The organism is Emticicia aquatilis (assembly GCF_014644295.1).
Lineage (GTDB): Bacteria > Bacteroidota > Bacteroidia > Cytophagales > Spirosomataceae > Emticicia > Emticicia aquatilis.
Genome location: NZ_BMKK01000001.1, coordinates 692,059 through 805,599, shown reverse-complemented (window position 1 = coordinate 805,599; position 113,541 = coordinate 692,059). Strand labels below are relative to the sequence as shown.

The following is a 113,541-nucleotide window of genomic DNA, read 5'->3' as shown; positions in this document are numbered from 1 at the left end:
ATGAAGTATTGGTGATTTTTATCATTAAAATTGCCCACCGCAAAGAAGTTTATGAATAACAAAAAAATCCAGCGAACATCACTGGATTTTTTTGTTGAAATATCTTATAAAAACCTTGCTTTCAATTCGGGTGTCGGAATACGGCAAGCATCGGTTCGACCAAAAATTCGATAACGATTGCGAGCTACTAAATCATAAATAGGATTTCGGAGAAAAGCTGGAATGATTTTGAAAACATAAAAAATCTTCCAAATTCCATCCATTCTACGAGCGATTTCGAGAGCTGCATCTGATTTCTGATAAACTTTATCGCCTTCAATGGCTACAATGCTATCAAAATCGCTGGTTTTTAAGCTAAATTTTTTGAGTAGTTCTTGACCAATTTCTGATTGTAAGGCTGCAAATTTGAATATGCCTTTACTATCTCTGTCAATAATGAAATTGATAGAAGCATTACAAAAGTTACAAACGCCATCGAATAGAATAGTCATTGTTAATTACTTTAGAAAAGGAAGACTTCGTTTTGAACGAAGTCTTCCTTAAATATTATTTCATCGAAACCGCCTTTGCTGGTTCTTCGGCTTTTAGCTCATTATTGTTGTATTTCGATGGGCATTTTAATAAAATTTGGTCTGCCTTGAAACACTTATTCGCTAAATCCATTTTACCAACAACTACCAATTTCTCAGATTTATCTAAATCCGTTGGTTTTGGTTGGTTATAAACCACTTTTGATTCATAGTTTAATGAGTCAACCATCACAAATTCAAAATGATTGGGGTCAACTGATGGTTCGTAAACCATTCCTGCAAAATTTCCCGAAGCATCTTTTTTCAAAGATCCAACCACGTGCATTGATTTAGTGCTACCTTCTTTGGCAACTTGCTCAGCTTCGCTGAAACCTACGTAAGTACTGGCATCACCAACAGTTGAAATGATGATTGCGATTGCCACCGCAATGATTCCGAGTGCTATGATATGTGATTTTTTCATATTATTGAGAGTCCACGGTCAACTGACCACAGACAATAGTTTTTGTTGAAAATAATGTTGCAATTTTGTCTTTACTATCGACCGTTGACTGCCGACTATAAACTTTTCTCAATCTTACTTATCTTTCTATCTAACAAAACTAAGTAAGCAATAATTCCGACAAATACGATTGCGATTACGGCAACAACTACCCAAATTTTGCCATCAGCACGCATTTGGTCGGCCATTTGTACTTCTTCTTGAGCAAACACATTGAATGAAGTAAGAAGTACTACTAAAAACGATATGAATTTTTTCATTATTGTTGAAATTTAACGGTAAAACAAAGATTTAGTTTGAACCCAATCGTTCGATAACACGTAAGCGAATGCGTAAACTCGTAATCCAAACGCCCAAGAGTGTCCAACCGATAATGGCAGGATAAAATACCATTCGCATAGAGTTGTCCATATCGTATTTACCAAAGGCTGGATTTCCGCCATTTCCTGGGTGAAGTGAGTCGGTCAGTCTTGGTAAAATCCAAACTAATGGAATGAATGTTGCGAATGCGAAAATATTGTAAATGGCTGATAATCTGGCTTTTCGTTGTTCATCTTCAAACGAGCTTCTCAGAATAAAATAAGAAGAGTATATCAGAAGTCCAACCTCAACGGCAATGATTTTTGGGTCTTTCGGAAGCCAATCTCCCCAAGTATATTGTCCCCAAAGCGAGCCAGTCATAAAGCCCAAAATACCAAAAAAGATAGCAACATTGGCAAATTCAACTGAATATTCATCGTCTTGGATATTTCCGTTACGTAAATATTTAATGGCAAACCACACAGAAGCAGTCATTAATGTCATCATTCCGAACCACAATGGCACATGGAAATAAACATTACGAATAGTTTCATTTAATATCGGTTGACGTGGCACAATTCCACCAAGCCCTTGAATAATTGTGTAGAGAAGTATGACTACACACAAAATTTTCCACCAAGTTTTTTTCATATAAACCACTGCTCCCCAATGGGGATTTTTTAAGTTAGGAATATTCAATCATTCACTAATTCATTCATTCTCTAATTATTTTTAACTCCTCCACAAAAAAGGAAAGAGTAAATAACTAATTGCTATCACAATGGCATCAATTGCCAATAAAATCAAAATTTCGTCATAACTGGTGTTCCATTCTAAGCCGTCCATTGCATTTTTCGATAGTCTGATAAGCATTGAAAGCATCGGTAGAATGATTGGGAAACTCAAAACAGCCATCAAAGTAGAAGTATTTTCTGCTTTTGAGGCAATGCCAGCTACCATCGTTAATGTTGAAGAAAAACCAATTGCTCCGAGTACGATGGCCGTCAGATACATCACCAAATTCTGCACGGGATTTCCCAAAAAAACAATATAAATAAACAAGCCTATCAACGACAATGTTAGAAGTAATACAATATTATAAATGATTTTCGAGAGAATAATTCCTTGCGGACTCGCCAGCGTATAATAATAGAGTTGTCGGCCTGCTCGCTCTTGTGTAAAACTTTTTGTGATTGAATTGACGGCCGTAAAAAGTAAAATTATCCAGAGAAGTGTGTTCCAAGTAATGGGTTCAATGCCTTTAATTTTCAGAGCAAAACTAATGTAGCAGACAAAAACTGTGCTTACGATATAGAGAATCATACCGTTGAGGGCATAGCGTTGTCGCCATTCGAGTCTGATTTCTTTTTCGATAAGTGCTTTGAGTTCTTGCATTTTTAATGTGGAGCGATTCTCCAGAATCGTTCAGATGCACAAAGATACTACTCAAACAAATAGCTTTTTTATGATTTTTATTCTTTTTCTATAATTTTTCTGTTTTTGGATTGATACAACAACTGACGAAAATCATTTTTATTTTAGAACCAAAAAAAGTAATTTTACGTTTATTTGAAATCAGTCTAAATAAAATATAAAGCATAGTGCAAGCCGAAAAAACTGTTGCCGATTTAAAAGTAGGGGAGAAGGGAATCATTAATCACTTCAAAGATGATGCGATGTCGTTGAAGTTGCTCGAAATGGGCTGCCTACCAGATACCGAGATTAGTCTCGATTTTATTGCTCCGTTGGGCTGTCCTGTCGGTATTACGGTGGCGGGTTATCATCTTTCGCTTCGTAAGAGAGAGGCCGCAACAATCGTAATAAAATAAGTGTTTATCAGACTGATAGAATTGAGTTGTAGATAGTTGAAGAGAAACAGTCGTCCGTTTTATATCGGTTATCGGCTATTTAATCGTTGAAAATTTTGTGAAAAATAAACAAGTAGTTGCACTTCTTGGTAATCCAAACTCAGGGAAATCCTCACTTTTTAATCAACTCACTGGGTTGCGTCAAAAAATCGGAAATTTCCCAGGAGTAACGGTAGATAAAAAAGTAGGATTTTGCCGTTTGAGCGGAAGCATGGACGTTGAGATTCTTGACCTTCCTGGCACGTATAGCATTTACCCAAACTCACTCGATGAGCAAGTAGTGCTTGAAGTATTGGCCAATCCGAAAAACCCTGATTATCCTGATTTAGCTGTTGTAGTGGCCGATGCCTCAAATTTGAAGCGAAATATGCTACTTTTTGAGCAAATCAGCGATTTGGGTGTACCTGCAATTTTAGCATTGAATATGCTCGATGTGGCCGAAGAATCGGGGATTTCTATCAATTCAGGTAAACTTTCAAAGATTTTGGGTATTCCAGTTGTCGAACTCAATGCTCGTGAAGGTATCGGAATTGAGGGTTTGAAACACACCATTTTCAATCAGCTTCAACACAAAAAAACGCACATCAATCCGCCAAGTTTTGATAAAAAAACTGAAACAGTTTTTGAAGAAGTAAAATCAAAATTTGGTGTTGAGAATAAATATTTAGCTCTTCAGTACGCTGCACAAGCTCAAAAATTAATGTTTTTGGGCGAAAATCAACAAAAGGATTTAGAAGAAATTGTGAAGAAACACAATTTCAATGCCGATAAATTTCAATCAAGCGAGACGATTGAACGCTACCGTGATATTAGCGGTACATTGGAAGAAGTGGTTATTGAGGAAGGCGTAAAAAAAGAAACGATTACTGAGAAAATCGACCATATTTTGCTCCATAAAATTTGGGGTTATGTGATTTTCTTGGGTATTTTATTCTTGATTTTTCAATCAGTTTTTACAATTGCCGAAGCTCCAATGGACTTGATTGACCAAGGAGTAGCAATGGTAAACGATTTTCTGAAATCAAATTTACCTGATAACCAATTGGTTAGCTTACTGACTGATGGTTTGGTTGCGGGTATTGGTGGTGTACTGATTTTTATTCCACAGATTGCGTTTTTGTTTGCCTTCATTTCTATTCTTGAAGAATCGGGCTACATGGCTCGTGTGGTAGTTTTGATGGACAAACTTATTCGTCGATTTGGTATGAGTGGAAAATCGGTCGTGCCGCTTATTTCGAGTATGGCTTGTGCGGTGCCAGCCATTATGTCGGCTCGTACGATTGGCTCATGGAAAGACCGTTTGATTACAATAATGGTTACGCCATTGATGAGTTGCTCGGCACGTTTGCCAATTTACACGATTCTGATTGCCCTCGTTGTGCCAAATACCAAAGCATTGGGCTTTTTCAATATGCAAGGTGTGGCCTTAATGGGTCTTTATTTGTTGGGGTTTTTCTCGGCACTTTTGGCTGGTTGGTTGATGAAGTTCATGCTAAAATCGAACGAAAGAAGTTACTTTATCATGGAACTTCCGACCTACAAAAAACCACGCTGGAAACAAGTAGGTTTTACGATTTTGGAAAAAGTAAAGACCTTTGTTTTTGAAGCAGGAAAAGTAATTGTGGCCATTTCGATAGTTTTGTGGGTATTGGCATCTTACGGGCCAAGTGATAAAATCGAACAAGCAGAAAAGGCTGTAATTGCACAAAATCCAACGCTCGAACAAAGTCAACTTGATTCAAAAATTGCCTCAGTTCGTCTTGAAAATTCGTACGCAGGTCATTTTGGGAAATTCATTGAGCCAGCCATCAGACCATTAGGTTATGATTGGAAAATAGGCATTGCACTCATCACTTCGTTTGCGGCACGTGAGGTTTTTGTTGGAACTGTCTCAACGATTTATAGTATCGGAGCCGATGCCGAAAACGAGACAACCATCAAAGAACGCCTCAGAAATGAAGTAAATGCAGAAACTGGACAACCAACTTTTTCGGTAGCAACCTCGTTTTCGTTATTGATATTCTATGTTTTTGCCATGATGTGCATGAGTACACTGGCGGTTGTTTACAGGGAAACCAAAGGTTGGAAATGGCCAATTATCCAGTTGGTTTATATGTCGGTTTTGGCGTATGTATCGGCATTTGCCATTTATCAGTTTTTGAGTTGAATTAAATTTTAGACAAGAGATTTTAGACAAAAGACAAGAGAATTGAAAATATTGAGAACTGTTAATATATAATTTTCTGTTTAGGTTCGTGTAGAGTTTATTTATTCAACATTCAATAGCCATTGCGGCCCTCATTCTATCATTCAAAATTGAATTTATGCTTGGCGTAACATCAGATAACAAATTGAAAAGATTAATTGTAGTAGGCGATAAGATTTTGGTGAAGCCTAAAAATCCATCAGACAAAACAAATTCGGGACTATATTTGCCACCAACCGTTACCGAAAAAGAAGAAATTCAAAGCGGATACATTATTAAAGTTGGGCCAGGTTATCCTTTACCAACCCAAACAGAAGATGAGCCGTGGAAAGAAACGGAAGAAAAAGTAAAATATATGCCACTCCAAGCCCAAGAAGGCGATTTGGCAATTTATCTCCAACGCCATGCCATAGAAGTGCAATATGAGGGTGAAAAATATGTGATTCTCCCACAAGCAGCCATTCTGATGTTGGAGCGATTTGAAGATTTATAACACAAAAGAGCGATGATTTTCATCGCTCTTTTGTGTTTACTATGCTTTTAGAAGTTTTACTCCTCCAAGAAATCTAAATCTTTACCATGCGTTTCAGAAATGGTAAGTACAGAATAAAATCCAATGGCAAAGCAAATGAAACCAACGATTGCTCCTGCCATAATTATACCCTGCGTCGGCTTTAAAAATTTGTATGAGATAGTCATCAAAACCACCGAGCCTCTAACCATATTCGGAATAGTAGTGGCGGCCGTTGCTCGTAAATTGGTGCCAAATTGCTCGGCAGCAACGGTTACAAACATTGCCCAAAATCCATTTCCAAAACCTAATAGACAGCACAAGGCATAAAATAAAGAAGCACTTTTTATTAAGCCTGAAAACAATAAAATAATCATACATATCAAAGCAAATGTCATCATAAAGCCAATGGCTTTTTTACGAGAATGCAGGGCATGACTGAAAAAACCACTCAGAAAATCGCCAACTGAAATGCCGACATAAGCCCACATGATTGATAAACCTGGGTCGATTTTTTCGGTGATTCCTAAGGCTTCGCCAAATTCATTGCTCAGATAAACCAAAATTCCGATACAAAACCAAAGTGGGATTCCGATTCCGATACATTTCATGTACGTTAAAAAACGCTCCCAATTGGTAAAAAATGCAAAGAAATTTCCTCTTTCAACATGTTTTTTGCCAACTACATCTTTAAAAATACCCGACTCGATTACTCCAACCCGAAGCAGCAATAATGCAATGCCCAAGCCTCCACCTATGAAATAAGCAATTGTCCAATCGCCTGAGAGTTTTACGGTGAAAGTAGCAACCACCGCACCCAGTAGCCCAATTCCCGCCACCAAAGATGTGCCAATGGCTCGAAGTTGCTTGGGAAGCACCTCCGAAACGAGTGTGATTCCAGCTCCCAATTCTCCAGCAAGGCCTATTCCAGCAATAAAACGTAGCCATTTGTAAGCTTCTATTTTATCCATAAATTCAATGTGCGGAATCATTCCACAGCAAAGATTGGCCAATGAATAAGTAATAATAGACCCAAAAAGCACCGAAAGACGGCCTTTTTTATCTCCTAAAACTCCCCAGAAAATTCCACCGAGGAGCAAACCAATCATCTGAAAATTAATGATGGTCGTACCGATTGACGAAACTTCTTCTTTGGTCGTGAGCCCAAGACTTTCAAGACTCTGAACCCGCACGATTCCGAAGAGCTGAAGGTCATAAATATCAACAAAATAGCCCAATGCTGCCACAACTACAGGCAAGCTAAAAAGATGCTGAAAAGTAGTTTTTTCTTGATTCATAAATAGGTTTAGGTTTTTATTTAGTCCACGGTCTATGGTCAACAGTCCACAGTTTTTATGATGCGGAATGCTGATAGACCGTGGACTTAAATAATTATAATTGTTTTATTTTAATTTTACGCCATTTTACTTTAATTCCGCCTCCGCTATGGATTTGCAGAGCGATACAGCCATCTTTTCCACCGATTTTTGCATCATCGAGTGTAATCATTTGTGTGCCATTCAAGAATGTCGTCACAACATTTCCCACAACTTTCACGGTCATTTTGTTCCATTCGCCCATTTTCAAGGCTTTATCTTTTTCTGGTTCAGGTTTTATCAACCAACCACGTCCGTAAGACTCATAAATTCCACCCGTTGAACTCCCTGGAGGGGCAACCTCGGCTTGCCAGCCCGATATTTTTGTGCCTTCGATTGATGAATGAAAAAAGACGCCACTATTACCGTTGGCTTCTTGCTTAAATTCGAGTGTAAGTTCAAAGTCTTTAAATTTTTGTTCTGTTCCTAAGTAGCCGTATTCTTTGTCGGGGCCGCTTTCGCAAACCAAGAGACCGTCTTCTACGTACCATTTTTCGGTGCCGTATATTTTCCAACCTGTTAGGTCTTTACCGTTAAATAGGGTTTGTTTTTTCTGAGCGAAGGTCGCTACTGAGAGCGATAGTAAAATGAATAACGAGAGACTTAATTTAAGTTTCATGTCGTGTTAGTGTTGATAGTTTGGTTATGGAAGAATATTTTTTCTACAAAGAAAAGCGAAAATCTTTATCTTTGGCTATGATTTAACCGAATATTGTTGTTTACTCAATTTACCGAATGAATAGACGTTATATTCAATAAAAATTTTACCCAAATTTATAAGAAATAGCATGAAGAGAATCTTTTTATTGGTCGTTTTTTTATTGATAGAGGGTTTTGGTTTCGCCCAAACAAAGCTATCTCAACAGACCTACGAAGGCGTAATTAACAAATTTCCAATTAGCCTTTCTTTGACATTCGATGCCAATTTAGTTTATGGAACATTGATGTATAAGCGAGTAGGACAGCCGATAAGAGTTATTGGCTCGTTGGAAGGGGATGAGTTTTCGTTGCATGAATTTGGTGAGAAAACCGAAATTACAGGCTTATACTACGGAACAAAAAAAGGAGATGAAATAAGCGGTACTTGGTCGAGCCCGAGCGGGAAAGAGATGAAATTTAGCATCAAAAAAACAGCTTTAACCGAAATTGATAAACCAGAACTAAAATCGGCTACTGGCTCGTATGCTTACAGTTTCGGTAAAGACGGCGGTACTGGAAATATGTATGTGCAGCAAGTAGCGAAAGATAAAATTATCTTGGAAATTCAAGCCGTGAAAGGACCACCGAGTTATAATCAGGCAATTATCGAAAAAACTTCATTGAAATTAGTAAGAAACGAAGCCATTTACGAAAACAACGAATTTGGTAAATGTTTACTAAAAATATCTTTCTTTGAGGGCGGGGCAAACATCATTTATTTAAACGAGGCTTATGATTGTGGTTTTGGAAATGCCGCATCGGTAGTTGGAAATTACTTCAAATTTGACAGCAAAGCACCAAAGTTTGAGAAGACCAATTAGTGGAATCTTTAACGAACAAAAAAAGTCCTGTCTTCATCGAAAACAGGACTTTTTTGTTAGAGAGAAAACTATCGTAAATCGACAACTTCTACGCCTGGATATTTCTTTTTATCGAATGTGAAGATTTTATCGTCAGCAGGAGCATTGGCCATAAATTTATCAACACGGAAAACCGTACGTTTGCCATTTTTGTCCCATACTTTCCAAGATTTTACCGACTTATCTTTTTTATCAACTTTGATTTGTACTTTCGCTACCTTACTTCCTTTATCTTCTGGTGAAAGCTCAATTACTTCATACAGTTGGCTACCTTCTTTAACCTCTTCTACAAATACATATTTATAACCTTTTTTGTAGATGCTATAAATTTTTGTCGGCGAAAGTGCATCCATTTCGGCAGGATTAAAGTCGGAAACTTGGCACTCGTTGGTTTCCTTAGTGTAGCTGTAAAGCTCTTTACCGTTGGTGAAAACTTCTTGTCCTAACATTTTCAAGCGGAATTTTGCACCTTTTACAGTTACATCTCCTTTGTAAGATTCGGTCAATTTGGCGTTTGTTCCTTCTACTCCGTAAGTGAATGAAGCACTAAAAGACTTCATTGTTTGGTATTTTTTGCTCATTTCATCCAAAATCGCAGTCGCTTTTTTGTCTTTCTGAGCCATCACCAAACTACTAACAATCAATAAACTCGCAGTTAAAACAAGTATTTTTTTCATCTTTATAATGGTTAATTTTCTTCCAATAATGGTTTAGATGTATTTTTCAGGAAATGGATTAAAGAATTATGTCTCTACAAAACAATTTAGACGCAAAATTAATTCAATTGGTTGTTTTTAACGCAATTTTCTTAAAATTTCCTCTAAATGCTCCATGTCTTTTACCAGGACCTCACGAGCCTTACTACCTTCAAATGGTCCAACAATGCCTGCACCTTCGAGTTGGTCAATGATACGCCCCGCACGATTATAACCCAATTTCATTTTGCGTTGAATGAGCGATGTACTTCCTTGTTGGTGCGAAACCATCAAACGGGCGGCATCGTCAAACATTGGGTCAAGTTCGGAGGCATCAAATTCGGCAGTTTCTCCTTCTTCGTCACCGTAGAATTCTGGCAATAAATAAGCAGAATCATAGGCTCTTTGCGAACCGATAAATTCACAAATATCTTCGACTTCGGGCGTATCAACGAACGGACATTGTAAACGTACCATATCAGACCCCATCGAAAGCAACATATCTCCGTTTCCGACTAATTGCTCAGAGCCACCTGTGTCTAAAATCGTACGAGAGTCAATTTTTGAGGTAACTTTAAACGATAATCGAGCTGGGAAGTTGGCTTTGATTAGACCCGTAATTACGTTGACCGATGGGCGTTGCGTAGCCACAATCAAGTGAATACCGATGGCACGAGCTAACTGTGCCAAACGAGCAATTGGCTGTTCCACTTCTTTGCCTGCGGTCATCATCAAATCGGCCAACTCATCGATTACCAATACGATGTATGGTAAATAACGGTGTCCTTTTTCAGGATTTAATCTTCGCTGAATAAACTTGGCGTTGTATTCTTTCAAGTTTCTTACGCCTGCATCTTTCAGCAAATTATAGCGGTTGTCCATCTCGATACAAAGCGAGTTGAGTGTGTAAACAACCTTTTTTGTATCGGTAATGATTGCTTCTTCGGCATTTGGAAGCATCGCCAAGAAGTGTCGCTCGATTTTATTATAAAGCGTAAGCTCCACTTTTTTAGGGTCAACCAACACAAATTTGATTTGAGCAGGGTGTTTTTTGTAAAGTAACGAAGCCAAAATAACATTCAGACCAACCGACTTACCCTGACCCGTCGCCCCCGCCATGAGCAAGTGAGGCATTTTGGCTAAGTCGGTCACGAATATTTCGTTTGAAATCGTCTTTCCGAGAATAATCGGCAAATCGAAGTTCGATTTTTGGAATTTATCACTCGCAATTACCGATTTCATTGTCACCATTTCACGGTTTTTGTTTGGTACTTCAATACCAATCGTGCCTTTTCCTGGCATTGGAGCAATGATACGAATACCCAACGCCGCCAAATTTAAGGCAATATCATCTTCCAAATTCTTAATTTTCGAGATACGAATACCTGCTTCGGGTACGATTTCGTAGAGCGTAACGGTTGGCCCAATCGTAGCCTTGATGCTTGCAATTCCAATTTGGAAGTTTCGCATCGTTTCTACGATATTGTTTTTGTTAGCTTCAAGTTCTTCTTCGGTTACTTTCGTGCCAGTGTTGCCGTATTCGCTCAAAAGCGTGATTGGTGGATACTGATAATTGCCCAAATCGAGTGTTGGGTCGAATAACCCGAAGTCTTTTAAAACTTTTTCGTTTACATCATCCGTGTCTAAATCATCTTCAAAAATGTCCTCTTCTTGATTTGTTTCAATGATAAGCGTCGGACTGCCTTTGAATGGCTCATTTGGCAATGAATTCTTTGGTTTTTCTTCAACCTCCAACGAAAGGGTTTTTTCTTCAAAAGGTTTGGGAACTTCGATATCTTCTTTACTGATTTTCAAGAAATCAATTTTGGCTTCTTCTTTCGGTACAACTGGTGGTGGCGTTGGTGTATGTCTGAAAGAATTATCTTTGGTATTTTCTTCTTCTTCAAAAATCTCATCTTCATCGGTTTCTACCTGTACGGCCTTGCGGATGCGTTCGGTGGCTACATCTTCACGAGGGTCACGTTTGAAATATTTAGCAAAAAACCAGTCGTCGATTTCGGTATAACCATGAAAGAAAATCAACCAACCTGCCACAATCAATAGTATAACTAAAATTCCGCCCCAACCAATGGCTTGTTGGAAGAACTGATTGACAGCGTAGCCAAGGCCACCGCAGATGGTTCCGCCCGATAAATCAAAAACTGATACAAAATAGCCTAAGAAAATACTTGTCCAGATGATATAAAAAATGCTCGAAATCGTGAAACGATTAAAACTATAAGGCAATAAATCTTTTTTGAGTACCAACCGATAACCTGCCCAAACCACCACAGGAACCCAGCCAAAGGCTGCTAAACCAAACCATTGAAAAATAAAGAAATGCGAAAGATACGCACCCATTAAGCCCATGATATTGCTTGCTTTTCGGTCAGTTTGAGCCAATGAATTCTTGAAAGTTTTCTGAACAATATCTTGGTCGGCGTCGCCAGTAAAAAGATAAGAAACAAATGAAAGCAGTAAAATAACCGATAAAATCAGTAAAAAAATGCCGAAAGCGAGCTTGTAGCTCTCTTTGCTGACATTAAACTCAAGCGGAATCTGAGAACCACCACTTTTGCCACTCGAAGACCCTCGAGTAGGGTTAGTATTCTTGGGTGGTTGTTTTTTGCGAAAAGTATTATTATTATCGGGCATCGTTATGAGGTAGGAAAGCAATGTATTTTAGAGACAAATATAGTGAATTTGCATAAAATATAGTTAGAAAATGAAGAAGTTTGTGCGTTTTGATGATAAAAGAATGATGAATATGGGAGTTACTAAAGAAATGTTCAACTAAAAAGTTCTTAAATATAAAAGTAATAAAGTGGCCACAATAGACTCAAACAACAGTTTTCTGGCATATTGAATCAAACAATTTGACATTTATCAAATACTTATCTCAAGAAAATAGTGCTATTTTGAAACTCAAAACTCTTTAACAATATGAAAAAAACGCTTTCACTTTTTGGTTTTATCTTAGTTTCTACGGCAGTTTTTGCCCAAAAAGATATTCAGAAAAAGATACAAACGCAGTTCATCATGGCCGAAAATGGCTCTACTATTGTGCTTGATGAAGGCTCATTTACGTTTACGGCAAGCCTTTCGCTCGAAGGTAAAAAGAATATTACCATTAAAGGAAAAGGCAAAGACAAAACGATTTTGTCTTTCAAAGGACAAACCGATGGTGCAGAAGGAATCAGAGTTTCAAATGCTGAAAATATTACGATTGAAGACCTAACGGTGCAAGATAGCAAAGGCGATGCTGTGAAAACGATGAACGTAACGGGCATCACTTTCCGTAATGTAAAAACTGAATGGCTCGGCGAACCAAAAGCCACTAACGGTGCGTATGGGCTTTACCCAGTTCAGTGCGAAAAGGTACTCATTGAAGGTTGCGAAGCCATCGGGGCGTCGGATGCGGGTATTTATGTGGGGCAATCGAAAGATATAATCGTCAGAAAATCAAGGGCTTATCATAATGTGGCGGGAATTGAAATTGAAAACTCGCTGAATGCCGAAGTCTATGAAAACGAAGCTACCGAAAACACTGGCGGAATTTTAGTGTTTGATTTGCCCGATTTGATTCTGAAAAAAGGTGGTAATACGAGGGTTTATAAAAACAATGTACATCGCAATAATTTCCCAAATTTTGCCCCAAAAGGTAATATTGTTGCGAAAGTTCCCGACGGAACAGGCATGCTGATTTTGGCAGCAAACCATGTGGAAATATTTGATAATCAGATAATTAATAACAAATCGATGGGTGTGGGAGTGATAAGTTATTTCACTACCGAAAACCCAATCAAAGACAAAGAATATTACCCGTATTCGGAGGCGATTACGATTCGTGACAATAATTTTGAGCGTGAAAAAGTAAAAGCAACGCACAAGGGCAGATTCGGACAAATTTATCAATTCAAGTTGCGTTTTGGGAAAAATGTACCACATATTCTGTGGGATGGAATCGTAGATGATAAAAATCCAAACCCTGTGATTTGTATCAAAAACAACAAAAACGAATCGTTTGCCAACATGGATGTTGAGCATAATTTCAAGAATATTTCACGTGATACGAGTAAAGTTATTTGTAAGTAGATGAAAAAAGTATTTTTATTATTTATTTCCATAAGCATTTTTGCACTATCAGCTTTTTATCAAAAGTCTGATAGTGAGGCGAGTATGCCCAAAGAAAAACTATCTGATTATCAGTTTTTTGAGGGTAATGGTTCGGAACAAAAACCTGCAAAGGGCATATTGCCTTATTCCTTAAATACGCCTTTGTTTACTGATTATGCCGAAAAGCTACGTTTTGTAAAACTACCTGAAAATCAGACAGTTGCCTATAATGCTACCGAAGTGTTGGATTTTCCAGTTGGTACGACCATCATCAAAACCTTTTATTATCCGAATGATTTTCGCAAACCCGAACTGGGTAGAAAACTCATCGAAACCCGTTTGCTGATTCATGAAGCAGATGGCTGGAAAGCTTTGGATTATGTGTGGAATGACGAACAAACCGAAGCATTTTTGGAAGTGGCGGGCGATACAAAAGAGGTAAGCTATATTGATGCCAACGGCAAAAAGAAAAAGCATGAATACGGCATACCGAACATTAATCAATGTAAGGGGTGTCATAATCGGAACGAAAAAATGTCGCCAATTGGACCTTCTGCTCGACAATTAAATGGCGTTTTTCAGTCTTCATTGGGCGGTGAGCAGTCTTCAATAAAAAGTACAGATAATCAATTAGTTGCTTGGCAAAAAATGGGCGTTTTGACAAATCTGCCAGCCATCGAAACTGTACCGAAAGCTGCAATTTGGAACAAACCAGAAACTGGAAGCCTTGATGAGCGAGCCAGAATTTGGCTCGATATTAATTGTGCTCATTGCCACCGAAAAGGAGGCCCAGCCCAAACTTCGGGTTTGAATTTGAGTATCCACGAAACCGAACCTATTGCTTACGGAATCTTGAAAACTCCCGTAGCGGCGGGGCGTGGCTCGGGCAATAAAAAATATGATATTGTGCCAGGAAAACCTGACGAATCAATCATTGTTTACCGCATGGAATCGACCGACCCAGGAATCATGATGCCCGAAGTGGGTCGAAAAACTACTCATAAAGAAGGTGTAGAACTCATCAAAGAATGGATTAAGGCCATGAAGTAGGCTTGTTTAAAAATAGTCTTTTCATCGTTTCGACTCACTTTTTTCGCTTCTTGTCAAAATCAACTATTGTAGCTTTTTCATAATTATTAGGTTTGTACATCAAATTTAATTTTTATGAAAAAGCTATTTATTTTATTGACTATCAATTTATTACTGAATTTTCATTCCATTGCTCATCCTGGGACGGGCATCGTGAAAAACTCAAAAGGAGAAATATTTTACTCTGATTTAGCACGAGTGTGGAAGGTCTCACCCGATGGAAAAACCAAAACCATTGTTGTGCCAAATGTGCATACGCACGAGTTACACATAGATAAGTATGATAATCTTTATGGCGAACATTTATGGTACGAAGGCGAAGCAAGCGATAAATGGAAGCATTTTGTGTGGAAATATGATTCCAAAAGTAAGTTTACGAAAGAAATTCCTGACGCTGACGGTTTCTTGAGTAATTACAGTTTCAACCGAGATTCGGCTGGGAATATGTATTGGATAGAACGAGGGAAAACAGAAAGTCTATTCATGAAAAAAGCTAAAAATGGGGTAGTTGAGGTTGTGCAAACAATCAAAACTACTGATGTTCGATGGCAATTTTGCCGAAAAGATGGCACATTTTACTACATTGATGCCAATGATTTGTATCAGATAAAAGACAAAAAAGTAAGGCTTGTAGCTCAAAATTTAGATGACGTAGAAGGCAGCAGCCAATTACAGAAACCCAATCATAGTATTTTTGGTATTTGGGCTGATGATGCAGGTAATGTTTATGCTACAATTTATGAAAAACGAGAGGTTCGCAAGGTTTCGGCAGATGGAAAAGTAAGCATTATCTATAAAAGTTCGCCTCTGTGGCACCCAACTGGTGGGCTTTTTGATGAGAAAGGCAACCTTTGGGTATTAGAAAATAATGCTACTAACCAAGTACGAGTAAGTAGGATAGAAAAACAAGTTTTAGCAAAAAATACTTCTTCTGCATCTTACGGTAATCAAATGATTATCAATGTTTTACTGAGTATTATTATGGTAAGTTTAGTTACTGTTTTAATAAAGCTAATCAGTCTTCAACAAAGCTTAAAATCCATAGTTTTATCTTCACTTTTTATTATTGGTTTGTCTTTTTCATCGGTAGCTCAGCAGTCGGGTATCGCAGTGGGAACTGATGCCCCTGCTTTCGACCCGATTCATGTTTCGGGTGCGGATAAAAACACTAAAACTTGCCCTATGTGCAAATATGGTGCAAAAACCGAAGGCTTGATGATTTGGCTAAATGATGATTTAAACAATTACGAAAACCTGCTGACTTATCTCGAAGCCCAGTATCTGACAAAAGACGCCAAAAAATGGAAAATTTTTGTGATGTACATGAACCCCAAAAAGGAGAATATTGAGTCGTTAAAAGCAAAACTGACTGCTTTTTCTGATAAATTAAGGTTGAAAAATGTGGCTTTTACATTCATTTCATCGCCAACTGATGAAGAAACAGCGGGTGTTTATGCCATCAATCCTAAAGTGAGCAATACTATTTTTGCTTACAAAAAACGAGTAATTGTAAAGAAATTTATCAATTTCGACCCCAAAAAAGAGAATTATAGTAGCTTACTCAATTTTTAATCTACTTCCTAATCTCTATTTTTACATATAATTGACGCTTTTTTATTCCTAAATGAAACTCGATAAACTAAAATATTGGCTGATTCCAGCTTTTTGGATAGTCGTTACATGCTTAATGATTGGACAAGATTTGCTGGTTTACAGCTTAGATGAAAAACCCGTCAGTTGGCCTCATATTTTGATAATGAAAACCAAGTGGCTTCTGTATATTCCTATTAGTTTTATGGTGTTTTGGTTGGCAAAAAAGATACCTTTAGTGCAACCGAAATTATTCAGAAAACTGGTTCTACATTTTTGTATCTCGCTGGTAGTAAGTTCGATAGCTGTTTTTTTTAACTCTTTGATTGTTGCTCTGCTCGCAAAATATTTTCTCAATCAAAATATAGGAGCATTGTTTTTCTTGAAGAGGGTATTTTCTTTTTCTTTTTTTAATGAATTTATCAATTATTGGCTGTTGTTGGCGGTTTATAAAGGCATTAATTTTTATCAAGATTATCAACTATCTCAAACCGAAAAAGCAAGACTCGAAAAACAACTTTCGGATACTAAATTGAGTGCTTTGAAGATTCAGTTACAGCCACATTTTTTGTTTAATACGCACCATAATATCATTGGTTTGATGCAAAAAGGCGATACTGAAAAGGCCACAAAAATGCTCATCAAGCTAAGCGATTTACTTCGATTAAGTCTAAAAGAAAACAACGAAGATTTGGTAAAACTAAAAAATGAAATTCATCTTTTAGAGCTTTATTTAGATATTTTGAAAATACGTTTTGAAGATAGATTAGCTTGTAAAATATTGATAGACAATAGCTTACAAGAAGCATTTGTGCCACCAATGCTTTTGCAACCAATCGTAGAAAACGCCATCAAATACGGCGTAGAGCCATTTTCCAAACAAGGAGAAATTGAGATTTCTGCAAAAAATACCGAAACCCAACTCATGCTTTCGGTGAAAGATAACGGCATCGAAACTTTCTCAGATTTTAAGTTTGGAATTGGGTTAATGAATACCCAAGAACGTTTGAAAAATCTTTTTGGAGAAGAAACAAGTATCAATATTTTGAGCAACGCCCCCGAGAGAGGTGTGTGCGTAACGATAACCTTACCGCTACTGAAATGACCTATAAAGTTTTGATAGCCGACGATGAATTGATTGCGAGAGAAATCTTGCAAAACCAACTTAAACGCTACCCAGAAATTGAGTTGGTGGAAACTTGTAATGATGGAAAAACAGCCTTGAAAGCCATCGAAAAACACGAGCCAGACGTAGTTTTTTTGGATATTCAGATGCCCGAAATGAATGGTATTGATTTAGCTAAATCGTTGAATGTGAACAAGTTACCGTTGATTGTGTTCGTAACGGCATTTGATAATTATGCGATTCAGGCATTCGAGACAAACGCCATTGATTATCTGCTAAAACCCTTCGATGATGAGCGTTTCGACCGAATGTTTCAGAAAGTGCTGAAGCAATTAGAATTGACCAATAAACAAGAGTTTTCGGCGGTTTTTGAAAAATACGGACAGTTTTTTCAACAAATCGCACAGCCAACTTATGCCGAAATCGTGACCGTAAAAGATGGCGGTCGAATCCAATTAATAAAAATTACCGACTTGATTTATGTAGAAGCCGAAGGGAATTATATTTCTCTTCATACCGAAAAAACAAAGCATTTACTCTACGAAACGCTCACGCATTTTGAGACAAAACTAAACCCCAAAAACTTTGTCAGAATTCACCGTTCGACCATCGTAAACTTGCACTTTATTAAAGAAATTCAGTCGCATTTCAATGGTGATTATTCGGTGATTCTGAAAAATGAAAAAGTGCTTCGGATGAGCCGCAACTATAAAGAAAACCTAATAAGTTAATTATCAGACGATTATGAAAAAGCTGTTTTTAATTCTTTTTATTCCAGTTTATGTTTTTTCTCAAAAGAATGTAGGTGATGCTTGCGAAGACTGTGAACTAATTTATGCAGGAATGCCTAAAAAACTATCGTGGCAGGCTTCGATTTGCAGTGAAAATGAAGCGGGCGAAAAACTCGAAATAAGTGGCACGATTTACAAAAAAGATGGCAAAACACCAGCTTCTGGCGTGATTTTATACGTCTATCATACAGATGTCAAGGGGTATTATTCTCCTGCTCCTAATCAGAAATTAGCACGTAAGCACGGACATCTTCGTGCTTGGATAAAAACAGATGTCAATGGGCAATATAAATTCTATACGATTCGTCCAGCAGCTTATCCAAATCAAAAATTTCCAGCTCATATTCACCCCATTATCAAAGAACCCAATAAAAATGAATATTGGATTGATGATTTTCATTTTGAAGGAGACCTACTACTGACTGCCAGTGAAAAAGCTAATTTTCAAAATCGTGGAGGGTCTGGAATTATAAAAATCAGCAAAAACGAAAAAGGTATTTGGGTGGGTAAAAGAGATATAATCTTAGGAAAAAACATCCCAAAATATGATTAAAACCTCATTTCCTATCGCTATGCCCCAGTGATTTCTCAGGAGCAATCAAATCTCTCACCAGTTGTTTTAACTCTTTTATTTCGGGAAAATGTCCTTCACGCTTGCGGTCGAAAATTACTTCTTCGTTGAGCAAAACTTTGAAACTTCCCGCAATTTCGCTTGGGCGGAGGCCAACTTCGCCCAATTCGGCTTCAAAGGTTGTCAATAATTCTTGTGCCAACCATGCCGAGCGTAATAGCCAATGGCATTTCGGGCAGTATTCGAGCGTAATTTTTGGTTTCATATTCAATTTGATTTTGTAACCACGGAGGCACGGATTTCACGGAGAGTCACGGAAATTTTTCTCTGTGTAAATCTATGTAATCTGTGCCTCCGTGGTTAATCTAAATTATACTTTAGACAAAATAAGAAAAAATATTTCTTATTTTTAGCAAAAAAATCAACCCTATCAATATGAAACGTTTTCTCTCTCTTGTCTTTTGTCTCATATCTCTTGTCTCATTTTCACAAGTTCAAAAAGACTATCCTTATCGTGGAGTGCCGTTTACGCAGGTAAAATTGAGCGATAATTTTTGGTTGCCAAAACTCGAAATCAACCGAACCGTCACGATTCCGTGGTCATTTCAGAAATCTAAAGAAACGGGACGTATCAAAAACTTCGAGCAGGCGGTTGCTCACACAGGTAAACTTTGCACGACTTATCCTTTTGATGATTCGGATATTTACAAAATCATCGAAGGTGCAGCCTACTCGCTTCATGTAAAATATGACGCTAAACTTGATACTTACATTGACTCGCTCATCACGCTTATCGGCAAAGCCCAAGAACCTGATGGCTATCTTTATACAACTCGTACAATGGGCGACACAACTCATCCGTGGATTGGAAAAGTTCGCTACGAAAAAGAACATGAATTGAGCCACGAACTCTATAATATGGGGCATTTCTACGAAGCAGCAACTGCACACTATTTGGCTACTAAAAAACGAAATATGTTGGATATTGCCATCAAAAATGCTGACCATCTTCTAACAGTTTTTGGTCCAGGTAAAAAAGCTGTTGCTCCTGGGCATCAAGTAATTGAGATTGGTTTGGGAAAACTTTACCGAGTGACAGGTAATCAGAAATACCTTGATTTATCGAAGTTTTTTATTGATTGTCGAGGCCAGCGAAAGTACGAAAAGAAAACGGGTGATAAAGATGCAACTGTCTGGCAGACAGGAGCTTACTGGCAAGATAATATTCCTGTAACGCAGCAAACTGAGGCACTCGGACACTCGGTGCGTGCTGGCTATTTGTACGCAGGAATGGCCGATGTGGCTTCAATGACCAATAATTTGGAATATCTGACGGCTCTCAATAAAATTTGGGATAATGCTTTCTCGAAAAAAACTTATATCACAGGTGGACTCGGACAAGCAGGAAATTGGGAAGGTTTCGGCCCTGATTATGAACTATCGAATCATTCGGCATATTGCGAAACCTGTGCGGCAATTTCGAGCGTTTACTGGAATCACCGAATGTTTATGATGTACGGCGACTCGAAATATATTGACATCTTAGAGCGAACACTTTATAATGGACTCATCAGCGGTATCGGACTTGATGGAAAAACCTTTAATTATGAAAATCCGATGGAATATAATATGCAAAAAGGCAAATTGAGTGGCGAAAACAAACGTTCTCCGTGGTTTGGGTGTTCGTGTTGCCCGACTAATATTTGTCGTTTTATGCCTTCTATTCCAAGCTATGTATATGCTCAAAAAGATAATCAGGTATATGTAAATTTATTCATGTCGAACACAACTACATTAGAGGTTTTACCAAAAGAAAGCGTAACGATTTCGCAAAATACGGAATATCCGTGGCATGGTATGGTTGTTATTTCGGTTGACCCTGCTAATAAGAATGGCTTGAAGTTTCCGCTTCATGTTAGAATTCCAGGGTGGGCAAGAGATGAAGCTTTTCCAACTGATTTATATAGTTATAAGAATAAATCATCAGACAAACCTTCAATCAACGTAAATGGTCAGATTTTAGAATATTCTATCGAAAATGGCTACGCAATTATTGACAGAGCTTGGAAAAAAGGTGATAAAGTAATGATGAATTTGCCGATGAAAGTGAAGCAAGTGGTGGCCAATGAAAAAGTAAAAGATAATATTGGTAAAATTGCGATAGAGCGAGGCCCGATTGTTTATTGTGCCGAATTTGTCGATAATAATGGTTTAACCTCTAACTTGGTAGTGCCTGAAAATCAGAACTTTGCAACAGAATTTCAGTCAAATTTATTGAATGGTGTAATGACTCTCAGAGGTACAGCAAATGCCTTGAGTATCGAAAATAATGCATCGGTTTCGACCAAAACTCAACTTTTAGTTTTGATTCCGTATTACGCTCGCTCGAATCGTGGGCAGGGTGAAATGAGAATTTGGTTTCCGACCCGAATCAAGAATTTGGAGATTATGACTGAGTAAAACGAACTAAAAAACAAATGGCTGCCAAGAGAACAGCCATTGTTTTTTATAAAGAAAGTAGTAATTAATTTTATTTTTTACTCACAACCTTACTCTTCACGCCAACGCCTAATTCAATATCTTTCTTGGCTTTTTTCGTATCGGTGTTTAGCAATTTAACGCCATCAGATTTATCGCCCATTACCTTCAACAACACATCTTTATCAGCACCGTATTGGATGTTATTCAACACAACGTTTTTGCTGTTTTGCACTTGCATTACTGTTTTATCGTTGGTCAAAAGCGTAACGTTTTTCAAAGAAACATTCTCTGCTTCTACGCAAACCAAGCCTTTGTTCGACTCAATCATGGCGTTTTCGAGGTTGATGTTTTTGATAGACATTTCGGGTAAACCTCTTATCAAAATCGCTGTTTCTGCCCCTTTACACACAATGTTTTTGATATAAAAATCCTTGAATTGTGGAGTGCCTTCGTTCAATGGCTCGGCTTTGATGGTTGGTAATTCGTTTTCTTTACCATCGGCACGCACGGGGTCTTTGGCGGCATAATACATATCAAAAAGAATGGCTTCACCCGGTATTTCAGTCATGTTGATATTATTTACGTAAATATTATCAACAACCCCGCCACGACCACGAGCAGTTTTGAAGCGTAAACCTACATCCGAACCCATGAATGTACAATCTGAAATAAACATGTTTCGCACCCCGCCCGACATCTCTGAACCAATCACAAAACCACCGTGTGCATGATAAACGATGCAATCTTTGATAATAAAGTTTTCGGTTGGCACGCCACGTTTACGTCCTTGTTCGTCACGACCCGATTTTATCGTAATTCCATCATCGCCTGTATCGAAAGTACAGCCTTCGAGAATACCATTTCTGCACGATTCTAAATCAATAGCATCGCTGTTTTGAGCATACCAGTAATTTTTTACTGTTACGTTTTTTACCGAAATGTGTTCGCAGAGTAGGGGGTGCATAGTCCAAGCAGGTGAGTTTTGGAAAGTTATACCCTCAACAATGATATTTTTACAGTGTGTCAGACTCAACATATTCGGACGAAGGAAATCTTTGTACGAAGCCAATTCTTCGGGCGTTGGTTTTACACCGTTCAAAATTCTACCTGCATTCAGAATCATGTTTCCTTTCAATGATTTTTCTGATGGATACCAGTTATTTTGCTTTTCATCTGTCACACCACCTGATTTTAGCAAATTTGCCCATTGCCCAGCCGTTTGTTTTTCTCGTTTGATGGCACGCCATACATCGCCACCGCCATCAAGTACGCCTTCGCCCGTAATAGCAATATTCTCTAAATCAACGCCCCAAATAGGTGCTTGACAACGGTAAGAATCTTGCCCTTCCCAAGTAGTCAGCACGATTGGGTAATCATCATAATTTTTACTGAATTGAAGCAACGCTCCTTTTTCGAGGTGAAGATTTATATTGCTTTTCAACACAATCGGGCCCGTTACCCAAAGTCCTTTTGGTACGAAAACCGTTCCGCCACCTGCGGCATTACAAAGCTCAATGGCTTGATTGATAGCTTTGGTATTTACTGTCAAGCCATCGGCCTTTGCTCCGTAACGTGCAATATTGAATGTATCTTTTCTGAAAACTGGTCGATAAGTTATCGGTAATTCGTAGGCGTATTTATCATTAAATTCGGTCTTTTTCAAGAAACTCCTTAATGGGTTTCCCGTACTTACGAGGCCATCGGCTACCAAATTTGCCATTAATCTTGCTCCGTAGGCTGTAAAATGCGTATTATCTTCGATTCCTTTCGGGAATTTTGGATAAATGCCAGCCGCAACATTCATGAAAATCTTTTTCGAGCCTTCAACACCATGTTGCACAATCACTTTTTGGCTCGAAGCGTGCATATCAATCAACGCAATATTGTATTGTTTGGCAACTTCACGAACAACCACAGGATATTCGCCGTGCTGGTCAACAAATTTTCCTGACTCATCAAATTTTCTACGCATCACAGGCGTAAGAATCACAGGCGTAGCTCCTTTGGCTTGCGTTTCTTCGATGTAGCGAATCAGGTTTTTTCGGTAATCGGTCTGTGCCGCTGCGTAGCGAGTAGTGTCCGATTCTTTTTGGTCGTTATGACCGAATTGAATGAAAACGTAGTCGCCCTTATGCAGTTGGTCATGTACTTTTTTCCAAAGACCTTGATTTCTAAAACTCTTTGTGCTACGACCATTGACAGCATGGTTTTGAATCTCCACTGCATTCGTAAATAACTCCTGCAATACTTGTCCCCAGCCAGTTTCAGGTGCGTCATAAGGATTTTTATTGGCACAAGTTGAGTCACCAATTAAGAAAATACGAGGCTTTTCTTCGGTCGGACTAAAAGCCGAATTTGCCCAAAATGAGGCAATAAATAGCAATAAACGGTATAGGGTTTTATTTTTCATGCGAAAAAATCAGATATATTATTTATTTACAGGATTCCATTTTCCATCAAAAGTCCAATCAACTGTAATCGTTTTTGGTTCGATTTTGAGATTATTAGCATACCACGCAAAATCGTTTCCTTTGCGGTGGCAGTTGTAATAATAGACACGTTTTCCCCACTTGAGTTGGGTAGTTGATGATTGATAAATTTCGGCATCAGCCATGTTTTCGTCAAACTTGCAATCAATCAAATAAAATTGTGCTTCACGGTGAAAACGCCCCAGTTTATAGCCTTTATCGCCTTCAAAAGTGCAATTTTTTAGCACCGTTTTCGATGATTCGTAGTTAGAACCATCGTGCCAAATGGCAGCGTTCATGTTGTGGCAAACAAACTTACAGTTTTCGGCATACGCCCAACCTCTTGGACAGTAGAGGTCAACGTGGCCTTCCATCGTGCAATTCTTGAAATAATACAAGCCACCTTCAACATCCCATGGACTAACTGTATCGCCACCGCCTGCTCTAAATGTACAGTTGATAAAACTCAAGCAAGTTGCCCCGGGAAACGAACGAAAAGCAAACTGATGCCCATCTTTTCTGACGATTTTTTTGCCAGTTTTTTCACCTTCTTCTCTCGGTAAGGTGCTTTGACTATTGCCAGCTTCGTTAGTGCAAACGATGGTGGTATCTTTCTTAGCATTGAAACCGTAATCGTTGATTACTGAAAGCTTCTCGAAAGTCAAATCATGACCTTTTACGTTGATAGTTGCTGCACCGAAATCGTCTTTGTTTTCACAACGCCAAACATCACGTGGGAGCGTAGCGAGAATAATTACCCCATCTTCCGACTCACCTTGTAGCTTCAAAAATGACTTCGTAATCAACAATTTTTCACGATAAACGCCATTTTTTATGAAAATAATCCTTTGTTTAGTTGAATTTGTATCTAAACTATTGATAGCTTCTTGAATGGTTTTGTATTTCCCAGAACCATCGTGTGCGACTGTTATTTTTTGTGCGAAAAGAGTTTTACTCATCAATAAAATGACAAAAAATAGGCTTTTTTTGTAGCACAAGTTTCTAACTTGTGTCGAGATACTATATGTCATAAATTTTCTTTGTAAAAATATATCCTGTTATGCACAAGTCAGAAACTTGTGTTACTTTCCCCATTTTGCTACCCAGGCAGGATAGTCAGTCGAAAGGAATTTGGCTGGCCAAGTACCATAATAGGCATAACCAATGCGACGCTCGTTTTCGATTTCAGCTAAAGTTGGCTTGGCGATACTATCTCTACCCGTAAAGAAAGGTTTGTTGGTTTCGAGGTCGTAGAACCTCGCCCAGAGCGTAGAATTAGGGTCAGCCACAACAACTCTATCTTTGCCCGATGGCTGATTCGGGTCGGCAATGTCTTGTACTTTTATCCCCACAATTTTTACTGATTCCATCCAAGCAGCGGCGGCGTTTACAGCTTTCTTAATTTCGGCCGATGGATTATTGATACTCATTAGAAAATTGCATATTCCTACGCTTTCATTACCACTGATTGAGGGCAGCTCAAACGCACGAGCCTTGGCGGGTTTGAGCGTTACACGGTCGTGTTGGGCACACCATGCGGTGAGTTTGCCATTCTGAACGAACTGTGTTTTTAGAATACAGGTAATACCCTTTTCAACCGCCAGTTTGGCTTGTGGAATGAGCGTTTTATCAATCGTTTCAAAATCATTTGTGCCTTCCGAAGCGTATTTCATTACCCACATGACATCAATCATGGCGTTGTCGTTGTAAGTAATGTGTTTACGGTAACTGCTTGTGTCAGGGAAAAATTGTCCCCAGCCTCCAGCAGGATTTTGTGCCGTAAGCAAATACTTTACGCCATTTTCGGCTGCTTTTAAGTATTCGGGGTTGTTAGTTTTCTTATAAGTTGAAAACAGTGTTTTAATTTCGTTAGTAGTAGCTTTATCATCGATGCAGGCATCGAGTTTGTTTTTTTCTGATTTTAGTGTGGCTTTGAGTGTTTCAGATAATGTTTTTGAATAATCAATGGCATTGCCACCTGGTTGAGGCCAGCCACCGTTGCTGCGTTGGTAAAGCAGCATGCGTTCGGCTACCGAATCTTTAGTAATTACTACGGCAGGTGTATTTGTTGGCGTAGCGGTTGGAAGTACTTTTTTTGCTTGACAACCAAATGCCAAACTTGCCAAAAATGAGGTTAGAATGAAGAGTTTTAAAGGCATTGGAGTTCGTTTTAGTATTTTCAGATTAACCCGAATGAATTAGGTGTTCCTCCTGAGGGTGATTGTGTAAAAAAGAATGTAGAATAAGTTTTTAATCCTAATTCTACATTCTTAATTCTACATTAAAATCAATACCCCGGATTTTGCTTCAATTTTCCTTGATAAGCATCAACTGTTGCTTGGTCGTAAGGGAAAAGCTCACTCTTACCTGTGGTGAAGAAACGAGCAATAGCTTGGTCAAGTGGCAGGGCATCAATTAAGTTTCCTGTTAGGTGTTGAGCCCAATCGAGTCTTGTCCAGCCAGTTGGAGCAGTGGTTGTTGTATTTGCTTTATAGAATGAATTCAAGAATTGAAGTTCTTCTCCATTGTTTCTCCAGAAAAGATACTGCGGTACGTTGGCATAAGCTCCTCTTCTTGCTTTCATATCAGCAATTTTAGTACGAGTTTCGGCAATTTTCGTAGCTAATAGGTTCCAACGAATCAAGTCAAACTTACGGATACCCTCGCCACCAAATTCTAAATAACGCTCATCAACGATTGCATTAAAGAAAGCATCTTTGGTAGTTGGTGTTTTACCGATAGCAGGGCTGTTTTTATTGGTAAATGCTCTTTTACGAACCTCCTCAAAAGCCGCAATAGCAGCCGCTGTTGGGTTTCCATTGATTTCATTTTCTGCCTCGGCAAACATCAGTAATACATCAGAGAAACGAATCATTGGCCAGTTATAACCTACGTTTAGAGCAGTTCCTGGCAACAAAGGCACACGCCAGTCTTTTCTGAATTTACCATCGGTCAATTCGCCCAATCTTCTTGGCGATTTTATATTGGTAGCAGCAATGGCATAAAAAGTGGTTGACACGTCACGACGGGTATCGGTTGAATCGAAAGCGTAGAAATAGTTTGGTAGCACTAATAAACCACCACCACCAGTTCCGAAACGAGAAGCGGCATTTACCGATGGGCCATTGTAGTTACCCATACGGCTATCAGAGTTTGAGTTTGAGCCACCTGCACCAACTTCAAAGATAATCTCTCCTTGTGGGTCATAAACAAACGAAGTGAGTTTTCTCCAAATATCTTCATAACTTGGGTTGAGTGTGTGTTCGCCTCTTTTAGCCATCAAATCGGCACATTCGTCACGAGCAATTTTGTAGTAGTTCAAATAATCGGCGTTACGCTCCATTTTGCCATTACTTCTGAGTGAATATCCACCTCTGAACATCGCCAATTTTGCACGCAAAGCTTTCGCTGCTCCCTTAGTGATACGCTCGTTTCTTACGCCTGCTTCAGTTCTCCACGGCACGAGGTCGGTAGCTGTTTTAAGGTCTTCAATAAGTTTTGCATAAGTTTCGTCACGGTTGGCTTGTGGTAGAAACAAATCAGTTTGTTTATAGGCTGGCGTAAACGGAGCTGGTACATCACCCCAGTTTCTTATTAACTCGAACAAAAATTGAGCTCTAAGCGTCAAGGCTTCACCATGCAAGCGACGAAGTTCTTTTTTCTCTGCATCAGTTCCGTTATTATAAAGTGCCATTTGCGGAATTTGCTCGATACAAAGATTAGCTTTTTCGACACCTCGATAAAGCTGTAAGAATGGATTACGGATTTCGGTATTTGTCAAAAGTAATTGATAACGACCTATTCCACGACGACCGTTGTCGATGTTTCCCGAAACAATCATTTCGTCAGAATCGTACGGGTAATACATATTGATACGGATTCCGTAGCCGTTGTCGCCCATGAGTTCATCATAGACACCAATAACTGAGTTTGTAGCATTGGCTACATTCGAGAACGCATCAGAAATACTCACCTGAGATTTTGGTTGTACCTCTAAAAAATCCTTACAACCGCTGATTACCACGCCCGTCAGCGACAGTGATAAACCAAGAATTGTTATTTTTTTGAATATATTTTTCATTGTAAATGAGTTTAATAGTTATTATTTGACCCCTCCCTAACCCTCCCCGATGGAGAAGGAATAACAAAAGTTTTACTTTTCTCCCTCCCCATCGGGGAGGGGTGGGGTTAGATTAGAACGTTAGATTGATACCTGCTACCCAAGTTTTTGCACGAGGATAACCCGCAAAATCAACACCTTGTGTGAGTGGGTCAGAGCGACGAGTATTTACCTCTGGGTCATAGCCAGAATACTTCGTAAATGTCGCCAAGTTATTGACCGTACCATAGATTCTAAATCTTGACAGGCTCAATTTTTTGAGAACGTTTTTAGGTAATGAATAACCTAATGTAATGTTATTGAGACGTAAGAACGAGCCATCTTCAACTGCCCACGAGTGTAACCAGTAACGTTGTACACGCACAGGTGTCCAGATATTAGCGTTAGCATTAATTGCTGCTAATTCGGTTGGGTCAGTTACAACTACACCTTTATCATTAATGTTTGTCCAACGGTTTTCCATAAATTTAAGCATATTCAAACTTGGGAAAGCACCGTCAGTCATTTCGATTTTATTAGCATTATAAATGTCGTTACCAACAACCCAGTTTACAAAAACACTCAAATCGAAGTCTTTATAAGCAACTTGGTTGTTCAAACCACCCATAAATTTCGGATTTGCATTACCGATTACTGTGCGGTCTTTATCGGCCGTTACGAGACCATCGCCATCTAAATCTTTCCATTTTAACATACCTGGTTGTGGTGTTCCGTAAACAGAGTTAACTGCAATCCCTGGTTTCAAAGTGTAGAATCCAGTCGGTGTAGTAGAGTTTGGATTATAAGTAAAGTCTTCGATTTTATAATAACCATCAGTTACGAAACCGTACATCAAACCTACTGGCTGACCAACTTTCACTAAGTAGTCGTCAGTACCATCAGAGCCTTGCCAGCCTGAGTTACGAGTTAGTTGGTCAACAGTTCCGAGACTGGTTACAGTATTTTTATTATTCGAGATATTGAAGTTAGCATTCCAAGTCAAGTCTTTTTTCTTGATGATATAAGCATTCAATTGCAATTCTACCCCTTTGTTGGTAGTTGAACCCAAATTACGGATTTGAGAAGAATATCCCGAAGTAGGAGGGATAGCCACCGCCAAAAGTAAGTCTTGGCCTTTGTTTTTATAAGCGTCGAGTGTTAATTGGAAGCGATTATTCAAGAAAGATAAATCTAAACCAATGTTTTGTGAAATATTCGACTCCCATTTCAAATCAGGATTAGCCAATGCCACTGGAGCATAACCTGGCAATACGTTGTGGTTGAGGGCATATTCACCCGTTACACCGTAGAGTTGTTGGTAAAGCAAATCGCCGATACGGTTATTTCCCGCCACACCATAACCTACTCTCAACTTACCATCAGTAATAAATTTATTTCCTTTCAAGAAGTTTTCTTCAGAGAAACGCCAAGCCAAAGTTCCAGAAGGGAAAACCAACGCACCATTTTGATAATTGAATTTTGACGAACGGTCAGAACGTAACGAAACCGTAGCCAGATATTTATCATCATACCCATAAGTCACACGACCAAACAATGAGAGCAAACGGTTTGGTGGAGTCTCGTTGGATGCTGGGCGAGCTTGTGTAGCACCTGATGGCGGTGAACCAAGACCCATGTTTGCCAATGCTTGGTCTGCCGAAATATCAGCAGGGAAATAACGAGTTTCGATGGTAGTACTTTTAGAAACGTATTGGTAAACTTCTTGGCCTACTAATGCACTAAAATCATGTACTTTATTGAATTTCTTCGTGAATTGAAGCGTATTTGAGTTATTGATGGTTACGGCATTTTGTTGGAAAATCGAAGCTACTGGAAGCGAAGCAAAGTTGCGGGCGGTTCCTGTAATTTTACTGAAAAACTGATTCGTTTTTGAATCATTGTTGTCTATACCAACTGTCGATTTGAATACTAAGTTTTTCAAAATATTATAGCTAAAATATCCACTCAAGTTGATAGCCTTTGTGTATGCCTTGCGGTATTCGGCTTGGGTCATTAAGATTGGATTCACTAAGTTACCTGACGAAATATAAAGGTTCTCGTCGAAATCATCTACTTCTGGATTTACTCCAATCAACAACGGACGATACTGCACTGAGTGACGTAAACGGTTGGTTGATTTTGTTCCGCTGCCCGAAGTTCCAGCACCGCTAATCACTTGGTCAGTGTAGCGAACGTTAAATCCAACTTTGAGTTTGTCAGTTGCTTTATGGTCCATTTTGAAAGTCGCCAAATAACGATCGAAACCCGATTCAAGCAATACCCCTTGCTCTTTGTTAGCAGTCAAACTCAAGTTATAGCTTGTGTTGGCATTTCCTCCGTTTACAATCAAATTGTGGTTTTGATATTTAGCTTGGCGACCAAAAACTTCTTCTTGCCAGTCGATTGGTGTTACGGTTTTGTATTGATTGATGTTTTCCCAAGCACCGTACTGATTTGCAAAACTCGTTTCGGCAGCAGCATCGCCACGGCTTCTTTCGTATTGCCAACGTACGAAGTCATAAGGACTCATTACATCTAATTTTTTGAAAATTTCACGCACACCCGCCGAGCCATTGTAGCTTACGGTAGTTTTGCCACCTTTACCAGATTTTGTTGTGATAATAACCACACCATTTGCACCTCTTGCACCGTAAATGGCTGTTGAAGAAGCATCTTTGAGTACGTCGATTGTTTCAATATCTTGCGGAGAAATAAACGAAAGAGCATTTTCTACCTGAATACCATCAACTACATAAATCGGAGAGTTGTCTTGTGTAATTGAGCCACCACCACGCACACGAATCTGAATATCAGCCCCTGGGGCACCTTCTGAAGTAGTTACACGCACACCCGCCAAGCGGCCAGTGAGTGCCTCGGCTGCATTGGTAATCGGAATATCTTTGAGTTGTTTTGAACCAACCGAAGATACCGAACTTGTGAGGTCACGACGGCTAACACCATCACCGTAGCCAATAGCTACAACCTCTACTTCGTTAAGGGTTTGCGTATCTTCATCTAATTGGATTTCGAGGTTGGTTTGGTTACCAATCGAAACTTCTTTGATTGTGTAACCTATCAAACTAACAATCAAAGTTCCATTCTTTTTGTCGGCAGACAACGAGAATTCTCCCTTTGCATTCGTAGTAGTACCTGTTTTAGTACCTTTGAGCATAACTGATACACTCGGCAAACCTTCACCCGTTTTGGAGTCTGTCACCTTACCCGAAATCTTTTGGGCTTGTGCCATCACTACCTGTACGGTCGTCAAGAGCAGTAGAATAAATAATTTTTTCATTGTAAAGTTAACAAAAGGTTTTTTAGGTGATTTTTAAAAAATAGAGAAACAGAAAGCTAAACTATTGGTTTTTTGACAGGTTTTGGTTGAATTTTAGGGCCAAAACCTGCCAAAATCAATAGCAAGTTAAATTGTATAGTAAATAAATAATAGGTTATCTTAGCTCATTAATGGCCACAAAATCCATATCCGCAAAAGATTGGTTTTCGCCTGCCATTCCCCAAATAAACGAATAGTTGGTAGTGCCGCATCCTGAGTGAATCGACCACGGAGGAGAAATAATAGCTTGATGATTGCTCACCCACAGATGACGAGTTTCTTGTGGTTGGCCCATCAGATGTAGCACGCCTTGACCTTCTTGTACATCAAAATAACAGTAAACTTCCATACGGCGGTCGTGCGTGTGCGATGGCATCGTATTCCAAACACTTCCGTTTTGCAAAACAGTAAGGCCCATCACCAATTGGCAGCTTCTGATGCCGTCAAGGTGAATATATTTATAAATTGTACGCTGATTGGCCGTTTCTACCGTACCCATGTGGGCAGGTGAAGCAGCTTCTTTCGTCATTAATTGAGTTGGATATTCTTTGTGTGCTGGGCAAGAAAGAACAAAGAATTTAGCCGAGTTTTCGGCACTAATACTGCTAAAAGTAATGTCTTTTGCTCCTCGTCCTACGTATAAACAATCTAATTTGTTTACAAGATATTCTTGCCCATCAACTGTTATTTTTCCATCGCCTGCTACATTGATAATGCCCAACTCTCTTCTTTCAAGAAAATATTCCGACTTTAAATCTTCGTAAGTACCCAGCGTTAAAGTTTCGGTTGTTGGCATTACTCCGCCCAAAATCATGCGGTCGTAGTGCGAATAAGTCAAATGGATTTGGTTGGCAGTAAATAATGTTTCTACCAAAAAATTATTACGTAATTCGGCGGTGTTCATTCCCGCTGTTTCTTTTGGACTACTTTCGTATCTTGTTTGCATACCCCCATCCCCTAAAGGGGAGTTTTTTTTATTGTTAATTATATAATTCGTTCGTTTTGGTGTAATTTAAGCTCCCCTTTAGGGGCGGGGGGGTTACCTCCCCATCCATCCGCCATCAACGGTTAGGATTGTTCCGTGTACGTAATCTGATGCTGATGATGCCAAAAATACGGCTGGACCTTTGAAATCTTGCGGCTCTCCCCAACGACCTGCCGGAATTCTTGCCAAAATTGAAGTGCTGCGTTCGGGGTCGTTTCTGAGTGCTTCGGTGTTATCAGTAGCAATATACCCAGGAGCAATGGCATTCACGTTTACGCCTTTACCTGCCCACTCGTTGGCGAGTGCTTTTACTAAGCTACCGATTGCACCTTTACTGGCAGCGTAACCTGGTACGTTGATGCCTCCTTGAAATGTCAGCAAAGAAGCTGTAAAGATGATTTTCCCTGAGCCACGAGCAATCATATCTCGCCCGATTTCACGTGCCAAAATAAACTGTGAATCAAGGTTGATAGTCATTACCCTATCCCAATATTCGTCCGAATGTTCGGCTGCAGGGGCTCTCATGATTGTGCCAGCGTTGTTAATCAGAATGTCAATTATAGGAAAATCGTTTTTCACTTTTCCAATAAATGCCTTGAGGCTGTCTCGGTCGCTGAAATCAGCTTGATAAGCTTTGAAGTTACGGCCGAGGGCAGTTACTTCTTGCTCGATTTGACTACCATTTAATTCGATACTTGCCGAAACCCCAATGATGTCGGCACCTGCTTCTGCTAAACCAATAGCTATACCTTTTCCGATGCCTTTATTGCACCCCGTTACGAGTGCGATTTTCCCTTCTAAGCTAAACATGTATCGTTTTTATTTTTTCTTGTATAATAATGACCAAAATATGTAAAATTCCTTGAAAAGTCTTTTATAGTATTTAATGTTGTTTATATTTGACTTTTCTAAGATGCAACAAGAATATTTTATGAGCAAGTATTTCACCGACAATCTTTATGCAATCGTTATCGGGAACGTTGCCAAAAATAGGTTTTGAATTATTCTGAATCAAATAAACTTTGATAATTGCATTATTTGCCCTATTTTTATGTGCATCTTGTGTAGGAAGAGGACGAGATAAAATTGTACTTTAATAAGATTTGAAGATTGGAAACCGTTACGATAAAAGATATTGCAAAGGCCCTAAATCTCTCTACTTCAACGGTATCGAGGGCCTTGCGTGGGAGTTATGAAATCAACGCCGAAACGAAGCGGTTGGTGATGGAGTATGCCGAAAAAGTCAATTATTCACCTAATCCGATTGCCCTTAGTTTGAAAGAAAACAAGAGCAGAGCTATTGGCGTAATTGTACCCGAAATTGCCAATCATTTTTTCTCGCAGGCCATCAACGGCATTGAAGATATTGCCAATAAACGAGGCTACCACGTAGTGATTTTTCAAAGCCACGAGTCTTATCAACGAGAAGTAACCAATATTCAGCACATCATCGCTCGGAAAGTTGATGGCTTGCTGATTTCGCTTTCTGGTCAGACAAACGATGTGTCGCATCTGCAAGAAATTCAACAAAAAAAGCTGCCTTTAGTGTTATTTGATAGAGTTTCTGACAAAATAGAAGCCCATAAAGTAGTTGCCGATAACTTTGATGGAGCATTTAAAGCAACCGAGCATTTGATTTTATCGGGTCGCCGTCGGATTGCTCATATTACGAGTCCGTCGTTGTTATCAATCACCAAAGAGCGTTTGATGGGCTACCAAGTGGCACTCGAAAAACACCAAATTCCGTATGATGAATCATTGGTAAAATATTGTGGATTTGAACCCGAAGAAGCAAAAAAGTTAATCTTTAATTTGATTAATGAGCAGAAACCCGATGCTATCTTTACTACGAGCGACAGGCTGGCTTTAGATTGTTTTTCGGCCGTAAAAGAGCAAGGGATTCTGATTCCAGAAGAACTCTCTTTCATAGGCTTTACAAACTTGAAAGTTGCTCATTTATTAGCACCTTCGTTAAGTACGATTGTGCAACCTGCCTTTGAAATTGGCCAAACTGCTGCAGAATTACTGCTGGATTCGATAGAAAGGAAACAGCACCACGTCGAAGAGTTTCGGACGATTAAGATTCCAACCGAAATGGTGGTGCGGAATTCGTCTCAAATTTTGCTTCAAAATTCATAAATGAAGATTTCAAGCCATGTGTTGTCTAATGATTAAGTGTTGATTATGAAGGAAATAGCCCAAATAGGTTTGTTGATTATTCTATCAGCAACGATTATATTTCATGTGTTGGTTTTAGTGAAAATCATCCCTTACAAAATTGTATGGGGAGGTCGATTAAAGACCGATGCTGATATGTATAAATTTGAACTCGTTTCGTTGGTTTTAAATCTATTTTTCTTGTGCGTTATTGCTATCAAAGCAGGTATATTTAAAGTTGATTTTCCCGCAAATATCTTGAATTATATCATTTGGGGAATGGCCGCATTATTTCTCTTGAATACCATCGGAAACTTACTTTCTAAAAGTAGTTTAGAGAAAAAGATATTTACTCCAATTACTATTCTGTTGACAATATTTTTAGTCATATTGTTGTTGGCTAAATAGTGATTTTACATTTTTCCCTCAATACCCATACCACTCCGCCCACCAAGTTTGCAGTTGTCGTCTGATTTCGTTTTCACGGGCATTATTGCTTGGGTCGTAGAGTTTTGTGCCTTTTAGTTCATCGGGCAAAAAGTTCTGTTTCGCAAAATTCCCTTCATAATTGTGTGAATATTGATAGTTTTTACCGTAGCCAATTTGTTTCATGAGTTTGGTTGGTGCATTTCTAAGTGCCAACGGAACTGATAAATGAGAAGTTTTTTCGGCCAAAGCAATGGCTGCATCAATGGCAACATACGAAGCATTCGATTTGGGAGAAGTAGCCAAATAAATGGCCGTTTGCGAAAGAATAATTCGGCATTCTGGATAACCAATTACCTTTACGGCTTGCATACAATTATTGGCCATAATTACGGCCGTCGGGTTGGCATTTCCAATATCTTCCGATGCTAAAATTAACATTCTTCGGGCGATAAATTCGGGGTCTTCTCCCGCAACTATCATGCGAGCCATCCAATAAAGTGCGGCGTTGGGGTCAGAGCCACGCAGAGATTTGATGAATGCCGAAATAATATCATAATGTTGTTCGCCCGATTTATCGTAGCGAGCAATATTTCGTTGGGCAACCTCTTCAACCAAATCATCGTTAATGATAATCTCGGCATCGGGTGGATATGAAAAAGTTATCAATTCCAGCAGATTCAAGAGCTTTCGTCCATCACCACCCGAAACTCGCATGAGTGCATCATACGACTCTACTTTGATGTTTTTTTCTTTCAAAATCACATCTTCACGCAAAGCCCTGTCGGTCAGTTCTTTCAATTCTTTTTCGCCAAAAGCCTCTAAAATATAGACCTGACACCGAGAAAGTACCGCACTGTTGAGTTCAAAAGATGGGTTTTCGGTCGTTGCTCCGATGAGTGTGATTTGTCCTTTTTCGACGGCTGCCAACAATGAATCTTGCTGAGATTTATTGTAACGATGTATCTCGTCGATAAACACAATAGGAGGGAAGAGTCCCGAAGCCTTGCTGATGACTTCACGTAATTCTTTCACGCCCGAACTCACGGCATTGAGTTGATGAAACTGGCGTTTGGTAGCTTCGGCAATGAGCAAAGCAAGCGTAGTTTTGCCAGTACCAGGAGGTCCCCACAAAATCATCGACGGCACAAGATTGGCCTCAATGGCAGTGCGAAGAGGTTTGTTTTTACCTAAAATATGTTCTTGCCCGATGTATTCATCTAATTTCTTGGGGCGTAATCTTTCGGCGAGTGGAGCTGACATGGTAGATTTTGAATTAAAACGGAAACCTTACTTTGAGAAAAAAACTATTCACAAAGTAAGGTTTTAAAGCAATTGTTAGAGTATATGAAATCTACTTTTTAGGTCTCAAAACTCTTATTGGGTCGGCAGGTTGAGGTAGTAGTTTTGTGCTTTGGGTTTTTAGTAACTCAAGAGCAACTTCTACTGCTTTTTCGAGCTGTGGGTCGTGGCCTTCGTTGACTAATTTTGGTTCTTGTTCAACAGTAATATCGGGCGAAATACCAATATTTTCTACGTCCCATTGACCATTTACGTTATAAAACCCACCTCTTGGAGCTGTAATAGTTCCGCCATCAATGAGTGCAGGTACATCCCAAATTCCAACTAAACCTCCCCACGTTTTTGTGCCAACCAGTGGCCCAATTTTTCTTTTTTGAAACATATAAGGCAACATATCGCCACCCGAGCCTGCCATTTCGTTGATTAACATTACTTTTGGCCCAAATATTCCAGCGTTAGGGGCCGTAAATGCTTGCTTATCACCAATCGGATTATTGAAATATCCCATCAAATCTCGGGCTAATAAATCTACGATATAATCAGCAATTGAGCCTCCACTATTAAATCTTTCGTCAATGATTGCTCCTTTTTTATTTTTTTGAGCAAAGTAGTAACGATTGAAATTATTATATCCACCTTGTCCTGTATTTGGCAACCAAACATACGCCAGTTGACCATTTGAGAGTTTATCGACTTTCCTTCGATTGCCCTCTACCCAATCATACTGACGAAGTAAACCTTCATTTCTTACAGGCACAACAACAACCTCTTTTGCTCCATCAAAACTCGGAGTACTATTGACCGTTATCGTCGTTTGTTTGTCTGCCATTTGGTCAAAATATGAGTATAGGTTTTTAGAAGCATCCAACGGAACACCATTGACTGCCAATAAATAATCGTCAGTTTTTACATTGATTCCTGGGCCACTCAATGGTGCTTTTAGGGTTGGATTCCAACTTTCGCCAGTATAAATTTTCTTGATTCTGAAACGATTGTTTTCTACGGCAAAATCTGCCCCTAACATTCCGACAGGCACTTGTTTTACTTCTGGAAAATCGCCACCACGCACAAATGAGTGACCGATTGAGGTTTCGCCACTGAAAATATCCAAAACATAAGTCAAATCTGAGCGATGTTTTACATCATCTATCCAAGTAGAGTAAGTTTTATATGCCCAGTCCATGTCGAGTCCGTGAACGTTTTTTACATAAAAATAATCTCTTTGATAACGCCACGCCTCTCTGAAAATCTGTTTTGCTTCGGCAATTGGGTCAATCAAAATCTGGACATCGCTGAGCTTTACAGCATCTTCGGCGAGATTCGGCTTTCCTGCGGCATCTGAAATAACAATCTGACCTCCAGAAGTTGCGTAAACCAACTTGCCCTTGTCTGCCGAAACATCAAAATATGAAGCATCTTCGGTTATAACTTCTGCTTTTTTTTTGTCCAAAGAATACCGGCTCACTACCATCGAATTGCCATTGTCTTTTTCTTCTCCAAAAAATATCACACCCTCTTTACCTGTTTCGATTGAGACATAATTTTTTTCTGGAATTGCCAAGGCAATAATTCGATTTTGTAAACCTTCAAAATCTATTTTTACCTCCTTTACTTTAGCTTTTGGTGCTTCATCTTTCTTAGGGTCAAGTTTTGTAGTGGCTAAATCTTTTTTTGTAGAATCAGCTTTTATTACTTCGTCATCGCTTTCGGGGGCAAGGGGCGAAGGGGTTTCTTTTGAAAGTACTGCTGCATAAATTGCCCGACTAATGTTATGGTCATACGAAGACATATCGAGCCAGCCGACATTCATTCCATAATTGGTGCTACCCGAAAAATAAATGTATTTTCCGCTGGCATCCCAAGCTGGGTTGTTGCAATCTGACATGCCATCGGTGATTTGAAAAGCCTTGTTTTGGTCGATTGAATAAACAAAAATTGCAGCATATTCATTAGTCAATCGTTTGGTGTAAGCAATCCATTTTGAGTCAGAAGCCCATTCGGGATATATCAAACGCTGAGGGTTAGCAAAGCCTTCGTTGTCTATTTTGGCAGTTTTTCCTGAATTTACTTCCACCATCCACAAGGTGCGGTCGGCATCGGCAAAGCTCAAATACTTAGAGTCGGGCGACCAGCGTGGCGTATAATAAAAACTTGGATTGTTGAGTTTGATTTTCTTTTTTTCCTTGCCAAATTGGTCGGAAAGTACCAATTGATATTCACCACCTTCATCCGAAAACCACGAGATATATTTTCCATCAGGCGACCACGAAGGCTCTCGGTCGGCAGCACCCGTACTATTTGAAATATTTCGGACATCACCTTTTTTTGCAGGAATCGTCATCACTTCGCCTCTTGCCGAAACAGCCACTCTTTTGCCAGTCGGCGAAATGGCAATCGAACCAATATTTTTATCAACTTTCATCCAATGAGGTCTTTCCCACGGAAATTCAGCATTGATTGTGATAGACAATTTTTCGGGTTTATCGCTTCCTACTTTGAGTTTATGCAGATAACCCCCGTTTTCAAAAATCAATGTTTCATTATTTCCTTCGAGATTTTTACAATCAAATTCTTTGAAAAAAGTAATTTGTTTCACAGTCTTGTTTTGAGTATCGTATGACCAAATATTCATTGCCAAATCTCGGTCTGAGAGAAAATAAATTTGATTACCAATCCAGACTGGACATATATCACGGCTGTTTTGCCAAGGCATTTTTTCGACAGCAAAACTTTTTAAGTCAATGATTCGCAATGGTGTATTTTGTCCGCCACGATAGTTCCTAAATTCGTCTTCCCATGGAGCGATTTCTTCGTACACAAATCTCTTATTATCAGGTGAGTATTTGCCATCAACTGCTCTGGGAACAGCAAATTGTGTAGGCATTCCACCTTTTATCGAAACAGTCCAAAGTTGGTCAAGTCTTGAGCTTGGTACTTGGATTCTGCCCGATGCAAATATAACGTTTGCTCCGTCGGGAGTCCAACCTTTTACCAAATCCACACCTGGATGCCAAGTCAATCTTTGGGGTTCGCCGCCTTCAGTTGGCACAATAAAAACATCGGTATTACCATCATATTGGCCAGTGAAAGCAAGAGTTTTTCCATCTGGCGAAAAATGAGGATTTGACTCCACACCTTGATACGTTGTGAGACGTTTTACATTGCTACCATCTTGATTTGCCAACCAAATATCACCGCCATACACAAATGCAATATTTGATGAACTGATAGCAGCATTTCTAAGCAAGCGAGTGCCTTGTGCAATGGAGTTTTGTCTGAAAAACAAAAAAAAGCAAGTAAAAAATGCAAATTTGAAGATTGAAGTGTATTTCATTAGGCTGGAATTTTAGGGTAAATATATTTTTCAAAATTAAGATAAAAATATTACTTCTTAGAGACAGTTTTAGACAAATATAAACCATTTTTTGCTTTTCAATTTTTAAAAACTATTTTTACAAACAAATACTTAACCTTGTTTTAATATTCAACCTTATGGCAAAGAAAGCAGTTTCTACAAAAAAAGAAAAAACAACGAGTACAGAACAAGAAATACCTAAAAATGAATCACAAGAAGTAGCAGTTACTCCAACTTTCAACAAGGTCGAGGCTTTTAGTTTGCTTACAGATTTTGATGTTGCTCTCTTTCGTTCGGGAAAACACTATCGTCTTTACGAAAAACTTGGCTCGCACGTAGTTCAAAATCAGGGAGTTACAGGAACTTTGTTTGCCGTTTGGGCACCTAATGCTAAATACGTTTCGGTGATTGGTACTTTCAATGGCTGGAATCGTGGCGAGCATCCGCTCAATCCTCGTTGGGACGGCTCAGGTATCTGGGAAGGTTGGATTCCGAACATCGGAAATGGCGAAGTTTATAAATATTTTATTGCATCAAATACAGGTGCAGATATAGAAAAAGGCGACCCATACGCATTACGTTGGGAGCACCCGCCAAAAACGGCTTCAATTGTTTGGGACACTTGGTATGAGTGGAAAGACCAAGATTGGATGAAAACTCGGCGAGCTAAAAATGCTTTGAATGCTCCACAGTCGGTTTATGAACTGCACTTTGGCTCATGGAAACGTGACCCATCGAACCCCGAAAGATGCCTCAGCTACGGCGAAGTAGCAGATACGCTTGTGCCTTACGTGAAAGAAATGGGCTTTACGCACGTAGAGTTTATGCCAATCATGGAGCATCCGTACGAGCCATCGTGGGGTTACCAGATTACAGGATATTTTGCAGCGAGTAGCCGCTTCGGTACGCCACAAGAATTTATGTACTTGATTGAGCAGCTACACATCAATGGCATCGGTGTGATACTCGACTGGGTGCCATCGCACTATCCAGGCGATGCTCACGGCTTGCATCGTTTTGATGGAACTGCTCTCTACGAACACGAAGACCCTCGTGAAGGATACCATCCAGATTGGAAAAGTTATATTTTCAACTACGGACGCTACGAAGTACGCTCGTTTTTGATTAGTAATGCTATATTTTGGCTCGACCGCTTCCATGCCGATGGTTTGCGTGTAGATGCAGTTGCTTCGATGCTCTACCGTGATTATTCTCGTAATGCGGGCGAGTGGGTGCCAAATATTTTTGGTGGTCGTGAAAACCTCGAAGTGATTTCATTATTTAAAGAATTGAACGAAGAAATCTATCGCTCATTCCCAGATACTCAGACGATTGCCGAAGAGTCAACGGCATTCCCAGGGGTTTCTCGACCAGTTTATACGGGTGGACTTGGCTTTGGCATGAAGTGGATGATGGGTTGGATGAACGATACGCTCCGTTATTTTGCCAAAGACCCGATGTATCGTAAATGGCATCAAAATGATATTACTTTCAGCTTGGTCTATGCTTTCTCCGAAAACTTCATGTTACCATTTTCGCACGATGAGGTTGTTTACGGAAAAGGCTCTTTAATCGAGAAGATGCCAGGTGATGAATGGCGTAAATTTGCTAATTTGCGTTTGATGTTTACGTATATGTTTACGCACCCAGGTACAAAATTGTTATTTATGGGTGGCGAATTTGCCCAGTTTGCCGAGTGGAATTTCGAGAAAAGCCTTGATTGGCATTTACTCGGAAACCAACCGAACAAAGGTGTAAATGAGTTGATGAAAGACCTCAATCGACTTTACCGCTCAGAAGGGGCATTGTTCGATAAACAATTTAGCCCTGATGGTTTTGAGTGGATTGATACCAGCGACCGTGAAAATGCCGTGATTGTGTATGCACGTAAAGGTTTCAACGAAAAAGAAAACTTGCTTGTAGTGCTAAACTTTACGCCTGTTCCTCGCTCAAACTACCGAATCGGAATACCAGCCGCAGGAACTTATGTAGAGGTTTTCAATAGCGATAAACAAGAATATTGGGGCAGCGGAGCATTGAATGGCGAGGTACATACCCAAGCGATTCCTTCACACGGAAAAGAAAACTCTATCGAATTAACGCTTCCACCATTGGGTGCGATTGTGTTGAAATTGAAATAAGTATTTATCTCAAAAAAATAAACGTGCCACATCTACTTATTGTTGATAAGCAGGTGTGGCACGAATGTTTTTAGTTTAAAGAAGATTTCTGCGGAATTTTGGCTAAAGTTGATTTTGAAGTAAAAATCAAGCCTAAAATAATAAGCCCCAGAACGATTAAAAGCGTAAGTTCAAACTGATTTTGAGACTCCGACCCCAGCACAATTTTTTGTGAAGTTTTATTCAGCCTTTCTCCTTCATTTATCTGAATATGTGATAAGTGATTCAAATTTGTCAGAATCGCATAAAACGATGCATCTAATGCGTGTTTGCTATGGTCTTTTTGGGTATTTAATGCCCCTAAATATTGTTTTTCTAACGCAATGTTTTGATTAATTTTCTTCTTTAACTCTCGAAATAGTACTTCTTCGGTAGGCGTTAATTTGGTTTTTTCATAAGCAGCAACTAATTGCCTAATAGCGTTATTGTGAGAAGCTATTTCGGCCCGATGTTGTTTCAAATCTTGGTTATCCTTACTGTCATCAATCAAAAGTTTTTTGCGGGAAAGGTGGTCTGAAAACTCATAAATATAACTTTCGGCCAAAAGTCGGTCTTCGTAAACCACCGAGAATGTTTGACCAAGTTCGGTAAAACTATTTTGGTCAGATACATTTTTGATGAACAAAAATACAAACAGAACAGTCAGAGCCAACGCCGCTTTTAGTTTTTGTTCTATACTATATGCCCATTTCATAGCTAAATTTTTATCTATATTGATGAAGGAAATTCCTAAACAAATATAAATATTAAGTATAACTACTCATAGATTTATTTGTATTATTCGTTGTAGAACAAAAAGCCACTTGCATTAAAAACAAGTGGCTTTTTCTAAATCTCTATTTCTCAATATCGAATTGCCCAGTATGGGTTGCGTTGCATTTTAATGCTATCGTTGATGTATTTTGAAATCAAAGCATTGAAATCTTTGTCATTGATTTTCTTACCTTTCATTTTTGGTAAAACCAGTTCTTTCTCCAGTTTCTTGAACTCTACATTTGTTGCTTCAATCATTAGCGTTCCATCGTCAATATCGAGTTCGAGAATCATTCCTGGTAAGCCATGAAATTGTTCAGGACCACTCGCCACTGGAATATCACCCGTAAACCAAGCGGTTATTTTTTGCCCTTTTACTTTATCTTCTGTTACGGCTTTCATACAAATATATCCAGCCACTTCTTTGATTTGATTCATCACTTTCCATTCTATTTTCTGTAAAGAATCTTGTAATAAGTAAGTTTTACCCGACATCTCAATCATGTCGTTATGCTTTTCTAACTCAAAGTTTTTGTGCATCAGCAACTCTTCATTTCTGCCTTTATATTCCGTTCCTTCATACTCTTGTTGGTCTTGCCCCCAAGTATAAATGCTCTCTTTTTCATTGAAATAAAGATTAAGCTTTTGCTTGGTATTTTCTTCGTTTTTAAAAGAATTTTCCATTCTATCCTTTTCTTCTTGCGTCAGATATGGAAGTTTCTTTATCATTTTTATCCAGTTGAGCTGATACTCATAATGTACAATTCCTTCGGTTTTTTGGGCAGAAACTACTCCCCAAATGGGGAATAGTAGAATATATAAAAAGATTTTTTTCATTGTTGTAAGTGTTTTATAATGAGTTGCTTATGAATAATTTAGAGTCTTCATTTGTAATTCGTAAATCTTAATTCAAAATCACCAACCTCCACCGCTTCTACGCATTTGGTTTTTCACCCCACGCATATTATACGTGAAACTTAGCATGAAATAACGAGCCAATGTTTCGGTTCTTGATTCAGAGTAATAATTCTGATTAGCAAACTGACTGATGTTGAGGTTACGATTCAAAATATCATACGCAGTTAAACGAATCTCTGCTTTTTTCGATTTTCCGAGTTGTTTATAAACTGCTGCATTCCAAATCGGTTGACGTTGGTTAAACCCAAAACGCTCGTTAATGAAAACATTATAGTTCAGACGGCTATTGAAATAAAAATCTTTCGGGAATTTGACATTCATTTCTGCTCCAAATCTATGGTTATAAATTGTCTGATTTTGAGCGGTGTTAATAGAATACTTCGTATTTGTAATACCAAAGTTAGCATTACCGTAGAACGTAAACTTATCTGATGGCGTAAGGTCTAATCGTAAGCCTGCATAATAACTCAGGTTATTCGTATTATTCAAAATGTCATTAATATAAGTTAGGTTTTTGCTGGCATTGACATTTCCGTTTAGATTCAGCGTTGCTTTTGTTTTTTTCAACGGGAAGCCCAACCCAAAATACGTTCCTACATTGTCTCCACCTGTAATATTCATAGGCTTGGTAGTTGTTTTAAATGTCTTGCTATCAATATTTTGGTTATAAATTATCTGATTTACATGATAATTATAGTTCATTCCAAAATAGATGCTCATAAAACTACCAGGGTTATAATAGTTACCACCAACGTTAAAGTTGTGGTCAACTTGTGGCAAAAGGTCAGGGTTTCCCTCTCTGATATACAACGGATTACTATTATCAACTACTGGTTGTAGGTCTTTGATAGAAGGTTCCGAAACATTAGGCTCATAGCCAAACCACATATAGCGATTGTTTTTTAGGTCGAGACTTCCTTGTACGTTGCCAAGCCATATAAAATACTTCTGGTCAACAATCGTTTCTGGTTTTTTAGGCTGTGTGAAGTTCCCTCTGAGCGAAAACTGTTGCCCAGCCACGCCTGCTGAAATATTGATGCCTTTGTAGTTATATCTTAGGCTTGTACCTACCCTGTTATACGAAATCGTATTTTCGAAGTAGCGTGTGAGTGAGTCAATCTGCAAATTCGATTCATTGTTCTTTACATTTCTATCCACAATGCTATTGCGAGTACTGAAATTATAGAAAGTTTCTGATGAGAATTTCTTGCCAAATGGCTCGACATAGAGCAAACTGGCTTTCCATTGATTTCGGTCGCTGAGGGTTGAGTTAAACTGATTGATATTTCTTAGTAAATCGTTTGTACTCGTAATTTTATAAAACTCATTTAACGAAATCTGTGTAGCATCGCCATCTGAATTAGTAAAGTTATACCCACCACTTGCAGCAAAGATTCTGCCTTTTTTCTTGAATTTATGGCGATAAATACCCGTAAGTGCCGCAGCCGATGAGCTAAAACCTGTTCGGTTATTGATTGTCGTTTGGTTTGATAATTCGTTATTACCTGTAAAAAACTGTTGAAGGCCATCATAACGAGTATTACCTTTCGATAACTTACCGTTACCAACAAACGTAAACGTGTTGAGCGAGTCAACCATTTTCTCTAAACGGAACGATACTCGGTGATTGTAACTCTGATTGCGAGTATAATCATTGTTGGTAGTATTAAATGAAGCGTTATTATTCAAGAAGTTTTGGCGACTCGAAAGAGCATCTAAAATCTGATTTTTACCATTGAAATAATAACTCGAACTCAACTTGTTCTTCTTCGTATCATAGTTATAATTCAAACCTGCGGCATAAGAATCAGTAAGACCTTGGCCACGACCACCACCTACCGGAATTGATAAATCTTCATCGCCTTCATCACCACCGAAATAATAATATCGGCCACCGCCACCAAATCCAAAGTCGGCGTTATCGTTCCAGTTGAACGATTGGCTACCTCTAAAATCCTGAAAATCATCAAAACCCATTCCTACTTGGTTGGTATTATTACCCAATCCAATCAACGAAAACTGGTTCTTTTGGTCGAATTTATTATAATTTCCTTTTACTTCCATTCTTTCTTTGTCGCCAATTCCAGCCGTAACTTTTCCAAAACCACCCTTTTTAAATTCATCTTTTAGCTCTAAATTCATGGTTTTTTCTTTTTTACCATCGTCAATACCCGTGGCTTTTGCTTGCTCGGTTTTATCATTAAACACCTGTACTTTCTTGATAGCTTCTGCCGATAAGTTTTTGGTTGCCATTTTAGTATCTCCCCCAAAAAACTGCTTACCATCAACCGTTACTCGCTTCACATCTTGTCCCTGGGCCTTGATATTTCCATCTTGGTCAACCGACATACCAGGTAGTTTTCGTAATAAATCTTCAACTGTTGAGCCAGGTGGCACTTTAAATGATGCAGCATTATACTCTACCGTATCGCCTTTAATACTCAGCGGAGCTTTAGCTGTTCGTACAACAACTTCATAAAGTTCTTTCATGATTGGTTTTAGCTGGATTTTACCCAAATCTGTTACCCCACCTTCGGCAGGTGTAAACTCTTGCTGATAAGGTAAGTAGCCCATGTACGAAATCTTCAATAGATAAGTGCCACGTTTTACGCCTTTGATTTCAAATTGGCCATCGTTTTCGGTACGACCGTAGCTTACCAAAGCAGAGTCTTTGGGTGTAAGCAACATAATAGTAGCCGATGGGAGAGTTGTGCTTGAAGAGTCAATAACAATACCTTTGACCGAAATTCGGGCAGGATTTTGAGCAAATGCAGCTCCGCACGTAAGCAGAAATAGGCATAGCATTGCCCGGGTGATAGTAATAGCTTTTTTCATAAAAAGTGTTTTAAATAATTTGGGTGGTGGAACCTGTTTTTAATAAGTCGTAATTTTTCCTAAAGTGTTGCACCATTTTGTCAATAGTACATTTTTTCTATTATGCTAACTTACTTGGTTGGCTAAGAAAAGTTACAACCGACTACGTAAATTTTTCGTAAAACTATTGTAAATGCCAACTAAGAAAATAAAAGTGTGCTGAAACGATGAGAATTTGTGATAAAACGCAAGATTTTCTTAAAAATCAATAAGGTGTGGCGATATAAATGAATGAAAGAAAAATAAACGAAAACGGAGATTGAAAGAAAGTAGTGGCTTTTTCATAAAAGTGTTTGACGGTTATTGTGTATTGGAAAAGTAACTAAGTATTTAGTTGATAACGAGACGAAAGTACCAATATTTTATATACAGAAGAAATTTTTAAGAAAATTTAAGAAAATTGAGTGAGTGGTAAAAAACGTAGATATTAATCAGAAAGGAATGCAGGAAGGTCAATAGCGGTGGGATAAACCCACCGTTTCGGAAATCTTTTTGAAAATTAAGTTTACATCGAGAACATAAAAATGATGAGTAATATGAGATTGACCAGAGGAATGATACTCACTCTGAAAGCAAAATCATACTTTTGACGAAAATAAGCTATCCAAGAAATTATTTGGCAAATAATGATGACCACTGGCAAGGCCAGCATTGTAATAAAGACTCGCCAAAGGTTGGGATTTTGGCCCGAATCAAAAATCATAGGAGAAGTCATGGCTCCCATAATGGCAGGAACAAGACCCAACAATAATAGGACATTTAAGATAATAGTGGCTATTTTCATGTTTTATAGGGTTAGGTAAAGTCAAATTTACTCATTTATCACATTCAAACCTACATCTATAAAGGGTTTTATTAAATCTTGGGGTGCATCTGTAACCAAATATTGGATGATATTTATCGGGGCAAACTTCAAATACTTATCTTTTCCAAGTTTACTCGAATCACAAAGCAGATACGTCTGCCGAGCGTTAGCTGCCATTGCAGTTGTTATTTCAGCCTCTTTTTCACTGGCAGCACTCAAACCATTTTCTACCGAAATTCCATCCACTCCTACAAAGGCTTTATCGGCTTGGTAGCGTTTAATATGTTCCACGGCAATTTGGCCATGAATCGCTTGACGTTTAGAATCAAGTTCTCCACCAATCAAATTTATCGAAACTTCTGTGTTTGATAACTCATAAACAACTGGCAAAGAATTAGTTATGACTTTTATTCGTTTGTTTTTGATGAATTGGCATAGCCTAAAAACTGTACTTCCACAATCCATAAAGATTATATCTCCGTCTCGAATTTTTTGTGCAGCCAGTCGGGCAATATAGTCTTTCTGCTCGATGTTAGCGGCAATTTTTTGCTCAAAACTTGCTGGAATATTCGCTAAGCTAAGCTTCATAGCACCACCATGTGTGCGAAAAATCAATCCATCACCGGCCATTTGTGCCAAATCTCTACGAATCGTGATTTCCGAGGTTTCTACTTTTAAAGCCAATTCTTTCACATCAGCCTCGCCTTGTTCTTCTACGATTTTTAATATTTTCTGCTTCCTGCTTTGATAACTCATTTCTTTTTATGAATATTTGTTCAAATATAATCAAAATCAATCATGAATAATCATTATGAATCCGAATGTTAAAATTATAGAAGAAAAAGTGCTTTCCAATAATTGGTATGTCTTGAAGAAAATAATATTTGATTACCGCAATCATAAAGGCGAATGGCAAACCCAAGCCCGTGAGGCATACGACCGAGGAAACGGAGCGACGATTTTATTATATAATAAAGAAAGTAAAACGGTGGTACTGACCGAACAATTCAGAATGCCAACTTACATAAACGGGAATGAGTCGGGAATGTTGATTGAAGCCTGTGCGGGTTTGTTGGATAAAGATAATCCCGAAGATTGTATCAGACGAGAAACCGAAGAAGAAACGGGCTATAGAATCGGCGAAGTAAAAAAAGTTTTTGAAGCCTATATGTCGCCAGGCTCGGTTACTGAAATACTTTATTTTTTTATTGCAGCATATACCAAAGAAATGAAAGTTAACGAAGGTGGTGGGGCAGAAGACGAACAAGAAAACATTGATGTATTAGAAATAGCGTATGATAAGGCACTCGAAATGATAAATACGGGCGAAATAAAAGATGGAAAAACAATAATGTTGCTTCAACATTTAAGGCTCAATAACATATTATGATAGAAACCACAAAACCTCTGATGATTCTGGTTGCTGGGCCGTATCGCTCAGGTACAAACGATGACCCCAATCTTATAGCTTTAAACGTAAAAGCGATGACTGAAGCTGCCTTACAAATCTACGAAATGGGACACTTGCCAGTTTTGGGAGAATGGTTTGCTTTGCCATTGATAGAAGCAAAAGGCTCTAAATATATTGGTGACGAAATTTTTAATGCATTATTTCATCCAGTGGCTATCAAACTTATTGACCATTGTGATGCGATTCTGAGAATTGGAGGCGAATCAAGCGGAGCTGATGAAATGATAAATGAAGGCAAGAAGAAAGGAAAATTAATTTTTTACGATAAAAATGAAATCAAGCCGACAGATTAAACGTATAAACATAAAATTTTTATTGACTTAAAATTTGTGTGGCCGTGTTTCGGATAAAATATAAATGCCTGAATTACAGATAATTAGTGATGCGAGATAAAAAAGTTTAATTTTTTTTCAGAAAATTTGGCATCAGATTTGTAAAAAATTAAAAACAGTGTCTTATATTTGCACTCCGAAACTCAAACAGGGGTTCGTGAAGGAGAGGTGCCTGAGTGGCCGAAAGGAGCAGTTTGCTAAACTGTCGTACGTCTAAAGCGTACCGCGGGTTCGAATCCCGCCCTCTCCGCAAAAAACTTTAAAAAGTTTTTGTGTAAAAGTTTGAAATACAAAAATTAATTTCTACTTTTGCACTCCCAAACGGAAATAACCTTGCAAAAGATTTCCACTTCGGGGTGTAGCGTAGCCCGGTATCGCGTCTGCTTTGGGAGCAGAAGGTCGTCAGTTCGAATCTGGCCACCCCGACCACTAAAAACCGTCTTAGAAGCAATTCTGAGACGGTTTTTAGCATTTCAGACGATGCTAATTTGAAAAATGGCAGTAAAATGGCAGTAAAAACTGCTAAGTTTTTTGATAAAAGTATAAAGATGGCCGACAATCCAAAGAGCATTCCTATACATCCTTCTGAACCAAGATTTGTGGATTCTACAACACAACCACTTATCATATACTATATATGGAACATTGACAAACAAGATTTTGTCAGAAAAAGAAAATTAATACCCGTTGATATTTCAGCTTCACAAAAAGACAAAATAGTAAAAAGCACAATAGCTGATATTAAAGCAGATATTAAGGCTGGCTATGTAGCTTACAATAAAAAAAGTTCAGCCGAAAAATATAAAAAGGATGTTCAAGAAGAGAGAAGACTAAGCAAAAAAGACTTCACTATCAAAGAAGCATTTGATAATTATATTGCTGTAAAAGAAGTATCGCTGAGTGAAAGTTCGATAAAGGCTTACAAAGGGTATAAAAATTGGTTTATCAAGTTTTGCGATAAAAATGAGTATTCCAATTTGCCATTAAAAGAGTTTTCTTTTGAGCAAGCAACTAAATTCTTTGATGAAATCTATCTTGAAAAAAGTATAGCTGCAAAAACACACAATGAAATAGCATCGTTTGTAACTACTGTTTTCTCTTATTATAAAAAACGTAAGGTGATTAGTGAGAATCCTTGTGTGCATGAACTCAAAGTTGTAGAATCTGAGGAATCGCACCATCCGCTAACCCTTGAGCAAATTGCCAAATTAAAAGAATTCATATTGGAGAAAAAGGGCGATGAGCAAACGTGGCTATTTCTAAACTTTTGCTATTATACCTGTGCAAGACCAAGAGTAGAATTGAGACTTTTGAAAGTTAAGAACATCTTAGAAGACACAATTTTAATTACGGCTTCGACGGCAAAAAAGAATAATAACCGTCATTCAATTATTCTTGAAGCTCTGGAATATTTGATACAAAAACATAATCTGAGAACATACCCAAAAGATTATTATGTTTTTTCAGCAGACGGCACACCAGGAGAAACCCCAACAGGCAAGAACTATTTTTATAAAAGAAATAAAGAAGCATTAGAAGCCTGTGGATTTACTGACAAAGAGTACGATTTATACTCATGGAAGCACACAGCCAACGTTCAAGCTGTAATTGCTGGTACGAGTGTGTATGATTTAAAAGTGCAGAATGGACACAAATCAATACAACAAACTGAGCAATATTTGCGAAAAATTGGTGCAATAAGCCAACAGGAGAAAGCGAATCTTAAATATCCGACAATATAATGTTGGCTTATTACTTAATCTAAACCAAATCTTTTACGACCCAACAATCCCACATATAGTTTTTGTTGTCAGCAAAGGCAAAAGGTAGCCAAAAATGACCTTTATCGCCCCAAGTTGGACCGTAAGAATTACGAATTTTGAATGCTTTGCGTTTGGTGTCGTAGCCAACGCAAATTACTGCGTGGCCGCCAATATTTTCGTCTTTTTTGGTTGGCATTGGCATTGTTCCAGTTGTATTAGCTATATCAAATGGTCGGTTAAAAACGACCATTCCGAAAATGAATGGAAATCCTTCTGCCAAACAAGCCATCATTTTAGCTACATTTCCATCTTCGATACGCTCATAACGGTCTATTTTCCTTTTAGCAGCTTCCTGATATAGCTCTTCAGATGGACGAGTAAAAAGGTTCTTACGAGTATATTGCCAGTCTTTTTCAAAGACGAAACCTTGTTTATTCGTCACCTTCACTACATCACGGATGTAAGCTCCAGCATCTTCGTTGGCCGTACCTTCAAGCTCTCTCGATATAAAGTAAGTGAACAATCTTGAAGGCATAATCTTTGGTTGCTTCTCCAGCTTTTGTAAAAACTGAATGGCCGCTGCCATTGCATTGGCAGTGCAGCTCCCCATATCGTACTGATTGTATGGTCTAACCCCAAGTTTGGTGGTTAAATCAACTGCATCAGGAAGAACCAAAACAGCCTTAGACTTTGGTTCAAAAACATAATCACGCTCATCGGCTGGCGATGGCTTCAAGTTAAAAATTGGTTTTACATTCGCCATAACTCTAAAATTGGGGTTTGATATATTGGTAATAAAATTTTTTGTTCGCCTATTAAATAGTTATTGCCTTGAATATGCACTGCCACCGTTTCGCCTGCTCGTTGGTGCATATCTATTTCGCTCAGGTCATTGGCCGTAAGGTTAGCTGGTGAAGTCATGCTATGTGTTTTTCTACGAAATTTTTCATATTCCGAATAAAACCTTACTTGATTACCATTCGCTCCTTGCCAACCAAGTGTAATATCCTGATAACTACTTGAGGCAGTTGGTACGCCACCAATAAGCCCATGCCAAAACAGAAGCCTTGCTGTAAACTTATTTGATTTTTGATTGAATTGCTCGGATATTCCTACCTGTTCAGCTCGTGGAATTGTACCATTCATTTGGAGGGTAGAAAACCTTGTTTTAATAGGAAAAAGAAGTTCACTCGCTGTGATGGCGGGCGTAGTGTACTTGTCAAAAGCAGAAATAGGGTCTTTCATTAGGTCGTCGGAAGTGTCAAGTTCCCAATCGAGTTCGAGTCTATTTTGCAATTCAGGATTTTTTGATTGAAGAAACGGGAATTTCTTAGACCAGTTTTTAACCACTGGCTTTTTAATCAAATCGTCCACGAAACTGATAGTACATTCCCGCTTCCAAACATCAAAAAAAAGAGAAAGATTAAAGAGTCGCCTAAGTTCCTTGAGTAAATCTGGAATAGTCATTTCGGGCAAATGGTTTGCATACTCAATGATGGTTGCATTATCCAGCGAAAACGTATTATAAAAGATAAGGCGTTTCATTCGGGCATCATCCATGAATGCTCCCTTAAATTTAAAGTTGCATATCTCACCAATGCGTTTCAAAACCCAATGTAACGACAACATTGGTACTTTCGGGCCAGCAGAGTAGGCAGAGCTTGAGTAATTATTTACAAATCCACTATATCCAATACTACCACCATTGGTGCCATAAAAAGCAGCATTCTGAACCTTAGGTAAGCAATATTTGGTGGTTGTTATATCAGTATTACCAATAAAGCTCACAGGTATTGCCTCACTTCCAAGTGGCAATTTATTGAGCATTACCTTTTGATAGTCGCCGAATATTTCGCCTAAGTTTTGCGTAAAAAATACAATAAGTCCAGCAGGTGAAACACTCTTGAGCTGAATGTAACCACGCTCAACAATTCGTCCAGCGACACGCTTTTCACACAAATATTCTCGAAAGCTATACGGTACCTGAGGATGTCCGAAGTTTTGAAAAATGGCATTATTGCGATTAGTGAACGGCAAAGTAAAATCTAAAACCTTTGCCCCTCTGATAGTATCGAAATCGAGCATAGGATTATACCTCTCAAGCAAGATGCTCATGCCTGCATCGAGGTCGGCTTGCTGTCCTTCTATAATAATTTGAAAATCCATGAGAAATATTAAAGGTTTGAACGACTACTTACACTTGCATTGCTTGCCAAGGCACTATTTAGGTCATGAAGGCTAATTCCTGAAGGCTTATCTTTTATTGCAACCAATAAACCATTAGCCTCAGACTGCATACCTAACATTTGTTCCAGTTGCTCAGTAGCTTTTAGTGTATTATCTGCAATTTCCTGTTGTACTTTTTGACTGGCCTCAATAGCTGCTTGACTTGTGGCCGTAGTGGCCGCACTATCGCTGTCCATTCCTTCAGTATCTCCAACCATATCTGAAGCATTCGCTTCGGCTTCGGCCGCTGCGGCTGCTGCTTTCCTTTTCTTACTTCCGAAAAGGTACATTTGCCCATATTGTAAGGGTTCTAAGTAGTTGATATATGAGCCACCTTCGCCATGAATACCGCCTTTTTGGAATATTCTTGCACCATTTCGATGTAATGAACTATTCAGGAGTTTATCAATTACGTCGCCGTTGTTTTCATACGTACTTCTTGAAAGTATCATAATTGGCTCACCACCCTCCATTTCGCCTATCTCTTGCCCTGTTTTTCTGTCCCAAAGTGCAATGCCGCTTTGCCCATATTGTGAGCCATGACGACTACCTTGTGGAACACCAGCATTACGAACATAACCACCACTTTTAAAGCTCGGAGCTTCGGGCGGTTTTTGGTTTTTGATAATTCCAATTTGAATACCAGTCATAACAGCAGAAGCCGCTACACCTATCAAACCAAGCGGAAAACCCATCGTTGCAAGCGACTTGAGAGCTGCCATTGCACCATTGATAATAGCCATTGCAATTTGCATGGTTTGGTCTCGTTTCCATGCTTTGGTTTTGGCTTCATGTTCTTTCTGTGCGGCTTCCTTATTTATTTTAGATACTCCAGCTTCATACTGCTCCTTACTTAACTTTCCAGATTTATACTGAGCTTCCCACGATTTAAGCTGAGTATCTTTCTCTTTTTCAATCTGAGCAAGTTTCTTTTTAGTAAAGGTTTCATTGAGCGTTTGCATTACACTCACTACCTGAGCAGCAACAGCAAGGGTTTCAGTTCCTTTGTTTGCAAAGTCTTTCAATCGCTGTTGGTTGGCTGTTGCTTCATTCTTTACCTTATTATTTAGGAAAGTCATAAATGAAGTAAAATCGCCTTTTGCCATTCCTTCTAAAGCATCAAAAAACTGTTTGGTGTTATCCTGCCTTTGCTTGTGAGCATCAGCAAGCTGTTTGCTCTTATCGGCTTGTAGTTTAGCATCACTGGCTTTAAGGTCAGCCGCTAATTTTTCATCAATACTCTTGAATCGTGCCGCTCGGTCTGTTTCATCAGCTATTTCGGTAGCTATTTTTGTTTTTTGGTGAGCTGCTTCCATTTCAAGTTTATCCCTGTGAAATTGGGCTTCTTGACGTAGCAATTCGATTTTTTGAGCTGTGGTAGTTTTGGCTAAGTTAAATTCGAGATTTTTAGACGCTGTAAATGCTTGAAACTGAGCATCAAACAATGCTTTTTCACCTTTCAAGGCTTCGTCATTGGCTTTTTTCTGGGCAGTTTCTTTATCTTTACGTGCCTTTTCTTCGGTGGCTGCCTTCTTATCTTCTTCTGCCTTGAGTTTGGCTTTGTGGTCTTTATCAATTTTTTCAAGTGCGGCCGTATGCAATTGAAAAGCCTGCACTCGTTGTTTTTCTTTTAGTGCTTCGTCTGCTTTGGAATCATTTATACGCTTTAATTCTCGGGCATAAATCAACTCTTGATTTTTAATGGAGCGGTCAAGTATATCTTTGTTGAGTAAAATCTGATTATCTTGAATCTTCTTATTAGCATCAACATTAGCCTTAGCTTTATCATCAGCTTCCTTTTTATCTGCTTTGGCTCGTTTATCACTTTCAGCCTTAGAAACTTTCGTATGATTTTCTTCGGCTGTTTTGGTTAGTTTGCTATATATATCAACTCTTTTTCCTGTGTACTCATTCTGGAACTCTGTTAGCAATTTTTGTTTCTTTTCTTCTCTTTCTTCTTCTGTTTTTGCGGTTTTATTTATTTCGTTCAATCGCTCAACAGTCTGCTTTTTAAGGCTTTCTTTCTTTAAATCGCTTACCTTTTTATCATGGTCTGTATTTAATTGCTGAATTTGTGCTAATTTTTGCTTTTCATCCAACTTTTCGGATTCTATTCTTTTTTTAGCTTCTTTTAGCTTATTATCTTCTGTTTTGATTGAAGCATCAAGAGCATCTTTTAAATTATTGACATGAACATCGGTCATTGTTTTACTCCAACTGTTCTTGATAGATGCCATGTTTGACTCAAAATTATCCGTCATTTTGTCAAACGTTGCACTTGTATCTATCTTGAAGTCAGCACCGAAGAAATTAGCTACCTCTTTTCCTTTATTTATCAGTGCATTCATGCCATCATAAAAGCCCTGTAATACTGCAATACCAACACGAAGCATCGTAAAAGCACCTTGTAAAGCAATAGAAAAATCATTAATAACATCTCTTAGCGTAACACTGACTTCTATTCCACCAGTCATACTTGACCAAACACTTTTATAGCTATCCCAAAGATTACCAAGTAGCTCCCAAATGTTTTTAAAAACTTCCACCAAAGGGTCACTTTCTTGAATCAAACGTGAGGTAACATCAAGAACCCAATCCATAACATCAATGATGGCAAGAAAAGCAGGCTTGAGTTTTTCGCCAAGAGCCACCATGATAAAGTCGAATTTATCTCCAAGGTTAGAAGTTCGACCTTCAAGAGTGGCCGACATTTCAGAGGTCATTCCAGCCACACCTTGATAATCACCCATAGCAACGATAGCTTTGTAAATAGCTTCTTCGTTCTTTTCAACCGATACAGTTTGTCCTTTGAAACTTAGTTCAACATCATCGCCGACGGTTTTAGCCTTAATACCAAATTCTTTCAAGCGTTCAAACTCGCCTGTCTGAGCATCTAAGACAGCTTCGGTGAGTTGGTCGAAACTTTTGCCTTGTGAAGCTGCTAAATCTGCAAAGTTTTTGATTTCGTCTTTTGTCGGCTGTACCCCTCGGTTTACGAACTTAATAAATGAATCGGTCATTTCGTCCACGCTCACAGGAGTAGTGGCCGCAATGTCCTTAATCATTTCCATCGCCGCAATAGCTTCTTGCTGACCACCCAACGATGTTTTCAGTACCGTTTCGTACTTTTCAAACTTGGAAGTCATATTGAAGACCTCCATACCAAAATCAAAAACAGCCGAAGCAGCTTCTTTCACCATATCCCAAGCAAAAGCGGCTGTAAAGTTTGCTTTGAAACTGGTCCAAAAACCTTCCTGCGATTCGCCTTCACCTTTAAGGCGTTTCATTTCTTCTCTGGTATCACCTATTTTTTCATCGACTTCCGAAATCTGCTTGAGTTTGGCAATCCATTCTTCCGAACCAATGGTTAGGTTATTCAACTCACCCCTGAGCTGTCTTGCTCGGTTGTTGAGTTGATTCCAGTTCATTTCATTCAAATCAAGATTTTGGTTCAAATCTTTCAATTCGTCCTTAATCTCTCTTTGAACATTTTTTAGCTCACGCCATGCCTCTGAGCCTTTTTCTCCGTTCAGCTCCATGAGCTTTATTTCGGAGTTTACATCTTTCAAACCACTATTAAGCGATTCAACCGTTTTTTCGGCTTCATCACCTAAAATCTCAAGCCTCAGACGGGCTATATCTTCCATTGTTGCCATCTCTAAACACAAAAAGGTACGATGCTAATTTGCATCGTACCTTTCAAGTGGCACAGGATAAAAGTTTTTAGAGAATGTTACGTCGGAATCTCTGAAATAAATACCATTGGTTTATAGCCTTTCCAAACATCATTTTGAAAAGTAGTCCAGAATTTAAATGAAGTTTCAATATTCATTACTGATGGAGTCTGCATCTGGAGCGGATGGTTTGACTCTAAGCCCACCATCCCACCTGGGCTTGACATAAAAAGTAAATTCCTCCAATCAGGTACTTTATATTCTTGTGGGTCTGAAACATTCAAAATTCCACCTTGGGCAAAAGCAGGTTTATTATAGTGGGTTCTGAGAGCTTCAAAAATTCGCTTACTAACATAAAACTTGTTTCCAATTCTAAGTGGTCTATCAACTTTTAGATATTGAAAATTAGATGCGTTCTTTGCCCATTTCTTTCTGATTCTACGCTTTTTTGACTTCGGGAACTTCACTTGTACCCTTTCTGTAAAAATAGTAACAGAATCATTCGGTATAAATTCAAAATTAGCACCACTTCCGTAGAGTGGTATTTTGCTGGCAAATTCACGTAAATGATTGATATCCATAAGTATTTAGTTTAACGAGGTAAAATTCATCTTATAGGCAAATGCCCTATACTCAATCCAATAATTTTCAAACTTGAAAAACCCTTTGACAATGCAATGATGATTTAGAAATTCATTTTCTGTAATGATTATCTTTTTCATATTTTAAGCAAATGCTGGGTCTGGTGTAAAAACTGTATCATGAGTATAAGAAAGAGGATTTGGCTCTTTAGCTATTATTCCAAGTCTAACCCCATCATAGAAAAATATAGATTCATTGGTACTGATGGTCACAAAATCACAGAGTAAAACGTCATTATGGTTTGGCTCTCTTTTGAGTAACTGTTTCAAAACCTGTATTACAACTTTTGAAGCAGCACTCCTGGCATCTCTTACTATTCGAGTTAAGGCATCATCAAAAACACCGAATTGCTCACGCATATTAGCTGAATCAGGTATTTGGATTATTAAGCCATTCGTGAATTTTATTTCTTCCATGATTTTAATTAGTTGAAATTGAATACTAAGTGTTGGAGCATTATCTAAAAAATATATCTTTCCAAGTATCAATACTCTCGTTTTCTCTTAATTCCCTGCCAAGTTTTTCTTCTATAACTGCCTTGTAGTATGAGTTTCTTTGTTGTCTCTCAATCTCCAATTCTTTTAAATGTATTTCGTGGTCTGAAATCATTTCATGTCCACAAAGTTCACAATTTTGTTTTTTTGATGACATCCACCCATCAAATCCACTATTTGAACAATTAAAGTTTTTGCAACTATACATAATCTCAAAATTTTATGACATTCAGCCAACAAAGTTATAATTATTTCTTTATCCAATAATTATAAATCCCCATACTCCAAGAATAGGTATAAAAAAATGTCATAGCTAAAATACCCCATTGTTCGTTGTTTATTGCTGTGTAAATCCAAAATGGCTGTCCTAATATTCCGAAAATATACCCCCAACGTTTCCAATGTTCCTTTCTACCCACAAACCAAATTGCGAGCGAACCAAAAATCATTATTAAAATTTGTGAAATCATATCTACAATTAATTTTCAATACCTTTCTTCAAATACTGAGGTAATATTTCTGCAAGTCGAAGACTCAAGCGTCTGCTCATTACATTTATATAAGCCATCTTTACTTTATTATACCACTGCTGTTTGCTATTCTGCACAACAACCGGCACTTTCTTTCGATACATCAGATAGCTCCATGCCAAACGGTTTTTTGCATTTTTAACAGTTGGTATTTGCTTCCCTTCGTAGCCATTTACCCACGCAAATTTTTCAATTCCTACTTTCTCAATAAAAGCTTCGATGGCATCAATATTCGGAAGCCAAGAATAACGAAGCGTTTTCATATCTTTGAATCGCCCATATTCTTTAAAAAATATCTCAGCAGTCAAACTCAAACTTCCAATTTCTTCGTGAATTACAAAATCTACGGAATTTCTCAGCTCTCCAGTAAGGTTTAGACCAGCCCTTTCAATACTTTTTTCAAAGAATGAAGTTCCTTGTTTTGTCAGCTCAGTAACTAAGTCAATTACTGTGGCTTTGATTTCAGCATCTTCCATTATTCGATTGAAAAATAAACCCTATCGCCTGACTGAGGCATTACAACTAAATCAATCCAATTATTGCTACTGTTATTAACGATAACAGTTTGTTTCAGCACACCATTAAGGTAGTATTTCCAAACCCTTTGAATATCAGTATATACATAAAAATTCCAGCTCGTGCGAACAGGATAATGAACATCCCATGTATTAATCGGATAGACATCGGTTTGGTCAGCTTGAATGGAAGATTGACAAAACCACATATTACCAGGTCTATAACCTTGGCCACTACTACCACTCCACATACCACTATTATTGGTAGCATTCTTATTTGAAGTGCTAAACCTTACCCAAAATCTGCCAACAGGAACGCCACCAGCTATTACATAGTTTTCGGGATAAGCATTACATGCTCCATATAAATCTGCGTATGCTTGTGTGTTTTTGCTTTGCCAATCGGCTTCGGCTTTTGCATTTGCATCGGCTTGATTGAGGGTACTGCCCCAAGTTCCTGCGGGAATTACAATTGTAGCATAGCCACCGATTAAACCAGGCCCACAAGTATTACGTACATAAGTACCTTCTCGGCTAATCAAAGCAGATAAAAAAGGAGTTGTAGCTGGCAAGCAACTGCCAGTATTAATCGGTGAAATGTAACCTTCTTCGCCAACAACATTTGCCTTTATTTGTCTTGGTATTACAAGGCTATTATCATCAAGGTATATTTTCTCAAGCATTGTAACTTGTAAATTCCCGTTGTATTTGCCTTTCGAATCAAGCTCGCAAACAGTTGCAAGAGCTTTCCAGCCAGTGGCTCTACTTCCAACAGGCATTGGTATAGGGAGCCTGCTGTAATTTGTTTCTTCTTTGCTATATACAAACTCCAGTTTTCTTCCAGCCCAATCTTCGGCATCAGCATAAGGAATGAAAGTATCACTTAAAGGTAATAATGATAAATGGCTACGGTCAGTTTCTAAATACACTTTTCGAGAAAAAAGCAAATCACTTAGATAATCAACCACGCTTTTTGAAGACCAATCAATAGCAATACTTAGTTTTCGCCTCGCTCTGACGTCTCGAACAACGGACTCGGAGGCTTCGGCTAAATAATCATAACCAATAAACTGTTCACCAATTTGACGGTTAAAAGTAAGGTTCTCTGCACTTTCACCAAAAAAAGTAAACGTATCAAAAACACCCAAACTGTTTTCAAATAGAATTTTTCGGCTGAATCTTCTATACCTTTGCTCAACAATATAATTTCTTACTTCAGATATACGCTCATTGTTTTGGTTCAAGAGCCAAACTGAACACGAAGCTAAATTTTCATCTTCAGTTTGAATCGGAATGGTATAAACATTCATTGGTAAAATGCCTGTCAATACTTGTGGTGTTGTTATTACTTCACTACCATCAAGCATTTTTGCAACCATCTTGAGCTTTATAGTTGTGATATTGGCATCATAGTTTGTGAGAAAAGATAGAAACTCTGTTTGCCCTGCCTGTATAACTGAGGTAATTGGTTTATAGGTCAAGAATCTACGGCTGCCACCTATATACTGAGTAAAGAAAATATCCTTATATAGTTCATAATCTCGCTCTGCAATTCCTGATTTAATGGCGTATCTACTTGTAAAAGTTTTGGCATATACTTCAACACCATTATTTTTAACCTTACCAATGCAGTAGTAGGGCGTTACCATACATGGGCAAACGCTTATACGGTCCTGAGCATATAATGGCTTTGTAGTTTCGAGCATTCCATCGAGCAGGTTACTAATCTCAAAGAAAGCCCCTGCATATGATTCGACCGTGCCGTTTATCTGCTTAGGTTCTTCTCTGGCTTCGAGTGTGCCAAGAAGTTTGTACGTACCTGAGTTGTAACTTTTTGGTACCCAAACTTCTAAAAAATACTCCAAACCTGTTCTATTAATTACGCCAACAGGGTCGTAAGCCAAGACATTGACTACAATCTTATTGCGTGTCATGTCAAGAGCAATAGCATTGCAATCAACTAAACTTTCTATTATCATAACAGTATAGTATTAGCGTTTAATTTTAAAATGATTTCAAGTCGCCAGCCTCGATGGTTGCCTGCCCAACCTCTATCGACTTCGGTTTTTCTCATGTTGGTATCAAGCTCAACAAAACCAATATCCGTCGGTCGTCGGTTTTTCTTTTTATTATCGGCAAGAAGTTTTCTTTGCAAACGATAAAGAATTCGTATCGTTTCGATGCTCCCTTGGTTCTGAGCTTCGAGGTCGCTCATGTCTGCCTTAGTAATAACCGAAACACCAAATACGTATTTTTCCATGAGCTGACCAGCTCCATTGTCTTCGGTTTCAATCTCTGGCTGTTCGAGCCAAGCAAACGGATATTCAAAATTTGAATTGCCAGTTGCGTAATCGATGCCGAGTTCAACACCCCCATACAAGAAAAACTTTATGTCGGGGTCATTTTCTGCCCACTCCTTGAAGTAGTCAATAAAACTTTCAAAATCTGCTGATAACAACATAATTAGTGAGGGTTAATCTTTCTCTGATTGTCGAACCTGTTCTAAGAACTGAATCTTTCGATGTTTCAAATACATGAATGTGGTATGAATATTTAGGTTACAGACTGCATCAAAACTTCCATGTACGCCATCCTTTGCGACGTCTTCAAGCGTTGCTATCCAGCCTTCGCCGTTGGCAAACAGTTGTTTTGTGCCTTCGTCAGCATCAAATACTTCTGAATAACTTTTCAGAAACTGTTCATTCATGCTCTCCCAATATTGTAGAATTGCAAAAGCCTCACCTATTGGTAAGGCTTTTAGATGTTTGGCCGAAAGTTCGCTTCGGATGCTATTATAAGGTACACGGTCATTGCCATCGTAGTCGGCTCGCAACTTCCGAAACAGAAAGTCCCAACGAAGTGGCCGACAGATAACAGCTAACAAATCTGATAGAGCATCGAAATTAGTGCTGCCTTTTTTGGAAAATCTAAGGTAGTAGATATTTGCCATTGCTACTTCAATACCCGAAGTATCAACGTAGTTTTCCTTGGGCAGAAAATAGAAACGCCAACCTACACGTACAAATCGAAATGGTTGGTGCTGAATCTTTGTTTTCCAGAGCCAAGATAAACTTTCAGCTTGAGCAATAGTAATTCCAAATAACTGACAAATCTTTTCTAAGCAGATTAGAGCAAAATCAGCATTGTTGCCAAGCCCTCTGAGTTGTAAAACCAAAGGCAAAACATCTTTTATTTGCTTTGAAGTCAAATCTTTATACGAAGTAGCGACCATTACTTGAGTAATATAATAGTTGTCAGAATAGCAGAAACACCGCCTAAAATCCAGTTGATAGCCTTTGACTGTTTTAATTTTGGTACAATATCGTTGTACTTTTTATTACTGACTGTCAAAAGACTATCACTATTCATTCTACCCACATTCGCCGCTACAACCTTCACTTTTAGGTCTAAGTAAAGCTCTCGGTATTCTAAGCAGTTTCTTAATTGTAGCTCCGAAATCTCTACTTTTTTTCTTTCCAACAGCTCGGGGGATTGGTTTTGACAAAATGCTATCGGCATAGACAAGCAAGCTATCATCAGGAATAGAATGAATCTTTTCATGTATTTTGTAAGAATTGCAATCGTTGAGAATGAGTTCTAAGCGAAGTTTAACATTGTTGGCCGTCAAGGTGTCCAATCGAGTTTTCATTATTCGACTACTTATTTGATGGTTAACAAGCGAATCTTGTAAACTTTCATTACTGGAGTCTAACTTTTGATTTTTATTAAATAAAAACCAAGAGGGCAATAAACATAGAATAGCAACACCTATCAGGATAATTCTATGTTTCCATTTTTCAAAAAAAAGGCGTAAAACATTCATGGCGACCGAGTTTTAAAGAGCGTTATCCTTTTTGTATTTGTCGAAGTCCACTGTCAAATTGCTAATGGCTAAAGCTCCAGCCGAAACCCACTGAGCAATGGTGGCGACCTTTACCAAGATAACAGGCACATCAATACCCAACGAGTTTAGTTGCGTATTGAAATTTGCAACCGAAAATGCAACAGCTCCAGCTAACAATGCCAGCTTTGAAATAAAGGCGAATAACTTGGGCGACGGAGCTGTCAGGCGTTGCCACAATGTAAGTTTGTTTTGAATATTCATTTAATTAAAGAGATTACATTTCTGACTTCAACTTTTAACCTATTCTTCTGCCACACACCTTGTGTGCCTTCTACTCCTTTTGGAGGTTTTGTATTACCTCCAATTGGAGTAAAGAATGGATACTTTGGATTTGGTATCCATTCTTTAATGCCTTCAATATGACTTCCCCATGTATAAGTAACTACGTCGCCGGGCTTTGCATCTAACTTGGAAATATGAAAGGCTTTCGCATTATTCCAGTTAAAAACAGCAGGAGCGAGACTATTCTTAAAAGGAAGTTTTATGCCACAAGCTAAATAACCATTTGAAACAAAGGCAGCACACCACATTTTATGTGTCCAATAATATTTGGTTGTATTGAACCCCAAATTTTTAAAGTACACATCAATTTGGGGATTGTCATTTCTGTTTGTTTTTTCTTTAACATACAATTGACTTTCCCACCAATCGACAACGCATTTTCTTGAATCTATGCCAGTATTACTTGGAATATGCTGACAAACACCCATATTGGCAATGCCAATGTAAAAAACCAACAAGCAATACGATAGAAACCTTCTTTGCTTGGATTGACAAAATCTTCTCGTAAGCATCTTTCTGTATTAAATTTTGAGTGATAATAAAAAAACTGTTGTGGGAATAAAGCCCATTGAATAGCAAAGCCAAATATTAATGAGCCAAGAGACATCCAAACGTTTGACAGAAAACGCATTCCACCACTGTTAATCATGCGAGCAGCAGAATCATTCTCATTATCAGACATACCATAAGCCCAAAACAAAAGTCCAGTAGCTAAAGCAAGGATTATTAAACCCCAAATTCCTTGAGTAGTAGAAACACCTAATGCAACGGGTTGCTCTACCGATGTTTTTGTCTGAGTGGTAGCATCTTCTGGCAATATGATTTCTGCTGCCGATTTTCGAGCATTACGAGCTTCCTGAACATAAAAGATTTTATCTTCGGTTGTAACAGCTCTTAATGAGAGTTCTTCAAATTGGCGTGCATCTTCCAACAATGCTTCTCTATTTTCTCTAAGTTGAATTATACGAGCAGCTTCCTGTTGTTTTAAAGCGTTTTCCTGTTGCTTTCTCTGTTGGTCTAAAGAAGCGAGCTGTTCTTTCAACTGCTGTTCTTTTTTCGCAAAATCATCATTGATTGTTTTTACAACTCTCATTGGAGGTGGTGGGGCAGTGGTACTGACAGTAGGTTTCATAATACAAAATATTTGTTTTCTTTAGAATTTGGTAACTTAGATGATGCTTTACGCTCCAAACGAGAGCTGTAAAGCGTTGAAGAAAAATATTCAGGAAAAACCGTAGCAGAAGCATAGGTTTGCAGATGCCGAATCAATTCATTGCGAAAGCCTTCTGCCAACTCACTTTCCTTCAAAGCAAGTTCTTCACGGCGTTCTTTGGGTAAAACGTTCTCACTTTGCATACCATCAAACTCAGCTATCAAACGCCAGTCTTCCGAAATATTCAAGTATGGAATTGCATCCGAAACAGCCTTTCTCGTAACATAACTTCTTACCATTTCAAAGGCTTCATCTTCTTCAGGACTAAAACTACTGTTGGCGTTACTGATTTTAGCAATCCAAGCCGTGAGCTGCTCACTGCCAATCACAGTTTTCAAATGCTTCTCTTGAGCTTTTTTTAGATAGTCTTTTAGCTGAAGAAACATTCGTCTGCTATGTGCAGCATGTGGGAAGAACTCGGTAAGTTCTGTGGCCGATGCAATGAATTGCTTTTGAATGATGGTATAAAACGGTGAATCTTTCCACGTTGAAAAGTCGTCTGCATTCTTTTCTAAAAATGCCAATGCCATTTCCAAAGATTTATCGCCTCGATTGAAAGCATCCTTACGCCCGCCAACTGTTGTCCACTTGCCAGGTGCTTGCATATCCTTTGGAGCGATGATAGTTTTACCGCCATCGCCAGTGCCTAAAAGGATTCTGAACCAACCACAATAATCAGCATAGGCCGCAATCGAAATTTTGAGATAGCTAACCAAACGGGCCTGTTTAGTATTTAGGTTAGGTGTTGCCGCATTTACCAATCCGTCAAGCTCTGTGTATAGCTCATCACCAATAGCAGGGATAATATAAAACTGTTCAGCTTCATTGATGAACGGTTTCCAAGTATCCCACTCCATGTTTCGTTGAACACCACCAAACACAGATTTAAAATCTTTTATGTCTTTAATGAACATGACTTATTTAGGATTAGGGTTAGAAGTATTATCCTTTGGCGTAACATCTGGAGTGTAGCTTTCCATACGCTTAATTCCTAAAACTTTAAGTGGCTCAAGCCCTTCGATTCGTTTGGCAATTTGCACAGGCTTGCAAATCATTGTACGGTCGAAATAAGTTAGGTAGTCTTGTAAATAGTCAGCTTCGGCAACAATTTCTTTGCCCGAACTGCCCATCTGACTACCGAGCTGCACCCCCGCTAACTTACCGGGCATTGCGTGCGAACTTGCCTGAACCAAGTTGGCCGCTTCAAACATTCGTATAAAGGCTTCGTCCTTTATTGGGTTTGTGATTGGAGTAACCTTAATTTCTTTCAGGATACCTTTTCCATCAGCGGAATATTTTGAGAACGTAACCAAAATTTTATTAGCATCGTCGATACCTGAGAGTACATCCGCTATTTCATTAAGCGTATCTATCTTCAATTTTTCTTTGGCTACATCATCTAAGCCCTCTTTATCGAAGTAATCATCAGGTATTGAAATATGATGCGTAACGAAGAAACCATTACGAAAAGCAGCCTTGTAGTATTTAGGCACATCATTCGTAACTTCTCCCCATTCTTTACTACCCCACCATTCAGCCATTCCGTTGAAGCGTTGCATCGGAATGCGTTTGATTTGGTGAATAATACAAACAGGGTACTTTGTTGGGTCAGAAGCGTCATAAGCTGGGAGAATCAGACAATCTTCTTTCTTTACGGTTTTCTGAAAGCCAAATTTATTACTGAGCCAAAAACGCTCAGTCTTAGTTTTGCCTTTCAATGGTTTTTCAGAACGAATGTCATTATTATCAACCACTTCAAGCGATGCAACTTTGTTTGTACTATCAAGCGTCATCTTGACATTCAATTCATTCCCAAAAGCAAGTTGGTAAGATGCCGCTTGGTGAAAATCGTCTAAGTCTAATCGGTCGTGAAACTCGTCGAAGTTTGTAGAATAGAAAGGAATGAGCTGTTCCTTCATATTATGTATTTGTCGGTCGAACAGTCGAAAACCCCAACCACCGATAAAACTTGCTTTTGTAGAGAGCAAAGCCCATTTATTGGGGCTTTCGGTTGCTAATCGGTGCATCTCTAAAAGTTTGGCATCATTCTCACCACGCTTGATATACTCACTGCTACTTACCTTCGGGTTTCCACCGCTTTCGGAATATACAGCTCCATCAATGGCTTCACTGCCATCTTTACCAAAACTCACAACTACACCAGCGGTAGGTGAATACTGATGCACAAATACATTATGACCAATTTGTTTCATTTATGAAAATCTATTTCTGTACCGTTAAAACTTACAAGCAAATCTATATACACACTAAAATCATGTTTCCCGCCAACTTCACGGAGCAGAAGCAAACCATTGCGATTCATCTTTTTGCGTTCACTCAAATCGTTGTTTGAGCCACGCACCAAAACGCATCGTTCCTTTTTTCCATAGTTGCCGTCCACCTTTCTGTATTCGATAGTAAAAACATTAGAAGGCTGGCACATTTCGGATAAAACTTCACCTATTCCAATCGTCTGTATCATGTTACAAGGTTAATTCCACTGTTTTTTTCATCACAGGACAAAACTTTTTTATATGTTTTGCAATCAAAAAAAATGTAAGCATTTAATAATTAGGCTTTTACGGTGCAAAACCGTTTTTTTTTCAACTTTCTGTCTTTTCTCCCTGCCCGCCACTATAACGGAATCGGCAGTTGCCATAGAGAAAAAATAGAATATAAAGGTATTAGCGTGATAAAGTGATGATTCCAGTACTTGACCAACCCGTGGACGGCATTACATTTTTATATTTTGCATAAAGAATATAATCAAGAGCATCGGTGCCATCAGTGGCGTACTCTCTCAGCCTTGCTTTGTCTTCGCTACTCTTATCTTTCTTAAAGCTTTTATCAGTCTTAACCATAGTGTTTTGCAGGGCTATGATTAGAGCTTTATTAGTGTTGACGTTGATGCGTATCTTAGGCGTGCGTTCTGACCGCTCTTCAAACAGTAGATTGACTAATACATATTTATCTTTGAAACCAGGGTAGGACGACAGCTCTCGTCTAAATACCTTCCAACCAGCGTTTCTAAATACCTCGCTGACTTCATCAAAAAAAGGCTTATTATTATTAGAAGTACCTGCATTAGTGCTATTTCCATTAGGGTCGCCATAAATGAAAATATCCTTTTTGGTATGTGTAGCATACTTCTCGCAGACCTTTTCAGCGAGCTGTATGTATAGTTTCTTTTCCCTGTTATCTTTGACGGCTGGTTTGGCAAATTCACTATTGATTACCCTTAACTCATTTGATGTTTCTTGGCACACCAATAACCAACATATATCACTGTTAAAATCAAAAGACACTTCTAATGGTCGGTCTATATGGTAGTCATTTGAAGTCCAAATAAGGTTCTGCTTATCATCTCTTTTATAATCATAGCTATCCTTATACCCGTGTTTAGAGCTGGTAAAAGCATGATAATAGGCGTTAGGTATTTTCAGTACCCTGTGGTTTAACACTTCGACTTCAAACTTCCATGGGTCCAGTAAATCTTGTAATCGCTCACCATAGTCATGTGGTAGATGTTCTTGATTATCGTGATATGTCGATTCAAGAAATAGGTATTTGGGTGGATTTGCCTTTAATTGTGAAGGTGTCATTTTTAACCTTTCATCAATCATCGCTTTCCATTTTTCTTCCGTGTCGTAAATCCAGTTCCCTTCTGGAGTCCAAGAGGCTGACGAAAAGTCAAAAAATCCATACCTGAGCGGATGGTCTTTGTAAGGCACTAACTTGTTTTCATTGCCACGAAATGCAGGTAATAAAACCGTTTGAATAAATTCAAAAGACATAGTGGCCGATTCATCGACTAAAAGTCCATCAATTGAAAGTCCACGATGGTATTTTTGAGTGTCTTGGGAAACGAAACGAATTGTAAAACCATTAATGAAGGTCATACAATATTGGTATGCCTTCTTTCCTGGGACCTTGTAAGGTCGAATCCAGTTTTTAGGGGGTTGCGTTCCAAGTGTGTAAACTCCATATGGACAATTTTTTGCGTCATATTCATGATAGCCCATCATTTCGAGAGAATCACGGATAGAAGGAATAACAACGGAGTCAAGTTGTACATAGGTGAGTCCAGCGACCACCCAAGTTGCCCTTGGGAAATCATTAAATAAAATTCCTACTTGAAATCCCATTGCGATTGACTTTCCAGAGCCACGACCGCCAATAAACGACTTTCGTTTTGCACGAGACCGTAAAAACTTCCATTGCTTGATATTGGGCGATACAGAAATTATTTTTTGAGCCTCATTCATCTAAATCAATCGTTTTTTCTTTTTCGTAGTTGTGGATGTCAACTTTTGTGTTGAAAATGATTTTGGTAGGTTTCAAGAAATCTTCTGGGTTCAAACCATCCATTTCTTTTTCATGGATACCTAAACAGTCATCGGCTTCTTTTCGAGCAGCAATGGCCCAATCGTATTTCTTCTCTTTTGTAGATAGTTGAGATAAAAGGTCGAAGTATTCAGCCGATGCTACTCGGCGACCATCTTTGTCGACTGGTTCTTTGCGACCGTGTAGGAAAATAGAGGCTGCCAAGTCATATTCTGCCTGACGGTCTTTGATATTGTAGTCTTTTTTGAGTGCGTCAATAATCATCTGCTTAGTTCGCCCCATGACGTACCAAGACCATGCTTTTTTGAATCGCTCAAGTTTGATTTGTTGTTCTTCTGGAAGGGCCTCAAATTCAACTTCCCCAAGATAATATTTGAAGTAAGGTTCAAGCTCTGATTCTTCTATCTTTAGGAGCCGTTTGATTACACCTGACTTATGCTTTGTGATTCTCATTCTATCAAATAAAAAAGTCCATGCTACGAATTTGTAGCACGGACTTTCGGTTTCACAGGATAGAAGTTTTAGGCTGAAAACAAGCCCATACAGTTGTCTCCTAAAGCATTTTTAGCATTTTCCATTGATTCTATTTCTCCATCAACTGGCACGTGCGGTTCAAGTTTGCACCCTTCTTCAAAAAAGTGGGCGAACCCACGCCCCAACTTTTTCCCCTTTCGGGTATGTTTATCGTAAGCGAAGTCGGGAATGGAACGGAATCTGCTTGAGTGGCAACCAAAAACATAACAGGTTTGCCAGTCAATATGTCGGCTTTTCTTTGCTCGACAAAGCATAATGACAGCATGAACAATGAACAAACGTTCTGGAAAATGCTTATCATCTTTCTTTTTGGCCTGTTCTCGATGTAGGTCATATAGTGCCATAATTTCGCTTGAGATGTGAGGCTCTGCCAAACCAACGTCTTCCGAACTAATAATTCTTAACCTTTTCCAAACGTATTCTTGATAGTTACTCAAACAAAGTTCTGCCATCCAAAATAGTGCGTCGTCTTCCATCCCCCTTCGAATACATTTTTGAAGGGCAGAGCTACATTCATAAAAATCGTAGCCATTTACTGTTTTAAGCTCTTGTGGTATCATAATGCTATTATAATTATACGTCCTTGTTCAATTTTTACACTACATTCTGTGCCGATTTTAAAGCCAGCATCCCGCAAATATTCACCTTGCATTTTAATCAATGGTACATTTTTAGCATTCCATGTGGTTCTGACGTAGCGTTTTGAGATTTTTGTTTTTCTGAAAATTTCCATACTTTTGATTGTTCTTTTGTTTTTCGTGATTGATTTACTTGAGAATATGAAAGCCCTGCGACAACAGGGCTTTCTGCATTTTAGAATAAATTTGTTTGCTGTGCATCCGATGCACTTTTAAATAATGGCAAGTCTGAAAATCCCTTGAGCAAAGACTTCTGAACTCCGAGAACCATATCTGGTCTTTCTTTTATTTGCTCGATGATTTCTTTTTGTTGCTCTGCTGGGAGCTGTTCTAATTTCTTCTTAAAATCCTTAGCTTTCACGTTGTTTAAATAGTTTAAGGTAGCATCTTCATTTTCAAATTTTACGACTTTTTCAGCGTCTTCACGCCCTTTATTATATTTATTGATGTTCTTACAGGCATCAACAAAAACACCTCCATTCTGGGCTTTTTTGCAAGCATAGTATTCTTCTGTACTTACTTTCATTACAAAAGTACCTGGTGCTAATCGCTTGATACTTTTTTCTCTCTTTGGCAAGTTTTCTTTAGTGAATTCTTTCATTTTGTTTGTTTTGTGATTGATTTGATAGTACGAATTTAGGCAAGGTTAACAAGGGGTAAAAACAGTGAATCTTTTATTTTTGCAAATAGTTTTCCACATAAATAACTGATAATTAGGGCTTTAAAAAAGTGTCAATTGAGTAATACCAGGCTTTTTTATTCCTGGCATTTTTACTTCAAATTCGGGTGGGACAACCTCAGTAATTTTTGCTTCCTTCTGAATGATTTTACTTTGAAAACATTCCTCTTGAGTAATGCTTCTAATGCTTGGCAATCCATATTTTAAGGTGTCATTGATTTGATAGCCAAAACGCCAAGTGTCGCCGTACCAAAGTGCATCAGCACAAACCACCTGCCCAACCAATCCGTGTATGCACATATTGATAGCTGTCATTTTTGTACAGATTTGGTCAATGTCAGTTGCAAAAAAATGGCTATTACGAGCGAATCTTCCTGAAGCCAAAAGCATTCTTCCTGACCCACAACACGGGTCATTTATTTTTACATTTTGGCAATTTGAAACAATTATTGCCGCCATCATTTCACAAATTGGTGCTGGAGTGAAGAACTGACCTAAACGACTTGATTTATAAGAAGAAGTAATAACTTCATAAAACTCACCGATGCCATCATACCAGTTATATTCATTATCATCGCCTTCACCGATGCCATTTCGGTAGGCTACAAACATTTCACGAACACAAATACAAAGCTGTTCGTAATCATTCTTGTACTGCTTTTTTAATTTATCACCTAATTCTTTATCACCTTCATACTTAAAGAAAGTAACCATTAGGTCAATTAAATCTGAAAAAACATCAGCAGTATCATATTTATATGATAGCTTATTGAATTCGGTATTGAAGGCCCGTAAAGGCTTTGGTACATCTACTGTCTTTGCCATAAAATAAAATCGCCCCGCTGAAAACGGGGCGTTGGGTTTAAAATGGTGCTGTCTCAAGGTTTAAGCTCATAAATTCATTGCTTCTAATTAGATGCTCTGCGTAGTAGTCCTTAATATTGAACCCTGCTACTTCTTTGAATCGCTTTTCGATGGTCTCTCTCTCAATTACTTTTGGGTTCTTGTAAGCATTTGGCTTGTACTTTTTGACAAATTCGATACAATCATCTATTGTAATTTGAATAGAGCTGCTTGCGTTGATTTCTTCGACTTTTACATCTAAATTAGTTGTCTTATCATTAAACCAAGCCTTACTTACATCTTTCAACCAGTTCTTATCTCCCCATCGCTCGAAATCGGTTTTGGGAAATGGAGGCAAACACTCATCAATGATAGATTCTTTACAAATCCAACTTTCTGCATCTGTTTTTGCTTGCTTCCAAAACTTAGCTAATTCATAAGGATTTTTACTGTTTTCTACTAAATAAGTATGGTACTCATTTTCGTCCATAAATTGCTCTGGAGCTTCTGTTTTTAAATTCCAAAGGTGAGCAACAGTATAGATGTTTAATCGTTCTGTAAGCTCACTATCCATTCTGCTGATAGCTACTTTTTGAGCTGTAAGTTTTGAAAAAGCTATATAATTAGCTTCTGTTGCTCCTTCATATTTTCCGATGTGGCGTTGGCAATTAGGCCCGATTTTAATTGTTCTGTTTGACATGATTGTGATTGATTTACTTGATATGAAAAAATTAATTAATTGCTCGCAAAACCCTTTTTATTGGCACTTTTCCAAATAGCTTAACTGACTCATAAATTTCGATTATATCTTCTTTTTTGAAGTCTGATTTTGGAATATGTAAAATGTTGTCAGCTTGACGAAAAGTTATATTTTCAGCATTTTCACGTAGAAAAGTGAATCTTCCTTCTTTATTTTTTAACTCTATTATTTGCAAAAAATATAGCATGATTTTGTGTTTTTGATGTTGAATTGATATGCGAACGTACGATGAGTTTACAAGTAGCCAAAACTGTTTTTCTTATATTTTTTAATAAAAAAAAGCCCTTAAACTGAGGGCTTTTCGAGAAACTATGGCATTAAAAAGACTTGGTAGGTTCTCTTTTCTTTGGCGATTTTCAAAGCAGTTTTCTTTGATTCGGAGTACATTCCTGGTATTGATATAAGTTCGTTTCCAATCTTGAAAAACCAGTTACCAAAACCCTTTGGACCTTTGCCCAGACTTGCTTTATAAAATGTTAATTTGACGTACTGCATAGTGTATTTGTTTATTGATTACACTGCGAACGTACGAGGAGTTTACAAGGAGAAAAAACAGTAAAACATATATTTTATCTGCTTTTTTGGCAGGCTATAAAACAAAAAATCCTGCCAATGTTGACAGGATTTTTTGCAGACTACAAGAACTTATTCTTTCGATTTTTCAATCCATTCTTTACGAATGAACGTTTCGGGTCTTGGAAACAGTATTTGCATGACGTACCGAAAATATAACCTGATAATTACTCTCGTTTTGCTCTTTTTCATCAGAATGGTACTTTGAAGTTCATTTGATACGGGTGGTTTTTTGTTCCCATCTTTCTGACGCAAATTACATCTTCTCCGAAGAATTTCTGTAATTCCTTCAAAGTTTTTTCGAGTGTTTCCAAATTTCTAAATTCTGCCAGTCCACCAGCTCCGGTCCAGGTCTCGCCAAAGTGAAAATAAAAACGATTGTCCCTCCAAATTTTTCGGTTATGATAAGCATTTAAGCCCGAAAGCCAATAGTCTTCTTGGTATCGCTGTTCAGGACGAAAGAAAAGTTTTGAGCCAACAAATAGCCCAAAAGCACAAGTGTTTATGTACCCTGATATTTGGACGGGAGCGAGCGAGCTGTATGTAAATGGTTTTCCGCTTGTATTGAACCCGAAAATATAGGCCCCACTTTGACGAGCAGCACGTGCTGTGGATTGAATGACCTCAAATATTTCATCGGGTGCCAATTTATCAGGTTCGTTAGGCTCAGTATAAATACGCTTCATAAACATCAAATCATCGTCCAAGTGAAAAGCATCGCCGAAATATTCCATCATCCACTGGCGTTTCCAACTAAGACCCACAACAGAATCAGGATGCGTAACAATTTCGTAGTTATGGCCACAATGCTCACGGTATTCACCTAATTGGCTCTCTGGAATACAAATGATACTATTCGATACTTTCTTATGAGTAGTGATTTTAGCGGCTCGTTTATGGCTTGCTATCAAGACTTTTATAGGCGTTTGTTCCATCTTTCAGTAAATTGTTTTGCATTCAGAACATAACTTTCACCAACATTCGAGGTTTTATAATCTTTCATTACCTCTAAGCCTAAAACAGACCGAACAAAATTTTCATCAATAGAATTTTCGATGACGATGATAACAGCACTATATTTCTCCGAAAACTTTGGAACAATTGGGTATTCAGGTTCTTGGGCTTCGGCAATTTCATTAGCCACTTGGTCGATGGCATCAAGATTGAAACCATAATCTGACAGGTCTAAAAAATCATCAAACTCTTTTTTTAGTATCTCCAAATCCCACTCTCCAGCATGGGTATTTTCGATAACCATTACTTCTCGTAATTCTTCATCAGTCAGCTTTCGAGTAGCTGTACGGACATCAATCATAGAATCGCCAAGGCCATATTGCACAAGCAACTCACAACGTTGTTTTCCGCCTAATAGCGTACCATCGGCATCACGAATAGGTATAGAAATCATACCATATTTCTGAATACGCTCCCAAAGTTTCTTTCGTTCTTCTTGCTTAATTTTTCGGGGATTTTTGGAGCTGGGGACAAGCTCACTAACCTTTACCTTTTCGGTAATGAAGAGTTCATTAATCATGTTTTGCAAACTTAAATTTAAAAAAATACCACATTGCAAAGCTGCAATGTGGTATTCTATATGAGTAGGGCAAAACTTATGCTCTTTTAAATATTTTTAAAAAATCTAAAGACATTGATTCAATAGTTTTTTTGCCATCAATTTCAGCATCATACTTTTTACTGTAAAGGATATCATTAATATCAAACATAGCTAATTCAACAGGTTTTCGCCAAGGGATAGGTGCTAATTCATAACCATTATCTCTTCTGTCAATAAATCTCTTTAAGCATAAATCAATAGGTGTTTTCACTATAATACGAATAACTCTACCATCAAATTCTTTTTCCAATAGTGGAACATACCTTGAAGTGCCAGAGGTTTCTAAAATAGCAAATGGACTTTTTATTAAATCTTCAACAAGTTTCCTCCAAGAATATCCCTCATAGTCTTCGACCCAACTGCCATATACTTTTCTATACTCATCAATGGAGAAAAACTGAGCATCTTGAAATTGTGGTTTTATCGTTTCAATCAACGAGCTTTTTCCAGCAGCAATATTACCAATCACATGAATTAAAGTCTTTTTCATTTCTTCTTCAAATTATCAATCTTCTTGCCATAAGCAACCAAATCTTCTTCTTTACCTGAGTTCTTACATTCGCCGTGTATATCTGTTGTCTGTACTTCGGCATATAGAGGATATAAAAACCATCCAATCTTTTTAAACCTTGCAACATACTGTTCTACATCAATGTAAAAAACACATCTTTCACGTGGTTTAATGGTATTTGTCTCAACACTTAACAGCTTCACTTTTACCCCCAAAATAGTTCTTAAATCAAGATAAAGAACACCTTCGGGTGTACGAAACTCAGTATTGTTGAATAATTCAAAAAACAAGCGTCTATGCTTTGTTTCGACCTTTTTAGTTACTAAGTGTGATAAATAAACGCCATCAGGCAACTCATTTTTTTCCTCCAAAATACTCTTTTGCATAGCCTTCTTGAATCATTAATTGATTAATATTTTTATCGTCTAAGTAAACATCTGCCAAATATCGTCCATATTTATCAGTATCTAAATCATCGTCGATAACTTTATATGAAGTCAATTTTACTGATTTCCCCTGAAGTAAATCGGTCAATCTTACTTTGGCAGCTTTTGCGGCCGTGCGAATTTCAACTTTTGTACTACTCAGCTCTGGTGTGTCAATTCCATAAAGCCGAATTTGCAAATTTTTCTGAGCAATGTCAAATAGGCAATCAACTGTTACCTCAATCGTATCGCCATCTATTACTCTCGTAACGACGGCATCAATACCTTTGTAAACTTTGTCTCCAAGTTTCATAATGATTTGAATAGTTTAAGCATGATTTCTAATTTCATTTCACCTTCACGAATTTTAACAGCATATTCCTGTTGTTTGACAAGCGTTTTATTCGCCTTCAGTTTATCAGACCACTTTTTAAGATTGATTTTCAAATTACCAATTGCTCTATCGAGTTCGTATTTGCTTTTGGGCAATTTATCTGCCCAACCATCAGGCAAATCGGCAATTTTTTCTTCAGGTAATTTACCATGCTCGATAACATACCTAATCTTATCGCCAACATTCTTCCATTGCTCACGAAGAGCTAAAATCTGCTCAACAACAGGTTTACAGTTTACATGAGTAGGGTAGTTTCTCAAGCTATTAGATAATTCACTCTTTTGGGCATCAAACTGTTGCTGTTGTGTTCGTAGCTGGTTAATAACCTGTTTTGCATTTTCATCTAATTGCAGTACATCGTTTTGACCATAAGTCTTGGTAGGTACGCTACTGGTCGGAACAGGTACAACCTGCTTTATATCAGGTTTAACGCCCTCATTGCATAGTTTTTGATATGCTTCTTTGCATAAATCAACTTCTGCTTGAGTGTATTTTTTTGTTCTCAAACCTGATTCAAGCAGTTCTAAACGTGCTTTTAGGGCTTTTCTTTCGTTCATTTTGCAAGATTTCTAAAAACGAGCTAATTACTTCGTAATAACTCATTGCTAAGATATAATCGTAAGGGTCTTCGAAGTGGTCGGGAATAGGGCAGTAAAAAAGGAAATTGAGCAAAGCAGATTCTAAAACATCAGTTTCGATGTCCTCGGACTTTAAAAATTCCGTAGCAGATGGGATTGAGTCAGGTTTGGCATACATAAAAAAAGAGCCGACAGGTCCTGCAAACTTAATTAACCATAAAGGCAACCACGTAGGGTTCTTTCAACCCCTGCCTGTCGGCAATCTCTTGCCAACACGTGGTATGCCTATAAATGGTATTTAAGTTTGCATTACAAACATACAAAAAATACCTGCTTTTGCAAACAGGTATTTTTGAGGGCATTATTTTTCTGTACGGCTTCTATAAATAGGCTCAGTATTAATCACATCTTTTTTGCCCGCTCTCTCTTGACTTTCGGCTTTCCTTCTATCAAGTTCTGCTTTTGCTTTTGCCGCAGAATTCGAGACTTGTACATCCGTTTCACCTTCACCATTAAAAATAGATTCCTTGATGTTCTTTAAGACATTCTTCAATATCTCTTTGGCTTTCTCTTTACCAATAGTTTCATCAGGTTCAGGAGCTTTCGGTTGCTCAGGCTCAGGAGCTTTCAGTTGCTCGGGTTCAGGAACTTTCGGTTGCTCAGGCTCAGGAGCTTTCAGTTGCTCGGGTTCAGGAACTTTCGGTTGCTCAGGCTCAGGAGCTTTCGGTTGCTCAGGCTCAGGAGCTTTCAGTTGCTCGGGTTCAGGAACTTTCGGTTGCTCAGGCTCAGGAGCTTTCGGTTGCTCAGGTTCAGGAGCTTTTGGTTGCTCAGGCGGTTGTGGCGTCTGCAACTTTGCTACCTGATTTTGGCTTGGTAGCTGTTCGTTTTTGTTCTTTGCCATCTGTTGGAGTTGGTTTAGAGGTTGAAGCCTTTACAGCAGGAGTTCTGACAGACTCGAAAATATTAGTTACACCAGCATCAATCAATTTCTTTGCATCGGCGTCACTAATATTTTCATCAATCCGCATTAAACCCACACCTGGCACGACCTTACTAATCGAACCGGGCTTAAAACCTTGTTTAAATTTGTAGTTTTTCATTACGGTAAATTGTTTTGAAATGAGCAAAAAGGCAATGCCTTTTAAAAAATCATAATTAAGCTGGTAAAGCTTCAAAATTTAAAGCCGCTGCTACTGTTGGGCTTAAAGGTAAAATATCCCACATAATACCATCGGCATCACCTTTCATAGTAAAGCCACGAGGGTCGCCACCTTTCTTGCCTGTTTTGAAAGACTGTTTGGCATATACTGGAGTTTTTGAAGAACCTACAACCCCAAATAAGCCATCGCCCATTTCAACAAAGAATACACCACCAGCATTCAAAAATTTACTTAATTCTGCTTGGTGTCCTTTACTGAATGATGCAAACATAAATTCGATATTATGTTTAAAACTCTGAAAGCCTGGTTCTCCTTGTTTTTCCGAAGATGCTTCAACTTTACCATCTGGAAAATCATAAACGGCAATTTTAGTAGCTACTGGTATTCGGGGAGCCACCGTAATTTCACCAGCCGTAATATCTCCTTTCACGGGCCACGGTGCCGTAAAGGATTTTGCTAAAACTACTCCAAGAGTATATACACCACCTGGGTTTCCCTCTTGGTGTGAATCAACTACTAAACTTGCAAAATTTACATTTGACATGTTTGAAAATTTGTTTGAGAAGTGAAAAAACACCTATCTATCAAATAAATGATAGATAGGCTTTCAATGGCTTATTAGTTTGAATCTCCGACCCAAATAAGCTCCGTTGCACAAATACCTACACCTGTGAAGAAGTCCATGATATAAGCAAGTGAACGGTCTCTTTTTTGGTAGTCAAAATCGACGTTGTTTTGCTTGTTTTCATCGTCATACAAGAATACAAGGTTCTCTCTTGTCGTAATGATTGGACGGTCAAAACCTGCCAAACCTTCTTCGACGATAATTTCTATGTTAGAGCCATCCAAATACTTTTTGGTGAACCCTGTATTGTATGGAAGCGTACCATGTAGAGCTTGGTAGTTTTCCTCATAGAAATCCTTCGTTTCTTCATTGAGAATCAAAACAGCATTGTTGCCATAGCGTACACCCGCAGGCAATGCTTTTTTCATCTTAGTCAACTGAGCAACTGCATTCGTGCCATTAATAGCATCAATATCAACTATATTGATAGAGCCATCATTCAACGCAATTGCATCTAAAATTTGCTTTATCCAGCCGTCGAAAAGACCCATAAACGATTTGTCAGCTTCATTGTGTTCCGCCTGCCACATCGCCAAACGCAAATATTTTTTCACTGCCTTCAAAATCTTCTTAATCACATCTTCCTCGTAAGGATATGTTTTAGGGTCGATTTTCTTGCTTTTTACACGGCCAATGTAAGTGTTATACATGGCCATAATTTTCGTGTGCTTGAACTTCAAATCGACTTTGGCAGGTTTTACAGACGCTTTACGTGTCTTATACTTTACTACCTCATTTTTAGGGTCGAATGTGTCTGTTCCCCCGGGCTGGAGTGGGTCATCTACGATTAAGTCGGTCAATACGACTTCACCGGTAGTTGGCAAAAACATTACGTAGTCATCTAATGGAACGAGTGGGCTTCCGGGAATCCCATCGAAACCAACAGATGTAACTTGCTGAATCAAATGCTCTTGGTTATCCAAGGCATAGTTCTGCAAGTCGGTCGAAATGTCTGCCACCGAGATAGAATCTGTTGCAGGTACTGGCATTTTGGTTTGGTTTTAAATTGTTGATGAAATGTAATTTGAGTGAGTTTTAAGCCAGTTTTTCGGCAATGGCGATTGCTCTCGCATTCCCTTTCGATTGGCGTTTAACACTTGGCTTATTATCAGCCGCATCGCCATCGTGTGTAACTCCAGCCGCTTTCATGTTGTCATACCAAGTATTTAGCACTTCATATCTGCCTTTTTTCTGATTCCATTCAGTGGCATCAGCTCTTAAAGCAGCTAATTCAGTAGCCGAAATACTCACCATCTGAGAGCTTGAAGCATTTGCTTGCGATTGGTTCGTTGCTCCTTGCTCTGTTGCTGTTTCGGTCGATGTTTCTTCCGTCTCGGCAGGTGTAGGAGTTTCAGGCGTTGGGTTGTCTTCAGTAGAAGTGGCTCCGTCTTCTGCTGGCTCAGGGGTTTGTCCCTGCTCTGCTTGCAAATCAGCAAGGGTTTTGCGTTTGTTATTCATATAAAAAGTTTATTTACGGGCTAATAAATCAGCTCTTCGCACGGCATCGCCAAGGAAGCCAATGCGGTCAGCCATTCCATTTGTGGTCGCAATTTTGCCATTGAACATTTTGCCTGTGAAGATGCTGTTGTCAGATTCAGGGATATTTCTACCATCGGAAACAGACTTGATAAATTGGCTACGAATGGGTTTCAGTTCTTCTCTTACAGATACTAAAAGCTCATCAGTCAAAGGCTCGACTGAGTTAAAAAGGCTTTTGTCTTCTGAGCCTTCCGAACGTATGATGGTGATTTTGTAACCCTCTTTTTCGTAGAATTGAGAGGCATCAATGTGTGTAGCAAGCACGCCAATACTGCCAACTTCGCTACTGATGGCAGCTTCCATGACAATTTCTTTACATTGGCTTGCAATCCAATAAGCAGCACTGGCAGCCATCCCAGTAATATAGGCAACAACAGGTTTTTGAGACTGTCGAACAATGGCTGCAAGTAATTCAGTACCATCTACACTGCCCCCAGGTGAATTGATTTCGAGAACAATTGCCGATACATTGTCATCGGCGTTTGCCTCTAAAATCCAAGAGCCAATGTCTTCTGTACCCCAACTACATAAGTCGCCATAACGGCTCATTACACCAATGATTGGGATAATTGCAACCAAACCACTTTTTGTAGGTACTTTGGTGATTCGGTTTTCGTAGTAATAACTGCCTGCTGAAATTCGAGCGAAGTATGGCTCTTTTCTTGCTTTAACACTCAGAGCATGGTCTAAGCGACCAGCTAACACAACCATAGCAATACGGTTGTGAAATTGGGGTTCTAATGCCCATGTACGGGTGATAAGTTCGGCAGTAAAATTCATGCTACGAACTTATCGGCTCGTGGTGGGCTTTCACAGGACAAAACTTTTAGAAACATAAAAGCCCCATAGCAGAGCTATGAGGCTTTAATTATAGGCTACAATGCACTAAAATTCGTTTTCGCCGTGAAATCGTGTATTCTGAGCCGTTTTTTAGCGTTACAGAATTATCGCTAAAGCTCACAACATGATTTTTATTTACGGCAACAGTCCGACTAATGCGAAGAAACCTATCGTCTAAATGTTCACTCAAGCCAGCGATTGAACCGCCAACAATAATTTTTTTACCTTCGAGTATAATCTGACAATAGCCCCCCGTTTGGCAACCTTGCAATACCCATATATCGTCCAGCGATGAGAGCTTTCGTATTATCCGCTTCATTTTTCTTCCATTTCAGTAAACCATATTGAACCCCAATAGTAGAATTTCGGCAATTGCTACAAATGCCAATCCGAAAGGTAATTGGCTTATCATAAGAGGCTTTATCGAAAAATAAACTTGGGTATGATATAACTCTGCCCCAATCGTCTCGAACCGAAAGGAAAACATCTGAAGTATGTGGCCGTAATACATTCAGTTCGCCATTTGCATAGTAAAAGGCATTAACATCGCCATGATTATCTATTATCAAATAATCTAAACGGTTATTGGCAATGATATTTTGTGCCGCTCTGACATCATTTACAATCATACAGGGTTCGGCGGTTGGTCGAGTCAGTATCTCCGTCTGATACTCAATGCTTTGTGCAAAGCTCAGTTGCACAAAGCATAAGAAAAATAATAACTTTCTCATTAGTCGTTATCATTTTTGTAGCGACGTACCACCGAATTATCAGGCGATACACGCTTTTTTGATTCAACATCTTCAGCTTGAGAAATGATTTTCTTTCGCATATTAATGCTTCTCATGCTTCGGTCATATTCTTCCTGAATCTGTTTTTCGTTTCTACCCATCCAATAGCCGCCGCCTGCTGATGATAGAATACAATCAAGTTTATCAGAGCTGACAGTAATACTTAGCTTTTTAGTAGAACTTTTAAAGTCTTTGTTTGCTAAAATAAAAGTTCTGGTATCATTGAACGCCTTCCAGTCGGTTAAATTGGGGTTTTCGTCATAAACAACCGAAGCCAAACAGTTTCTTACCATTCTTGCTTCTTCAAGCCCTAAATCATTCACTGGATAGGTGCTTAACTTGAGCGTATCATTATATTGCACCACTGCTTTGGGTTTCGGAGCTACTGCTTGAATACCTTTTAGTGCAACTTTGGGAGCTGTTCGGATAACTCCAGATGGCGTAAATGTTACCGAACCGCCTTCGGTAGCTGCTATGCTAACAGACTGAGCATGGAGCGTGCAAGAGCAAAACAAGAGCAAAAAGCCTAAACGTAATTGTTTCATTGGTTTTGAATTTTGTTGATTAGAAAATATAAATTGCGACAGAAGTGCCATTGAAAAAGCATCTTACCTCAAAGAAACCTTTGGGAAATGTGAACGAGGTGCCAGGTGCAGCACCTACCACGAAGTTCATATCTTCAAATGTGGTTCCTATACTTCTCGAAGATGGTTTGTAAACTGTTTGGTCCGATGATAAGTAAAGCGTTACAAGGTTTGCACCTTGAGTAATAAGTTTAAAATCAAGCCCTGAAACTTGAGTAATAGCAGGAAGAAGCATTTGATAAGAACCCGCAGTGGCTAAATAGCAGCTATGGTTTTTTACCGTAAAGTTTCCAGTAACATATACATTATCGCCAGGCTCGACAGCTCCTGAGCCACGAACATTAGTAGCAAGTGCAATATTAGTAGTATATCCGCCATTTGTTAGATATACATTAATATCAGGCTTAACACCAAAGCCACCAATCCAGTCGGTTACCTTTAATACTATTGAATTAAGGTATGCAACCGTTGATAGCACAGGCGACCAGCCTTGAAAGCCCTGAGCTCCAGCATTTCTACCAGTGCCAATTTCTATTTTACTTGTACTCATATCGTTATTTGCTTTTCGATAATAAATCTGCCTTTTAGTTGTGTTTCGATAGTGCCATCAGGGTAGGTTCGTTGTAAATCATAGTCATATTCGCCTGATGCAATTATGTCAGACTTGAACATCAATAGTTCTGTATTGTTGTTCTGTAAAACAAAACCATTACCCATCACGAAGCTCGTAATTACAGCACCTGTGAAATCACGAACTTGCATTTTGAAACTATTACCTGTCAGGTTTTCAATGTTGCTGTTTGCATCACGGAAGGTCAAAACCTCATTAATGGTATCACCTTCATAAGCATAGAAATCTCTTTCTGCATAGCGTCGAAGGTCTATTTTTAATCGGTTTGAAGTCAAATCAACAAAATTCATGGTCGTAATTATTGGGCGGTAAATCGAACTTACTTCTAAGGTTATTGTCGTAAGGTTTTTACTGGAGCTTCTTTCTCCAGTAACTTGATTGGTAGATAATCGACAGCCTGTATGTGGCTCGCCAATAATATGAGTGTAGCCGTTGAAGTCTTCGGCAAAACAAACCCAACGGCGTTCAGCATGAAGATAGAGCCATCTTTGAAGCTCTACGGTAATTTTAGCTAAGTCAAGTATGATTTGGCTTACGCATAAAATGCCATTTTCATTGAGTCGGTCTTTGATGGAAAGCGAGCAAGTGCCGTGTGCAAATAAAAATTCGCACATGACAGCTCCATCCTTAATACTTGCATCTGCCCAAACGCCTAAAAATGGCTCTGTTTCAAAGCCATCATCAGAAACAACTACAAGCCGATAGATTCCACCAGAATTGAATAGGTCATCAAGCATGCCCAAAAATAAAATATGGGCTTCTCAGATAACAGGAACGAAGATGGGAGGTGTCAAAAACAGAGGAACAAAATTCCCCGATTTAGGAACAAAATTTGTAGAAATCGGAACAAAGTTTTTGGCTTATTTTTTTACTTTCTCAAGCAAACTATCACGGTTTTTCAATGCTTCTTTATATTCTTGTTCAATAATTGGTCCGTATTTCTTATTGACAAAGCGACGATAATTGTCTTTGTCATAATCAACCTTATCTAATTCATACCTGCGAAAAAAGTCATCAATGGCAGCAGTATAATTAAGGCTGAAAGCAAATCGACCTTTACAATAATTGATTACTGCCAACTCAAAAACCGACTCCAATACGTAGCCTAATTGGCAATAATGGTGCATAGTAAGTTGATTGATTTTTAGAGGGAATGAAACAGACACACTAAGCATTGTTAGTTTTTCTAAACCTTTCTCGGTGTACTCGACTGGTAAATCTGCTTTGTCTAACGGATGATAGCTTACAACTGAACAAATGTGGCGACCGAGCCAGTGGCGTTTTTCAATCACGGCATCGGTGCCAAGATTAGATTTATGAGAAAAATAAGCCTTGACAACAGGAGGAACAGGGATTTCTAATGTTCTATTTTTCATTGCAGAGCAAGATTTAGTATATTTACAGTTCCAAAACATACCGCTCCTGATGCCAACCAATTGACCACCGTTACCAGCGGTGGTTAATTTTTATAAAAATAGCCTGTTTTTTGCACTTTTCCAACAATCATCTACATTACTTTGCTTCGATTCGACCAATCACACGGTTTTTCTTTCAACGGTCTGAGTTCTGTTTTTACTATATTTTTATATTTTTAATATTATTGATATTTTAGAATATAACTAACTGATAATTAGATGCTTATAAATCAGGTACTTTCAAATGAGTTTATATTAGAATCGGCAAAACAGCCGATTTTTTTATATTAGGAGTATTTTAGGCCATACTTAGTGAATTATCTAATATTAAACTTTTATATTATTAATATTAAAAAATACAAAACTATATAGGTTTATATTAAAATCTAACTCGTTGAATTTCAGACTATTATAACCTACAATTAAATACTAATATGAATAATATAAAAATTCGCTTGTTTGTTGTTGTTGGGTAAAAGGGAAGTGGCAAACCGTAAAAAAGTTAAATATTCGCAAATATTAGTTTGACAACTATTTTTGTATTATATATATACATAAAAACACCGCCAGCAATGCTAACGGTGTTTCTGATATTCACTAACCCTAAACAACAAATACAGCGGTGGCTGTTATGTCTTTATCCTCCAGCTCGCTTTCTTGTCACGGTGCTTCTTCCCAAGGTGAGCTTTCAAGCCCATTATATTTTTAAATTCTCGACCATCACAATAAGGACAAGAAAGTGATGCTGATTCTACGAAAAAAGTAAGCGGTTGTTTTGCATTCATGTTGATGGCTGGCAGAGCTTCATCAACTAAAAAGGTGAGCCAAGACATTTGGTGCTGATTGCACTTGATTTTAAGTGAATGTTGTATCGCATAAATATCTTCGGGCTTTCTACTTTTGAGAGCTGCCTCGATGGCCTCAATTAAAGTAGTACGTGTGTAAATTGTCATTTCAGCCATTACGCACCTCCTTTACTGGCACCACTACATAACCACGAGCAAACAAACCAGTTACGATGCCATCAGTATCATCGCTATCAGCAGGGATTCCCATTTCGCTCAATACCTCAAAAATAGAGCTTTGGATATCTATCAAATCAATGTCTTGGTAGATGGCCATAAAATCATCAAATTTACTCACTGGACACCTCCTTTTTCTTGAACTCGACGACCCAAACATAGGGGTTGTTATCCCAAGAGGAAGTGCCATTTATTGAACTCCATAGCGTTCTGAAAGAATCTCTGAATTGTCTTCCAGTATCAGCACAAAATCCGGGCTTAAAGCCTCTGATATGCTTATGCTTAGATTTGCTGTAAATTTGAGCACCTAAATAATCAATAGTACAAAAATGTGGATGGTCTCCATAAGTCTTAGTTTCAATACCTTCATTTTTCGCATCTTGTTCAGAAATATCTTGCAGTTTCTCAACTTTAATATTAGTTATCTCAAGCGTTATTCGTGAAGCTTCACGAGGCATAAAAATTGATGGTTTCCATTTTGGTTTACCAACTTCACTACACTCACATTGCTCAAATTGCTCGCAACAAGTTCCATCGGCAAGAAAGATATATTCATTTCCGTTTTTGAAAAAGGTTTCTCTAACCCACAGCTCATCACCAACTTTACCATAAGGACTTTCTAATTCTACTTCACAACCTGTTTCATGAGCAATTACAGCAATGTATTCTTCTGAAATGTTCAAATCATTAAAATCCATTGTACTCCATGAAGGTAATTTTACAACTCGTCTCGTCATTGTCTTCGTACCCCCTAAAATGGCTTTAACCATTTCGGTCTTAAATAAAATAGGGCTACTCTTCATCACCCACCTCCTTTCTTGACCCCGCAATTAAATAGAACCTAACAGTTAGAAAATCGCCGATGTAAAGCAATTCATCATCTTTTATCGACGATGACCATTTAAAGTCAACACAAGAAGGTTTGCATCTTGGGTATTTTGAAGAAATGAGGTCTATAACTTCATCAAGAGCATCTTTGAACTTATCAACCCAAGTTTGGTGAACAATCTGCCTATCATTTTCTTTAATAAACTCCAAAACGGCTTCTTCAAGCTTATTATTCGTTTTGTTCTCGTTCGTGATTTTAAAAAAATATCTATTCGCCATCGCTCACCTCCTTTTTATCAAACCATTTAATTCCTTCAATTTCAACCAATGGCTTATATAATTCTGCTCTAATTGACTTATGGTCAAGGTATAATCTTGCATCAATATCAACCCTGTATCCCATTGCCTGAGCTTTAGTCATAAACTTATCTATTGAAGCTAATAATTTATCGCACTCATTTTTCAACGCCTGGCGTGGAGTAATTAAATTTCGCTCATTTTCCATTACATTTGTATCGTTTTAAGTTAAAAATCTATTTTTAGGTTTTAGAGCAGGGCCGTAATCCCTGCTCTTTTTTACATCTACAATCGATGTTGAAGCAAGTCATAATAATGAAATGCTCCTCCATGCCACAACGGTTCGACGCTTCGAGTCACTCCTTAGTAACATCTAAATTCTTCTTGACTGTTGTTAATTCTTCTCTGCCTTCCTTACAGAGCTTTGCAATCTTAGAGAGCTGCACACGTGTTCGGCGAATGGCTGCTTTGTTGCCACCGTATGCCTCCATTTGGTCTTTGCCAAACTCAGGGCTATTTACTATATCAGAAATCTGACGGACAATAGTAGGGGATAATGTTGTCTGTAACATTTGCTTATGCGTTACGTCGCCACGTTTGTTTATGTTAAAAAATATTTACTCTCGAACTAAGGGTTCTATCTTACGAATTAGCTTGAATGAAGCTATTGCTACATCGCCGTACTTATTGACTAAGACATTCTCAATCATTTGTTGGGCTTTAGGACCATTAAAAGCAGTTGCTTTTCTTTTACCACTTCGGTCGCCCCAAGTGTATTCAAATAGGTAGGTACTGTGGTTTGGGTTCTTTTTCATCTTTATACAAGTTTTTCGCTAATTTTTAGAAGTATTACGCTATTTCTCCTTGTTTGCTCTTTGACAGCTTCAAGGTATTGAGTTTCAGTTATCACAATCATTTTTTCGTCTTTTAAAATGAGTGAGATTTCGCCTTCACGTACATCGCTCGATTGAAAGCAATATCCGTTGTTTACACGCTTTAGATTCCTGATAAAATGCCCGAACTCTGGGCTTTCTATCTTCCAGAAATCATACCCATTTGGGCTTTGAAAAAACATCGGGAATGTAGGTCTTACAGGTGGTTTCATAATGAGTCATTTTAAACTGGTATATCTGATTCATCAATTTCTTTTCCTTCAATCCATATAAATTCTTTCTGAGTATATTTCCCTTCCTGATTCGGGTTAGGAATCATTTTTTTGATGGTTCCATACTTGGCATGCTCCGACTCTTTCTTCCATCCACTTACATGCTCAGGGTTAAATTTGTACTCGTTGAACTCTGCCCAGGCTTGAATCTTTTTCCAAAACCCTTGTGGTGTAAACTGTTTGGCATTTATGGCATTTCTACAATCTTCATAAGCATCGGTTCTTCCTACTAAATCGTTAAGTTTTCCTGCAAAGTAGTTATCAGCCCATTGCCTAAAGTTTTCGCCCATCAGAGCCAAGCTATTACGTTTCTGAATGTTTGAGAAAGGAGGGTCTATCTTCACGTCGCTCTGGGCAACACTCAAATAAAATTTTAGGCACTGGGCCATGAAGTTGTAGAATAGGTTCCATTGCTCACCGTCCCAATCATCAAAGATTCTTCTCTTGAGTTCGGTTAGTGGTGTTCTCACTTCGCCATAATACTCAAGGTCTTCATGGTAATAATCTGAGAATACGCCATGCAACTTTCTACCCTTAGAGCTACCGTCCATATATCGGTCCGAGAAGTTCGTATCAATCAAAAATTTGCCATATTCTTCATACTTGTAGGTTATCATTGTTTTGCCTTTGGGGTTAGCAATCAACGAAGACGTTAAAGGACCGTAAAGGCGTGGGAATGGCTGAAACTCGCCCCAATCTTCGATATGAATAAGGTCTGTTACCCATTTTTCTATCGGCTCCCAAATATGTTCGTAGTCAAACATATCTTGTTTTCGACCATCTTTCCAGGTGTGCCATAGCATCTTGTAAAAAGCTTTTGCTAAAATACCTTTACCTGCACGACCATTCGATGCTCCTTCCTCCGAAATTCGATAATCCATCAGGAACAAAGCCCAAGGTTTTGCTAAGTCCTTATATCGATGCAGCATATAGCCTATTGAAAAAATTCGATTGATGAAAGCAAGTTTTTGTTCTTTGATTTCTTCGGCTGTAAGAAGTGAGCCATCTAATCGAAATTGGTATTGTTCGTTATACTTGTCTTGTTTTTCTTTACTCTGGAAGCTCATTAATTTCTTTACCTGCTCTTCCGAAAGGTCATGTGTAACTTTGTATTCGTTACGTTGCTTTTCGGTGAGCTGCCAAAAGTTCATGCGTTCCTCCAGTTCCGTTCTCCAATGTATTCGACAGGTATTTGTAAGAAACTTGACAAAATCGCTATTCGTCTCTTGCATTTCAATATCCCAACCTTCTTTCATATTGCCCGATATTTTGAACATATCTTCAAGAATCTTAGGCTTATGCACCACTAAGCGATTATTTTTATCAGTCGTTTCGATTTTGATAATTTTGAAATCCCAAACGTAAACATCTGGAGTCTTTACTACCTCGATGGCGTCGCCTGTAACTTTCCAAATTTTATTATCGAAAAATATATACTGAAAATCACGGCCGAAGTGCTTAAAATTCGGCTCAAAATCTTCTAAGTTTGAAAGTGAAGTTTCGGATAATTGCGGGCTTCGATACATCATATTTCTTAAATCTTCTGGCAGTTGCCTTTCTTTTAAGAAGTTGTGTATAAAATTTTTGATGATGTTTGAATCTACTTTCGTAACCTTATTACCGTCGATTTTAATGAATACATAGCCTTCTTTTGTTTTGTCGGTAGGATAGCGATAAAAGCCATTCATCTGCAAAAAGTTGTAGGTACAGACGTGATTTAGCTCGTATGTCATCTGTGGGCGACCGAACTTTATTTTTCGGTTTCCTTCTTTATCGTAGGCTGGTTGTTCGTCCCAAAATTTAAAAGGTAGGGCCGTTTCAACTAATTTTTTGAAGGCTTTTTTATCATTATTTTTAAGGAAATCTCTGACATCTTTACAGGCATTTCCTCTTATATCTGTTTGTTGTGCGAGGGTTGCAGGGAGCCAAATAGTGCGAATATCTAAGTAGCAAAATGCCAGGCTTTTTGCCGACTCTTTACCTGTCATATCGATATCAGGTAAATTATAGAAATTCGTACAAATACTATTGATAGATTTGAATTGCTCTTTATCAATTTTAGCTGTTTCGGAGTTAAGCCAAATGACTTTGTAGCCAAGAGCCGCAACATTAAGGGCGTCGGAGCCTCCTGAGCATAAGATAATTTCTCTGAATTTTTCTTCAAGTTTATCTTTTACAACCTTTTGCCCACTTTCGACAGCAGCATTATAAGCTTCTTCATTCTGCTTGACATTACCCGATATAAACTGCTTGTGTTGAGCAAGACCATGAATGAAATTTTCGGGCTTTTTACCTGCATATAAGAAGCGATACTGCTTTTCATCCTTCGGTTTATAGATTTTTTGGAAATCTCCTTCGTCAAAAGCAAAAATTGGAAATTCGGGATTTGATGAAAAGATATTTACCTTTTTTCCGTCTTCGCTCACTTGCTCATAGGTTTCTACCGACTTTATATGGTAATATTTGAACAGTTGCATGGCAAGGTCAAAACGAATCTTATCATCGTCTTTGTTATTCATTCCACCAAATTCAATACCTTCCCATGCTTTCGGAGAAAGTATAGTAAGAATCTCCGCTTTGGTAAATTCTTTATACTTGGTAATTGTAACCTGTTTCGGTTGTTCGTCAGAGCGAGCTGGACGATGGTTATAAGTGGCCGATGCCTGAGTGTATTTGATGGAAATACCATAAAACTCAGCAAGGACCTTAAAAGCAGCTCCATAACTCAAGCCATTTACATCCATACAAACTTGTAGAGCTGTTTTTGCCTTGTTATCGCCACCACCGCCAAAGTCTTTTAGCATCCACCAACCTTTTTCTTTATGCTTGAATACTCCAGCCGAAGCCGTCGAATCATCATCACGAATAGAAATTTTGTGATTTGGATTCTGAAAACATTTGTAAATGTCGGGGTAAACTGATTCTAAGTATTGCTGTCCACCATCTTGTTTTAGGATGTCATCCAGCGTTATTTCGTATTCCATTATAAACGGTTAAGGAGTTTTCTGTAAAGGGTTAATTTTTCTTGGAACTCACGGCGACTATATAGTTCGGTTTCGGGGTCTTTTACAATGTCGGCACACTCTTCAATAGCATTTTCAAGCATGTTTTTAGCTTCAGGAATTTGCTCAAGAGTAATTGTAGATTTTTGGATAGCAAGGATTACTTCGTCAAAATTCATTTGATGGATGTCATTATATTGGTAAAATCTTCATAGTTAACAGAGGCGATTAATCGGGGAAACCAAGGCATAGCTTCATAATTTTCGGCTATCCATAGGCAATAGCTATTGCAGAGTTGTTTTAAGGCTTTTTTGTCAGCTTCATAAATCAAAAATGCACATGGTTTACAGCTACATTCTGACTGTAAAGGCAACTGAGCAGTTAGCCGGTCAATGGCTCGTGCTGTCTCTGCAACTTGAGTAGCAGGAATCTCCTTATAGAAGTTTGTGAATAGAGCATGTAAACGCCTAACATGGCATTCCTTCAAAATCACTTCACTTGGTATATTCTTATCTATCCAAATCTGAATAGCGGCTATAATTCTTTTCATTGTTATACAAGTTTGCAGGTGTCATTTATATAGAATACCCAATCAGTACCTACACAATCCGTGTAGAATATGCGTTTTTCTTGCTCGTCAAGTTCTCCCCAGTAAATGCCTCCAACGGCAATTTCGGAGTGCTGTTTTGGATTATCAGCAAGCTCCAGAACTTCAAATTTTTTACTCATTTTGTTTGTGTTTGCTCATCAAAACCGATGAAATTTTCAAATAAACACTCTTGAATAGCTTGAAGACGGTCGTCTTCTTTTGGTCGAAACTCAAATTTCAAATCAATCCTGCCGTGTTTTTCGTTTTCAGGAACACAAACGGTCAAGATTTTCTTTGAACCTTCCTGTGTAATGCTCATTCCTGGTATCATTTTCTGAATTTGTTTAAAGGGTCTTTATCTCGTTTTTTTCTAAAATTGGTTACTGTCATCAGTAGATATGAAGACATTGTAACCAAGCCAAGTATTAAGAGAGGCTTAATCATGCTTTGACTAATTTTTGTCGACTACGGAAATTCGCTAAACTCTTTGCACTTCTTTCTCTGGAATCCACCAGCTTTTGTAATGCAATGACAACTCGCCGTGTTTTTTCGAGCCCCGATTCTCCCTTTTTTACATGGCTAACATCATCTTTTGCTTTTGCCATTAAAAAATAATCATCGTATTGAATCAAATCAGTCCTTTGAAAATCAGGAGCTAAAGCATAAAGGCGTTCAAATTCATCTCGCCAGTAGTGTACTGATAGCATTTCCTCTTTTACATCAATAGGGGTTTTTACGTGTTCCATGTCAGTATTTTTACGCTTGTTTTATTCGCTTTTGCGTTGCACTTTTGCGTTGCAAAATAGCAACGCACAAAGGTATAAATAAAATAGAAAAGTACAAATAATTTGTACTTTATTTTAATAATTAATTGATATGAGCTTCGGTAACAGATTACAAACGCTATTAAAAAGCAAAAAAATTAGCCAAGAAAAATTAGCTGAACTATTAAATGTTGCTGGAAAATCAACTATATCAGCTTGGATAAATGACAGAGCAAAGCCAAATGCAGACCTTTTAGTAAAACTTTCAGAAATTCTTAGTACGACACCAAATCATCTACTTTTAGGAGGGGAGCAAGAAAGTGAAATTGAAACACTCAAACGAGAAAATGATTTAATGAGAGAAGCCTTAGAAGCTTATAGAAGGGCTGAAAAAGCCGAAAAAGAACTGAAAGAAGCTAAAAATATTGAAGTTGTTCTTAACAAGGCATAATTAGGGAGAATAGTCAATTAAGTTTGCAAGTGCAAAATTACGGACAAATACGTAGCCCGTTTAGCGTAAAACTACGTAGTCAACTCAACGTATTTTTACGCATATAATTTAAAAAAAACATGGCTCAAAGAAGAGATTATAAGGGAAGATTTGTAAAGAAAAATACAAATAAGAGAACACCTAAAACACAAAACCAACTAAAATGGTGGCAAACGGCACTGGTGTTTCTTTCAATTATTGGAGTAATAAATGGATTTATACAGATGTTCAATGGTAAATTCTATGGTCTATTTGTGATTCTATTTTGGGTTATCATCTTCTTTATTTTAGCTCGAAAATGGGGAAAGAAGAATGGAGAGATTAAAGAAGAACCACAAGCGAATCAGAACACGGAGGCTCAAATACAAAGAGAAAAAGTGTTTGCAGATATACGTAGGAGACAGTTTGAGCGATTGAAACCGATAATTGAAGCTAATAAGCCAATATCTTTAACTCAATATGAAGAAAATAATTTAAGACCATTCATTGATGAAAACTTCCCCAATCTCGAAGTAAAAATAGTAAGGCCGTTAATTATTGAAACATCAATAGCAGGACTTCAATATCATGATGCAAATAAGAAAGCTGTAAAAGATATGCTTAATGATATTCCAATTGGAGAACCTTTAGAGTTAAAACGAGATTTTGAGAATACACATTCTAAAACAGCAACAAGAATTTATTGGGAAAGCTACTGGTTAGGCTTTGTGCCAAGTGAATATTCAAAAGTTGTATCTGAAGCGATTGATTCAGGTTTAACGGTTTCCGCTTCTATAAATGATTATGATGATACAAAAACATCATTTTTTAAAGTTCAGATTGAAATCAGAATTGACAGAGTATAATGTAATAAATGGCAGTAAAATGGCAGCAACAAAATGCAAAATGGCAATTGCTGATACCATCTAAAAGTTAAAAATAGGCTTAAAAACGACATATTTAATGAAAAAATTACATATAAAAGATAGTTCGAATCTGGCCACCCCGACACAGTAAATAGAAAAGCCTTAAAATCAAGCGATTTTAAGGCTTTTTTGTTTATTTAACTTCCTATTCTCATGCTTTCAATCATATTACTTCATATTTATGTGTGTCCTATTCGGTGCCCTCATCATATACATCCTCATTTTGATTCTTTTGTGCCATAAGGTGGGTTAAATATTTAATAATCAATTGAATAAGTGATTGTAAAGGATTTTGCATAAATAATATTTATGATTTTCATTGAAAATATAAATAATTACTTATAAAAAAGATTCCCGAATTTTGTGTCCCGAAATCAATAAGCAAGTAAAGATACTTGGATGATTGATTTTTGACCTACAATAAAAATCCTTATTTTAAATCGAAGATTATGAATTTTAATTTACTCATTGAAAACCTAAGTAATCCTGCTCTCTTATTTTTTGTTTTAGGCATTTTAGCCGTTTATCTGAAAAGCGATTTAGAAATACCACCCAATTCTTCAAAATTTATTTCACTCTATTTATTATTTTCTATAGGCTTCAAGGGTGGACAAGAACTCTCTCATGAAGCATTTACGAATGAAATTGTTTGGTCGATGCTTCTTGGTATAGGTATTTCGTTGCTGATTCCCTTGTACACTTTTTTTATTCTAAAACGTAAGCTAAATATTTATGATTCAGGTGCAATTGCAGCGGCATTTGGCTCAGTTAGTGCCGTTACATTCGTAACTGCTTCTTCGTATCTTGAATCTCAGCAATTGAATATACATGGTTATATGGTGGCTATTATGGCTTTGATGGAGTCTCCAGCTATCATTATTGGCTTAGTGTTAATCTCGCTGTTTGATGGAGAAAGTATGGTAAAAAGTATAAAAATATCTGATGTACTCAAACACTCACTCACAAACGGAAGTGTATTATTGATATTGGGAAGTTTGGTAATTGGTTTTTTGGCGAATGCAAAGCAAGCCGATGGTATTAAGCCATTCACTAATGATTTATTTAAAGGTTTTTTAGCTATTTTTCTTTTAGATATGGGTATTATAAGTGGCAGAAAACTGAAATCATTTTTCTCTTTTGGGATGTTTCCGTTTGCCTTTGCATTGTTTATTCCGTTGATAAATGGTTGTGTTTTTGCAATCTTAAGCTCTGCGGTTACGTCCGATGTGACAAATAGATTTATTTTCGCTGTATTGGCGGCCAGTGCTTCGTATATAGCAGTGCCGGCCGCAATGAAAATAACGGTGCCTAAGGCTAATCCAGGTTTGTATTTACCAATGGCATTGGCAGTTACATTTCCAATGAATATTACAGTTGGTTTGCCTCTCTATTTTTTGATTGTAAACTGGTTTTAAACAAAAAAAGCACTGCGAAGCTATCAGTTTCGTAGTGCTTTTTTGTTTTACAAGTTATAATTAAGTGTATTTTTCTCTCGGTTTTTTCTGTTTTTTTTGCTATATTTGGAATACATAATTCCACTTTTTATGCCATTAAAACCTGACAAAAATCTCCAATCTTACCCCCAAACTCCCTTCGACGAAATTGCTTTAGCTTTTTCTGGTGGAGGTTTCAGAGCTGCTGCTTTTGCACTGGGTACAATGATGTATCTCAATCATTTAGAATTTAAAGGAAAGTCGCTGCTTCAACGTACAAAATTCATGGCTTCGGCTTCGGGTGGTACGATTGCCGTAGCGATGTATTTACTTTCCCTACATCGAAAAGAAGATTTTGAGCAGTTTCGGAAGAACCTTTTGGCGTTTATGGATGGCGAAAAACTGCTGGGCGATGCCGTGAAAATTTTGTCTGATGATAAAAAATGGCAGCAAGGCACAAAAGAACAGAATTTCATCAATGCTTTTGCAAAGGTTTATGACGAAAAACTACTTCAATTGAAGTGGGAAAATGTTTGGGATTTATCGAAAAATACGCATATCAAAGAAGTATGTATCAATACTACTGACTTCCAGAGTGGCCATAGTTTTCGATTCCAAACTGCCGAGAAAAATACCAAAAATATCATTGGCAATAAATATGTAAATATTGCCAATACCGATGAAATTCGGCAATTAAGAGTTGGCGATTTACTGGCTGCTTCGTCTTGCTTTCCGATTGGATTTGAGCCAATGGTTTTTCCTGATGATTTTGCGTTGAATGAAGAAAATAAGAAAAAACTGACTGAAAGTATTATTTTCAAGACCGCCAATGGCAGTAATGTAGCTGGAACGGCCTTTGGTTTGATGGATGGAGGTATAACCGATAATCAAGGCATTGAAAGTATGATGCTGGCTTATGATAGAAGAAACAATGAAAGGGTTAAAAAGAAAGGATTAAAGCCTTTCGACCTAATGATTGTTGCCGATGTATCGAACAGAATTATTGCTCCGTACAGCACAAAGGTATCCAAGATAGATTCTGAAATGAGTATCAATGATTATCATAAAAAAGGAAAGCGATTGCTGCCCATTGGCGTTGGCTTATTGGTTCTTTCGTTAATTTCTTATTGTAGTTCCTATATTATTGATATTCCGAACGAAACGTGGGTTGGTATTACAAAAGCTTTTGGCTATCTGACATTCCTACCAGCCATAGCCTTGATAATAGGAGGGAGGTACTATAAAAGAAAAATAACCGAATTGATTGCAAAGATTAAGGTAGAAACCAGCGAAACGCAACACCTCAATTGGGATATTTTATCGAAATATGGACGCTTCCTCACAACTATTAAAATATCGGTTCTTTCAAAACTCTTGTATAGCCGAGTGTCGTCAACGGCTACAATGGCGAGCGAAGTCTTTCTGAAAAAAATCAGACGTGCTATTTTTGAAAAATTCTATGAATGTAAAGATTATGACTTTCGTAGAGTCTCGAATCTGATTTATACTTTAAGTAAAGGTTATCAAGGTTCGGTCGAAAAAGAAGAAGAAAGCAAGGCGATGGATGATGTAAAGTTACTTTCACCAAGCCAACAAATGATGGATGTGGCCGAAAATGCTCGCACTACTGGCACAACGTTGTGGTTTTCGGAAAAAGATATTCGAGAAAACAGAATGAAAGATATTATAGCTACTGCTCAGTTTACGCTTTGTAATGCTTTAATTTCTTACTTTAAGGAATTAGAAAAAGAAACCAAATATAAAGAATTGACAGAGAAAGATGAATTACAGCAGCTAAAAAAACAAATTCTGACCGACTGGGAAGCATTTAAAGATAATCCGTATTATCTTTATCAAGCTTGAGAAATCAAAAAAGCCAATCATGCGGTTTCGCACGATTGGCTTTTTTATTAACGACTCATAGCCAAATTATTTTGGTAAAACAACTGTGTCAATTACGTGAATCACACCATTGCTTTGATTTACGTCAGCGATTGTTACAGTTGACATTCCACCTTTTTCGTCAGTCAAAACTACGCTTTTTCCTTTCAAAGAAGCTTTCAATGTTCCACCCTGTACGGTTGTCAAACTTGCAGTTCCGTTACCAGCTTTGATTTTTGCTACGATATCAGCAGCACTCAATTTTCCTGCTACTACGTGGTAAGTCAAGATTGCTGTCAAAGTTGCTTTATTTTCTGGTTTTACCAAAGTCTCAACTGTTCCTGCTGGCAACTTACCGAAAGCAGCATTAGTTGGAGCAAATACTGTAAATGGTCCTGCACTTTGAAGCGTTTCTACTAAACCCGCTGCTTTTACAGCTGCCACAAGTGTTGTATGGTCTTTTGAATTTACTGCATTTTCAACAATGTTTTTTGATGGATACATTGCTGCTCCGCCTACCATCACAGTTTTTTCTTTTTGTGCGAATGTACTTAATGAGATAAGTGCTGAAACGAATACTAATGCTAATTTTTTCATTGGATTTTTGTTGCGGAACGCCGCACCGTTTGAATGTTAATTGTTTAAGTTTTACATTTGTTATTTGTTGACTTAACTAACGGAATAAATTACGAGCTGGATTTAAAAATTTTAAAATATTTTATAAACTGCTTATTATCAGTATGTTAAATCGGTTGTTTGTAAGCTGCACCCAAAACGCTTGTTTGTCAACCTACCCTATTATAAGAGTTTGTTTAATTTATTTGTTTTGAAATTAAACAAATATAATTTGGGCTTATATTTCAGTCACTTAGGAATCTGTTTTTTAGGCGAAGTAAATATTTAAATTTTGCTTACCTTGCGAAGCCATTTTTTTTAACCAAATCTTGAAAGAAACGAACCATGACAGCCGAAAGCAATACACTTACGATTTCAAAAGATACCATGCAATCTACCTTCGAGGGTATATTGTTGAACAACGGATTTAGTGCAAGCAAAGCAAAAGTTTGTGCTGAAATCTTTACCGTCAATAGCCTTGATGGAATCTACACTCATGGGGTAAATCGTTTTCCAAGATTTATAAAATATCTGAAAGGTGGCTTTGTAAAACCCGATGCCGAACCAAGTTTGGTTTCAAAATTTGGCGGAATTGAGCAATGGGACGGAAACCTTGGCCCAGGCCCACTGAATGCCATTCATGCAACCGAAAGAGCCATGAGTTTAGCGACCGAAAATGGTATTGGCTGTGTAGGTTTGGCTAATACAAATCACTGGATGCGGGGCGGAACTTACGGTTGGCAAGCTGCTAAGGCTGGGTTTGTGTTTATTGGTTGGACAAACACCATCGCCAATATGCCAGCTTGGGGAGCAACCGATGCAAAACTCGGGAACAACCCCTTAGTAATGGCCTTGCCGTACGAAAACGAAGCGATTGTGTTAGATATGGCTATGTCGCAGTATTCGTTTGGGGCAATGGAATTGGCAGCGATGAAAGGCGAAAAGCTTTCTGTAATTGGAGGTTTTGATACCGAAGGAAATCTGACCGACGACCCTGGTGCGATTCTGAAATCTTGGCGTTCGATGCCAGTTGGATATTGGAAAGGTGCGGGGCTTTCGCTTTTGTTAGATATTCTATCGGCTGTACTTTCTGGTGGACTTTCAACGCACGAGATTAGCAAAGAAGAAATCGAATATCGACTTTCGCAAGTTTATATTGCTATTGATATTAAGAAATTAGGTAATCATTCGGCTATTTCGGCTGCCGTAGGGCAAATCATTGAAGATTATCATCAGTCAAATTCGATTTCGGAGGGTAAAAAGATAACTTTTCCGGGCGAGCGTGTATTGAATACGAGAGAAAAAAATACTGCCAACGGAATCCCAGTCTTAAAAAATGTTTGGGAGGAAATTTTGTCGTTGTAAGTTAAAGTCAAGTCTTTCTTTTCTTCTTTTTTGCCGAAGGAAAAAGCACGTTATTTAAGATAAGGCGATAGCCAGGCGAATGCGGAAAAAGATTCAAATCAGTGGGTGTTCGGTGAAAACCTCTGCGGCCTTCGGGGTCGTGTCCACCGTAGAAAACCCACTGACCAAGCCCAAGCTCACCGTACATATATCTGTCCGATTCCTTACTTTCCCCCATCACCAAAACACTTGATTTGACCGTTTTTTTGTTGAAAGCAGTCGTTTGTCCCATAAACTCACGAATCAAATGCTCGTGATTCTGCACCAACATAGCGGGAATAAAATCCCATTTGGCTGAAAAATCGAAGAGATTGAAATAGCTATTAATTTCTTCGTCGAATCTACCAGATGAAGCGTTTATATCAGAAAAAGACATCGAATTATAGCCGTATCCATCGCCGTCGTTGAGGTAAAGCGTAAAATCTTCAAAGGCAAAAGTTTTATTAAAATCGAGTTTTTCTTGGGCGTTATTGTCAACATTATCGCCATCGAAACGACTACTTACAATATCTACGCCTTCGGCCGAAAGAGCTATGTCGAGTGTTTCAGCCCCCGAACACATCGCAAACAAAAATCCACCACCCATGCAATAGGTCTTGATGGTTTTGGCAACATCGAGTTTGAGGGCCGAAATCTTATTGTACTTGAAGCGTTGAGCAATTTCTTCTTGAGCTTTCATGTCTTTGTAGCTCATTCGACGCATATTTCGACCAAATTGACCCGTAAAATCTTCGTGATGGAGGTGAAGCCAATCGTATTTATTAAGGTCGCCTCGTAAAATTTCTTCATCATATACTACTTCAAAAGGAATCTCGGCATATTTCAAAACCAACAAAACGGCATCGGTATCTTCAAACGATGATGTGCTTATTTTGGAAGGAGAATAAACCGCAATACGTGCTGCTTTGTGCAGCCGCATAACTTCCATGTTTACATCAGGATTTGAGATTTGTTGTTTGAGCGTTTGTACATCAGCATCCGAAATTATCTCAAACGAAACTCCACGAATCAAGCATTCTTTTTGAGTATTTGATGAATAATTTATCAGAAAACTTCCTCCCCGATAATTAAGAAGCCAGTCGATTTCGGTGTTGTTTTTTAGGGTCATGTAGGCAATACCATAGGCTTTCAGATGATTGCTTTGGCTGTCATCCATCGGAATTAAGATAGCGTTAGCGAAGCATTGCCCAGCAAACAAGAGCAATAACAGAGGGAGAAATCTATTAGGCATGGCTCAAGCGTTTAAAGAATTTAATCAAATATAGAGAAAAGAATTCTAATAAAATGCTACTTGAAAGGAAAAATATTTGCTGATAATCAGAAAGTTATGCAGAGGTATTGATGAAATAAAGCCTCCCAAAAATTGAAGGTTTTTGGGAGGCTGAACAAGGTTATGATATACTTAGATTTTTAAAAGGTTCTGTGCCGCACTTTTTCCCGAAATAAAAGCACCTTCTATACTACCTATACCAAAGCCATCACCCGCAAAAATTAACGGAAACTTGGTGGAAGCAGACACTAAAAAATTGTCAGTGTGGCGTTCGGAAGCTAAGCTATATCGCCAACGATGCACTTGCAAACTTTCTACTGATTCGGCTGAAATCAGATAGCTTACCTCTGATAATAGTTGCTTTCCAACCTCGTTCAAATCATCATCAAAGTGAGCCAAACTAAATGCTGGATTAGCATGAATCGTAACCGAAAAAACGGGCGAAATACCTTTTTGAAAATTATCGGCAATCCACGAAATATTACTATTTTCGAGCGAGATTCCCCCAGGGCTTGGAATATTAGTTGGAGCATTCAAACTTGCCATGACGGCTATACAAGGTTGATATTGAATATTTTCTAAAATAGAGATTTCGGCAAGCGAGATTTCACTTTTTTGCAATAACTCAATGGCTTGTGGAGCAGGTACTGTACAAATGATAGCATTGGCTTCGTATGAATTACCTGTTTCTGTGATGACTTTACAGCCGTTTTCAGTTTCCGAAATGCCTATTGCTTTTTCGTTAGTTCTGATGTTCAGCCCTTCTGCCAAGAACTTCGGAATACTACTCATTCCATTAATACCTATGACTCTCGGATGAGAAAACGATTTATCGCCCTCTTCAAGATGCCACTCTTTGGCAATACTCGCTTGTAGAAAATTTTGTGTAAATGCCTTGAAATCAGGTGTTTTTGTTGAGAAATATTGAGCTCCGTGGTCGAAACGAGCTTCTCCTGCACGGCGTGTAGCCATTCGCCCCCCTACACCTCGGCCTTTGTCGAGAATCGTTACTTCCCAATTGTTTTTCAATAGTTCATGAGCAGCAGTAAGGCCTGATAGACCCGCTCCGATGATAATACAAGAATTTTTCAATGTTAAAGAAGATTATTGGTCAAAGATTTTACGGTTGGCGGATAGACGGTGTTTTGTGTTATTGCCGACCGTGGACTTTCTTATTTAACCAGCAATCTTCTGAAAGGTTTATTTTTTTCTTTGTAGCCAATGATTGGCTTTGTAGCATAGCCAAGCCGAACCCGCTCCAATGACCGCACCTGCTAAGACATCGCTCGGGTAATGTACACCCAAATGCAAGCGTGAGTAGGCCACTGTTCCTGCCCATGTATAGGCTGGCACAATTACATACCATTTTCTGAATGTCAGGCTCAACGATGTAGCCGTAGTGAATGCCGCAGTTGTATGTCCAGAAGGAAAAGCTGGGTCGTTTTCGATGTAATAAGGTTGTAGGTTTGGATAAGTAATATAGGGTCGGTCACGGTTAATGATTTTCTTGAGAGAATAAGTTGTTCCCATAGAAATTGCCAGCGAAGCCAACGATGTGATACCCTGATGTTGAAGATTTTTATCTTTGGTAATAAGCCCTGTACCAAGCAAACTGATTGGCAAGGCAACACTTAAAGGGTAAACCGATTTACTGATATTATTGAATGGCTTATCGAGATTTTGGTTGCGGTCTTGATTGATTTTTTTGAGAATATCAATGTCAAGGTTTTGGGCAAAAAGGCTGAAATTTAAAAGAAAAAGTGTAACGAAAATAGTAGTTACTTTTGTCATAATTTTGGGGGTAGAACAAGTTTCAAACTTGTTGTTTAATACTGAAAGCGGTCAGAAATCCGTACTTATTGTTTATAATTTAATTTGTTTTTACCCACTTTTTGGGAGAACAGGATGTTCGCCCAATAGTTAAATTATTTGATGATAACTCGCTCATTTGTAAGCAAATGTAGATTGTCTTCGAGGTGCATACTTGATTTTTCGTTGTCAAAATCATCTTTATATGCTTCTTTTAATTGTTTTCGTTTGATGGCTTCGAGGCAGCGTCTTACGTCTGCTTGGTCTTCGAGTTCGAGCATCGGCACTTCGGTAGGTTTTCCGCTATCATCTTTCGCTACCATTGTAAAATACGAAGTGTTGGTGTGTTTTTGTTCGCCAGTTTTTACATTTTCAGATACCACCCTTATTCCGATAACCATTGAACTACGACCTACATAATTGACCGATGCGTGAAGCGAAAGAAGCTCGCCAACCTCAATTGGTTGTAAGAAATTTACACCATCAACCGAAACGGTTACGACATAAGCTCCTGCGTGTTTTGAGGCACAAGCGTATGCCACTTTGTCCATGAGTGAAAGTAAGATACCTCCGTGAATTTTTCCACCAAAATTTGCATAAGATGGAATCATGAGTTCGGTAATTGTAGTGCGTGAATAAGAGATAGGTTTAGATTTTTGCATTGACTTATGAAATGTTGTAGAACGAACGGTAAAGATAGGGGAGTTTTAAAATAAAACAAAAACGCCACCGCAATCTTGTGCCGTGGCGTTTAAAATAAACCCTAACCCATAAAAATCAATGTTATATTACTCTTACTTTGTATTTGTATTATTTTAATATTTAATTTGCAATCTTTATGCCATAAATCGTTTTCTAAAATAAAAACTTTTAAGCGGATACATTTTCTTGCCTAAGAATTAATACCCAAATATTTACAGAAATGACAGTTTACTATTAATTATAAGACAATTTCGTGCCAAAAATGTAGTTTTTAGTAAAATATTATTAAACATTTTGTTGTCGAAACGTTTTCTAATTACCAAATAGTAAAGGTGTTATTTTTGTATTTTTTCAAGATTGCTTACTTTGGCTTCGAGAGCTTCAATTTGCTTATTAGCCTTAATCATATAGAGAGTAAGTTCTTCTATTTTTTCTAATAGTTTGGCACTTGTTTCCATTACATCCATGCCGCTTTTTGTCATTTCTTCAGCCGAAGGAACATTTGGTAAGTGATGGTAATAGTTGATATGTTTTTCAACATCTCTGAGTGACATTAACTTATAGCCAGTCTCGAAAACGTAGTCAGCCCAACGGTCAGAATTAGCTACTGCTACCCTTACTCTCTCGGTCAGAATTCCACCTTTTACGTATAAGCCAAAGTCTCCAGGATATGAGTTAATACCAGTTCCGATTACCACTTTTCCGTTATTTGAATTGTGTAGGCGTCCATCAGTAAGTGTCCAACCACTGTTAGTTGAGCTTGTATTTCCGATTCCATCATTTACTAAGATAATATTACCATTTTCGTCAACTGATAATACCTTTCCATTTCCATTAACGGCATTTGAAGATGATTTGAGTTTTACTAATTGTAAACCACTTTTTCCTTCTTCACCACCAATTACAGATATACCTAATGGGCTATTATTATAGATTCCTCCGGTATTATTTGCTTTCCAAAGTTCTGGTGTTGGAGTAGTTGTAGTATTTGTTGGAGTATTTACTAAAATTACGTTACCATTAGCATCAACCGAAAGTACTTTCTGTGTTGTAACCGTAGGTGTGGTATTGCTGCTTAATTTTGGTAAAGTAAGAGCATTTATTGAAACAGTACCAGCATTTGAATTGCTGATGTTATCGCCCGTTACTGTCCACGGCGATGGAGCATTTACTACCGTTCCCGCAATACCCACCGAGTCTCTCACTAAAATTACATTACCGTTATCATCAACAGATAGCACTTTACCTGATGGTTTTGAAGCAGGAAACGAAAGTTTTAATTGATTCAAAACCAAACCGCTACGGTTAGTTACTGAACCATTGGTTACTAAATTACCTGATTCAATATTGATGCCACTTTTTACTGAAAGACCATTATTGATATACGCTTTACCGAGGTTTGAGTTAACGATGTCGTTTCCACTAACTGTCCACGGTGAAGGTGTACTATTTGTTACGTTTCCTAAAATCACATTACCTGCATTATCAACAGTCAAGAATTTTTGTGTTGAAAGTGTCGTAGCTGTTTCGCTTGTGATTGGTAATGTAAGACCATTATTGATTAATACTCTACCAGTATTACTATTGACGATAGCGTTGCCAGAAGCAGTCCAAGGAGAAGCTACTGCTGTCGTGCCTGTTCCGGCTGGTATATTGGCTAAAATTACATTACCTGCATTATCAACAGTAAGGAATTTTTGAGCAGATGTTGTTACGGTATTATCAATGCTTAGTTTCGATAAAATCAAATTATTATTGATATAAACTGCTCCGCTATTACTATTTGCGATATTATTACCACTGCTATTCCAAAGTGAAGGACCAACCGGAATTGTACTACCAGTAGCCACTGAGTCTCTTACTAAAATTAGATTACCATTATCATCAACTGTCAACACTTTCCCATACGAGCGGAATGCGGTATTTGATGCTTTGATATTGTTTAATTGAATTGAACCATTTAAAATCAATTTTCCTGCATTGGTATTGGATAAATTGTTTCCGTTAAGTCCCCAATAAGAAGGAGTTGTTGTTCCAACCGAATCACGGGCCAATACGAGTAAGCCATTATCATCAACTGTTAATACTTTTCCATTTGATTTGACCGCAGGTGAGATTGTCCTTAGGCTTTTGAAACGTAAATTGCTTACGATTACATCACCAGTATTACTATTTTCTATTGAACTTCCTTTTGCTGCCCAATAGCTTAGATTTGGTGCTGAAATTCCAGAGCCTGTTCCTACTGAGTCTTGAACCAAGATTACACGACCTTTACTATCAACCGATAAAACCTTTTGGTTTGATTTTCCAGCTGGCGAGTTGCTATTCAAATTCTTAAATTCCAAACCACTAATATTGGCTACTTTACTATCAATTGATAAAGCACTTTCGGGAGTTTGAGTATTGATACCCACACGAGACTTTTCAAAATCACCATAAATGAGTGCTACGTTTTGAAAATTATTGTCGATATACAATTTATTATCACCAACCTCATTGACCCCTGCTTTATAACCGATAAAGATATTTCCATCACCTACCGAACGTTGGCCTGCTTGTGTACCAATACTTACGTTCTGTGAGCCTGTTAAATTACTATATAAAGAGTTTGCTCCAACTGCTACGTTGTCACTACCTGTTTGACTATTCAGCAAAGATTGATAACCAATTGCGATGTTATTTAAACCTAAATTAGCATCGTGTAAAGCGTAAGCTCCAATTGCAATCGAATTGAAACCATGACTACGATACCCAGCTCGATAACCGAAATAAGTATTACCAAAACGATAATCAATCAATCCAGAACGATAATTGTTTACTTTAAACACTAAAGATGTAGTATCTAATGTGCCAAGAAAATTTAGGTCAGAATTTAAACCTGAATTCCCTCCAATACTCCAGCCACTTCCTGTTGTGGCCGACGCAGGGACGGGTTCGGACGTAAGTGCTGCTCCATCGGCATTACGGGCATAAAGGCCTTTCCAAACGGCACCATCAAAGAAATAGAAACCTGTAAAGAAATCAATCTGATACACCATCAAACCCGTTGCTGGACTCTTAATACCTGCTCTTTGAGCTAAGGTCATACGAGGAATCAGCAATCCTTTTGATGTGGAAGTGAGGTCCAATAATGCTGAATTATCGGGTTTTGTGGTTCCGATTCCAACATTTTCGTTTTGAGCCATTGAGTTTAAGGCACTCAAAAGCAGCAACATGAACGCTCCGACTCTAAGACGGAGTTTCTTGAAAGGTAAAGTTATTCCTGACATTTCTTGTAAAAATTAATCGTAAGTAGCGAGCTTACTCTTTGGGTTAAGTGACAAAATGGCCACCGTATTGCCTTACTTAGGCTCAAATAGTATGCCAAAAAAAAACAAACTAGAAAGTATTATATAATGCACTGATAGTCAATAGTTTGAGTGCTTTTATGCAGACTCAACTTATAAAAAAAGCAATGTAAGGTTGAAAGCTGAGATAGTTTGACTAACTTTAGGAGTAGAAATTAGCTTTAGAGGTTAAGATTGGAATCTCTCAGCCGAAGACTTTAAAAATTGCTTAATAAGCACCAAAAATTTACGCTATCAAAAGCCATATTTTGATGAAATTGAGACTTTACTTTTTTATCTTTTGAAGATATAGCTATGTTTGTGGTCGTGTAAGTACAGGAAAGACGTTTTAAGCGAATTTTATTTGAATAAAAATAATAATATACAATAATTTCTATAAATAATCATAGAAAAGAATTTAATTTCGGTAAAACCCCTTTTCGCAGAACAATATTATTAATGAATAATAATGAAAGTTTGGGAGAAGTAAAGAAAACTAATTACTTTTGTGCCTAATGTAGTAGTAGCTAAGTTGAGAAAGGTAATAGGCGAAATACTAAGCAAAATTAAGAAAATATTAAGATGAAACGAATAGCAGTTTTTACTTCTGGAGGTGATGCACCTGGTATGAATGCTTGCATCAGAGCCGCAGTTAGAGGAGCGATTTATCATGGATTAGAAGTGTATGGTATAAGAAGAGGATATAATGGAATGATTACGGGTGATATTTTTCCGATGAACTCGCAATCAGTAAGTAATATAGTTCAGCGTGGTGGTACGATGCTAAAGTCAGCGAGAAGTAAAGAATTTATGACTCCTGAAGGCCGTAAAAAAGCTTACGAAAACCTAATGAATGCTGGTATCGAAGGTTTGGTTGCCATCGGAGGAAACGGAACATTTACTGGGGCTGAGGTTTTTTATAACGAATACGAAATTCCAACAGTTGGTTGTCCAGGTACTATTGATAATGACCTTTATGGCACAGACTATACTATTGGTTTTGATACTGCCGTAAATACTTCACTCGAAGCCATTGACAAAATCAGAGATACTGCCGACTCACACGACCGTGTGTTTTTTATCGAAGTAATGGGTCGTGACTCAGGCTATATCGCTATCCAATCAGGTATTGGTGGTGGTGCTGAAATCGTAATGGTCCCCGAAACTCACACTCCACTCAAAAAAGTAGTGAGTACATTGAAAGATGGCTGGTCACGCTCGAAATCTTCATCAATTGTAGTGGTTGCAGAAGGTGACGAAGAAGGACACGCAGTTGATATTGCCGAAAAAATCAAAAATCAAGTAGCTGATAAATTGGATATTCGTGTAACCACACTCGGACACATCCAACGTGGAGGTACACCAACTGCTTACGACCGTATTTTGGCGAGCCGTTTAGGTCTCGGAGCGGTAGAAGGCTTAATTAAAGGCTACAAAAACGTAATGGCAGGAGTTGTAAACAACGAAATGGTTTACACACCATTTATTGATACTATCAAGAAACCAAAACCAATTCACGACGATTTGTTGAGAATGGTGCATATATTGAGTATGTAAGTAATGGAGAATTGATAATGGAGAATTGATAATGCAAACTAATTCTCCATTATTCATTCTCAATTATCCATTAATAATCAAATCCATCCCATTATTTTATAGGTACTGTAACCTATTACTTCTCTGAAGAGTAATTGCACCAAGCCTAAGTTTCCTTCTCTTGGCAGAACCAGATTATACCAATAAAAATTACGTTCGTGCGAGATATAGTCTGCTCCAAAACAATCTACTTTTAAGCCCACTTTTGCAAAACACCCACGTGCTCGACGTAAATGAAACCCTGAACTGATGAGTAAATAAGTTTGATTAGCAAAGTGTTTATTTAATATTTTAGAACAATTAAGGGCATTTTGTCTGGTATTTTGAGCATTTTTTTCAAGAAAAATATCTTCTTTAGCAACTCCACTAATAATCATATATTTGGCCATCTCATCAATTTCTAATTTTTGTGTTTGACCCAAAACTTCAATTCCTCCGCCACTTATCAGAATTTTTTTAATTTTGCCTTTCTTATAAAGTTCAATGGCTTGCCCCATACGGTCAGCTGAGCCACCTAAAAAAATATTTTCGATAGGGAGTTTATCTTCATTGATAGTACCGCCTGTTAATACGATACCTATGTCATGTTGCTTTACCTTATTAATAGAAGTAGGCGGAACTTCCCACCATAAGAAAAGCTCATTGCTTAAAAAAGAATTGCCAATTATGTAAAGAAAAATAAATGCCAAAATCACTGCCTTTTTAGATTTGGTACGATTTTTTGTAGAGATAGCATAGATTAACAATAAGCACAAGATGCCCATAGGCATAACAAAGAATGAGAGAAACTTAGACGCAATATAAAACATTAGATTTCGTTTAATGGGAGATAATCCCAAAACTGTCTTTTGGGGTAAATTACCAGCAACTAAATTAACAAGCGTTTAACAAAAAACACACAATTAAGTATTTATCTTTGTGAAATAATATTAAATGAATAAAACCTGTACTAATATGAGAATTAGCCGAGCGGCGTTCCGCTACTTCAAAAGCCTATTATTGATTACCGCACTCATTTTTTCGGCCGATAGTTTTGCTCAAGAATTTGGGCATTCGATTAAGGTAAAAATGAAGGGCGTTACTGAAGGTAAAACAGCCCATCTGGCTCATTTTTTTGGTTATAACCAATACATAAAAGTCGATTCAGCCAAGGTCGAAAATGGAGAGTTGACTTTTAGAGGAAAAGACCCACTCAAAGGTGGAATTTATCTGATTGTCCTTTCGCCATCGAAATACTATGATTTTGCTATTAATGGTAAAGAGCAATTCATGGAAATCGAAGGTGATACTACTGATTTTGTAGGTTCGGTGAAGTTTAAAGGCTCGAAAGAAAACGAAATTTTATTCGGATATCGTAAATTCTTGCAAGATAAAAGCAAAGAAGCCGAAGCCATCAGTACCATGGGTAAATTGAAAAATGACCCAGCTTCGCAAGAAATGAACCGCAAGAAAATTGAACTGATTCAGAAAGAGGTGGATACCTACATGAAGAATACGGTGAAAGAAAATGAAGGGACTTTTGCAGCCAAAGTAATAAAGGCAAATTTAGACCCTGAATTACCAACGGTTTTGCCTAAAAAAGCCAATGGCCGTCCAGATTCTACCTATCTATTTAATTATTATAAAGGTCACTTCTTCGATAACCTTGATTTTGCTGATGACCGTTTGCTTCGTTCGCCTTTTCTACATAGCCGCATGGAGCGTTATTTCAAAGATTTGGTTTATCAAACAACCGATTCGGTCAATCGTGATGCAGATAAGGTCTTGAAGCTTGCCAAGAAAAACCAAGAGGTATATCGTTTTGCGTTGTGGTGGGTGACAAATAAATACGAAAACAACGAAATTGTTGGTCTTGATGGGGTATTCATTCACTTAGCCGAAAATTATTATTTGAAAGATGCCGATTGGTTAGATTCTACTCAACGTGCGAAATTCAAGGAAAGAGTTGATATTTTGAAGCCTTTGCAGACAGGTTTAGTATTTCCTACTTTGATTGTGGCTGATTCTTTGGGCAAGGAGTATAATCCAATGCAGAGCAAAACTAAATATACGATTGTACATTTCTACGACCCAGATTGTGGCCACTGTAAAGAATCTGCTCCAAAATTAATGGAGTTTTATAACAAAAATAAGGATAAAGCAACCATCTACAATGTGAGTATTGCGTATGATACCAAAAAGATGAGTAACTTTGTTCATGCCTATAAAACCCAACCATTATTAAATCTTTGGGATTCCAAGGGTAGGTATTATTTCAGAAAGAGTTTTGATGTGTACTCAACACCAACCAACTATATTTTGGATAAAGATAAGAAAATCATCGCTCGACGAATACCAGTTGACAAGTTAGAAGACTTTATTAATTTCTACGAACGTCAACAAATGCAAAAAATGACTGAGAACGCTGGAAAATAATATTTCCCGAAAAATACTTTGAGCCGCTGCCTATTGGTAGCGGCTTTTTATTTGTAAAACTTCAGTAAATAAGCTAAAGCAAAACGCTCGCCCAATGCACGTTGGCCAGCAGAATCGAAATGTACGTTATCGCCTTTGTGCTTGAAATCTTGTGTTTGCACGATGGTAGAATATCGGTCTTTACTCACATATACTCTTAGTTCTTGATTGATTTTCTGCCAATTATCGTTGGTTTTAGAATAAGAGCCCAATTCTCCTAAAATAATGGGTAAGTTTTTTATACCAATGAAGTTTCTGAAGGTTCCAAAAAGTTTACTCAAATTTTGGGTATGAAAAGGAATACGTTTTTCGGAAGCGTCACTCTCTCCTTGATGCCACAAAATACCTTTGACTACTCCATATTTTTGTCCGATAGCCACCTTTTCTTTGAAATTGGAAAGCAACTTCACATCTCGATAAGTAGAGTCTCCGAGCCATTGCGAAATAGCACTACCACCTACGGCCGTAGGAATGAGTAGGATAGAAACATCATCAGGGATTTGTTTCAATAATCGATTGGCAAACGAAACGCCGCAGTCGAGGCCAGTGCGGGTGGGTTCATAGAAATGCAGAGGTTCTTTGGCGTAAATCAATTCACCTTGTTTGTTCAGACTTAAAATTCGTTTGTTAGGAATCGTATCAGAAGGTACTACTTGACCTCTGCCCGCCATATTAGACTGTCCCGCCATTATGAAAACCCAAACTTTATTTTTTGAAGGAATGTTAGTAACTTTTTCGATGACTTTAGGGAAATATTGAGTACGTTCTAAGTCAGTTTCTTGAGCTTTGAGCGTTTGAGAAATTACGAAAAAGGATATTAAGTAAAGGATTTTTTTCATAGATGCGACAGAATGAATACAAAACCAATAAAAGATATGGTTAAGGTACGTAATTTAAAGAGTTAGAAAAAGCGAAGCGTGGTGAAAGATTGTCTTTCACCACGCTTCGCTTAATTTTTCTTAGGCAAGTTTATTAATTTTATTAGTATAATAAGCTGATAAACCAAGAATCGCCACCACAATGGTAACAATAATAACAAAAATGCCATTACTTGAAATCGGGCTATGGCTCGATTTTACGATATGCAGTTCAATGAAAAAGAATAAAGCACTAATCGAAACAATAATTAAATCTAATAATTGTCTGCCGAGTTTCACTCTTTCTTCGAGATTATTATTACTTTTTGTTATTGGCAAATTGAGGTAGCTAAATGGGTTTTTACGAACGCTTGCCATAAAACCAACCAAAGCTAAATTAATGAGCGGAATAAAGAAAATCGTATATTTTTCGCCCCAACCGTTAGGTTTTCCATCAATGCCAAAGTGAATCGGAATTGTCGCAGGCAGATTAGAAAACGAATAAGAAGCATAAACTAAATTGATAATGGCAATCAGAATTGCAAAAAAGACGAGTGTGTTGTTGTGAGTTTTCATTGTTGTACAGAATTTGAATGTAAAACATCCAGTTCTACGCACGAGGCCCAAGCAGGGTGTGAGAGCTGACTAATGGTACAAATTTCGGCAAGAAAACTGAATTTGTCAATCGTATTCTGATTAGTGGAAGTTAGGTTGTTTGGTTGGAGTTTTGTGTAAATGAATGGAATAAAGAAAATCCTTTTTTGTTTTATTTTCTTAGTTTTCATGATTAATTTTATTTCATAAATAACTCACACATGAAAAAATCTACATATCTTTTAATTCCGCTTGTTCTACTACTAAGCGATGTATTCTCACAAGGCTATCAAATCAATGGTAAAATCAATGGCTGTGATAATAAATGGGTGTTTCTGATTGATAGTGGTAACAGAAATGCAGTATTAGATTCAGTAAAATGTACGAATAATCAGGTTGTGTTTAAAGGGAATATTGATGAACCTAAGCTCATTCAAATGAAAGTGCAAGGCGATAAGAGTTTTGCTTCGTTTTGGGTTGAAAATAAGAATTTTAGCTTCATTACTTATCAAGATTCTCTTTGGAAAATTAAGCTAACTGGCTCGCCATTGAATAAATTATTTTATGAATTTGAAGAAAACGTACATTTGCCCATCGTACTTCAGTATGTAGAGAATAATAGAAAGAGTGCCCAAGTTGTTTTACCAAGAGATTCGACTCAGTTAAAAGCTATAAATCGTGAATTGGACTCATTACAGGTGGTATCAAATTCACAAATGACTGATTTCATAATAAAAAATAAGGATAGTTTTCTTAGTTTGAATTTTCTATCAAGCCACTATAATGCCTTTGGGTTGAGTAAGTCAATAGCATTTATAGAGTCGATGAATGATGAACTTAGAAATACACCAACTGCTCAGCGATTACTTGCGGTCATCAGAAAAATAGCAAGCCTAAAAGTAAACGATTCCGCTCCAAATTTTTCTCTGAAAGATATTAATGGGAAAGTATTTTCATTGTCGAGTTTTAGAGGAAAAAAAGTTTTGATAAATTTTTGGGCAAGTTGGTGTGGCCCTTGCAGAAAAGAACACCCAGATTTGATTCGACTTTCGGAGAAGTATCAATCAAAAGGTGTGGTGTTTATCAGTATCTCAAAAGATGAAAATAGTAAGAATTGGAAAGAAGCTGTCAAGAAAGATAAACTTTTGTGGCTTCAACTTTTAGATGAGGAGGATAATAAGGGGATAAGTACATCTAATAATTATGGTGTATCAGGAATACCCCAAACAATAGTAATAGATGAAAGTGGTAAAGTACTGATGATTAGCGATACTTTAGTAGATATTGATGTTTTTTTAGCTAAGATTTTTGCTAAAAAATCTTAGCTAAACTCACGCTTCTTCCTCCTCTTTCTCAAAAACAATATTCTCGTAAATGTCTGATAATGAAAGATTTATTTCTAATTTATCAAGACTAATCATTGCGTTTGGCTCAGTAAATTCTTCATAATTCCAAAGGGCATTATTTACTCTACTGTATAATTCAACGCTCATTTCGTACTGTGAAACCAGCATATAATACTGCACCGAGGCTATAGCTTTGTATTTTTTTAGTTTGACTGTTTTGTCATATTTTTCGGTCGAGGTTGATAAAACCTCAACAATCAAACTCGGATGTGCGATTTTGTTTTTCTGTCTTAAATCGAATGGATTACAAGTCAGCATTACATCGGGGTATGGATAATAGAAATCTTTGATAGCTTCCAGTTTTACATTTTCTATAAAAATATCACAATGACTTTTCTTTGATTTCCTCAAAGAAAAGCCAACATTTTGTGCTATTCTATTATGATTCAGCGTTGTGCCAGCCATTGCAAAAATTTCACCATCAAAATATTCATGGCGAATATCGCTTGTTTCTTCCAGAGCAAAATATTCTTCGACGGTGTAACGCTTTTTTTCGGCTGATTCTCCCATAACTACTATTTGTTTTGTACAAATATAGTGATTTTCTTAATTCGGTGATAGATTTTGAAATGCACAAAACTGAATTCGGGGGCTGCAATTAACTCATAAAAACACAAAACCTCCACTAACTAAAAAATAGTGGAGGTTTATTGTGGTTTTAAGAATTTCCTCTAAATTTGATGAAAAGCCATCAAAACTATGCAAACAACTGCTCTGATTACCAATATCATTTTCGATATTGCTTTTATCCCATCTTTAGTTCTAATATACGTTTCGCTCTTTGTATTTGATAACGGGACTGACGGCACTGGTCGATGGCTGATGTTTACGCTATTCAACTCAATACCTGCCTCAATTCTTGTTACGCAAATTATTTCCTGGGTAGCCTACTCAAATGGCCATTATGATTTTGCATTTAAAGTTAGCTTAGTGCCTTTGATTTTTGTTCTTCTGATTGGTCTTTGGTTTTTGAGAGATTATCTCACAAAATAACTTACCTTAACTTCTCAAAGTTACTCTATTTCTACGCCATTGGCTGGTTTGGGTTGTAGCTGGCATGCTTTGTGCCGAACTATTATTTTGCTTACGTTTTAAGATTTCGGACGCTAAAACCGCTGCAATTTCGAGTTCTGCTGTCGAAACTTGCTTTTGAAGTACTTCTGGCGTAAAGTATAAACCCACAAAACGAGTATCAAATTTCCCGCTGACAAATGCTTCGTGTTGTAGAGCAAACGTACAGAATGGGAGAGTAGTGGCTACTCCCGTAATCTTAAATTCGTCGATGGCTCGGAGCATTTTTTCGATGGCTTCGGTGCGGTCTTTTCCATAGGCAATCAATTTGGCAATCATGGGGTCGTAGTGAATCGGAATCTCCATGCCTTCTTCAATACCATCATCTACCCGCACGCCATTGCCTTGTGGACGTACGTACGTCTGCAATAATCCTACGTCAGGCAAGAAATTATTGGCTGGGTCTTCGGCACATACCCTCACTTCGATTGCGTGTCCGTTTATCTTTAAATCTTCTTGCTTGAAACTTAACTCACGTCCTTCGGCTACGTATATCATTTCTTTCACCAAGTCAATTCCCGTAATCATTTCGGTAACTGGGTGCTCAACCTGCAAGCGGGTATTCATTT

122 protein-coding genes and 2 tRNA genes (2 of these 124 cut by a window edge) are annotated in these 113,541 nt (G+C 38.0%); 29 read left to right on the top strand and 95 right to left on the bottom strand.

Features of this window, described 5'->3' with window-relative positions; genetic code table 11:
* A protein-coding gene (locus IEX65_RS03565) for a type II toxin-antitoxin system RelE family toxin (protein WP_188764637.1) crosses the window boundary here: on the top strand, positions 1–59 show its 3' end. 220 nt of this gene lie to the left of the window's left edge; 59 of the gene's 279 nt are visible here — the last part of the coding sequence; its start codon lies beyond the left edge, outside the window; its stop codon occupies positions 57–59.
* Between the two features lie 45 nt (positions 60–104).
* Here IEX65_RS03565 and IEX65_RS03560 read toward each other — a convergent pair whose 3' ends face one another.
* From IEX65_RS03560 to IEX65_RS03540, 5 genes are all read right to left on the bottom strand, one after another.
* The gene (locus tag IEX65_RS03560; RefSeq protein ID WP_188764636.1) at positions 105–491 is read right to left on the bottom strand and encodes a thiol-disulfide oxidoreductase DCC family protein; all 387 of its coding nucleotides are present in this window, start codon (positions 489–491) and stop codon (positions 105–107) included.
* A gap of 55 nt (positions 492–546) precedes the next feature.
* On the bottom strand, positions 547–993 hold the full coding sequence (locus IEX65_RS03555; RefSeq protein WP_188764635.1) for a cytochrome c maturation protein CcmE domain-containing protein: 447 nt from the start codon (positions 991–993) through the stop codon (positions 547–549).
* Positions 994–1,088: 95 nt separating this feature from the next.
* Positions 1,089–1,292, bottom strand: coding sequence for a CcmD family protein (locus IEX65_RS03550; protein WP_188764634.1), 204 nt, complete (start codon positions 1,290–1,292; stop codon positions 1,089–1,091).
* Between the two features lie 31 nt (positions 1,293–1,323).
* A complete protein-coding gene (ccsA, locus tag IEX65_RS03545; RefSeq protein WP_188764633.1) occupies positions 1,324–1,983 on the bottom strand; it encodes a cytochrome c biogenesis protein CcsA in 660 nt (219 codons plus the stop codon).
* 81 nt (positions 1,984–2,064) lie between these two features.
* Positions 2,065–2,727 (bottom strand): heme exporter protein CcmB, encoded by a 663-nt coding sequence (locus IEX65_RS03540; protein ID WP_188764632.1) that lies wholly within the window; start codon positions 2,725–2,727, stop codon positions 2,065–2,067.
* A gap of 206 nt (positions 2,728–2,933) precedes the next feature.
* Between IEX65_RS03540 and IEX65_RS03535 the strand changes: the two genes are divergently transcribed.
* The 3 genes from IEX65_RS03535 (at position 2,934) to IEX65_RS03525 (ending at position 5,899) form a co-directional block, all read left to right on the top strand.
* On the top strand, positions 2,934–3,161 hold the full coding sequence (locus tag IEX65_RS03535) for a FeoA family protein (protein ID WP_308424940.1): 228 nt from the start codon (positions 2,934–2,936) through the stop codon (positions 3,159–3,161).
* A 97-nt stretch (positions 3,162–3,258) separates the two neighbouring features.
* On the top strand, positions 3,259–5,367 hold the full coding sequence (gene feoB, locus IEX65_RS03530; RefSeq protein WP_188764631.1) for a ferrous iron transport protein B: 2,109 nt from the start codon (positions 3,259–3,261) through the stop codon (positions 5,365–5,367).
* Between the two features lie 157 nt (positions 5,368–5,524).
* Positions 5,525–5,899, top strand: coding sequence for a co-chaperone GroES (locus tag IEX65_RS03525; protein WP_188764630.1), 375 nt, complete (start codon positions 5,525–5,527; stop codon positions 5,897–5,899).
* A gap of 56 nt (positions 5,900–5,955) precedes the next feature.
* Here the strand turns inward: IEX65_RS03525 and IEX65_RS03520 are convergent, their stop codons facing one another.
* Positions 5,956–7,215, bottom strand: coding sequence for an MFS transporter (locus tag IEX65_RS03520; RefSeq protein WP_188764629.1), 1,260 nt, complete (start codon positions 7,213–7,215; stop codon positions 5,956–5,958).
* A 94-nt stretch (positions 7,216–7,309) separates the two neighbouring features.
* Positions 7,310–7,912, bottom strand: coding sequence for a 3-keto-disaccharide hydrolase (locus IEX65_RS03515; RefSeq protein WP_188764628.1), 603 nt, complete (start codon positions 7,910–7,912; stop codon positions 7,310–7,312).
* Between the two features lie 169 nt (positions 7,913–8,081).
* Here IEX65_RS03515 and IEX65_RS03510 point away from each other — a divergent pair, with 169 nt between their 5' ends.
* Positions 8,082–8,813, top strand: a complete 732-nt coding sequence (locus IEX65_RS03510; RefSeq protein ID WP_188764627.1) for a hypothetical protein — start codon at positions 8,082–8,084, stop codon at positions 8,811–8,813.
* 68 nt (positions 8,814–8,881) lie between these two features.
* On the opposite strand, the gene lolA1 is transcribed toward IEX65_RS03510, so the two are convergent.
* The gene (gene lolA1, locus IEX65_RS03505) at positions 8,882–9,529 is read right to left on the bottom strand and encodes an outer membrane lipoprotein periplasmic chaperone LolA1 (RefSeq protein WP_188764626.1); all 648 of its coding nucleotides are present in this window, start codon (positions 9,527–9,529) and stop codon (positions 8,882–8,884) included.
* Between the two features lie 117 nt (positions 9,530–9,646).
* Positions 9,647–12,202 (bottom strand): FtsK/SpoIIIE family DNA translocase, encoded by a 2,556-nt coding sequence (locus IEX65_RS03500; protein WP_188764625.1) that lies wholly within the window; start codon positions 12,200–12,202, stop codon positions 9,647–9,649.
* A gap of 288 nt (positions 12,203–12,490) precedes the next feature.
* On the opposite strand from IEX65_RS03500, the gene IEX65_RS03495 reads away from it, so the two are divergent.
* The 6 genes from IEX65_RS03495 (at position 12,491) to IEX65_RS03470 (ending at position 18,812) form a co-directional block, all read left to right on the top strand.
* A complete protein-coding gene (locus tag IEX65_RS03495; protein ID WP_188764624.1) occupies positions 12,491–13,642 on the top strand; it encodes a parallel beta-helix domain-containing protein in 1,152 nt (383 codons plus the stop codon).
* Positions 13,643–14,713: an SO2930 family diheme c-type cytochrome gene (locus IEX65_RS03490; RefSeq protein WP_188764623.1), complete on the top strand. Its 1,071-nt coding sequence runs from the start codon at positions 13,643–13,645 to the stop codon at positions 14,711–14,713.
* A 114-nt stretch (positions 14,714–14,827) separates the two neighbouring features.
* A complete protein-coding gene (locus tag IEX65_RS03485; protein WP_188764622.1) occupies positions 14,828–16,324 on the top strand; it encodes an NHL repeat-containing protein in 1,497 nt (498 codons plus the stop codon).
* A 52-nt stretch (positions 16,325–16,376) separates the two neighbouring features.
* Positions 16,377–17,447, top strand: coding sequence for a sensor histidine kinase (locus IEX65_RS03480; protein WP_188764621.1), 1,071 nt, complete (start codon positions 16,377–16,379; stop codon positions 17,445–17,447).
* Positions 17,444–18,199, top strand: coding sequence for a LytR/AlgR family response regulator transcription factor (locus IEX65_RS03475; RefSeq protein WP_188764620.1), 756 nt, complete (start codon positions 17,444–17,446; stop codon positions 18,197–18,199). The genes IEX65_RS03480 and IEX65_RS03475 overlap by 4 nt, the downstream gene beginning before the upstream one ends.
* Before the next feature lie 13 nt (positions 18,200–18,212).
* Entirely contained in the window at positions 18,213–18,812 is a 600-nt protein-coding gene (locus tag IEX65_RS03470; RefSeq protein WP_188764619.1) for a dioxygenase family protein, read from the top strand.
* Positions 18,813–18,816: 4 nt separating this feature from the next.
* Here IEX65_RS03470 and IEX65_RS03465 read toward each other — a convergent pair whose 3' ends face one another.
* Positions 18,817–19,095: an Rdx family protein gene (locus IEX65_RS03465; protein WP_188764618.1), complete on the bottom strand. Its 279-nt coding sequence runs from the start codon at positions 19,093–19,095 to the stop codon at positions 18,817–18,819.
* 170 nt (positions 19,096–19,265) lie between these two features.
* Between IEX65_RS03465 and IEX65_RS03460 the strand changes: the two genes are divergently transcribed.
* Positions 19,266–21,290, top strand: coding sequence for a glycoside hydrolase family 127 protein (locus IEX65_RS03460; RefSeq protein WP_188764617.1), 2,025 nt, complete (start codon positions 19,266–19,268; stop codon positions 21,288–21,290).
* Positions 21,291–21,360: 70 nt separating this feature from the next.
* On the opposite strand, the gene IEX65_RS03455 is transcribed toward IEX65_RS03460, so the two are convergent.
* From IEX65_RS03455 to kduD, 7 genes are all read right to left on the bottom strand, one after another.
* A complete protein-coding gene (locus IEX65_RS03455; protein WP_188764616.1) occupies positions 21,361–23,721 on the bottom strand; it encodes a glycosyl hydrolase family 28 protein in 2,361 nt (786 codons plus the stop codon).
* An 18-nt stretch (positions 23,722–23,739) separates the two neighbouring features.
* Positions 23,740–24,738: a pectinesterase family protein gene (locus tag IEX65_RS03450; RefSeq protein WP_229250500.1), complete on the bottom strand. Its 999-nt coding sequence runs from the start codon at positions 24,736–24,738 to the stop codon at positions 23,740–23,742.
* Positions 24,739–24,861: 123 nt separating this feature from the next.
* Positions 24,862–25,938: a pectate lyase gene (gene pelA, locus IEX65_RS03445; RefSeq protein WP_188764614.1), complete on the bottom strand. Its 1,077-nt coding sequence runs from the start codon at positions 25,936–25,938 to the stop codon at positions 24,862–24,864.
* A gap of 128 nt (positions 25,939–26,066) precedes the next feature.
* Positions 26,067–27,860, bottom strand: coding sequence for a RagB/SusD family nutrient uptake outer membrane protein (locus IEX65_RS03440; protein WP_188764613.1), 1,794 nt, complete (start codon positions 27,858–27,860; stop codon positions 26,067–26,069).
* A 112-nt stretch (positions 27,861–27,972) separates the two neighbouring features.
* Entirely contained in the window at positions 27,973–31,173 is a 3,201-nt protein-coding gene (locus IEX65_RS03435) for a SusC/RagA family TonB-linked outer membrane protein (RefSeq protein ID WP_188764612.1), read from the bottom strand.
* A gap of 154 nt (positions 31,174–31,327) precedes the next feature.
* Entirely contained in the window at positions 31,328–32,158 is an 831-nt protein-coding gene (gene kduI, locus IEX65_RS03430; RefSeq protein WP_188764611.1) for a 5-dehydro-4-deoxy-D-glucuronate isomerase, read from the bottom strand.
* A 93-nt stretch (positions 32,159–32,251) separates the two neighbouring features.
* On the bottom strand, positions 32,252–33,007 hold the full coding sequence (gene kduD, locus IEX65_RS03425) for a 2-dehydro-3-deoxy-D-gluconate 5-dehydrogenase KduD (protein ID WP_188764610.1): 756 nt from the start codon (positions 33,005–33,007) through the stop codon (positions 32,252–32,254).
* Positions 33,008–33,307: 300 nt separating this feature from the next.
* Between kduD and IEX65_RS03420 the strand changes: the two genes are divergently transcribed.
* Together IEX65_RS03420 and IEX65_RS03415 are read left to right on the top strand one after the other, a co-directional pair.
* Positions 33,308–34,336, top strand: coding sequence for a LacI family DNA-binding transcriptional regulator (locus IEX65_RS03420; RefSeq protein ID WP_188764609.1), 1,029 nt, complete (start codon positions 33,308–33,310; stop codon positions 34,334–34,336).
* Between the two features lie 45 nt (positions 34,337–34,381).
* Positions 34,382–34,762 carry a hypothetical protein gene (locus tag IEX65_RS03415; protein WP_188764608.1) on the top strand — a complete coding sequence of 127 codons (381 nt, stop codon included), beginning with the start codon at positions 34,382–34,384 and terminating at the stop codon, positions 34,760–34,762.
* 18 nt (positions 34,763–34,780) lie between these two features.
* On the opposite strand, the gene IEX65_RS03410 is transcribed toward IEX65_RS03415, so the two are convergent.
* Positions 34,781–36,043, bottom strand: a complete 1,263-nt coding sequence (locus IEX65_RS03410; RefSeq protein ID WP_188764607.1) for a replication-associated recombination protein A — start codon at positions 36,041–36,043, stop codon at positions 34,781–34,783.
* 91 nt (positions 36,044–36,134) lie between these two features.
* Positions 36,135–39,416, bottom strand: a complete 3,282-nt coding sequence (locus tag IEX65_RS03405) for a S41 family peptidase (RefSeq protein ID WP_188764606.1) — start codon at positions 39,414–39,416, stop codon at positions 36,135–36,137.
* Positions 39,417–39,574: 158 nt separating this feature from the next.
* On the opposite strand from IEX65_RS03405, the gene glgB reads away from it, so the two are divergent.
* On the top strand, positions 39,575–41,578 hold the full coding sequence (gene glgB, locus IEX65_RS03400) for a 1,4-alpha-glucan branching protein GlgB (protein ID WP_188764605.1): 2,004 nt from the start codon (positions 39,575–39,577) through the stop codon (positions 41,576–41,578).
* 70 nt (positions 41,579–41,648) lie between these two features.
* Here the strand turns inward: glgB and IEX65_RS03395 are convergent, their stop codons facing one another.
* From IEX65_RS03395 to IEX65_RS03375, 5 genes are all read right to left on the bottom strand, one after another.
* Positions 41,649–42,311, bottom strand: a complete 663-nt coding sequence (locus IEX65_RS03395; protein WP_188764604.1) for an MCP four helix bundle domain-containing protein — start codon at positions 42,309–42,311, stop codon at positions 41,649–41,651.
* A 149-nt stretch (positions 42,312–42,460) separates the two neighbouring features.
* On the bottom strand, positions 42,461–43,207 hold the full coding sequence (locus IEX65_RS03390) for a GLPGLI family protein (RefSeq protein ID WP_188764603.1): 747 nt from the start codon (positions 43,205–43,207) through the stop codon (positions 42,461–42,463).
* A 78-nt stretch (positions 43,208–43,285) separates the two neighbouring features.
* Entirely contained in the window at positions 43,286–46,123 is a 2,838-nt protein-coding gene (locus IEX65_RS03385) for an outer membrane beta-barrel protein (protein ID WP_188764602.1), read from the bottom strand.
* Between the two features lie 544 nt (positions 46,124–46,667).
* Positions 46,668–46,946: a hypothetical protein gene (locus IEX65_RS03380; RefSeq protein ID WP_188764601.1), complete on the bottom strand. Its 279-nt coding sequence runs from the start codon at positions 46,944–46,946 to the stop codon at positions 46,668–46,670.
* Positions 46,947–46,973: 27 nt separating this feature from the next.
* Positions 46,974–47,723: a DeoR/GlpR family DNA-binding transcription regulator gene (locus tag IEX65_RS03375; RefSeq protein WP_188764600.1), complete on the bottom strand. Its 750-nt coding sequence runs from the start codon at positions 47,721–47,723 to the stop codon at positions 46,974–46,976.
* Between the two features lie 55 nt (positions 47,724–47,778).
* On the opposite strand from IEX65_RS03375, the gene nudK reads away from it, so the two are divergent.
* From nudK to IEX65_RS03350, 5 genes are all read left to right on the top strand, one after another.
* Positions 47,779–48,357: a GDP-mannose pyrophosphatase NudK gene (nudK, locus tag IEX65_RS03370; RefSeq protein ID WP_188764599.1), complete on the top strand. Its 579-nt coding sequence runs from the start codon at positions 47,779–47,781 to the stop codon at positions 48,355–48,357.
* Complete coding sequence (locus IEX65_RS03365; RefSeq protein ID WP_188764598.1) at positions 48,354–48,731, top strand: DUF4406 domain-containing protein; 378 nt, start codon at positions 48,354–48,356, stop codon at positions 48,729–48,731. Before nudK ends, IEX65_RS03365 begins: the two co-directional genes overlap by 4 nt.
* A gap of 201 nt (positions 48,732–48,932) precedes the next feature.
* Positions 48,933–49,020: transfer RNA gene (locus IEX65_RS03360), tRNA-Ser, on the top strand.
* A 102-nt stretch (positions 49,021–49,122) separates the two neighbouring features.
* Positions 49,123–49,199, top strand: a tRNA-Pro gene (locus IEX65_RS03355).
* A gap of 77 nt (positions 49,200–49,276) precedes the next feature.
* The gene (locus IEX65_RS03350) at positions 49,277–50,512 is read left to right on the top strand and encodes a tyrosine-type recombinase/integrase (RefSeq protein WP_188764597.1); all 1,236 of its coding nucleotides are present in this window, start codon (positions 49,277–49,279) and stop codon (positions 50,510–50,512) included.
* Positions 50,513–50,531: 19 nt separating this feature from the next.
* On the opposite strand, the gene IEX65_RS03345 is transcribed toward IEX65_RS03350, so the two are convergent.
* From IEX65_RS03345 to IEX65_RS03055, 59 genes are all read right to left on the bottom strand, one after another.
* Entirely contained in the window at positions 50,532–51,296 is a 765-nt protein-coding gene (locus IEX65_RS03345; protein WP_188764596.1) for a C1 family peptidase, read from the bottom strand.
* Complete coding sequence (locus tag IEX65_RS03340) at positions 51,284–52,699, bottom strand: hypothetical protein (RefSeq protein ID WP_188764595.1); 1,416 nt, start codon at positions 52,697–52,699, stop codon at positions 51,284–51,286. Before IEX65_RS03340 ends, IEX65_RS03345 begins: the two co-directional genes overlap by 13 nt.
* An 8-nt stretch (positions 52,700–52,707) precedes the next feature.
* Positions 52,708–56,406, bottom strand: a complete 3,699-nt coding sequence (locus IEX65_RS03335; RefSeq protein WP_188764594.1) for a tape measure protein — start codon at positions 56,404–56,406, stop codon at positions 52,708–52,710.
* 86 nt (positions 56,407–56,492) lie between these two features.
* Positions 56,493–57,014 carry a hypothetical protein gene (locus tag IEX65_RS03330; RefSeq protein WP_188764593.1) on the bottom strand — a complete coding sequence of 174 codons (522 nt, stop codon included), beginning with the start codon at positions 57,012–57,014 and terminating at the stop codon, positions 56,493–56,495.
* A 144-nt stretch (positions 57,015–57,158) separates the two neighbouring features.
* Entirely contained in the window at positions 57,159–57,491 is a 333-nt protein-coding gene (locus tag IEX65_RS03325; RefSeq protein ID WP_188764592.1) for a hypothetical protein, read from the bottom strand.
* A gap of 326 nt (positions 57,492–57,817) precedes the next feature.
* Positions 57,818–58,039, bottom strand: coding sequence for a hypothetical protein (locus tag IEX65_RS03320; RefSeq protein ID WP_188764591.1), 222 nt, complete (start codon positions 58,037–58,039; stop codon positions 57,818–57,820).
* Between the two features lie 8 nt (positions 58,040–58,047).
* The gene (locus tag IEX65_RS03315) at positions 58,048–58,575 is read right to left on the bottom strand and encodes a hypothetical protein (protein WP_188764590.1); all 528 of its coding nucleotides are present in this window, start codon (positions 58,573–58,575) and stop codon (positions 58,048–58,050) included.
* Positions 58,575–60,593, bottom strand: coding sequence for a DUF5977 domain-containing protein (locus IEX65_RS03310; RefSeq protein WP_188764589.1), 2,019 nt, complete (start codon positions 60,591–60,593; stop codon positions 58,575–58,577). Before IEX65_RS03310 ends, IEX65_RS03315 begins: the two co-directional genes overlap by 1 nt.
* Positions 60,590–61,075: a hypothetical protein gene (locus IEX65_RS03305; RefSeq protein ID WP_188764588.1), complete on the bottom strand. Its 486-nt coding sequence runs from the start codon at positions 61,073–61,075 to the stop codon at positions 60,590–60,592. Before IEX65_RS03305 ends, IEX65_RS03310 begins: the two co-directional genes overlap by 4 nt.
* A gap of 12 nt (positions 61,076–61,087) precedes the next feature.
* Positions 61,088–61,846, bottom strand: a complete 759-nt coding sequence (locus IEX65_RS03300; protein WP_188764587.1) for a hypothetical protein — start codon at positions 61,844–61,846, stop codon at positions 61,088–61,090.
* The gene (locus IEX65_RS03295) at positions 61,846–62,094 is read right to left on the bottom strand and encodes a hypothetical protein (protein ID WP_188764586.1); all 249 of its coding nucleotides are present in this window, start codon (positions 62,092–62,094) and stop codon (positions 61,846–61,848) included. The genes IEX65_RS03300 and IEX65_RS03295 overlap by 1 nt, the downstream gene beginning before the upstream one ends.
* A gap of 355 nt (positions 62,095–62,449) precedes the next feature.
* Positions 62,450–62,719 (bottom strand): hypothetical protein, encoded by a 270-nt coding sequence (locus IEX65_RS03290; RefSeq protein WP_188764585.1) that lies wholly within the window; start codon positions 62,717–62,719, stop codon positions 62,450–62,452.
* Positions 62,716–63,228 carry a hypothetical protein gene (locus IEX65_RS03285; protein WP_188764584.1) on the bottom strand — a complete coding sequence of 171 codons (513 nt, stop codon included), beginning with the start codon at positions 63,226–63,228 and terminating at the stop codon, positions 62,716–62,718. Before IEX65_RS03285 ends, IEX65_RS03290 begins: the two co-directional genes overlap by 4 nt.
* Positions 63,189–63,932, bottom strand: a complete 744-nt coding sequence (locus IEX65_RS03280) for a hypothetical protein (RefSeq protein ID WP_188764583.1) — start codon at positions 63,930–63,932, stop codon at positions 63,189–63,191. Before IEX65_RS03280 ends, IEX65_RS03285 begins: the two co-directional genes overlap by 40 nt.
* Positions 63,929–64,927, bottom strand: coding sequence for a DUF6712 family protein (locus IEX65_RS03275; RefSeq protein ID WP_188764582.1), 999 nt, complete (start codon positions 64,925–64,927; stop codon positions 63,929–63,931). Before IEX65_RS03275 ends, IEX65_RS03280 begins: the two co-directional genes overlap by 4 nt.
* Before the next feature lie 3 nt (positions 64,928–64,930).
* A complete protein-coding gene (locus tag IEX65_RS03270; protein WP_188764581.1) occupies positions 64,931–66,226 on the bottom strand; it encodes a hypothetical protein in 1,296 nt (431 codons plus the stop codon).
* Positions 66,223–66,495, bottom strand: coding sequence for a hypothetical protein (locus IEX65_RS03265; protein WP_188764580.1), 273 nt, complete (start codon positions 66,493–66,495; stop codon positions 66,223–66,225). The genes IEX65_RS03270 and IEX65_RS03265 overlap by 4 nt, the downstream gene beginning before the upstream one ends.
* A 202-nt stretch (positions 66,496–66,697) precedes the next feature.
* Entirely contained in the window at positions 66,698–68,278 is a 1,581-nt protein-coding gene (locus IEX65_RS03260) for a terminase large subunit domain-containing protein (RefSeq protein WP_188764579.1), read from the bottom strand.
* A complete protein-coding gene (locus tag IEX65_RS03255; protein ID WP_188764578.1) occupies positions 68,271–68,810 on the bottom strand; it encodes a hypothetical protein in 540 nt (179 codons plus the stop codon). The genes IEX65_RS03260 and IEX65_RS03255 overlap by 8 nt, the downstream gene beginning before the upstream one ends.
* Positions 68,811–68,878: 68 nt before the next feature.
* On the bottom strand, positions 68,879–69,451 hold the full coding sequence (locus IEX65_RS03250; protein ID WP_188764577.1) for an AAA family ATPase: 573 nt from the start codon (positions 69,449–69,451) through the stop codon (positions 68,879–68,881).
* Entirely contained in the window at positions 69,448–69,624 is a 177-nt protein-coding gene (locus IEX65_RS03245) for a SymE family type I addiction module toxin (protein ID WP_188764576.1), read from the bottom strand. The genes IEX65_RS03250 and IEX65_RS03245 overlap by 4 nt, the downstream gene beginning before the upstream one ends.
* Before the next feature lie 80 nt (positions 69,625–69,704).
* The gene (locus tag IEX65_RS03240; protein ID WP_188764575.1) at positions 69,705–70,130 is read right to left on the bottom strand and encodes a hypothetical protein; all 426 of its coding nucleotides are present in this window, start codon (positions 70,128–70,130) and stop codon (positions 69,705–69,707) included.
* A 120-nt stretch (positions 70,131–70,250) separates the two neighbouring features.
* Positions 70,251–71,033 (bottom strand): N-6 DNA methylase, encoded by a 783-nt coding sequence (locus tag IEX65_RS03235; protein WP_188764574.1) that lies wholly within the window; start codon positions 71,031–71,033, stop codon positions 70,251–70,253.
* A gap of 37 nt (positions 71,034–71,070) precedes the next feature.
* Complete coding sequence (locus IEX65_RS03230; protein ID WP_188764573.1) at positions 71,071–71,751, bottom strand: hypothetical protein; 681 nt, start codon at positions 71,749–71,751, stop codon at positions 71,071–71,073.
* 31 nt (positions 71,752–71,782) lie between these two features.
* The gene (locus IEX65_RS03225; protein ID WP_188764572.1) at positions 71,783–71,998 is read right to left on the bottom strand and encodes a hypothetical protein; all 216 of its coding nucleotides are present in this window, start codon (positions 71,996–71,998) and stop codon (positions 71,783–71,785) included.
* Positions 71,999–72,120: 122 nt separating this feature from the next.
* A complete protein-coding gene (locus IEX65_RS03220) occupies positions 72,121–72,306 on the bottom strand; it encodes a hypothetical protein (RefSeq protein ID WP_188764571.1) in 186 nt (61 codons plus the stop codon).
* 269 nt (positions 72,307–72,575) lie between these two features.
* Positions 72,576–73,319 carry a GREB1-related protein gene (locus tag IEX65_RS03215; protein ID WP_188764570.1) on the bottom strand — a complete coding sequence of 248 codons (744 nt, stop codon included), beginning with the start codon at positions 73,317–73,319 and terminating at the stop codon, positions 72,576–72,578.
* Positions 73,301–73,918 (bottom strand): ParB/RepB/Spo0J family partition protein, encoded by a 618-nt coding sequence (locus IEX65_RS03210; protein ID WP_188764569.1) that lies wholly within the window; start codon positions 73,916–73,918, stop codon positions 73,301–73,303. Before IEX65_RS03210 ends, IEX65_RS03215 begins: the two co-directional genes overlap by 19 nt.
* Before the next feature lie 76 nt (positions 73,919–73,994).
* The gene (locus IEX65_RS03205; RefSeq protein WP_188764568.1) at positions 73,995–74,489 is read right to left on the bottom strand and encodes a hypothetical protein; all 495 of its coding nucleotides are present in this window, start codon (positions 74,487–74,489) and stop codon (positions 73,995–73,997) included.
* Entirely contained in the window at positions 74,486–74,896 is a 411-nt protein-coding gene (locus IEX65_RS03200; RefSeq protein WP_188764567.1) for a hypothetical protein, read from the bottom strand. The genes IEX65_RS03205 and IEX65_RS03200 overlap by 4 nt, the downstream gene beginning before the upstream one ends.
* On the bottom strand, positions 74,865–75,248 hold the full coding sequence (locus IEX65_RS03195; RefSeq protein WP_188764566.1) for a thermonuclease family protein: 384 nt from the start codon (positions 75,246–75,248) through the stop codon (positions 74,865–74,867). The genes IEX65_RS03200 and IEX65_RS03195 overlap by 32 nt, the downstream gene beginning before the upstream one ends.
* A complete protein-coding gene (locus IEX65_RS03190; protein WP_188764565.1) occupies positions 75,245–75,886 on the bottom strand; it encodes a hypothetical protein in 642 nt (213 codons plus the stop codon). The genes IEX65_RS03195 and IEX65_RS03190 overlap by 4 nt, the downstream gene beginning before the upstream one ends.
* On the bottom strand, positions 75,843–76,085 hold the full coding sequence (locus IEX65_RS03185) for a hypothetical protein (protein ID WP_188764564.1): 243 nt from the start codon (positions 76,083–76,085) through the stop codon (positions 75,843–75,845). Before IEX65_RS03185 ends, IEX65_RS03190 begins: the two co-directional genes overlap by 44 nt.
* A gap of 183 nt (positions 76,086–76,268) precedes the next feature.
* Positions 76,269–76,808, bottom strand: a complete 540-nt coding sequence (locus IEX65_RS03180; protein ID WP_188764563.1) for a hypothetical protein — start codon at positions 76,806–76,808, stop codon at positions 76,269–76,271.
* On the bottom strand, positions 76,735–77,007 hold the full coding sequence (locus tag IEX65_RS03175) for a hypothetical protein (protein ID WP_188764562.1): 273 nt from the start codon (positions 77,005–77,007) through the stop codon (positions 76,735–76,737). Before IEX65_RS03175 ends, IEX65_RS03180 begins: the two co-directional genes overlap by 74 nt.
* A gap of 55 nt (positions 77,008–77,062) precedes the next feature.
* Positions 77,063–77,611, bottom strand: a complete 549-nt coding sequence (locus tag IEX65_RS03170) for a hypothetical protein (protein ID WP_188764561.1) — start codon at positions 77,609–77,611, stop codon at positions 77,063–77,065.
* A 74-nt stretch (positions 77,612–77,685) separates the two neighbouring features.
* Positions 77,686–78,681 (bottom strand): hypothetical protein, encoded by a 996-nt coding sequence (locus tag IEX65_RS03165; RefSeq protein WP_188764560.1) that lies wholly within the window; start codon positions 78,679–78,681, stop codon positions 77,686–77,688.
* A gap of 46 nt (positions 78,682–78,727) precedes the next feature.
* Entirely contained in the window at positions 78,728–79,150 is a 423-nt protein-coding gene (locus tag IEX65_RS03160; RefSeq protein ID WP_188764559.1) for a hypothetical protein, read from the bottom strand.
* Positions 79,151–79,159: 9 nt separating this feature from the next.
* On the bottom strand, positions 79,160–80,011 hold the full coding sequence (locus IEX65_RS03155) for a S49 family peptidase (RefSeq protein ID WP_188764558.1): 852 nt from the start codon (positions 80,009–80,011) through the stop codon (positions 79,160–79,162).
* 88 nt (positions 80,012–80,099) lie between these two features.
* Positions 80,100–80,390 (bottom strand): LytTR family transcriptional regulator DNA-binding domain-containing protein, encoded by a 291-nt coding sequence (locus IEX65_RS28210; protein WP_374757848.1) that lies wholly within the window; start codon positions 80,388–80,390, stop codon positions 80,100–80,102.
* Positions 80,293–80,802, bottom strand: coding sequence for a hypothetical protein (locus IEX65_RS03145; RefSeq protein WP_188764556.1), 510 nt, complete (start codon positions 80,800–80,802; stop codon positions 80,293–80,295). Before IEX65_RS03145 ends, IEX65_RS28210 begins: the two co-directional genes overlap by 98 nt.
* Positions 80,802–81,407: a hypothetical protein gene (locus IEX65_RS03140; RefSeq protein ID WP_188764555.1), complete on the bottom strand. Its 606-nt coding sequence runs from the start codon at positions 81,405–81,407 to the stop codon at positions 80,802–80,804. The genes IEX65_RS03145 and IEX65_RS03140 overlap by 1 nt, the downstream gene beginning before the upstream one ends.
* A 19-nt stretch (positions 81,408–81,426) precedes the next feature.
* Positions 81,427–81,996 carry a hypothetical protein gene (locus IEX65_RS03135; protein WP_188764554.1) on the bottom strand — a complete coding sequence of 190 codons (570 nt, stop codon included), beginning with the start codon at positions 81,994–81,996 and terminating at the stop codon, positions 81,427–81,429.
* Positions 81,993–82,814 (bottom strand): hypothetical protein, encoded by an 822-nt coding sequence (locus IEX65_RS03130; protein ID WP_188764553.1) that lies wholly within the window; start codon positions 82,812–82,814, stop codon positions 81,993–81,995. The genes IEX65_RS03135 and IEX65_RS03130 overlap by 4 nt, the downstream gene beginning before the upstream one ends.
* Before the next feature lie 123 nt (positions 82,815–82,937).
* The gene (locus IEX65_RS03125; RefSeq protein ID WP_188764552.1) at positions 82,938–83,453 is read right to left on the bottom strand and encodes a hypothetical protein; all 516 of its coding nucleotides are present in this window, start codon (positions 83,451–83,453) and stop codon (positions 82,938–82,940) included.
* A 668-nt stretch (positions 83,454–84,121) separates the two neighbouring features.
* On the bottom strand, positions 84,122–84,454 hold the full coding sequence (locus IEX65_RS03120) for a hypothetical protein (protein ID WP_188764551.1): 333 nt from the start codon (positions 84,452–84,454) through the stop codon (positions 84,122–84,124).
* Positions 84,447–84,635: a hypothetical protein gene (locus tag IEX65_RS03115; protein WP_188764550.1), complete on the bottom strand. Its 189-nt coding sequence runs from the start codon at positions 84,633–84,635 to the stop codon at positions 84,447–84,449. Before IEX65_RS03115 ends, IEX65_RS03120 begins: the two co-directional genes overlap by 8 nt.
* The gene (locus IEX65_RS03110) at positions 84,628–85,251 is read right to left on the bottom strand and encodes a hypothetical protein (RefSeq protein ID WP_229250497.1); all 624 of its coding nucleotides are present in this window, start codon (positions 85,249–85,251) and stop codon (positions 84,628–84,630) included. Before IEX65_RS03110 ends, IEX65_RS03115 begins: the two co-directional genes overlap by 8 nt.
* A 55-nt stretch (positions 85,252–85,306) precedes the next feature.
* Positions 85,307–85,621, bottom strand: a complete 315-nt coding sequence (locus IEX65_RS03105; protein WP_188764548.1) for a hypothetical protein — start codon at positions 85,619–85,621, stop codon at positions 85,307–85,309.
* On the bottom strand, positions 85,611–85,847 hold the full coding sequence (locus IEX65_RS03100) for a hypothetical protein (protein WP_188764547.1): 237 nt from the start codon (positions 85,845–85,847) through the stop codon (positions 85,611–85,613). Before IEX65_RS03100 ends, IEX65_RS03105 begins: the two co-directional genes overlap by 11 nt.
* Positions 85,848–85,995: 148 nt before the next feature.
* Positions 85,996–86,211, bottom strand: a complete 216-nt coding sequence (locus IEX65_RS03095) for an Hc1-related histone H1-like protein (RefSeq protein ID WP_188764546.1) — start codon at positions 86,209–86,211, stop codon at positions 85,996–85,998.
* A 45-nt stretch (positions 86,212–86,256) separates the two neighbouring features.
* Positions 86,257–86,454, bottom strand: coding sequence for a hypothetical protein (locus tag IEX65_RS03090; protein ID WP_188764545.1), 198 nt, complete (start codon positions 86,452–86,454; stop codon positions 86,257–86,259).
* A gap of 2 nt (positions 86,455–86,456) precedes the next feature.
* Positions 86,457–86,744 carry a hypothetical protein gene (locus IEX65_RS03085; protein WP_188764544.1) on the bottom strand — a complete coding sequence of 96 codons (288 nt, stop codon included), beginning with the start codon at positions 86,742–86,744 and terminating at the stop codon, positions 86,457–86,459.
* A gap of 11 nt (positions 86,745–86,755) precedes the next feature.
* Positions 86,756–89,788: a hypothetical protein gene (locus IEX65_RS03080; RefSeq protein ID WP_188764543.1), complete on the bottom strand. Its 3,033-nt coding sequence runs from the start codon at positions 89,786–89,788 to the stop codon at positions 86,756–86,758.
* Positions 89,788–89,985, bottom strand: a complete 198-nt coding sequence (locus tag IEX65_RS03075; protein WP_188764542.1) for a hypothetical protein — start codon at positions 89,983–89,985, stop codon at positions 89,788–89,790. The genes IEX65_RS03080 and IEX65_RS03075 overlap by 1 nt, the downstream gene beginning before the upstream one ends.
* Complete coding sequence (locus tag IEX65_RS03070) at positions 89,982–90,356, bottom strand: hypothetical protein (RefSeq protein ID WP_188764541.1); 375 nt, start codon at positions 90,354–90,356, stop codon at positions 89,982–89,984. Before IEX65_RS03070 ends, IEX65_RS03075 begins: the two co-directional genes overlap by 4 nt.
* Before the next feature lie 2 nt (positions 90,357–90,358).
* Entirely contained in the window at positions 90,359–90,535 is a 177-nt protein-coding gene (locus tag IEX65_RS03065) for a hypothetical protein (RefSeq protein ID WP_188764540.1), read from the bottom strand.
* The gene (locus tag IEX65_RS03060) at positions 90,532–90,726 is read right to left on the bottom strand and encodes a hypothetical protein (RefSeq protein ID WP_188764539.1); all 195 of its coding nucleotides are present in this window, start codon (positions 90,724–90,726) and stop codon (positions 90,532–90,534) included. The genes IEX65_RS03065 and IEX65_RS03060 overlap by 4 nt, the downstream gene beginning before the upstream one ends.
* Positions 90,727–90,835: 109 nt before the next feature.
* Entirely contained in the window at positions 90,836–91,141 is a 306-nt protein-coding gene (locus IEX65_RS03055; RefSeq protein WP_188764538.1) for a hypothetical protein, read from the bottom strand.
* A gap of 130 nt (positions 91,142–91,271) precedes the next feature.
* Between IEX65_RS03055 and IEX65_RS03050 the strand changes: the two genes are divergently transcribed.
* From IEX65_RS03050 to IEX65_RS03035, 4 genes are all read left to right on the top strand, one after another.
* Positions 91,272–91,610 carry a helix-turn-helix domain-containing protein gene (locus IEX65_RS03050; RefSeq protein WP_188764536.1) on the top strand — a complete coding sequence of 113 codons (339 nt, stop codon included), beginning with the start codon at positions 91,272–91,274 and terminating at the stop codon, positions 91,608–91,610.
* A gap of 119 nt (positions 91,611–91,729) precedes the next feature.
* On the top strand, positions 91,730–92,494 hold the full coding sequence (locus IEX65_RS03045) for an HIRAN domain-containing protein (protein ID WP_188764534.1): 765 nt from the start codon (positions 91,730–91,732) through the stop codon (positions 92,492–92,494).
* A gap of 509 nt (positions 92,495–93,003) precedes the next feature.
* Entirely contained in the window at positions 93,004–93,969 is a 966-nt protein-coding gene (locus IEX65_RS03040) for a sodium-dependent bicarbonate transport family permease (RefSeq protein WP_188764532.1), read from the top strand.
* Positions 93,970–94,098: 129 nt separating this feature from the next.
* Positions 94,099–95,850: a patatin-like phospholipase family protein gene (locus IEX65_RS03035; RefSeq protein ID WP_188764530.1), complete on the top strand. Its 1,752-nt coding sequence runs from the start codon at positions 94,099–94,101 to the stop codon at positions 95,848–95,850.
* 66 nt (positions 95,851–95,916) lie between these two features.
* Here IEX65_RS03035 and IEX65_RS03030 read toward each other — a convergent pair whose 3' ends face one another.
* Complete coding sequence (locus tag IEX65_RS03030; protein ID WP_188764528.1) at positions 95,917–96,465, bottom strand: fasciclin domain-containing protein; 549 nt, start codon at positions 96,463–96,465, stop codon at positions 95,917–95,919.
* A 363-nt stretch (positions 96,466–96,828) separates the two neighbouring features.
* Between IEX65_RS03030 and yiaK the strand changes: the two genes are divergently transcribed.
* A complete protein-coding gene (gene yiaK / locus IEX65_RS03025) occupies positions 96,829–97,848 on the top strand; it encodes a 3-dehydro-L-gulonate 2-dehydrogenase (protein ID WP_188764527.1) in 1,020 nt (339 codons plus the stop codon).
* A gap of 7 nt (positions 97,849–97,855) precedes the next feature.
* On the opposite strand, the gene IEX65_RS03020 is transcribed toward yiaK, so the two are convergent.
* From IEX65_RS03020 to IEX65_RS03000, 5 genes are all read right to left on the bottom strand, one after another.
* On the bottom strand, positions 97,856–99,118 hold the full coding sequence (locus IEX65_RS03020) for an asparagine synthetase B (protein WP_188764525.1): 1,263 nt from the start codon (positions 99,116–99,118) through the stop codon (positions 97,856–97,858).
* 171 nt (positions 99,119–99,289) lie between these two features.
* Positions 99,290–100,249: an NAD(P)/FAD-dependent oxidoreductase gene (locus IEX65_RS03015; protein ID WP_188764522.1), complete on the bottom strand. Its 960-nt coding sequence runs from the start codon at positions 100,247–100,249 to the stop codon at positions 99,290–99,292.
* A gap of 108 nt (positions 100,250–100,357) precedes the next feature.
* Positions 100,358–100,948: a phosphatase PAP2 family protein gene (locus tag IEX65_RS03010; protein ID WP_188764520.1), complete on the bottom strand. Its 591-nt coding sequence runs from the start codon at positions 100,946–100,948 to the stop codon at positions 100,358–100,360.
* Positions 100,949–101,082: 134 nt separating this feature from the next.
* On the bottom strand, positions 101,083–101,628 hold the full coding sequence (locus IEX65_RS03005; protein ID WP_188764518.1) for an acyl-CoA thioesterase: 546 nt from the start codon (positions 101,626–101,628) through the stop codon (positions 101,083–101,085).
* Between the two features lie 375 nt (positions 101,629–102,003).
* A complete protein-coding gene (locus IEX65_RS03000) occupies positions 102,004–104,937 on the bottom strand; it encodes a beta strand repeat-containing protein (protein ID WP_188764516.1) in 2,934 nt (977 codons plus the stop codon).
* A 639-nt stretch (positions 104,938–105,576) separates the two neighbouring features.
* Between IEX65_RS03000 and pfkA the strand changes: the two genes are divergently transcribed.
* A complete protein-coding gene (pfkA, locus tag IEX65_RS02995; protein ID WP_188764514.1) occupies positions 105,577–106,551 on the top strand; it encodes a 6-phosphofructokinase in 975 nt (324 codons plus the stop codon).
* A 77-nt stretch (positions 106,552–106,628) separates the two neighbouring features.
* Here the strand turns inward: pfkA and IEX65_RS02990 are convergent, their stop codons facing one another.
* On the bottom strand, positions 106,629–107,399 hold the full coding sequence (locus IEX65_RS02990) for a YdcF family protein (protein WP_188764512.1): 771 nt from the start codon (positions 107,397–107,399) through the stop codon (positions 106,629–106,631).
* Between the two features lie 145 nt (positions 107,400–107,544).
* Between IEX65_RS02990 and IEX65_RS02985 the strand changes: the two genes are divergently transcribed.
* Positions 107,545–109,005 (top strand): TlpA family protein disulfide reductase, encoded by a 1,461-nt coding sequence (locus tag IEX65_RS02985; RefSeq protein ID WP_188764510.1) that lies wholly within the window; start codon positions 107,545–107,547, stop codon positions 109,003–109,005.
* A gap of 47 nt (positions 109,006–109,052) precedes the next feature.
* Here IEX65_RS02985 and IEX65_RS02980 read toward each other — a convergent pair whose 3' ends face one another.
* The 3 genes from IEX65_RS02980 to IEX65_RS02970 form a co-directional block, all read right to left on the bottom strand.
* Entirely contained in the window at positions 109,053–109,883 is an 831-nt protein-coding gene (locus tag IEX65_RS02980; RefSeq protein WP_188764508.1) for a sialate O-acetylesterase, read from the bottom strand.
* Between the two features lie 120 nt (positions 109,884–110,003).
* The gene (locus IEX65_RS02975) at positions 110,004–110,477 is read right to left on the bottom strand and encodes a DUF1648 domain-containing protein (protein WP_188764506.1); all 474 of its coding nucleotides are present in this window, start codon (positions 110,475–110,477) and stop codon (positions 110,004–110,006) included.
* Positions 110,474–110,686 (bottom strand): hypothetical protein, encoded by a 213-nt coding sequence (locus tag IEX65_RS02970; RefSeq protein WP_188764504.1) that lies wholly within the window; start codon positions 110,684–110,686, stop codon positions 110,474–110,476. Before IEX65_RS02970 ends, IEX65_RS02975 begins: the two co-directional genes overlap by 4 nt.
* A 30-nt stretch (positions 110,687–110,716) precedes the next feature.
* Here IEX65_RS02970 and IEX65_RS02965 point away from each other — a divergent pair, with 30 nt between their 5' ends.
* The gene (locus IEX65_RS02965) at positions 110,717–111,820 is read left to right on the top strand and encodes a TlpA disulfide reductase family protein (RefSeq protein WP_188764502.1); all 1,104 of its coding nucleotides are present in this window, start codon (positions 110,717–110,719) and stop codon (positions 111,818–111,820) included.
* Between the two features lie 6 nt (positions 111,821–111,826).
* Here IEX65_RS02965 and IEX65_RS02960 read toward each other — a convergent pair whose 3' ends face one another.
* A complete protein-coding gene (locus tag IEX65_RS02960) occupies positions 111,827–112,411 on the bottom strand; it encodes a Uma2 family endonuclease (protein ID WP_188764500.1) in 585 nt (194 codons plus the stop codon).
* A gap of 189 nt (positions 112,412–112,600) precedes the next feature.
* Between IEX65_RS02960 and IEX65_RS02955 the strand changes: the two genes are divergently transcribed.
* Positions 112,601–112,894 carry a hypothetical protein gene (locus tag IEX65_RS02955; RefSeq protein ID WP_188764498.1) on the top strand — a complete coding sequence of 98 codons (294 nt, stop codon included), beginning with the start codon at positions 112,601–112,603 and terminating at the stop codon, positions 112,892–112,894.
* A gap of 6 nt (positions 112,895–112,900) precedes the next feature.
* On the opposite strand, the gene accC is transcribed toward IEX65_RS02955, so the two are convergent.
* Positions 112,901–113,541, bottom strand: the end of a protein-coding gene (gene accC, locus IEX65_RS02950) for an acetyl-CoA carboxylase biotin carboxylase subunit (protein WP_188764770.1). Its footprint extends 868 nt past the window's final position; 641 of the gene's 1,509 nt are visible here — the last part of the coding sequence; its start codon lies off the right edge, out of view; the stop codon is at positions 112,901–112,903.

What these genes read in the sequence shown, in the direction of transcription:
- IEX65_RS03560 (WP_188764636.1), bottom strand. Translation starts at nt 491, where the DNA reads ATGACTATTCTATTCGATGGCGTTTGTAACTTTTGTAATGCTTCTATC.
- IEX65_RS03555 (WP_188764635.1), bottom strand. Translation starts at nt 993, where the DNA reads ATGAAAAAATCACATATCATAGCACTCGGAATCATTGCGGTGGCAATC.
- IEX65_RS03550 (WP_188764634.1), bottom strand. Translation starts at nt 1,292, where the DNA reads ATGAAAAAATTCATATCGTTTTTAGTAGTACTTCTTACTTCATTCAAT.
- ccsA (WP_188764633.1), bottom strand. Translation starts at nt 1,983, where the DNA reads ATGAAAAAAACTTGGTGGAAAATTTTGTGTGTAGTCATACTTCTCTAC.
- IEX65_RS03540 (WP_188764632.1), bottom strand. Translation starts at nt 2,727, where the DNA reads ATGCAAGAACTCAAAGCACTTATCGAAAAAGAAATCAGACTCGAATGG.
- IEX65_RS03525 (WP_188764630.1), top strand. Translation starts at nt 5,525, where the DNA reads ATGCTTGGCGTAACATCAGATAACAAATTGAAAAGATTAATTGTAGTA.
- IEX65_RS03520 (WP_188764629.1), bottom strand. Translation starts at nt 7,215, where the DNA reads ATGAATCAAGAAAAAACTACTTTTCAGCATCTTTTTAGCTTGCCTGTA.
- IEX65_RS03515 (WP_188764628.1), bottom strand. Translation starts at nt 7,912, where the DNA reads ATGAAACTTAAATTAAGTCTCTCGTTATTCATTTTACTATCGCTCTCA.
- IEX65_RS03510 (WP_188764627.1), top strand. Translation starts at nt 8,082, where the DNA reads ATGAAGAGAATCTTTTTATTGGTCGTTTTTTTATTGATAGAGGGTTTT.
- lolA1 (WP_188764626.1), bottom strand. Translation starts at nt 9,529, where the DNA reads ATGAAAAAAATACTTGTTTTAACTGCGAGTTTATTGATTGTTAGTAGT.
- IEX65_RS03500 (WP_188764625.1), bottom strand. Translation starts at nt 12,202, where the DNA reads ATGCCCGATAATAATAATACTTTTCGCAAAAAACAACCACCCAAGAAT.
- IEX65_RS03495 (WP_188764624.1), top strand. Translation starts at nt 12,491, where the DNA reads ATGAAAAAAACGCTTTCACTTTTTGGTTTTATCTTAGTTTCTACGGCA.
- IEX65_RS03490 (WP_188764623.1), top strand. Translation starts at nt 13,643, where the DNA reads ATGAAAAAAGTATTTTTATTATTTATTTCCATAAGCATTTTTGCACTA.
- IEX65_RS03485 (WP_188764622.1), top strand. Translation starts at nt 14,828, where the DNA reads ATGAAAAAGCTATTTATTTTATTGACTATCAATTTATTACTGAATTTT.
- IEX65_RS03480 (WP_188764621.1), top strand. Translation starts at nt 16,377, where the DNA reads ATGAAACTCGATAAACTAAAATATTGGCTGATTCCAGCTTTTTGGATA.
- IEX65_RS03475 (WP_188764620.1), top strand. Translation starts at nt 17,444, where the DNA reads ATGACCTATAAAGTTTTGATAGCCGACGATGAATTGATTGCGAGAGAA.
- IEX65_RS03470 (WP_188764619.1), top strand. Translation starts at nt 18,213, where the DNA reads ATGAAAAAGCTGTTTTTAATTCTTTTTATTCCAGTTTATGTTTTTTCT.
- IEX65_RS03465 (WP_188764618.1), bottom strand. Translation starts at nt 19,095, where the DNA reads ATGAAACCAAAAATTACGCTCGAATACTGCCCGAAATGCCATTGGCTA.
- IEX65_RS03460 (WP_188764617.1), top strand. Translation starts at nt 19,266, where the DNA reads ATGAAACGTTTTCTCTCTCTTGTCTTTTGTCTCATATCTCTTGTCTCA.
- IEX65_RS03455 (WP_188764616.1), bottom strand. Translation starts at nt 23,721, where the DNA reads ATGAAAAATAAAACCCTATACCGTTTATTGCTATTTATTGCCTCATTT.
- IEX65_RS03450 (WP_229250500.1), bottom strand. Translation starts at nt 24,738, where the DNA reads ATGAGTAAAACTCTTTTCGCACAAAAAATAACAGTCGCACACGATGGT.
- pelA (WP_188764614.1), bottom strand. Translation starts at nt 25,938, where the DNA reads ATGCCTTTAAAACTCTTCATTCTAACCTCATTTTTGGCAAGTTTGGCA.
- IEX65_RS03440 (WP_188764613.1), bottom strand. Translation starts at nt 27,860, where the DNA reads ATGAAAAATATATTCAAAAAAATAACAATTCTTGGTTTATCACTGTCG.
- IEX65_RS03435 (WP_188764612.1), bottom strand. Translation starts at nt 31,173, where the DNA reads ATGAAAAAATTATTTATTCTACTGCTCTTGACGACCGTACAGGTAGTG.
- kduI (WP_188764611.1), bottom strand. Translation starts at nt 32,158, where the DNA reads ATGCAAACAAGATACGAAAGTAGTCCAAAAGAAACAGCGGGAATGAAC.
- kduD (WP_188764610.1), bottom strand. Translation starts at nt 33,007, where the DNA reads ATGTTTAGCTTAGAAGGGAAAATCGCACTCGTAACGGGGTGCAATAAA.
- IEX65_RS03415 (WP_188764608.1), top strand. Translation starts at nt 34,382, where the DNA reads ATGAAGGAAATAGCCCAAATAGGTTTGTTGATTATTCTATCAGCAACG.
- IEX65_RS03410 (WP_188764607.1), bottom strand. Translation starts at nt 36,043, where the DNA reads ATGTCAGCTCCACTCGCCGAAAGATTACGCCCCAAGAAATTAGATGAA.
- IEX65_RS03405 (WP_188764606.1), bottom strand. Translation starts at nt 39,416, where the DNA reads ATGAAATACACTTCAATCTTCAAATTTGCATTTTTTACTTGCTTTTTT.
- glgB (WP_188764605.1), top strand. Translation starts at nt 39,575, where the DNA reads ATGGCAAAGAAAGCAGTTTCTACAAAAAAAGAAAAAACAACGAGTACA.
- IEX65_RS03395 (WP_188764604.1), bottom strand. Translation starts at nt 42,311, where the DNA reads ATGAAATGGGCATATAGTATAGAACAAAAACTAAAAGCGGCGTTGGCT.
- IEX65_RS03390 (WP_188764603.1), bottom strand. Translation starts at nt 43,207, where the DNA reads ATGAAAAAAATCTTTTTATATATTCTACTATTCCCCATTTGGGGAGTA.
- IEX65_RS03385 (WP_188764602.1), bottom strand. Translation starts at nt 46,123, where the DNA reads ATGAAAAAAGCTATTACTATCACCCGGGCAATGCTATGCCTATTTCTG.
- IEX65_RS03380 (WP_188764601.1), bottom strand. Translation starts at nt 46,946, where the DNA reads ATGAAAATAGCCACTATTATCTTAAATGTCCTATTATTGTTGGGTCTT.
- IEX65_RS03375 (WP_188764600.1), bottom strand. Translation starts at nt 47,723, where the DNA reads ATGAGTTATCAAAGCAGGAAGCAGAAAATATTAAAAATCGTAGAAGAA.
- nudK (WP_188764599.1), top strand. Translation starts at nt 47,779, where the DNA reads ATGAATCCGAATGTTAAAATTATAGAAGAAAAAGTGCTTTCCAATAAT.
- IEX65_RS03365 (WP_188764598.1), top strand. Translation starts at nt 48,354, where the DNA reads ATGATAGAAACCACAAAACCTCTGATGATTCTGGTTGCTGGGCCGTAT.
- IEX65_RS03350 (WP_188764597.1), top strand. Translation starts at nt 49,277, where the DNA reads ATGGCAGTAAAAACTGCTAAGTTTTTTGATAAAAGTATAAAGATGGCC.
- IEX65_RS03345 (WP_188764596.1), bottom strand. Translation starts at nt 51,296, where the DNA reads ATGGCGAATGTAAAACCAATTTTTAACTTGAAGCCATCGCCAGCCGAT.
- IEX65_RS03340 (WP_188764595.1), bottom strand. Translation starts at nt 52,699, where the DNA reads ATGGATTTTCAAATTATTATAGAAGGACAGCAAGCCGACCTCGATGCA.
- IEX65_RS03335 (WP_188764594.1), bottom strand. Translation starts at nt 56,406, where the DNA reads ATGGAAGATATAGCCCGTCTGAGGCTTGAGATTTTAGGTGATGAAGCC.
- IEX65_RS03330 (WP_188764593.1), bottom strand. Translation starts at nt 57,014, where the DNA reads ATGGATATCAATCATTTACGTGAATTTGCCAGCAAAATACCACTCTAC.
- IEX65_RS03325 (WP_188764592.1), bottom strand. Translation starts at nt 57,491, where the DNA reads ATGGAAGAAATAAAATTCACGAATGGCTTAATAATCCAAATACCTGAT.
- IEX65_RS03320 (WP_188764591.1), bottom strand. Translation starts at nt 58,039, where the DNA reads ATGATTTCACAAATTTTAATAATGATTTTTGGTTCGCTCGCAATTTGG.
- IEX65_RS03315 (WP_188764590.1), bottom strand. Translation starts at nt 58,575, where the DNA reads ATGGAAGATGCTGAAATCAAAGCCACAGTAATTGACTTAGTTACTGAG.
- IEX65_RS03310 (WP_188764589.1), bottom strand. Translation starts at nt 60,593, where the DNA reads ATGATAATAGAAAGTTTAGTTGATTGCAATGCTATTGCTCTTGACATG.
- IEX65_RS03305 (WP_188764588.1), bottom strand. Translation starts at nt 61,075, where the DNA reads ATGTTGTTATCAGCAGATTTTGAAAGTTTTATTGACTACTTCAAGGAG.
- IEX65_RS03300 (WP_188764587.1), bottom strand. Translation starts at nt 61,846, where the DNA reads ATGGTCGCTACTTCGTATAAAGATTTGACTTCAAAGCAAATAAAAGAT.
- IEX65_RS03290 (WP_188764585.1), bottom strand. Translation starts at nt 62,719, where the DNA reads ATGAATATTCAAAACAAACTTACATTGTGGCAACGCCTGACAGCTCCG.
- IEX65_RS03285 (WP_188764584.1), bottom strand. Translation starts at nt 63,228, where the DNA reads ATGGGTGTTTGTCAGCATATTCCAAGTAATACTGGCATAGATTCAAGA.
- IEX65_RS03280 (WP_188764583.1), bottom strand. Translation starts at nt 63,932, where the DNA reads ATGAAACCTACTGTCAGTACCACTGCCCCACCACCTCCAATGAGAGTT.
- IEX65_RS03275 (WP_188764582.1), bottom strand. Translation starts at nt 64,927, where the DNA reads ATGTTCATTAAAGACATAAAAGATTTTAAATCTGTGTTTGGTGGTGTT.
- IEX65_RS03270 (WP_188764581.1), bottom strand. Translation starts at nt 66,226, where the DNA reads ATGAAACAAATTGGTCATAATGTATTTGTGCATCAGTATTCACCTACC.
- IEX65_RS03265 (WP_188764580.1), bottom strand. Translation starts at nt 66,495, where the DNA reads ATGATACAGACGATTGGAATAGGTGAAGTTTTATCCGAAATGTGCCAG.
- IEX65_RS03260 (WP_188764579.1), bottom strand. Translation starts at nt 68,278, where the DNA reads ATGAATGAGGCTCAAAAAATAATTTCTGTATCGCCCAATATCAAGCAA.
- IEX65_RS03255 (WP_188764578.1), bottom strand. Translation starts at nt 68,810, where the DNA reads ATGAGAATCACAAAGCATAAGTCAGGTGTAATCAAACGGCTCCTAAAG.
- IEX65_RS03250 (WP_188764577.1), bottom strand. Translation starts at nt 69,451, where the DNA reads ATGATACCACAAGAGCTTAAAACAGTAAATGGCTACGATTTTTATGAA.
- IEX65_RS03245 (WP_188764576.1), bottom strand. Translation starts at nt 69,624, where the DNA reads ATGGAAATTTTCAGAAAAACAAAAATCTCAAAACGCTACGTCAGAACC.
- IEX65_RS03240 (WP_188764575.1), bottom strand. Translation starts at nt 70,130, where the DNA reads ATGAAAGAATTCACTAAAGAAAACTTGCCAAAGAGAGAAAAAAGTATC.
- IEX65_RS03235 (WP_188764574.1), bottom strand. Translation starts at nt 71,033, where the DNA reads ATGGCAAAGACAGTAGATGTACCAAAGCCTTTACGGGCCTTCAATACC.
- IEX65_RS03230 (WP_188764573.1), bottom strand. Translation starts at nt 71,751, where the DNA reads ATGTCAAACAGAACAATTAAAATCGGGCCTAATTGCCAACGCCACATC.
- IEX65_RS03225 (WP_188764572.1), bottom strand. Translation starts at nt 71,998, where the DNA reads ATGCTATATTTTTTGCAAATAATAGAGTTAAAAAATAAAGAAGGAAGA.
- IEX65_RS03220 (WP_188764571.1), bottom strand. Translation starts at nt 72,306, where the DNA reads ATGCAGTACGTCAAATTAACATTTTATAAAGCAAGTCTGGGCAAAGGT.
- IEX65_RS03215 (WP_188764570.1), bottom strand. Translation starts at nt 73,319, where the DNA reads ATGGAACAAACGCCTATAAAAGTCTTGATAGCAAGCCATAAACGAGCC.
- IEX65_RS03210 (WP_188764569.1), bottom strand. Translation starts at nt 73,918, where the DNA reads ATGATTAATGAACTCTTCATTACCGAAAAGGTAAAGGTTAGTGAGCTT.
- IEX65_RS03205 (WP_188764568.1), bottom strand. Translation starts at nt 74,489, where the DNA reads ATGAAAAAGACTTTAATTCATGTGATTGGTAATATTGCTGCTGGAAAA.
- IEX65_RS03200 (WP_188764567.1), bottom strand. Translation starts at nt 74,896, where the DNA reads ATGCAAAAGAGTATTTTGGAGGAAAAAAATGAGTTGCCTGATGGCGTT.
- IEX65_RS03195 (WP_188764566.1), bottom strand. Translation starts at nt 75,248, where the DNA reads ATGAAACTTGGAGACAAAGTTTACAAAGGTATTGATGCCGTCGTTACG.
- IEX65_RS03190 (WP_188764565.1), bottom strand. Translation starts at nt 75,886, where the DNA reads ATGAACGAAAGAAAAGCCCTAAAAGCACGTTTAGAACTGCTTGAATCA.
- IEX65_RS03185 (WP_188764564.1), bottom strand. Translation starts at nt 76,085, where the DNA reads ATGTATGCCAAACCTGACTCAATCCCATCTGCTACGGAATTTTTAAAG.
- IEX65_RS03180 (WP_188764563.1), bottom strand. Translation starts at nt 76,808, where the DNA reads ATGGCAAAGAACAAAAACGAACAGCTACCAAGCCAAAATCAGGTAGCA.
- IEX65_RS03175 (WP_188764562.1), bottom strand. Translation starts at nt 77,007, where the DNA reads ATGAAAAACTACAAATTTAAACAAGGTTTTAAGCCCGGTTCGATTAGT.
- IEX65_RS03170 (WP_188764561.1), bottom strand. Translation starts at nt 77,611, where the DNA reads ATGTCAAATGTAAATTTTGCAAGTTTAGTAGTTGATTCACACCAAGAG.
- IEX65_RS03165 (WP_188764560.1), bottom strand. Translation starts at nt 78,681, where the DNA reads ATGCCAGTACCTGCAACAGATTCTATCTCGGTGGCAGACATTTCGACC.
- IEX65_RS03160 (WP_188764559.1), bottom strand. Translation starts at nt 79,150, where the DNA reads ATGAATAACAAACGCAAAACCCTTGCTGATTTGCAAGCAGAGCAGGGA.
- IEX65_RS03155 (WP_188764558.1), bottom strand. Translation starts at nt 80,011, where the DNA reads ATGAATTTTACTGCCGAACTTATCACCCGTACATGGGCATTAGAACCC.
- IEX65_RS28210 (WP_374757848.1), bottom strand. Translation starts at nt 80,390, where the DNA reads ATGAAGCGGATAATACGAAAGCTCTCATCGCTGGACGATATATGGGTA.
- IEX65_RS03145 (WP_188764556.1), bottom strand. Translation starts at nt 80,802, where the DNA reads ATGAGAAAGTTATTATTTTTCTTATGCTTTGTGCAACTGAGCTTTGCA.
- IEX65_RS03140 (WP_188764555.1), bottom strand. Translation starts at nt 81,407, where the DNA reads ATGAAACAATTACGTTTAGGCTTTTTGCTCTTGTTTTGCTCTTGCACG.
- IEX65_RS03135 (WP_188764554.1), bottom strand. Translation starts at nt 81,996, where the DNA reads ATGAGTACAAGTAAAATAGAAATTGGCACTGGTAGAAATGCTGGAGCT.
- IEX65_RS03130 (WP_188764553.1), bottom strand. Translation starts at nt 82,814, where the DNA reads ATGCTTGATGACCTATTCAATTCTGGTGGAATCTATCGGCTTGTAGTT.
- IEX65_RS03125 (WP_188764552.1), bottom strand. Translation starts at nt 83,453, where the DNA reads ATGAAAAATAGAACATTAGAAATCCCTGTTCCTCCTGTTGTCAAGGCT.
- IEX65_RS03120 (WP_188764551.1), bottom strand. Translation starts at nt 84,454, where the DNA reads ATGGCTGAAATGACAATTTACACACGTACTACTTTAATTGAGGCCATC.
- IEX65_RS03110 (WP_229250497.1), bottom strand. Translation starts at nt 85,251, where the DNA reads ATGACGAGACGAGTTGTAAAATTACCTTCATGGAGTACAATGGATTTT.
- IEX65_RS03105 (WP_188764548.1), bottom strand. Translation starts at nt 85,621, where the DNA reads ATGGCGAATAGATATTTTTTTAAAATCACGAACGAGAACAAAACGAAT.
- IEX65_RS03100 (WP_188764547.1), bottom strand. Translation starts at nt 85,847, where the DNA reads ATGGAAAATGAGCGAAATTTAATTACTCCACGCCAGGCGTTGAAAAAT.
- IEX65_RS03095 (WP_188764546.1), bottom strand. Translation starts at nt 86,211, where the DNA reads ATGTTACAGACAACATTATCCCCTACTATTGTCCGTCAGATTTCTGAT.
- IEX65_RS03090 (WP_188764545.1), bottom strand. Translation starts at nt 86,454, where the DNA reads ATGAAAAAGAACCCAAACCACAGTACCTACCTATTTGAATACACTTGG.
- IEX65_RS03085 (WP_188764544.1), bottom strand. Translation starts at nt 86,744, where the DNA reads ATGAAACCACCTGTAAGACCTACATTCCCGATGTTTTTTCAAAGCCCA.
- IEX65_RS03080 (WP_188764543.1), bottom strand. Translation starts at nt 89,788, where the DNA reads ATGGAATACGAAATAACGCTGGATGACATCCTAAAACAAGATGGTGGA.
- IEX65_RS03075 (WP_188764542.1), bottom strand. Translation starts at nt 89,985, where the DNA reads ATGAATTTTGACGAAGTAATCCTTGCTATCCAAAAATCTACAATTACT.
- IEX65_RS03070 (WP_188764541.1), bottom strand. Translation starts at nt 90,356, where the DNA reads ATGAAAAGAATTATAGCCGCTATTCAGATTTGGATAGATAAGAATATA.
- IEX65_RS03065 (WP_188764540.1), bottom strand. Translation starts at nt 90,535, where the DNA reads ATGAGTAAAAAATTTGAAGTTCTGGAGCTTGCTGATAATCCAAAACAG.
- IEX65_RS03060 (WP_188764539.1), bottom strand. Translation starts at nt 90,726, where the DNA reads ATGATACCAGGAATGAGCATTACACAGGAAGGTTCAAAGAAAATCTTG.
- IEX65_RS03055 (WP_188764538.1), bottom strand. Translation starts at nt 91,141, where the DNA reads ATGGAACACGTAAAAACCCCTATTGATGTAAAAGAGGAAATGCTATCA.
- IEX65_RS03050 (WP_188764536.1), top strand. Translation starts at nt 91,272, where the DNA reads ATGAGCTTCGGTAACAGATTACAAACGCTATTAAAAAGCAAAAAAATT.
- IEX65_RS03045 (WP_188764534.1), top strand. Translation starts at nt 91,730, where the DNA reads ATGGCTCAAAGAAGAGATTATAAGGGAAGATTTGTAAAGAAAAATACA.
- IEX65_RS03040 (WP_188764532.1), top strand. Translation starts at nt 93,004, where the DNA reads ATGAATTTTAATTTACTCATTGAAAACCTAAGTAATCCTGCTCTCTTA.
- IEX65_RS03035 (WP_188764530.1), top strand. Translation starts at nt 94,099, where the DNA reads ATGCCATTAAAACCTGACAAAAATCTCCAATCTTACCCCCAAACTCCC.
- IEX65_RS03030 (WP_188764528.1), bottom strand. Translation starts at nt 96,465, where the DNA reads ATGAAAAAATTAGCATTAGTATTCGTTTCAGCACTTATCTCATTAAGT.
- yiaK (WP_188764527.1), top strand. Translation starts at nt 96,829, where the DNA reads ATGACAGCCGAAAGCAATACACTTACGATTTCAAAAGATACCATGCAA.
- IEX65_RS03020 (WP_188764525.1), bottom strand. Translation starts at nt 99,118, where the DNA reads ATGCCTAATAGATTTCTCCCTCTGTTATTGCTCTTGTTTGCTGGGCAA.
- IEX65_RS03010 (WP_188764520.1), bottom strand. Translation starts at nt 100,948, where the DNA reads ATGACAAAAGTAACTACTATTTTCGTTACACTTTTTCTTTTAAATTTC.
- IEX65_RS03005 (WP_188764518.1), bottom strand. Translation starts at nt 101,628, where the DNA reads ATGCAAAAATCTAAACCTATCTCTTATTCACGCACTACAATTACCGAA.
- IEX65_RS03000 (WP_188764516.1), bottom strand. Translation starts at nt 104,937, where the DNA reads ATGTCAGGAATAACTTTACCTTTCAAGAAACTCCGTCTTAGAGTCGGA.
- pfkA (WP_188764514.1), top strand. Translation starts at nt 105,577, where the DNA reads ATGAAACGAATAGCAGTTTTTACTTCTGGAGGTGATGCACCTGGTATG.
- IEX65_RS02990 (WP_188764512.1), bottom strand. Translation starts at nt 107,399, where the DNA reads ATGTTTTATATTGCGTCTAAGTTTCTCTCATTCTTTGTTATGCCTATG.
- IEX65_RS02985 (WP_188764510.1), top strand. Translation starts at nt 107,545, where the DNA reads ATGAGAATTAGCCGAGCGGCGTTCCGCTACTTCAAAAGCCTATTATTG.
- IEX65_RS02980 (WP_188764508.1), bottom strand. Translation starts at nt 109,883, where the DNA reads ATGAAAAAAATCCTTTACTTAATATCCTTTTTCGTAATTTCTCAAACG.
- IEX65_RS02975 (WP_188764506.1), bottom strand. Translation starts at nt 110,477, where the DNA reads ATGAAAACTCACAACAACACACTCGTCTTTTTTGCAATTCTGATTGCC.
- IEX65_RS02970 (WP_188764504.1), bottom strand. Translation starts at nt 110,686, where the DNA reads ATGAAAACTAAGAAAATAAAACAAAAAAGGATTTTCTTTATTCCATTC.
- IEX65_RS02965 (WP_188764502.1), top strand. Translation starts at nt 110,717, where the DNA reads ATGAAAAAATCTACATATCTTTTAATTCCGCTTGTTCTACTACTAAGC.
- IEX65_RS02960 (WP_188764500.1), bottom strand. Translation starts at nt 112,411, where the DNA reads ATGGGAGAATCAGCCGAAAAAAAGCGTTACACCGTCGAAGAATATTTT.
- IEX65_RS02955 (WP_188764498.1), top strand. Translation starts at nt 112,601, where the DNA reads ATGCAAACAACTGCTCTGATTACCAATATCATTTTCGATATTGCTTTT.